This is a genomic window from Vibrio hyugaensis (genome assembly GCF_002906655.1).
In the GTDB taxonomy this organism is placed as follows: domain Bacteria; phylum Pseudomonadota; class Gammaproteobacteria; order Enterobacterales; family Vibrionaceae; genus Vibrio; species Vibrio hyugaensis.
On record NZ_CP025794.1, the window covers coordinates 1,842,303 to 1,957,645 of the forward strand.

The following is a 115,343-nucleotide window of genomic DNA, read 5'->3' on the forward strand; positions in this document are numbered from 1 at the left end:
TTCCGCATCTAGGTGAAGCTGTACGCTTGGCGCTTGCTCATTAATGTTTGCCATGATTCGTGGTGCAAAACGCATATCACATGGGCTACAAATCGCTAGCTTAAATAGACGAGTTGAAGACTCTGGCTGGAACACTGAACTTGGTAGTTCATTGCGGATAAGTTGCAGCGCTTGGCGGATTGGACCAAACAGTTGACGAGCACGTTGAGTCGGCTGAATACCGCGACCCTGACGCATAAATAGCTCATCGTTGAACATCACTTTTAGACGTGCAACCGCATTACTTACTGCTGGTTGTGACATGCCTAGGTTGTGCGCTGCACGAGTAATGTTTTGCTCTTGCATCACAGCATCAAATACGGTCAATAGGTTTAAATCTACACCACGCAATGTGCTTTCCATACGGTAGCTAGCAATTGCGCTCATCGCGTCTTTTTTATCTAACATTGAGTGCGCCTCTTTGTAATCGTCAATTTGGTTCAATGAATTCTTAACGAATAGAATCTCTGTGCGCACAAACAACCGTGGCTGGATTCAGATCATTTTTCAGGAATAGAACACCGAATTTGTATTATATTTATCGTCCGGATATTTCCGGCTTGAACCGTACTATCAACTAATCAATCAAGGTTTCGCAACTAGATTGATATTTAATCATTAAATTTTAGCCAATTAGGTATTTTATTCATATTTATCATTAACTTAGCAAAAATATAAAAAACTATAAAACAACCAAATCAGATATTTCTGACAACCTATTTAGCACGCTAATGGCATTCTACAGGGCTTACACAACTCATTTACCCGACTTATCCTTTGCATTTAACTTCAAAAAGCACCATCAATACTTTGGTTCACAAAGTGCGCGAATCAGTTAAAGAGGCAGCAAAATTGCAGTGAATAGAAATGATATTGAGGGCATAAAAATGCAGCTGCTCGAAGAGAAACTGCTGTTATTGAGAAGACAAATGAATGGGTTATATATTGGAAACGTAGCTGGGGAAATCGACTTGTTCCCACAGTTGTTCAGAGAGCTTCTCTGATGTATCCCATGCACCTTGTAACACCCATGATGCGATAGCTTTTGCTACGTCTGGGTATTTAACGCTTTCTGCTTGCTGCTCGCTCAACCAATGACGAACGATAGAAATATCCAAACTCTCCATCGATGTAGCTAAACCAAGATCTTCCAAAGTCGCGACATTACTTTGTTGTTCAAACTGCCCCGCCAATGGTTTGAGTAACAACTTCTTGCCAAGAGAGAGCGCTTCAGACGGTAATTCAAAACCACCATTAGCAATGACACCGCTACAACGCTGCAAGTGGTGCTGAAAATTAGTGTGGCAAAGTGGACGAAGTTCGACATTTTCTATTCGCTCATACTCAATCACGTTCGGGTGATAACAGATAAACGTCTGTTGGTTGAAATGAAACAGCAAATCGCTAATGTCCTCTATCGACTCGAATGGCAAATACACTAAAACAAAGTCGTCGCTATCTGTGATGTTTTCTAACGTATGTACAATGGGAGGTAAGATCGGTTGATCGAAGTGATACCAATGCAACCCTAAATGATGCTGCGAAGGAGCAAAGTGCTCAATGACAGACTTGTCGAACCAACTCGCGCCTTTCAGTGGCACTGGATAACGAAACGCATTTTGGTGACTGATACCAATACATGGTTTGTTTTGTTTACGAGCGGCCCAAGCAGTCACTGGCTCAAAATCATTGATCACCAAATCATAAGACGAAAGATCGAGCTGTTTTACCTCTTTGAAAAACTGCATCAGATTATTGCTCAACGCCGTTTTGGTATAGCTAACCGATCCTTTCTCAGTGATAAAAGTAAAACCCCGACGCGTCTGGTAATCACCAAACGCTTCCATAGAAAAATACTTGCCTGGCTCTCGACCAGAAAACAAAAAATCCACCTGAACATCATGCGCTTTAAATGCCTCACTCATGGCTCGAGCTCGAGCGATATGGCCGTTTCCCGTTCCTTGAACTCCATACAAGATCTTCATCAATTACCTCCAACAATAGCGATAGCCACAGAACCACAAGCGCTGCCTAAGAGCGCGCCAATAATGATGTCCGTAAAAAAATGTACACCAAGCAGAATTCTTGAAATCCCAATCAAACTTGCCCAAACAAAAGCAGTAGTACCGAGTTCTGGGTAGAAGTGGTGAATGATGGTCGCCATCACAAATCCAGCCGCGGTGTGGCCGGAAGGCAAGCTGTAACGATCGGATGGAGTAATAAACGCGGGCAGCAACGCACTCAACTCTTCAGGGCGACGACGTTTGAAACTGTTCTTTAACGCCCAATAAATGGGTAGCTCAATGAAAAAAGCAATTACCCCTGCGAGCAAAAACCACTGCCCATACTGCTTATCTAAAAACCAAGCTAATAAGCCAAGTACAACATAAAGGTGCCCATCTCCACTGTGTGAGACCCCTTTACTGATGTTGGCGACCTGCTGGTTGAAACGGTGTTGTAAGCACACACTGGAAAATGCCAAATCGAATTTAGCAATAGTGGCGATTGGCTGTGAAATTGTCTCTAAAGCTCGCATGTGACTTCCCTTTACTTTGACAATGCCTTTGTATGAAAAGTAGGCGTAGAAAGTGACAACGACATGACGAGAAGTTGGACAATTAATGACAAGTGATTATTTAGAGTAAGAGGGGATAAATCTGAAGAAGAATAGGCTTCAGTGACACAATATACGTGTCACTGAAGATTCAAAATGGTGGGGCATGGCAAATTACGATGGATTCGAGTTCACAGCTGGAGCATCGATATACCAGATTTTTCTCTGCTTGCGACAAGCTCGAAGCGAACCTGTGGTGATATTGCCATTTTTGGTCAGCTCGTAACTCAGGTCACGGCAGGTGTAGTTGCCAAATAAACCATGCTCGGATTGGGTATCACTTGATTTAGAAGTACCGCCAAGCAAGGGATTCGGTTTGATAGAGAGGATATCGCGATTCACTACGTTACTACGGGCATAGTCTTTATGGACATAGCCTCGGATCATGCCTTTTTGCTCAACCAACAACCAAGGTTCACCTTCAACTTTGGCAATCGCATTGAACACTTCGCCTTTTGTCAGTTCGCCCAACTTCTCGCCACTTAAACTTGGTTTAGAACGTAAGTTAAGTGTGGTTTTCGAACGATAAGAGACATCCATAAACTCTAACTTATTTGAAGTATCCACACCCTCAACGACGGGACGGCTGACTTCAGCCTCTTTCCATTGATTTGGCTGAACACGAATCTTCCACCATGTGTAAGTGTCCGGGTCTTTACCTTTAAACTTATCGCGGTTATCTGATTCCAATGCCACCAGCATTTGATTTAAAAAGGACTCGCGTCCATCTTCACTTAAATACTGATCCATTTGATGATTAATCACCATGACACTTTGGGCATGATCATTTCTCATCACAGAAGAAGCCGTTGCTTCAGCCGATCCAAATTGAAGTAGCTGACAGCCAGACGAAGAGAGCACAGCTAGCACCAGCGTAGAACGTCCAAATTGTTTTGCAAAATTCATCAATCCCTAACCTATTTGCTTGTAAAATCCACCTAATGCAACCGCTCTACTATAAAACGCTATAATGGATTTGCGCCAAACAATTGAGCCCTTTGTGTGATAGCTCGCAAAGCGTGCGGTATAAAATTACCCCGTCAATCACTCTTCTCATTTTTAAGACTTGATTATCCCTAGTTTTTCCACTCACTCAGTAAGAGAAAACTTTCGAAAAAAAGCGGTTATCAAAATAACCGCTTTTCGACTCGCTAGTGATTGGTCGACGTTCTGTTCCACACTTCTATTGACCAAGTATTATTGCTTCGCTCTCGCAGCACAATCCCCTTGCTATCATAGCTATCGATCTGTCTTTGCCATTCTGTCATATCGTTTAACTTTGTTCCTGTCTCATCGAAATACTCCGATGTACTGTAGCTAAACTGCTGACATACCTCTGCTTGATGGTTCTTTCCGTCAACTTCGTAATTGATTGTCTTTTTACCTGCATAGGTTTGGCTATACATCACATTGCCAGAACGCCAGTCCACCAACTCATCGTCATTGCTATCACTACCGTACTGGGTTGAAGGATCGTGGATAGAAAATTGACTATAAGTAACATTAGGGATTCGATAGTATGCCTTATCATTCCAAGCTACTTTTTCAGTCGTTCTAGAGCCCCATTTAATATCAATGTCATTGTTTGGCTCATACCCCTCAATTCCCAACCAGTCTCCATTTTGACCAATATGGTAATGCTCTTTAAACCATGGTGAGCTATCTAGTAACGTCGCAAACAATTGCTCTAAACGAACGGTCATGTCATGCCACTGATAGTTTTCATTAACTAAAAGGTGCCACTCGTAATTGGCTTCCTGCTCGACGTGCTCATCAAATTCATTAAAACGAGAACGGTTCATTCGATAGGTATTAACATCACCAACCTCAGCAACATACTCTCCCCCTTCTAACGACGCCAAGCACTGCTCAAAGGTCGAAAACTCACCTTCCGGGACTCGGGAGAGCAAAGGATCTTTGCCATACACCTTATTGTCTATAACGAAGCCTTCTAATTGCTTGATGTAGTTACGCCATCCCCAAACCGGCGTCATTTTCTCCTCGTCTGAGTACTCCATATATGAACGTTCACTTCTCACCATGAGGTTTTGGCTAGCAGTGTAATTAGTCATAGCTTCCGAGATATATACTGCTGCAGGCTCATTGTTCCCATCATTGTCCATAAAGGCATAGTGACCCTCATGTCCAGAAACACAAACCTCAACTAGGTTGCCATCCAGATTTAAAATGTCTTTCCCTTTATAGAACAAGGTCGTTGCATCTTGATTAAACGTTGGCGATTCGGCATCAGGATTCCATTTATTGATGCGTGTGTAGTCAACAACAAGCGGGGTATTGAGTACTACGTCATATTCTTGTTGAGTGGTAGGGATAAAGCCCCACCAGCGATAGTAGGTATCATGGAATCCGTAATACATGCCACTTTCGACATCGGTATACTCTAACTCTGCATTCGGATCCCACTCACTTAATGAACCACCAAAATCAGGAGTGACCTGAGTGACATTAAAAGTTCGGTCCGTTAACAAACCATTTGGTAAGCCTGACTGCTGACCTAACAATATTTCTGTTTGGGAAAACTGTTGGATATCACCACTGATCATTTCACGCTCAACAGAATAGAGCTTGCTGTCTCGTCTTTCATCAATCGCCACTGTTGAGAACTGATTCTCAGGTAGAGAAGAGACACATTGCGCTAACGTGTTTGGTACATTTAACGCTTCCAGAGGCTGATTATCTTCATCATCTAAGTAGCCATCACCATCATCGTCGTTGTCCGCATTGTTACCGATGCCATCCCCATCGGTATCAAGCGTTTCCGTCGGGTCGTTTGGCAAGGCATCAGCATTGTCGCCTACACCATCTTTATCACTGTCTTTAGATTCTGATGCATCATTTGGGAAAGCATCGCTGTTGTCTCCAATACCATCTTTGTCGCTGTCTTTAGATTCCATAGCATCACTTGGGAAAGCATCGCTGTTGTCGCCAATACCATCTTTATCACTGTCTTTAGATTCTGATGCATCATTTGGGAAAGCATCGCTGTTGTCACCAACACCGTCTTTATCGCTGTCTTTAGATTCTGTCGCATCACTTGGGAAAGCATCGCTGTTGTCGCCAATACCATCTTTATCACTGTCTTTAGATTCTGATGCATCATTTGGGAAAGCATCGCTGTTGTCACCAACACCGTCTTTATCGCTGTCTTTAGATTCTGTCGCATCACTTGGGAAAGCATCGCTGTTGTCGCCAATACCATCTTTGTCGCTGTCTTTAGATTCTGTAGCATCACTTGGGAAGGTATCACTGTTGTCACCAACGCCATCTTTATCGCTGTCTTTAGACTCTAATTGATCATTTGGAAACGCATCGCTATTGTCACCAACACCATCCGTGTCACTGTCTTTAGACTCTGAAGCATCATTTGGGAAGACATCGCTGTTATCACCGACACCATCTTTATCACTGTCTTTCGTTTCTGAAGGATCGTTAGGGAAAGCATCAGCATTATCGCCAACAGCGTCTTTATCTGTATCTTTGGTCTCACTTGGGTCGAGAGGGAAAACGTCTTGATTATCCCCAACCTGATCACCGTCGGTGTCGTACCATTCAGTATCATCATTAGGAAAGGCATCAAGCGCATCAATAATAAGATCGCCATCGCTGTCATGAGTGGAAACCAGCATCAGCTCATTCGTTTCAGGATCTTTAATGACGATATGATCATCAGCAGCATTCTCAACCAAAATGTTTACCTGCTCAGAATCTGCGATAATGTTTTGGGCTTGTTCAAGCTCTTGAACAGAGGCAGGCATCGCGCCAGAAGCAACTAAAGAAACCGCACTTTTTTGTACTTTCTTCGCCTCTTCTGTTTGGGATACAATATAGTCAGAAACCACCGACGCTTCACTTACCCCAAGTGCTTGTGCAACCTCGCTTACTGCCTGCTGATAAGCATCCGCTTCACTAGCATTGGTAACGCCCATGCGCATTTTAGCTTCAACCAATGTCGTTAATGGCGTAACAACCTTGCCCTGATAAGCGACCATCAACAGATCTTCAGCAATGGGTTTACCATGATCTAAGTCGATCGCAACACCAGCTTCAGCAAAGGTGATGAGTTGATAGTCGTTAATGTCATCAATTTGAGTGAGATCCAGAGAAACCGCGCCAGTTTCATCAGTGGTACCACTAACCTCTCCGTCTTCCAAAATGTAGTTAACGCTGTCTTTTCTTTCTAACCATACTTTTGCATTTTGAATGTAGCCATCAATCACCTTAACGGTTAACACATTGTCGGTAACCGTTGGCTGATTAGAATCATCACCGCCACAGGCAGAAAGAACCAAAGCACTACTGATCGCCAATGCAACTCGGGATTTATAAAACATAACTCACCATCCTTGATTAATTTGCCCTCCATTTTAAATATCTCTTCGCTAGCCGTAAGGCATTCACCCAACTAATAACAAGAACTCGATCGAAAACAATAGAGAAATATTACGTAACTAAAACGCAGCAAAACAAACGGTTACATTTAGTATCAAAGCGCAATAAACACCTGCATTTAAAAGCCATAATGAGACTGACAAATCTCCCCCTCTGAGCACAACAAAAACGATTCACGCTGCGAATAACCGCTAACGCCTGAGTCCTTTTAAAAGCCATTAACAGAAATCCACTCATCGGATATGAATAAAAAATCGACTTTAGGGTTGACGTGTTCCATTGAGTGCGGTACTAATTTGTTAACTTAATTTTGTGGAATGCTTAACAACTATGTCAGCACGTTTTTCTATCCTGCTTAGCCTCCTCCTGATCGTGACCAATTCGCGCGGGTAGGCTGTGGAAGAAAAATAACCACACCAATTTCTAAGAAACCCGCATGCAAATGCGGGTTTTTTTATATCTAAATACCGGAAGTAAACGATTAAATTGCACGAAAAGTGCAGAAATCATGAAGGAAGCAAACATGAACGATCAGGTCATTATATTCGACACCACATTGCGTGATGGCGAACAAGCGTTGTCAGCAAGCTTGACGGTTAAAGAAAAACTGCAGATTGCCTATGCGCTGGAAAGGCTAGGCGTTGATGTTATCGAAGCGGGCTTTCCTGTTTCTTCTCCGGGTGATTTCGAGTCCGTACAAACCATTGCAAAACACATCAAAAACAGCCGAGTTTGTGCCCTTTCGCGTGCCGTTGCGAAAGACATCGATGCTGCTGCTGAAGCGCTAAAAGTCGCAGATGCATTTCGAATCCACACTTTCATCTCAACTTCGACTGTTCACGTTCAAGACAAACTACGCCGTAGCTACGACGATGTTGTAGAAATGGGCGTAAAAGCCGTAAAACATGCGCGTAACTACACCGATGACGTTGAGTTTTCTTGCGAAGACGCAGGTCGTACGCCAATCGACAACCTATGCCGCATGGTTGAAGCGGCTATCGATGCTGGCGCAAGCACCATCAATATCCCAGATACCGTTGGCTACACCGTGCCAAGTGAATTTGGCGGCATCATTGAAACCCTATTCAACCGCGTACCAAACATCGACAAAGCGATCATCTCTGTTCACTGTCACGATGACTTGGGCATGTCTGTTGCCAACTCTATCGCTGCCGTTCAAGCGGGTGCTCGCCAAGTAGAAGGCACCATTAACGGTATTGGTGAACGCGCTGGTAACTGTTCTCTTGAAGAAATCGCGATGATCTTAAAAACGCGTCAGGAGTTCTTGGGGGTTCATACCGGTTTAAAACACGATGAAATCCACCGCACCAGTAAGTTGGTCAGCCAACTATGTAATATGCCGATTCAAAGTAACAAGGCTATCGTGGGTGCAAATGCGTTTAGCCACTCTTCAGGCATCCACCAAGATGGCATGCTAAAAAATAAGAACACTTACGAGATCATGACGCCTGAGTCGATTGGTCTTAAGAACCAAGCATTGAACCTAACCAGCCGTAGTGGCCGCGCTGCTGTGAAGAGCCACATGGACGCGATGGGCTACAAAGAAGAAGAATACAACCTAGATGCGTTGTACGAAGACTTCTTGAAGCTTGCCGACCGCAAAGGACAGGTATTCGATTACGACCTAGAAGCCCTAATGCACTTCTCGAACTTGCGTGAAGAAGATGACTTCTACAAGCTGAACTACCTAAGCGTACAGTCAGGCAGTGTGATGGCGACCACCAGCGTCAAGATGCAATGCGGCGATGAAGAAATGTGTGAAGCTGCCGTCGGTAATGGTCCGGTTGATGCGCTATACCAATGTATCTACCGCGTGACGGGTTACGAGATCGTTCTAGACAAATTCGACCTAACCGCAAAAGGCGAAGGTGAAGACGGCCTTGGTCAAGCGGACATTATTGCCAACTACAAAGGTCGTAAGTACCACGGTACGGGCGTTTCTACCGACATCGTAGAAGCTTCTGGTCAAGCGCTACTGCACGTCATCAACAGCATTCATCGTGCCGATAAGATTGCGGAAATGAAGCAGAAGAAGATTGCGACGGTTTAATCATTAATTCATTGGAGCTTGAGCCTCATAACTCAAGCTCCAACCAAATTCGTTTTAGACAAGCTCAAAAGATTTAGAAAACTTAAAGGATTAACATGACAGACAAATCATACAAAATTGCCGTTTTACCAGGCGACGGCATCGGCCCAGAAGTGATGGCGCAAGCACATAAGGTGTTAGATGCAATCGAGAAGAAACACGGCATTGCGTTTGAGCGTGACGAGCATGATGTGGGCGGAATCGCGATTGACAACCACGGTTGCCCGCTTCCAGAAAGCACCGTGAAAGCATGTGAAGAGTCTGATGCTGTCCTATTCGGTTCAGTTGGCGGCCCTAAGTGGGAACATTTGCCACCAAATGACCAACCTGAGCGCGGTGCACTACTTCCGTTACGTAAACACTTCCAATTGTTCTGTAACCTACGTCCAGCACAAATACACTCAGGTCTAGAGACCTTCTCTCCACTTCGTGCAGACATCTCAGGTCGCGGTTTTGACATCGTGGTAGTACGTGAACTAACAGGTGGTATCTACTTCGGCCAACCAAAAGGGCGCGAAGGTGAAGGGCCAACAGAGAAAGCCTTCGATACAGAGGTTTACCACCGCTACGAAATCGAACGTATTGCAAAAATCGCCTTTGAATCTGCTCGTCTACGTCGCAAAAAAGTCTGCTCAATCGACAAAGCGAACGTTCTACAAAGCTCTATCCTATGGCGTGAAGTGGTCGAAGAAATCGCAAAAGACTACCCAGATGTTGAGCTGTCACACATGTACATTGATAACGCAACCATGCAGCTTATCAAAGACCCAGCACAGTTCGACGTAATGCTGTGTTCGAACATCTTCGGCGACATCATCTCTGATGAGTGCGCGATGATCACTGGCTCAATGGGGATGCTGCCATCAGCAAGCCTAAACGAAAGCCAATTTGGTCTGTACGAGCCAGCAGGCGGTAGTGCTCCGGATATCGCAGGTAAGAACATCGCGAACCCAGTAGCACAAATCCTATCGGCAGCACTGATGCTGCGTTACAGCCTAGGTGAAGAAACTGCGGCACAAGACATCGAGACGGCGGTTTCAAAAGCGCTATCAGCAGGAGAACTAACGGGTGACCTTGCCGGCGACAACCCAGCACTTTCGACGTCTGAGATGGGCGATAAAATCGCTGAGTACATCTTAAACTCTTAATACAAAACAGATTCATAATAAATACTAAATCCTCGGTCAACCAATGGCTTTCCTCTAAGTCATTGGTGCGATAACAAGGCAGCAAGCCCATTTATATTAAGGCGTTTAGTTCGCTAAATAACTGGATAAATGGGTGTCGCTAACGCAGTTATTGCGGCAAAGGCGACGAGGAAAGGAAGCAAACAATGGGCAAAACATTATACGAAAAAGTCTACGACGCACACGTTGCCGTCGCAGCAGAAGGGGAAAACCCAATCTTGTACATCGACCGTCATTTGGTACACGAAGTGACGTCTCCGCAGGCATTTGATGGCTTACGTGAAAAAGGTCGTAAAGTGCGTCAGGTCAGCAAAACTTTTGCGACTATGGACCACAACGTTTCGACAACAACGAAAGACATCAATGCATCCGGTGAGATGGCGCGTATCCAGATGGAAACGCTATCGAAAAACTGTGAAGAGTTTGGCGTTACGCTTTACGACATCAACCATAAATACCAAGGCATTGTGCACGTCATGGGCCCTGAGCTTGGTATTACCCTACCGGGCATGACCATTGTTTGTGGTGACTCCCACACCGCAACTCACGGTGCATTCGGCTCTCTAGCTTTTGGCATTGGTACTTCGGAAGTGGAGCACGTATTGGCGACGCAAACGCTAAAACAAGCGCGCGCAAAAACGATGAAGATCGAAGTGAAAGGCAAAGTAACTCCTGGCATCACCGCTAAAGACATCGTACTTGCGATCATCGGTGAAACCACAGCTGCTGGCGGTACAGGCTACGTGGTTGAATTCTGCGGTGAAGCGATCACAGACCTTTCAATGGAAGGCCGCATGACCGTGTGTAACATGGCGATTGAGCTAGGTGCTAAAGCCGGTTTGATTGCGCCAGATGAAACCACATTCGAATACATCAAAGGCCGTAAATTCTCACCTCAAGGTGCCGACTTTGATGCAGCAGTAGACTACTGGAAGACATTAAAAACTGACGATGATGCTCAGTTTGATGCGGTTGTGACGCTAAACGCAGCAGACATTAAACCACAAGTTACTTGGGGTACTAACCCAGGCCAAGTTATCGCGGTAGACCAACCAATCCCTGCACCAGAAAGCTTTGCCGACCCAGTAGAGAAAGCTTCTGCTGAAAAAGCGTTGGCTTACATGGGCCTAGAAGCTGGCAAAGCACTTTCTGATTACAACGTCGATAAAGTCTTCGTTGGCTCTTGTACCAACTCTCGTATTGAAGACATGCGCGCAGCCGCTGAAGTGGCAAAGGGTCGTAAAGTTGCTTCTCATGTTCAAGCGCTTATCGTTCCTGGCTCTGAGCAAGTAAAAGCGCAAGCAGAAGCGGAAGGCTTGGACGTTATCTTCAAAGACGCTGGCTTTGAGTGGCGTCTACCGGGTTGTTCAATGTGTCTTGCAATGAACAACGACCGTTTGGGTCCTCATGAACGTTGTGCGTCAACGTCAAACCGTAACTTTGAAGGTCGCCAAGGCCGTGATGGTCGTACCCACTTGGTTAGCCCTGCTATGGCAGCGGCAGCAGCAATCGCTGGTCACTTTGTTGATATTCGTGAGTTGACTTTTTTTGATAAACAGGATTAGGAGAGAACAGATGTCAGGTTTTAAACAACACACAGGCTTAGTTGTTCCTCTAGATGCAGCGAACGTTGATACTGATGCTATTATTCCAAAGCAGTTCCTACAAAAGGTCTCCCGCTTAGGGTTTGGTAAGCACCTATTCCATGACTGGCGATTCCTAGATGATGCTGGCGAACAACCAAACCCAGAGTTCGTGATGAACGCTCCGCGTTACCAAGGCGCTTCTATCTTGCTAGCGCGTGAAAACTTCGGCTGTGGTTCTTCTCGTGAGCACGCACCGTGGGCACTCGCGGATTACGGCATCAAAGCGATGATCGCACCTAGCTTTGCCGATATTTTTTACGGCAACTCGATCAACAACCAAATGGTGCCAGTTCGCTTGACTGAGCAAGAAGTAGATGAAATCTTCCAGTTTGTTGAGGCGAATGAAGGCGCTGAAGTGGAAGTAGACCTAGAAGCCAATGTGGTTCGTGCCAACGGCAAAGAATATGGCTTTGAAATCGATTCGTTCCGTCGTCACTGCTTGCTAAACGGTTTGGACAACATTGGTCTAACCCTTCAACATGAAGATAAGATTGCCGAATACGAAGCGAATATCCCAAGCTTCTTAAGCTAATTAAAATCGCAATTTAAACAAACAAAAGGTTGGCATTGGCCAGCCTTTTTTCTTTTATTTTCATTGCTTCAAGAAAGAAACTTCGCTTTATACAGGTCTACACTATCAATAAAGTTTAACCCAAAGGACTCCCTATGAAGCGTCTGTTATTGCTATTGTGTGCTCTCGTTTCTTTCTCATCATTTGCCGCCCCTAAATCGGAGCTGTGGCCGTATTGGAAACAATCTAATCAAGCTAGCCAAACCAAGATTTCTCATCAAGAGTGGCAACAACTGCTTGATACTTATTTAGTCGAGCAAGGTGAGAATACTTTGTTCCGCTATAGCAAAGTCACGACCTCCGACAAAGCGAAGTTAAAGCAGTACATCCAACGACTGGCGAAACTCGACCCTCTACAATACAACCAAGCGGAGCAATACGCCTACTGGGTAAACCTTTACAACGCCATCACTGTCGACTTAATCCTAGATAACTATCCTGTCGAGTCGATTACCAAACTTGGTGGGCTATTTAGCTTTGGCCCTTGGGGGGATGATGTGGTCGTAGTCAACGGGAAGGATCTGACTTTAAACGACATTGAGCATCGTATTTTGCGCCCGATTTGGAATGACCCAAGAACGCATTACGCGGTTAACTGTGCCAGCTTAGGATGCCCTAACCTGCAGCCTCAAGCATTCACCGCTGAAAACACACAAGCTCTACTGGATAGTGCCGCCAAAACATTTATCAACAGCAGCAAAGGCGTATCTATCCAAGGTAACACGGCACAGCTGTCTTCTATTTATGATTGGTTTGCAACGGACTTTGGTGGAGAAAAACATATATTCAACCACATAGCTCAGTATGCACCGCAATACAAAAACTTCTCTGGCAAAGTGAAATACGAATACGATTGGACCTTAAATCAAGCTAACTAAAGAAGTTACTGACAGGCTAATAAGCTTTTGCCTTCCCATAACCGAAAAGCAAAAGGACACCAGCAAACCAAACGCTGAGTATAAGAACGAGAAAAGGGCACCGAGTGCCCTCAGACTGCTGACAAAGGTCTAGCCATCAGGCTAGACCTTTGATCTAATAGGGGTATCGAAAAATGGATACTCCAATATGCTACAAGATCCTTCTCCTCAACAATACGAATTTGAAATGGTGACGATGGAGCAGTTAGTTCCTAAAGACCATTTAGTCCGCAAAATTGATAAAGCCATAGACTTCGAATTTATCCGGGACCAAGTCGCTCACCTCTATTGTCAAGATAACGGTCGACCACCTGTTGACCCTGTTCGACTTTTCAAAATCATTTTTATTGGCTACCTCTTCGGAATCAAAAGCGAGCGACAGCTCGTTAAAGAGATTGAAGTCAATGTAGCCTATCGTTGGTTCTTGCGCATGTCGTTAACGGAGAAGGTTATCCATGCTTCAACACTGAGCCAAAACCGTATTCGCCGCTTCAATAATACCGACGTATTCGAACGTATCTTTATCAACATCGTTGAGCAGGCTATGGCCAAAGGCTTGGTCGCTGGGCAGCAACTCTTTACCGACAGCACTCACCTCAAAGCAAACGCTAACAAAAATAAACACACCAATGAGGTCAGAGACGTTCGAGCCAGTGCTTACCTCGACATGCTTGATGAAGACGTTGCATTAGACCGAGAACGAGAAGGAAAGAAGTCGCTTAAGGCACGAGTATCCGAGCCTAAAACAAAGAATACGAAAGTCAGTACTACAGACCCAGAAAGTGGTTTTATGACGAGAGACAATAAACCACAAGGCTTCTTCTACCTTGACCATCGTACCGTCGATGGTCTGCATGGGATCATCGTCGACACTCATGCGACGGCAGGTAATATCAATGACTCTCAACCCTATATTGAACGACTGGACTACACGCTAGAGCAGTTCAACCTTAACCCTATAGCTGTTGGTCTCGATGCCGGCTATTTTACCGCTCCCGTGGCAGAGTCATTAGAGCGCCGAAATATCTTAGGTGTGTTCGGCTACCGTAGGCCATCAAGAACAAAGAACACGTTCAAGAAGAAGCACTTTATCTACCACAAAGAGAGTGACAGTTATCGATGTCCAAATGGGCAAACGCTTATCTACAAAACGACGTCACGAGATGCTTATAGAGAGTATCACTCAGACCCGAAAGAATGCGTGCTCTGCCCAATGCGAAATGACTGTACTCAAAGTAAAAACATGAAGAAAGTCATCACCAGACACATCTATACAGATGCAGTGGAGAGAGCGAACCAAATGCGGCTCTCTCCCTATGGGAAGAAGACGTATAGACGAAGAAGTGAGACGGTAGAAAGAAGCTTCGCTGATGCTAAGCAGCACCATGGACACCGTTATGCCCGCTTCCGTGGGCTAAGCAAAGTGCAAATGCAGTGTTGGTTAGCTGCCGCAGCTCAAAACATCAAGAAGATAGCTCTAGTAATGAGTTATTTACAAAAAATGGGGTTCAATATGGCTCAAATAAGACAAATATTAGCTTCTAAATACTTGTTTAAGAGTTGGAACAGATTAAATCTGGTATAGCGAAAAATATCGCGATCGCGACCTACGGTCGCTTATAAAAAAGAACCCCACCGAAAAAGGTGGGGTTCGTCATCAATCTGAGGGCACCGAGTGCCCTTTTTGTTTTGAAGCTTGATAGAAAACGTCCGACTACTTAAAACCTTTCACTTTCTTTATCAGATCGTAAGCATTTTGAATTTCTTGCGACTTTTCTTTTGCGACGTTCATCATCTCAGGTGGTAAGCCCTTCGCCATCAGCTTATCTGGGTGGTGCTCATTCATCAACTTGCGGTAAGCACGCTTCACCATTTTACTGTCCGCATCTGAGTTAACATCCAAAATCTTGTAGGCATCAGCCAACTGATCCGCTTGTGAAGCTTGTTGCCAACCAGCTGATTGGTATTGTCCCTGCTGCTGGCCATGGAAACCACCTTGGCTTTGAAAACGAAACGCGGCTTCTTGCATGTGCAGGCGACGCTCTAATTGCTCTGAAGAGAAACCTAAACCGCGGGCAATTTTATGCAGGACATTACGTTCACTCGGATGAATCGAGCCATCAGCAAACGCAGCAGAGATCTGAAGCTCCAAGAAAAATTGCAATAAATCAAAACGCCCTGCTGAAGAGATTTTCACGCGAACCAATACATCTTCAAGCGGAAAATCACTCTCTTTACCATCACGGAACGCTTCTTGTGCCGCACGACGTTGCTCGCCATGTAAACTCATACGGTCCATCATCGCAGACGCTAGTTGAATCTCTTCTTTGGTGACTTGACCTTTGGCTTTAGCCACATGTCCCATAACTGCGAATGCAGCTTTAAAAAATTCTTCCTGACGTTGTGTCTGGCTAGGACCTTTACCAAAGCCCCCCGTCGAAAAACCCGCTTGGCTTAAACGACGTGCTTTATCGAATTGATGACCGATAAATAGACCAAACAATAAACCGAATGGGCCACCGAGTAACAAGCCAAAAAAGGCACCCAAGATTTTGCCAAAAATATGCATTATGTGTTCTCTATCAATGAATTTTTATCGACGACGGCGGTCTTATAGTGCCGGACGCAACGATTTCCTTTATGATAATGGAATTAGTTTTATTACGGTCAGGCTATTTCGCCTGCTTATCTTTGCAGCTATTTTATATTGGCATTATGCCACAGCGAATCCATGCTCTGGGATAATTGCAAACTATAGTTGATTCATTTGGCTATATAGCGAGGGTAGAACAAGCCCTATAGCCATCGAGTAGTAGTGACACAGGAAAGTTCAATTCAATGCAACATTTCTCCCGCACATGTTTAGCGGCCTCTATCAGCACCGCCTTGTTTGTACCCACCACTCAAGCTGAAGCGAATATCCATGATAGTGTGCAGGAAATGCCCACCACAGATCAATGTTTGGTCGAGACAAGTGGTGAGGAGGACGCGCTTAATTCCCCAGTGGTTGTTCAAGCTGATAGTCTACAAGCCATCAATGGCGATAAGGCTCAGTACTCTGGCAACGTAGAAGTTACGCAAGGTCCAAAGAAAATCACCGCCGATAGCGTAACGCTTCATCAACAAGATAACGTGGTCGTGGCAGAAGGCAATGTAACCTTCAATGACGGTCAGGTTAAAGCACGTTCAGATCGTGTTACCAACGACATCAATCAAGATACGTTTTCGCTTGAAAACACCAACTACCAGTTCTTGTGCCAACAAGGTCGCGGTACCGCTGCGTACATCGCCCGTACTGGTCAGTCAGTGTACGAACTTGAAGATGGTTCGATTACCTCTTGTCCTCAAGGTGACAACTCTTGGCGCTTAGTGGCTTCGGGCATCGATGTTGATCAAGATGAAGAGACGGCAACGTTACATCACCCACGTTTTGAGATCATGGACGTCCCTGTTTTCTACGTGCCGTACATGACGATGCCAATTGGTGACACGCGTAAAACGGGCTTCCTATTCCCATCCATGTCATACGGCTCTAGCGACGGTATGGAAGTTGAACTTCCTTTCTACTGGAATATCGCGCCGCAATACGACATGACACTTACTCCGCTCTACATGCAGAAACGTGGCACCAAGCTTGACTCTGATTTCCGTTACCTAACCGAAGGTTGGGGTGAAGGTGAAATCAAAGGCGAGTACATGAGCAGCGACAAACGCTACGAGGACGAATCTCGTTGGGGTTACCAATTCAAACACGATGGCATCATCAACAAACAGTGGGTGGTCAGTGTTGATTACTCAAAAGTGAGTGACATCGACTACTTCCGTGACCTGGATTCTGACATTGGTAACCGAGAAGACGGCCAATTGCTTCAAGAAGGCGAAGTACAGTACCGTTCAGACTTCTGGGACGCCTCTTTGTCTGTCCGAGATTTCCAGATACTTTTGAAAGAAGAAAACCAACCGTACCGTCTATTGCCGCAGCTGGACTTGAACTACTACACCCCACTTTTGGGTAACTACGTCAACTTTGACGTGAAGAGCCAGATCAGCCGTTTTGATACTGACGATACAGCGAAGCCTGACGCGACTCGTGTGCACGTAGAGCCAGGCCTCACAATTCCTCTATCAAACTCTTGGGCGACATGGACCACAGAAGCTCGCGTATTATCGACCTACTACTCCCAAGATCTGAGTGGCTTAACAGACACCGATCTAAGAAATCAACTCGATGAGACCGTATCGCGTGTTATTCCAGAATTCCGCACACATGCTCAGATGTACTTGGAGCGTGATACCAGCTGGATAGAAGGCTACACACAAACATTGGAACCACAGCTTCAGTATTTGTATGTACCAGATGAAGACCAAACTAACATCTACAACTACGATACGACGTTACTGCAAACTGACTACTACGGTCTATTCCGCAGTCGTAAATACAGTGGTATCGATAAAATCGCGTCAGCAAACCAGTTAAGCTACGGTGCAAGTACGCGTTTCTTTGATGATGATTACAAAGAACGTCTTAACGTTTCGTTTGGTCAGATCTACTACTTCGATAAGAAAACCAAGATCAGCAATAATCCGAGCCTACCGGATGAGACCTCAAACTACTCATCATGGGCGGTTGAAACTGATTTCAACTACAACGATTACTTGTTCTATCACGGTGGTATCCAGTATGACATCGACCTGAGCTCGATGCAGTTGGCGAACAGCACTCTGGAATACCAATTTAACGGTGGCTTCATTCAAGGTAACTACCGTTACGTTACTCGTGAATACATTGAAGATACGATCATTCTCGAAAACCTCGACACAATCACTCGTAAAGGTATTTCACAAGCAGGTATCGTAGCCGCGTATGAATTCAACCCGAGTTGGTCGGCAAGCGGCCAGTACTACTACGACTTAAACGAAAACATCGATATGGAATGGCTTGCCAGCCTCCGCTACCAATCAGATTGTTGGTACTTCGGTCTAACTTACTCAAACCAATTATTAGGCTGGGATGACAAAGCAATCGGAAGCGACGGTGCTTCTCCAGAATACGAAAACAACATCAGCGTTAACTTCGGTATTCAAGGCTTTGCCACCAATCAACGTGCGATTACCGCAGAAAAAGAACTTGATGGTTCGGACAACGCGATCAAATACGGTCGTCCATTCTATTTGAACAATTAATCGAATTGAGCGTCTTAACTACTAGTAAGACGCTCAACTCTATAATACTGACGGAATTTTAAATGAAAATTTGGAAATCAATCATCTTCACAACCCTATTCTCTTTAGGTGTTAATGCTGCACCTGTAGAGCTTGATCAGGTTGCTGTTATCGTCAACGACGGTGTGATTTTACAAAGCGACATCAACACTGCAATGAAAACACTTCAAGCTAATGCTCGTCAGAGCGGTAAGAGCTTACCTTCAGCAAGCGTGTTGAAAGACCAAGTGGTTGAGAAACTGATCATTGATACGCTTCAAGGTCAAGAGGCTGAACGTATCGGCGTACGAATTGATGACAACCGCTTGAATCAAGCGATTGCAGAAATCGCTCGTAACAACAACCAAAGCGTTGAGCAACTTGCCGCCTCTGTCCAAGCTGAAGGGTTAAGCTACTCTGAATTCCGCGAACAAATTCGTAAAGAGATCGCCGCGTCTGAAGCTCGTAATGCGCTTGTACGTCGTCGTATCAACATTCTCCCAGCGGAAGTCGATAGCCTAGCAGAACAACTTGCAACAGAAACCAATGCAACCGTTCAATACAAAATCGGTCATATCCAATTGCGTTTCTCTGACGATAAAGACAAGTCAGAAGTCGAAGCAGAAGCGAATGCATTAGTGAAAAAATTGAAAGATGGTGCGGATTTCTCGCAAATGGCCTACACCTACTCAAAAGGCCCAAAAGCCTTGCAAGGTGGTGACTGGGGTTGGATGCGTAAAGAAGAAATGCCAACTATCTTCGCAGACCAAATCAAAATGCAAAACAAAGGCAGCATCATTGGTCCATTCCGCAGCGGTATTGGCTTCCACATCCTAAAAGTAGAAGATGTAAAAGGCCTAGAAACAGTCGCGGTCACAGAAGTCAATGCTCGACATATTCTGATCAAACCGACCGTTATCCTAAGCGATGATGGTGCGAAGAAGCAGCTAAATGAATTCATTCGTCGCATTAAAGCGGGTGAAGCAACCTTTGCTCAATTGGCAACACAATACAGCCAAGATCCAGGTTCTGCAGCACAAGACGGTGAACTGGGCTACCAAACACCAGACCTATACGTACCAGAATTTAAACACCAAGTTGAAACATTGCCTGTAGGTTCAATCAGTGAACCATTCAAAACTGTACACGGCTGGCACATTGTTGAAGTTTTAGACCGTCGTCAAGTTGACCGCACTGACTCAGCAATGAAAAACAAAGCCTACCGCATTCTTTTCAACCGTAAGTTTAACGAAGAAGCAGGCGCATGGATGCAAGAACTACGAGCAAGCGCGTTTGTTGAAATCGTGGATAACAATGATGGCAACTAATTCGATTCGAAGAATCGTCGTAACCGCAGGGGAACCTGCGGGGATCGGCCCTGATTTGGTGCTGGCCTTATCAAAGGAAGACTGGGCGCACCAAATCGTCGTTTGTGCAGACAAGAATGTCTTAGCAGAAAGAGCTAAACAGCTCGGCATAGACGTTCAACTGTTTGATTACAATCCAGAAGAAGCACCAAAAGCGCAACAAGCTGGCACATTAATCGTAGACCACATTGAAATCGCTGAAACCTCGGTTGCAGGTCAACTTAATGAAGCCAACGGCCACTACGTATTAAAAACGTTAGAAAGAGCCGCTTTGGGCTGTATGAATGATGAATTTGATGCTATTGTCACCGGCCCTGTACATAAGGGGGTGATAAATCGCTCAGGTGTTGCATTCAGTGGTCACACTGAATTCTTTGCTGAAAAGTCCAATACACCATTGGTCGTGATGATGTTAGCGACTGAAGGACTGCGAGTGGCACTCGTCACCACGCATATTCCTCTGGCTTACGTATCAAAAGCCGTTACGGAAGAGCGATTAGAAAAAATCATCGATATTCTTCATAAAGATCTTGTAGAAAAATTTGCCATCTCGCAACCAAACATCTATGTTTGCGGGCTAAATCCACATGCGGGAGAAGATGGCTGTTTAGGTCGCGAAGAGATCGAAACCATCACTCCGACATTGGAAAAGATTCGACAAGAAAAAGGAATCAATCTGATTGGCCCTTTGCCGGCAGATACCATTTTCAATGAAAAGTATTTAAACGATGCTGATGCTGTTTTAGGTATGTACCACGATCAAGTGTTGCCTGTATTAAAATACAAAGGCTTTGGTCGTTCAGTAAACATTACACTTGGTCTACCATTTATAAGAACCTCGGTGGATCACGGTACTGCATTAGAACTGGCAGGGACAGGTCAAGCGGATACAGGGAGCTTCCGAACAGCGCTCACGCATGCGATAGAATTGGTAGAGAAGAAACAATGAGAAATGATGTCCATTTAGGACACAAAGCGCGTAAACGTTTTGGTCAAAACTTCCTGAACGATCCATACATTATTGACGGTATCGTATCATCAATTAACCCAAGACCTGGCCAAAACCTTGTTGAGATCGGTCCAGGCCTTGGTGCAATTACAGAACCTGTGGGTCGCGAAGTCGACAAGTTCACGGTTATTGAACTCGACCGAGATCTAGCAGAACGTCTACGCAACCATCCAGAATTAGCTGACAAACTGACTATTCATGAAGGCGATGCTATGCGCTTTGACTTCACGCAGTTAGTGAAGCCAAACAACAAGCTACGTATCTTCGGTAACTTGCCATACAACATCTCGACACCATTGATGTTCCACCTATTTGAATTCCATAAAGACATTCAAGACATGCACTTTATGCTTCAAAAAGAAGTGGTAAACCGTTTAGCCGCAGGCCCAGGCAGCAAGGCTTACGGCCGCCTAACGGTAATGGCTCAGTACTACTGTAAAGTTGTACCTGTTCTAGAAGTACCACCAACAGCGTTTGTACCGCCACCGAAAGTTGATTCAGCAGTCGTACGCTTAGTGCCTTACGAAGTCCTTCCGCACCCTGCGAAAGATTTGCGTTTGTTGGAGCGCGTATGTCGCGAAGGCTTTAACCAGCGTCGCAAGACCGTTCGTAACTGCTACAAGTCGCTATTGAGTACAGAAGTATTGGAAGAGTTGGGCGTAAACCCAAGTATGCGTCCAGAAAACCTAACGCTACAACAGTTTGTCGCCATGGCGAACTGGCTTGCGGATAACCCGCAGCACCAATAACTCAAACGATGAGCCAAACCCTTCGCGGTTTGGCTTATTATTATTGAGATAATCCGTTTTTCGAGGAGTGCACATGGACGTCATTCAACCTTGCATCAAGATTCAAGTTCACACCAAATACATTGAAGAACAGTCCAACCCAGAACTGCAACGTTTTATTTTCGCCTACGTCATCACCATCAAAAACCTCAGCCAACAAACCGTACAATTACTCAGTCGTCGCTGGTTAATTACGGATTCAAATGGCAAAAAAATGACGGTAGAAGGCGAAGGTGTTGTCGGACAACAGCCCTTTATTCCTAGCAATGATGAATACACCTACAGTAGCGGTACTGCATTAGAAACTCCAGTAGGTGTCATGCAAGGACACTACATGATGTTGGATGAGAAGGGACAAGAGTTTCTCACCGAAATAGACCCTTTCCGACTTGCTGTTCCCAATGTCCTAAATTAATCAGGAGAGTCAGTGGCTACCTACATCGTTGGTGACATTCAAGGCTGTTTCGATGAACTGCAACAGCTACTAGAACACGTTAATTTCTCAACTCAACACGATCAACTTTGGCTTGCTGGTGACCTGGTGGCAAGAGGGCCGAAGTCATTAGAAACACTGCGCTTTGTTAAATCCCTTGGCGACAGCGCTAAAGTTGTCCTCGGCAATCACGATCTGCACCTAATGGCGGTTTCTAAAGGCTTAAAGAAGGTGAAGGACAAAGATAAAACCGCACCTATCTTTTCCGCACCAGATAAAGATGATCTACTCACTTGGTTAGCACAGCAACCACTCATGGCGGAACACGATGAGTTCGTTATGTGTCATGCGGGCATCTCACCTTTATGGGATCTACAGACGGCTCGAGCATGTGCACGTGAGGTCGAGGCGATAATTCAGAGTGAGCAACTGCATTGGTTACTGGAAAATATGTACAGCAACCAACCTGATCTTTGGGAGGAATCTCTATCAGGCTTAGATCGCTATCGCTATACCATCAATGCATTTACCCGTATGCGCTTTTGCTTTCCCGATGGCCGCTTGGATATGGATTGTAAACTTCCACCACAAGAAGTTTCAGAAGATGAGCTTGTTCCTTGGTTTAAACTGCCACAACGTGTGCCTTTAGAAAAAGCGGTCTTATTTGGTCACTGGGCAGCACTGCAAGGCTACATTGAAGAGAGCATTATTGGCCTTGATACGGGCTGTGTTTGGGGTGGCTCATTAACTATGATTCGCTGGGAAGATAAGCAAGTTTTCACCCAAGAAGCACTCAGTTAACAATTCGAATTAGCGGACTAGAAAACAAAAAGCACCGTATTGACGGTGCTTCTCTTATTCTAGCTGGTTACTTTTCTAGAACGGTGAAACGCATGTTATACGCATTTTTTTCATCCGCTTGATACGCTTCAGAGTATGTTTCTTTAAACTCATTCCCCCAATCTGGGAACTGAGTATCACCCTCGATTTCAGCTTCAATATGAGTGACATATAGCTTATTTGCTATTGCCAAGCATGCAGCGTAAATCGCGCCACCACCAATGATCATCACTTCTTCACTGTCACCAGCAACCTCAAGCGCCTGCTCAATCGACGTAACGGTCGTGACACCTTCAATGGAAAGTGAAGTATCACGGCTGATGACAATATTCAAACGGCCAGGTAAAGGACGTCCGATTGATTCATAAGTTTTACGTCCCATCACAACAGGCTTACCCATTGTACAACGCTTAAACCATGCAAAGTCTGCCGGAAGATGCCAAGGCATCTGGTTGTCTTTACCGATGATACGGTTGTCTGCCATCGCGGCAATCATGCTGATGATCATATTGGGTCCTTATACTATGGGTCTGCGGCGATAGAATAACAGCCCCGGAACCGCCAAGCCAACCGCTAAGCCTGCAATAATAAACATCGCCTTAAGAAAGTTCTCCATACATGTCGCAATTAACTCTGGCGAATAACCCAAGTGGTTTATCTCCACCATGGCAATCATGGCTTTAAAGGCAAATACACCGGGCACCATTGGGATCAAAGCTGCAACAGTGAAAACTTTGGGATGGGCAAGAAAACGATGCGACCAATGTACGCCGATTAAGCCAACAAGGGTCGCAGCAAAAAAGCTCGCCCACTCAATCGGCAAGCCAAAGTGCATCATCAAATAGCGACTGCCATGACCAATCGCACCACCTACGGCACAATAAACTAAAGCGCGCTGTGGCACGTTAAACACCATGGCAAAACCCACTGCAGGAATCGCCGCAAAAAACATATCATTCAGCAGGCCAAGTGCGAGTTCAAATACACTCATTAGCTCATCCACCCCCAAATACCGGTGACTTCCATCGCTGCTACGATGCCAAGTGAAGTTGCTAATGTCAGTAGACTTGCCATGGTAAATCTCGCGATGCCCATATTGATGTGGCCTTTAAGCATGTCTGCAACGGAGTTAATCAGAGGGAAGCCCGGTACTAACATCAGGACCGAAGATGCCATTGCTACCGTAGGTAAATTACCAATTTCAAAGATCACGGCTTGAGCGGAAATCAGCGTTGTGACGAATGCTGTGGCGGCGAAATTAAGTAGAGGATTAAAATGTCGATGCCCAATCTCTTGTCTGACGATCATACCACCAGCAGAAGCGAGGAACGTCATGCCGAAGACTCCCCAATCTCCTCCAGCTAGATGACTAAAGGCAGCACAAGAAAGACCTATCATAAACACGACTAACCAGCGGTTATAGCGCTCTGGGCTGATGGTATTGAGTTTCTTCTGTGCCATTTTCACATCGAGTAAACCGCGCTCCATCATGATACAGATACGCTGAATTTGCGTAATGACACGCATGTTAATTCCACGATCGGCACAGCTTCTTGTGGTAGTAATGCAATGATCGTCCATCACCGTTGTGACCACCAAGGCATTGGCAGACAGTGCAACAGCAACATCGCTAACGCCACTCGCAAACCCAATGCGCTGCATAATATCGCTCACCAGCGTACTTTCTGCACCGTGTGCTAATAACATTTGCCCGGCTTGAGCCACGAGCCGAGAAATGGCTCTTTGATTGGACGCCGCCATAGCTTCTTCAGGCGGCATAGCTTCCGATGTCATAAATACTTCCTAAGTCCATTTATACCCAAGTAACCTCACCCTTGGGAGGGTGTCATTGACCCCGCTCTGAATCCTACATCTTGAAGTCACTTGGGTATATTTTATTATTGTGCCGTAAAACACATCGTCTAAACATGATTTAGATACAAAAAAAGCCGCAATATACATTGCGGCTTAATGAAATAACTAGCGATTAGTCACGGACGTAAACAACGTGACCGTCGTCTTCTTCATCGTCCCAGTCATCCCAATCGTCGTCATCTTCTTCAGTGATCACGTCTTTACCAGCGATGGCATCTTTATGGTAATCATCCCACATGAAGTTCACTTTATCTTCTTCAGCAACTTCTTCCTCTTCACGAGGTAGGTTTTCCATAAAGTCAGCTAGCTTGTAGCAAAGCTCTTTAGTGCCGTTACGGTTGATTGCAGAGATCTTAAAGAACTCATCTTCCCAACCAAGCGCATCCAAGATCTCTTGGATCTTTTCATTCGCTTCTTCTTCCGGCATAAGATCAGTCTTGTTGAAGACTAACCAACGAGGTTTACCAGCAAGTTTTTCACTGTACTGCTCTAGCTCATCAATGATGGTTAGGGCATTTTGAATTGGGTCTGACTGATCGATCGGCATGATATCAATCATGTGCAGTAATACGCGACAACGCTCTAGGTGCTTAAGGAAGCGAATACCTAGACCAGCACCGTCAGCGGCACCTTCGATTAGACCAGGAATATCAGCAACTACAAAGCTTTTCTCAGGTACGACACTCACTACACCCAAGCTTGGGATTAGCGTAGTAAATGGGTAATCTGCTACTTTTGGTTTTGCTGCTGATACTGCGCGGATAAAGGTTGATTTACCTGCGTTAGGTAGACCAAGCATACCAACATCAGCCAATAGCAATAGCTCTAGACGGATTTCACGAATTTCACCTTTAGTACCTAGCGTTCTCTGACGAGGAGCGCGGTTTACTGAAGATTTAAAACGCGTGTTACCAAGACCGTGCCAGCCGCCTTTCGCGACCATCACTTTCTTGCCGTGTTCAGCAACTTCTGCAACGATTTCATTAGTGTGGATATCAACTGCGCGCGTACCTACAGGAACACGCATCGTGATGTCTTTACCACGTTTACCCGTACAGTTACCACCACGACCATTTTCACCGCGTTCTGCTTCGTAAAAGCGTTGGAAACGGTAATCGATCAGGGTATTTAGGTTTTCATCGGCTTGGATGTATACATCACCGCCATCACCACCATCGCCGCCATCAGGACCGCCTTTAGTGATGAATTTTTCACGCCAGAAACTTACAACGCCGCTACCGCCGTCACCAGCCTGAACTTTTACTACCGCTTCATCTACGAACTTCATCTTTTACTCCGACTACTTCGTGCGTGGATTTAATCTGACTTATCATCAAACAATTTTAGCAGATGACAGATCTAAGCACCCTGAACCTACCAACAAGGTAAAAACGAGAAACTTGAATATGTCGACTGCTACAAATAAAAAACCCCGCCGAATCGGCAGGGCTTTTGAATTCAGCTTTAAAGCTTAAATAATTAACCTAAAAGGTAAATTACTCAGCTTCGATGCTTACAAACTTACGGTTTTTAGGACCTTTAACCTCGAACTTCACTTTACCTTCAGTAAGAGCGAATAGAGTGTGGTCTTTACCGATACCTACGTTGTTACCAGCGTGGAACTTAGTACCACGTTGACGTACGATGATGTTACCTGCAAGAACAGACTCACCACCGAAACGCTTAACACCAAGGCGTTTGCTTTCTGAATCGCGGCCGTTACGAGTAGAACCACCAGCTTTTTTGTGTGCCATTGTTAAACTCTCCTAATAGATTAAGCGTTGATACCAGTGATCTTCACTTCAGTGAACCACTGACGATGACCCTGTTGCTTACGAGAGTGCTTACGACGACGGAACTTAACGATTTTAACTTTATCGCCACGACCGTGTTGTACAACTTCAGCAACAACTTTGCCGCCCTCTACAAGAGGAGCGCCAACTTTGATGTCTTCGCCGTTAGCAACAAGAAGAACTGTATCAAATTCAACAGTTGCACCAGTTTCAACGTCTAATTTCTCTAAACGAAGAGTTTGACCTTCGCTTACACGGTGTTGTTTACCACCAGATTGGAAAACAGCGTACATATTTTACTCCGCTTTTTCCGCACAGCCTTTTCATGAGGGTGTGCGCTAAACTAATCATCAATAGGGCGCAGATTCTACAGAAGAGATGCCCCTATGACAAGCCATATTTTGAAAAAATTGGCGAAAAGCTAATCGCCAAAGAAAAGTGCGGCAATCATGCCCTTTAGTAATGTATTAATCAACGTTTTTTAGTGTATTATTCGACAATTATATAAATCGAATAAGCCTTGCAGGGTCTAACTTCAGCCGGATATACGATGGATTTTAAAACTATCCAAGCGCTTACTGCCGATGACATGGCAAAAGTGAATGAAACAATTCAAGCCCAACTAAATTCTGATGTCTCTTTAATCAACCAGCTCGGTTTCTATATTGTGAGTGGTGGAGGCAAACGCTTAAGACCACTTCTGGCGATATTGTCAGCACGTGCTCTTGGTTACCAAGGTAACGGCCATACAATGGCAGCGGCGTTTATCGAGTTCATCCACACAGCAACACTGTTGCACGATGATGTGGTCGACGAATCAGACATGCGCCGTGGTAAAGCGACAGCAAACGCTGCGTTTGGTAATGCCGCTAGCGTGTTAGTTGGGGACTTTATTTATACTCGCTCATTCCAAATGATGACTGAGCTAGGATCAATGAAGATCCTTAAACTGATGAGCGACGCAGTTAATGTGATCGCAGAGGGTGAGGTTCAACAGTTAATGAACTGCAATGATCCTGACACGACAGAAGAAAGCTACATGCAGGTCATCTACTCTAAGACCGCACGTTTGTTTGAGTCGGCAACCCAAATTGGTGCGATTCTTAACGATGCTCCTGAAGAAGTAGAAGTCGCTTTCCAAAACTACGGTAAATATTTGGGTACAGCATTCCAACTGATCGATGACGTGATGGATTACACGTCTGACGGTGAGGATATGGGTAAGAATGCTGGTGATGATTTAGCTGAAGGCAAACCAACGCTTCCTCTACTTCATGCCATGCGCAATACCACCCCAGAGAATGCACAGATGATCCGTGAGGCTATCGAAAAAGCCAACGGTATGGATCACTTGGATGACATTCTTGCTGTAATGAAAGTAGCCGGCTCACTTGAGTACACAACGCAGAAAGCACTAGAAGAAGCAGACAAAGCGATTGCAGAACTCGCAATCTTGCCAGAGTCAGAGTACAAGCAAGCGCTTATTACACTGGCTCACATGTCGGTGAACCGCACTAGTTAACGGCACAAAATAGACCCACAATAAAAAGGAAGAGCATGTCTCTTCCTTTTTGTGTACCTCAAATTCTTTTCACCGCTACCATCTAATAGTATCTATCGCAACTATCGTGAAGCTGTGGGTTATCTTCAATTTCGTCGAAACTGACCGCCAACTGCTCTTCCGAACCTTGTTTGGCAAGAAGCACTGTCTCCGCCTCTTGATCAACCACTAAGATTGTTCCGATACCTTGTTGGCATTCCACCACCATACCTTTACGGATTCGATTGGCTTCCATCATCTTCTCCCTCACAAAGTTGTTTGATTCAGACTCTGTTACGCAAGATAAAATGAAAGGATCAAAAAAGCCGATCTAAGATCGGCTTTCTTCTTTATATAGCTTTCTCTTTGTAGAGACGCTTATTTCGCGAATTCAACACCAATGTTGATATCGCCATTTAGCGTTTCCAACATACCATCAAGTGCTGACTTCTCGTAGTCACTTAGTGCGCCATAGCTTAGTACTTCTTCTACACCGTCTTTACCCAGTTTAACTGGTTGTGCAAAGTAAGGCGCATGTTCACTGCCACCTTCCACGTATGCACATTCTACTACGCCTTCTTCACCTTGAAGCGCGCGCACTAGAGCAAGACCGAAGCGACACGCTGCTTGACCCATAGACAGAGTCGCGCTACCGCCACCCGCTTTTGCTTCAACAACTTCTGTACCCGCATTTTGGATACGTTTCGTTAGCGCTTCTACTTCTTCAGCGGTGAACTCAACACCTTCTACTTGAGATAGAAGAGGAAGAATAGTCACACCAGAGTGGCCACCGATAACAGGAACGCGAACGTCACCTGGATCTTTATCTTTTAGTTCAGCCACGAAGGTTTCTGAGCGGATAACGTCTAGCGTTGTAACACCAAACAGTTTGCGCTTATCGTACACACCCGCTTTCTTTAATACTTCCGCAGCGATTGGCACTGTGGTGTTCACTGGGTTAGTGATAATACCCACGCATGCCGTTGGACATACTACTGCAATCTTTTCTGCTAGTGACTTAACGATACCAGCATTTACATTAAATAGATCCGCACGATCCATACCAGGCTTACGTGCGACACCAGCTGAGATAAGAACCACGTCAGCACCTTCTAGTGCAGGCGTTGGATCTTCACCAGCGTAACCTTTAATAGATACTGGTGTCGGGATATGGCTAAGATCTGCAGCCACACCAGGAGTTACTGGAGCAATATCATATAGGGCTAAATCTGAACCTGCAGGAAGACGGTTCTTAAGTAGAAGGGCCAGAGCTTGACCGATGCCGCCAGCGGCACCAATAACGGCTACTTTCATGTAGTTCTCCTTGAGAGTATTTCTCTTATAAACGTATTCGTAGGGTATTTTGTAACCAACTGAAATAAAGCTATCGGAATCACAACTTGATTACAATCAATTAACGCCAGCTTTGCGACCTCGCGCAACTCACTGTTATCGTGCTACAAACAAAGGTCTGATTATTGGTTTATTCTGTTGAAATGACAAGAAATTCAATGCAATAAATAGGTCAACGATTTCATACTTAAAGAACCCTATCCTGTTTAGGGTTTACAGTGATGGAATTAACATAATGCCGTGAGTTTTTGGCACTGCATGAATATCTATGCGAGAATATGCAAAATTGCTGACCTGTAATAAGAGAATCATAACGACTATGCGCAATTCAGAAAAACAAGATAACTTAGTTCGCGCTTTTAAAGCCTTATTAAAAGAAGAAAGCTTTGGCTCACAGGGTGAGATCGTTGATGCATTAAAACAACAAGGTTTCGAAAGCATCAACCAATCTAAAGTCTCCCGTATGCTGACCAAATTTGGTGCGGTACGTACACGTAACGCAAAAATGGAGATGGTTTACTGTCTGCCAGCAGAGCTTGGAGTTCCTACGGTAAGCAGCTCTTTACGTGAACTTGTACTGGATATTGACCACAACGCTGCGTTAGTCGTTATCCATACTGGTCCAGGTGCTGCACAATTGATTGCTCGCCTACTTGATTCACTAGGCAAATCAGAAGGCATTTTGGGTGTCGTTGCAGGTGATGACACCATCTTTATTACCCCAACAATGCCAGTTTCAACAGAACAATTGTTCAAATCAGTGTGTGAGCTTTTCGAATACACAGGCTAAGTAACTGTTTGTGGGCTATGAAATTAGTCGAATTTTGTAGCCCATAAATTATGTAAACAAAATGATTCCAACGTCTATTTTTTACCCACCTTATTTGTGATCATTATCACGCTATTGATTTTTTTAACACCCTCACACAAAATCAGCATAAGTAACTGTTATAAAACAGATTAGCTTGCGAATTTATCCCCACCTACTGTCGCAAGCTTTAGACTTATTCGCTATAACTTTTAACAATCGGATAATTTTCTGCCAATTTTTTGTTATGATTCGCTCGCTTTTTCAAACGATTGGATTGGAAAAGATGCCGTTTCCAAATAGGAAACTCCTGAAGTAATTTACAGTTATTTCTGGGTTAATAATGAATATAAGGAAGGGAAATTCATGGCATTTAACAAACTTCTTAAAGTAGGCGCAATCGCTGCAGCAGTTATGGGCGCAGGCGCAGTTAACGCTCAAGAGTTTATTACTATCGGTACTGGCTCAGTAACAGGTGTTTACTACCCTACTGGTGGTGCTATTTGTAAATTGGTAAACAAAGGTCGTAAAGATCACAACATTCGTTGTTCAGTAGAATCGACTGGCGGCTCAATTTACAACGTCAACACTATCCGTGCTGGCGAGCTAGATTTTGGTATCGTGCAATCGGACTGGCAATACCATGGCTACAACGGTACGAGCAAGTTTGCTGAACAAGGCCCGTACAAAAAACTGCGTGCAATGTTCTCTCTTCATACAGAACCTTTTAACATCATCGCACGTGCAGATTCTGGTATCGAAAACGTTCAAGACCTAAAAGGTAAACGTGTAAACATCGGTAACCCTGGTTCTGGTGACCGCGCGACAATGGGCGTAGTGATGGATGCAATGGGCTGGACTAACGACAGCTTTAAACTTGCATCAGAACTAAAAGGCTCAGAACGTTCTCAAGCACTGTGTGATAACAAGATCGACGCGTTTATCTACATGGTTGGTCACCCGAACGGTTCAATCAAAGAAGCAACAACCTCTTGTGATGCGAAGCTAGTTCCTGCAACTGGTCCAGAAATCGAGAAAATCGTTGCTAACAACCCATACTACGCATTCAGCACAGTGCCTGCTGGTATGTACCGTGGTACAGATAAAGACGTAAACAGCTTTGGTGTTGCGGCAACAATGGTAACGACTTCTGATGTTTCAGATGACGTGGCTTACAACGTTGCTAAAGCTGTGTTCGAAAACTTCGATACATTCAAACGTCTACACCCTGCATTTGCAAACCTGAAAAAAGAAGACATGGTGAAAGCTGGTCTTTCAATCCCTCTTCACCCAGGTGCAGAGAAGTACTACAAAGAAGTAGGTCTGCTTAAGTAAGCAGCTACTGACTCCAAGCTCAGGCAGAGAAGGATGGTTTTCTGCCTGATTGAGTATGCTGGTCGAACACCTTCTTCCAGCATGCTTTGTTCAATTTGCTTTATGCAATCTGCCGATTTCTTTTTCGGAAGTCGCGCTCATACACCTAAAAAAAGAAAACGCACATGCCCTCCTCTCATAAATCAATGAGTTGAAGGACTGTAGCGATTCACTCGAAAGCAAACTTCGCTCTATTCACTACACTGTTAAAGCGAAGCGCGGTTCTCTATACACAATACAGACAGGACCATCAATAATAAGGAAAAAGTACATGGCGACGAACAACACTCCGTCACAAGATGTGCAAGAAATGGTGGCTCAGGCAGACACAGGTGCGCGTAGCCCAATGGGCTTGCAAGGTCGAATCTTATGGTTCGTTCCACTGTGCTGGTCGCTATTTCAATTATGGTACGCGTCTCCGCTACCATTTATTTTTAATTTTGGCGTACTCAACGACACTGAAGCGCGAGCAATCCATTTAACTTTTGCTACTTTTCTCGCTTTCACTGCTTATCCAGCCATGAAAAACTCTCCACGAGATCATATCCCTCTTATTGATTGGATATTGGCACTCGCAGGCAGTTTTGCAGCGGCTTACATTTACATCTTCTATACCGAACTCGCCGGCCGTTCTGGCGCCCCAACCACGGTTGATATCGTGGTATCCGTCACAGGTATGGCGTTACTACTTGAAGCAACTCGCCGAGCTCTCGGTCCACCACTTATGGTGGTTGCTGCGGTGTTCCTAACTTACACCTTTGCTGGCCCATACATGCCAGATGTGATTGCTCATAAAGGCGCGAGCTTGAACAAAGCCATGTCGCACCTTTGGCTAACAACTGAAGGCGTATTTGGTGTTGCACTGGGTGTATCAACTTCTTTCGTATTCTTGTTTGTACTGTTTGGTGCCATGCTAGAGCGTGCGGGCGCAGGTGCGTACTTCATTAAAGTCGCGTTCTCGCTACTTGGTCATATGAAAGGTGGCCCTGCGAAAGCTGCGGTAGTCGCTTCTGGCTTGTCTGGTCTGGTTTCAGGTTCTTCCATCGCTAACGTAGTAACGACAGGTACGTTTACGATTCCACTCATGAAGCGTGTTGGCTTCCCGGGAACGAAAGCGGGGGCGGTAGAAGTAGCAGCATCAACCAACGGTCAGCTGACACCGCCTATCATGGGTGCTGCCGCATTCTTAATGGTAGAATACGTTGGTATCTCCTACGTTGAAGTTATCAAAGCAGCTCTACTCCCTGCGCTTATCTCTTATATTGCACTGATTTACATCGTTCACCTTGAAGCGTGTAAAGCAGGCATGACAGGGCTTCCTCGTCGCCATACCCCTACGCTTGTGCAGAGCTTGCTGTCCTTCACTGGTACGATTTTGGGCCTATGTGTTATCAGCGCTTTGGTTTACTACGGTGTGGGTTGGACGAAAGATGTCTTTGGTGATGCAGCAACCCCTATCGTGACCGTCGTACTTCTAATTGCTTATGTGGGTCTTGTAAAGATTTCCGCTAACCACGCAAAAGATGGGGCGATTGAAATCGATGCTGAACTGACTGAGGTACCAGACCCAGGTCCGACGATTAAATCTGGTTTGCACTTTTTATTGCCTATAGTGGTACTGGTTTGGTGTTTGACGGTGGAACGTTTCTCTCCAGGTCTATCTGCATTCTGGGCAACGGTGTTTATGATTTTCATCTTGCTGACACAACGCCCTTTGATTGCGTTGCTATCTAAAGAAGGCGATCTTGTCGAACAAACCAAAAACGGCTTTGTTGACCTAGCAGAAAGCTTAGTATCTGGTGCGCGCAACATGATCGGTATCGGTGTCGCAACCGCTGCTGCCGGTACGGTTGTTGGTGTGGTAACGCTGACTGGTATTGGCCTTGTCATGACCGACTTTGTCGAGTTCATCTCGGGCGGTAGCATTATCCTAATGTTGCTGTTTACCGCGGTCATTAGTTTGATTCTGGGTATGGGCCTACCAACGACGGCCAACTACATTGTGGTTTCAACCTTGATGGCACCGGTTATCGTAACGCTTGGTGCGGCACACGGTTTGATCATCCCACTGATTGCGGTCCACTTGTTTGTGTTCTACTTCGGTATCCTGGCCGATGATACACCACCTGTTGGCTTAGCGGCATTTGCGGCCGCAGCGATTGCAAAGTCGGATCCAATTCGAACTGGTATTCAAGGCTTTACCTATGATATTCGAACCGCAATCCTGCCTTTCATGTTTGTCTTCAATACTCAGCTATTGTTGATGGGTATCGACTCATGGTGGCATTTAGCATTGACCGTGATCTCTTCAATCATTGCGATGTTAATCTTCTCAGCGGCAACACAAGGTTGGTGGTTCACACGTAATAAGTGGTGGGAAACCGTCTTACTATTGGTATTGACCTTCTCATTCTTCCGCCCTGGATTTTGGTGGGACATGTTGTACCCAGCGAAAGTTCTTTCCCCTGGGGTTGAGATAGCTCAAATCACGGAAGGGCTAAATGTAGGAGAATCCATTGAGCTACGAGTCGCAGGTGAAAACCTAGAAGGTGATTACGTAGAGAAAACGGTACGTCTTCCGTTCGAAGATAAAGCAAAAACCGCTGAAGAGCGCATCTCTTCTATGGGTCTAATGCTAACCGAGAACGACGGCAAAATGATCGTAGACATGGTCGAGTTTGGTAGTCCGGCAGAATCGTCTGGCGTCGACTTCGACTGGGAGATCAAATGGATCGTTCAAGACGCTGAACGCCCAATGAAAGAATGGGTATTTGTGCCTTGCTTAATGATCTTGCTGGTACTTGCCATGAACCAAAAACGTCGTGCTCGTAAGGAACAGTTGAGCGCATAACCGATTAAGCCCCGAGGATAAGGGGCCATGATGAGAGACACTGAATGTATAAACAAATTCTTGTGCCGGTTGATCTAAATGACCAAGGCTTCTCTGACCGAGCTGTTGAGTTGGCTGTTTGGCAAGCTAAACAAGCCAACGCGGAAGTTCACTTACTGACTGTACTGCCCGGTATCCACATGTCGATGGTCGCGACTTACTTCCCGAAAGATGCGGCGGCGAAGATGAAGCAAGATGTGAAGCAGCAGCTAAAAACATTTGCCGATCAACACATCGATGATGAAGTGATTTACAAAGTCCACGTTGCAGAAGGCAAAGCGTATGCAACCATCCTTGATTACGCTGAGCGCTTAGGCGCAGACCTCATCATTATGCCAAGCCATAAACGTTCGAAGATCAATAAAGTGATGTTAGGCTCAGTCGCAAGCAAAGTTGTTGAAAACTCACCAATCAATGTGATGGTAGTGAAGCCACAAGGCTAACGTACTCATTCAAACTCCCAAAATAGAAAAAGGTTGATGCTCGCATCAACCTTTTGTTTTTTCTTACGCCTTATTCATCAATATAAACAACGCTCTACCCTGCCGCTCGCACAAACGCGGTTAAAACATCGCTAGAGTGCGATAACGTTAATTCACCAATCTCACCTGACGCTTCTACCTGACCACCTGCCACAAATGCAAAATGACTAGCAATCGCTCTGGCGTCACTTAAGTGGTGCGTTACCATCAAAACGGTGATGCCACGCTCAGCAGCAAGCTGTTTAACCAATATCAGCATCTCTTCACGCAACACGGGATCGAGAGCTGAGAAAGGCTCATCGAGTAGCCACATCGGATGCGGCTGAACAAAGCAACGTGCGAGTGCCACACGCTGGCGCTGACCACCAGAAAGGTGTTCAGGTAAGCGGTCCAGATACTCAGCTACACCCACTTGTCTTGCCGCTTGCTCGACAAGAAGCTTTTGGTCTGCCGTAAGCTTTAACCCCGGATGCAAGCCCAAACCGATGTTGTCTCTTACTGACAGGTGAGCAAACAGGTTATGTTCTTGGAACAACATTGAGAACGGACGCTGATACGGCTCATTACTTACGATAGATTCACCATCAACCAGAATATCGCCTTGGTCTGGATTGATGAAACCAGCAACTAACGCCAATAAGGTTGATTTGCCAGCCCCGCTCGGTCCCATCAGTGATACGATTTGCCCACGTTGAATGTCTAAGTTAAAACGAAACAGTTCACGTTGATAGGTGTACTGCACATCATCCAACACTAACATTACGCTCTCTCCTTCGTTTTCAATACTTTTTCAATCACAGCAAAACAACCGACGCTGAGTAACAACAAGGTAACCGACACAACAGCCGCAGCATCCATCTGGTAACTTCCCAACAATTGGAATAGGTACAACGGCAAGGTTCTAAACTCTTGCCCACCAAACAAAGCAATCGCACTCAAGTCACCAATCGCAAACATAAAGCTGATAGCAAAAGCATGTGCAAATGGCCTGCGCAGTGCTTGCCACTCCACCACTCTAAAACGTTGCCAACCACGCATACCCAAACTGGCACAGACATACTGATATTGCTGCTCAATGTGCAACATAGGTTGAGATAAAGTCTTAATGACATATGGCAAGGCCATCAAACCATTAACCAAAATAACCACAAAAAACGCTAAGCTGAATACATCGGTAAATGAGCGCAGCAATAGGAACAATCCCGTACTGATCACTAAGCCCGGCGTCACCAAAATGATGGTACCAATAAGCTCAATTTGATCAGCGCGAGTATTTTTATACTGCAAACGCCAACGTCGGCTAGTCAGCAAAATCGATACGCCAGCGGCCACGGCAAGAGAACTCGCCAGGACCGCAACTTTGAGTGAATTGAACAGTGCAGACCAAAAACGCTCATCACTCAATACCGGCCAAACTTGTTGGTTGATACCACTGAAGACCACCATCAAAAGTGGCGGTATTACTAGTAAAAAGGCACCTATGATCCAAAAGCTATCCCAAGCTTTTGACCACCCATGATCCTTCGTTAAATATTGCTGTACCGATGTGCTGCCAGTGCTTACTGAGACTGGCTTCGTCAACTTTTGTACGCCAATTGCTAACAAGCCGCACAACAACATTTGCCACAGTGCCAAAAGCGCCCCGGCTTGCAGATCAAAATCGAACTTAATTGCCTGATAAATGGCAAGCTCAATAGTGGTCGATTTCGGTCCGCCGCCTAACGCCATCACGGTGGCAAAACTGGTAAAGCAAAGCATAAACACCAAGCCGCTTACGTGTGGCAATTGCTGCCTTAGGCGTGGCCATTCCACCCAGCGAAATTTATCCCAATGGCTCATTCCAAGGTGTGCACACAGTTTATGTTGCTCTGCTGGGATAGATTCTAATGCCTGCAAAAGTAAGCGCGCTGCATAAGGCATATTGAAGAACACATGCGCAAGTAGAATACCGTTCAGACCATAAATGGAAAACGGCAGCTCCGCATCGATACTTTTCAGCCATTGAGCTAGCAAACCACTATTACCGTAAATCGCCAATAAGCCGAATACGCCAACTAGTACAGGCAAAACTAAAGTGGACGCAAACAATTTTAATAGTAGAGACTTACCAAAGAACTCACGTCGAGAAAGCGCATGCGCAACGGGAATAGCAAAGCCAACACTCAATAGTGTAGATAGAAAAGCTTGGTAGAAGCTGAACTTGGTGACGTGCTGATAGTATGGGTCTCCCCATACCATAGACACATCAAGTGAAGGCGCTTGGACAAGCAAAGCACCCAGGGCAGAAATAACAAAGGTCGCGATAATCATCGCGACCCCTAACCCTATTTTCGGAACAGAATTCAAAAGTAGAACCTATGTTAGAACGTCAATGCGCTTTGCCATTCGCGAATCCAAGTCTTGCGCATTTTCGCTACTTCGTCTGCACTAAAGCTCAATGGTTTGCTTGGCACGCTCAGAGTTTCAAAGCCTTTTGGTAATTCAACGTTAGTTACTGGGTACATCCAGTTACCTGTTGGCATCGCAGATTGGAAATCATCACTCAAAATAAAGTTCATGAACTCATCTGCTAACTTCGCATTTTTTGAGCCTTTGACCTTAGCCGCCACCTCCACTTGCATGTAGTGCCCTTCGGCAAAATTTGCGCTTGCGTATTTCGCGTCATCTTCTGCAATCAAATGGTACGCGGGAGAGGTCGTGTAAGACAGCACGAGATCGGACTCACCGTTCAAAAACATCGAGTAAGCTTCTGACCAGCCTTTGGTAACCGTAACTGTTTTCGTTGCCAGTTGCTTCCACGCTTGAGTCGCATCATCGCCATAGATGGACTTCATCCACAACATCAAGCCTTGACCCGGAGTCGAAGTGCGAGGGTCTTGGTAAATCACTTTCAGATCATCACGCTCTTCCACCAGCTCTTTCATGCTTTTTGGAGGATTCGCCAACTTCTCCTTGTTGTATACAAACGCAAAGTAGCCGTAATCGTACGGTACGAAGGTCTTATCGTCCCAACCATTAGGTAGCGTAGTCTTTGAGGTATCAACATTATGCTCAGCCAGAAGCCCGGTCTTTTTCGCTTCCGCCATCAGGTTATTATCCAAACCTAACACGATATCCGCTTTGCTATTGTTTCCTTCCAAACGAAGGCGGTTAAGGATTGAAACACCGTCGTCCAGCGCAACAAAATTAACGTCGCAACCGCATTTGGCTTCGAATGCTTTTTCGACTTTAGGACCCGGTCCCCAATCGGCAGCAAAAGAATCGTATGTGTAGACAGTTAGGGTGTTTTCAGCGGCAAACGCCGAAGTAGAAGTGATGGCTGCAAGGGCAATCAGACTAAGAGTGGTTTTCACTGCTCGCTCTCCATTTGCATGAGTAACATGAGTTGAGCGGCACAGGGTTGAGGCGGTATTTAGGACTTCCAATATCCAGACTCAATTCCTACGCCAGCATTATCTGGTTCAGGTAATACGGGTCCCTGCCTGCTCAACAATGTTAAACAATTAGGTCTCAGCTCGCCAATGCATTGATAAGTTCAATGTAAAATGACTTTGCTCCCCGATGAGTTGGATGGATTGTAAAGATCTTTTATTGATTACACAATCAACGTTGGTCATAACCCCAGCGTGGCACCAAGCCTTGCTCAATACCAAGGTGATCGAGAATTCTTGCCACCATAAAGTCAACCAAGTCTTCAATGCTCTTAGGCTGATGATAGAAGCCCGGTGCTGCCGGCATAATGGTGACGCCCATCTGCGAGAGCTTGTGCATGTTTTCAAGATGCAGTGTTGAGAAAGGCGTTTCACGCACCACAAGTAACAGTTGCCCACGCTCTTTCATCACCACGTCTGCAGCACGTTCAATTAAGTTATCTGACATGCCGTGTGCAATGGCCGCGACACTGCCCGCGGAACATGGACACACCACCATTTGCTTTGGCGCAGCCGAACCAGAGGCCACTGGCGAGAACCAATCGTCTTTGCCACAAACGGTGATATTATCTGGATTGCACTTGAGATGCTCAACTAACGCCTTTTGCGCCGCTTCAGGGCCGCTTGGTAGTTTCAGGTCATGCTCGGTCGCCATCACGACACGAGCAGCCGAAGAGATCAACACGTAAACGTGGTAATCCGCAGCAACTAGGCATTCAAGAAGGCGAAGACCATAAGGGGCACCAGAGGCGCCCGTTAATGCTAATGTGATGGCTTTTTTAGGGGTTACTTTTTGTTGCATAAATGTCATTAAGCTTTTTGTTTCAGTTGTTCTAGAAGCTTGCCGTGGATACCACCAAAACCACCGTTACTCATTACGAGGATTTGGTCACCTGGCTGCGCTTGCTCTACGATTTTTGCGACAAAGCTGTCCATCTCTGCACCCACAAAAGCAGGTTGTTTACACTGGTCTGCAATCTCTTGTACTGACCAATCAATGTTGTCTGGTTGGAAGAGGAACACCTCATCAGCACTGTGCAGAGAAGCCGCTAAAGTATTCTTATGAACACCGCGTTTCATCGTTGCAGAGCGTGGCTCCAAAACGGCAAGAATACGTTTTTCGCCAACCTTGTTACGTAAACCGCCCAATGTCAGTTCAATCGCCGTTGGATGATGAGCAAAATCGTCGTAAACCGTCACGCCATGCTCTTCACCTTTCAGCTCCAAGCGACGTTTGGTGTTAATAAAACGACCGAGAGCCTGACATGCAAGTTCTGGTGTAACACCCACATGGCGAGCAGCAGCAATCGCCATCAAAGCGTTATCCACGTTGTGGTCACCGACAAGATCCCAATCCACGACGCCAACTTTCTCACCTTGCAATGAAACTTCAAATTTAGAGCCATCGATAACCAATTTGTGCGCTTGCCAATCACCGTCGACACCTGAGAACTGCTTTTCAGTCCAACAACCGCGCTCGATCACGTCTTGCAGCGACTGATCTTGCTTAGGTGCTAGGATCAAGCCGTTGCCCGGAACAGTGCGCACTAAGTGGTGGAATTGACGTTTAATCGCCTCTAGATCGTCGAAGATGTCCGCATGATCAAACTCAAGGTTGTTCATGATCAGTGTACGTGGATGGTAGTGAACAAACTTAGATCGCTTATCGAAAAAAGCACTGTCATATTCGTCGGCTTCTACGACAAAAAACATGCTTTCACCCAAGCGAGCCGACACTCCGAAGTTACCTAATACGCCGCCAACGAGGAAACCAGGCTGGTAACCGCAGTCTTCTAGAATCCAAGCCAGCATGCTTGAAGTGGTGGTTTTGCCGTGAGTACCTGAAACCGCAAGTACCCAGCGATCGTGGAGTAAAAACTCCTGTAACCATTGCGGGCCAGAGGTATAACGCATGTTAGTGTTCAATACATGCTCAACACATGGGTTACCACGGCTCATCGCGTTACCAATCACCACAAGATCGGGTTGAGGGTCAAGCTGAGAAGGGTCAAAGCCTTCAATTATTTCAATACCTTGCGACTCTAACAGGGTGCTCATTGGTGGATAAACATTGGCATCTGAACCCGTTACTTTATGACCTAACTGACGAGCCAAAACTGCTGCACCGCCCATAAACGTGCCGCAGATACCCAAGATATGAATGTGCATAAACTTAACCTTGTAATGCGTTCTTTAATCCTTTCATTATCGTGATAACTACCAGAAAAGCGAGTGCCTTTCGCCCTGTTCGTGCAGTCTCTTTCACAAATCTGACAGGGCTTAGCACTGACTGACCAAGCATTAACCAAGAGATTCCCTTCTTATGCAATAAGACAAATAATTTGCGATCTCAGTCGGTTACTTCATTACCATTAATAAGATCTGCGTCATAAACTTACATCTAGCGCAATCGTTTAACATCCATAAAGAGATGCCTCTATTGCGCGACACCCCCAACGAAATGAAAATGTAAGGATAAACCATGTCAGGACTGCGCACCCTAGGCGAATTCATTGTTGAGAAACAAGCGGATTTCCCCCACGCTAGCGGTGATCTTTCATCTCTCTTAGCTTCTATTCGCTTAGCTGCAAAAATTGTTAACCGCGAAATCAACGCGGCCGGTCTTGGTGACATCACTGGCGCTGTAGGTACGGAAAACGTACAGGGCGAAGACCAACAAAAACTTGATCTGTATGCGAATGACAAATTCAAAGCGGCACTCGAAGCTCGCGACCAAGTATGTGGCGTAGCAAGTGAAGAGGAAGATGAAGCGGTTGCGTTCAATAAAGAACTCAATCAAAACGCAAAGTACGTTGTACTTATGGACCCACTCGATGGCTCATCAAACATTGATGTGAACGTATCAGTAGGGACCATCTTCTCTATTTACCGTCGAGTTTCTCCTATTGGAACCCCACCAACAGAAGAAGACTTTCTACAACCAGGCCACAAACAAGTGGCAGCTGGATACGTAATTTACGGTTCATCCACCATGCTGGTTTACACCACAGGTAATGGCGTAAACGGCTTCACTTATGACCCATCGATAGGCAGCTTCTGTCTTTCTCATGAAAACATGATGATCCCTGAAGATGGCAAGATTTACTCGATCAACGAAGGCAACTACATCCGCTTCCCACAAGGCGTGAAGAAATACATTAAGTACTGCCAAGAAAACGAACCTGAAGATGGTCGCCCATACACCTCTCGCTACATCGGTTCGCTGGTTGCTGATTTCCACCGCAACTTGCTGAAAGGCGGCATCTACTTGTATCCAAGCACACAAAGCCACCCTCAAGGTAAACTTCGCTTGTTGTACGAGTGCAACCCAATGGCATTCTTGATTGAGCAAGCAGGTGGTTTAGCGTCTGACGGCGTTAATCGCATCATGGATTTGAAACCAACAGAATTGCATCAACGCGTGCCTTTCTTTGTCGGTTCTAAAAACATGGTGAACAAGGTCGAAACGTTCCTTGAACAGCATCGCGACGAAGAATAATTTCAGACCTTTGTCCAACGCGGCGGGTGTTTACCTGCCGCGTTTTTGTCGCTAAAGTGAGTAACGAATCAATCGTAAGATGAGCCTGACTCATCCTCACTGAAAAGGACTATTCAAATGAGCTTAAACAACGTACCAGCGGGTAAATCATTGCCTGACGATATCTATGTCGTGATCGAAATCCCTGCTAACGCCGATCCAATCAAATACGAAGTAGATAAAGACACTGGTGCTGTATTCGTTGATCGTTTCATGTCTGCACCTATGTTTTACCCTTGCAACTATGGTTACGTGAACGACACCCTTTCTCTAGACGGCGACCCAGTAGACGTACTGGTTCCGACTCCTTACCCACTGATGCCAGGTTCTGTGATTCGTTGTCGCCCAGTTGGCGTATTGAAGATGACGGATGAGTCAGGTGAAGACGCAAAAGTCTTCGCTGTCCCGCACTCTAAAATCTCAAAGGAGTACGAGGGCATTCAAGATGTCGGTGACATCCCGGAACTATTGAAGGCGCAAATCACACAATTCTTTGAGCGCTATAAAGAGCTGGAAGCTGGTAAGTGGGTGAAAGTTGATGGCTGGGCAGATGTGGCCGCAGCAAAAGCAGAAATCCTAGAATCTTACGAACGCGCGCAAAACAAATAACTGCGAACGCTTAAAAGTAAAAGAGCTGCACATTAGCAGCTCTTTTCAGTTTTTTGGCTTTGATCAGTACTCGCCTGCCGTTGAGTGTCTGCCCGATTCATAGTTTTGTTGGAAGAATGGGTCAATGTCATCGCAAATACCGAAGTACGGCATATCTCTCACACCTAGCATGTAAGCACTCTGTTCGCAGTACTCTTTTTTACCTTCCTGATAACCGGATTGATAAGCCATAACCAATTCGGGTGTAGCACGATTCGTTTCATCAAGTTTGGCGATTCGCTCTTCCGATAGCTCGATTAGACCATCAAGAGCAGGTTGCTTACCAAAAGTCTGCCAATCTGTGACGTTGGCAGAAGTTGGTAGTGATGTTTGCGCACAAGCACTGAGCAAGACTAGCGCGGCACCGATAGCAAGTAACCTCATGTTCACCCCTTAAAATCTAGTAGCGTTTACTGCCCTTTGCAGTTCGCCCTAATTCATATTCTCGGCGGAAACGATCATCAACATCATCACATATCCCGCGATAGTAGCGCCTACTTTCTCCTAACGAGAATGCATCTTGTGCGCAGTAGTTTGAGCGCCCCGCTTCATAACCGTTGCTGTATGCCACGTAGAGTTCGTCGCCATTGTTGAACTCTTGCATTGACAGTTTGGTGTCCCCGGCTTCAGCTTGCTGCATGCCATATTGCTTCCATTCCATACTGTCGTTGCTACTCGGTGGTGTCGTACTTGAGCACCCCACTAAAAGCAGCAGTATCATTGGTGATAGATATTTCATCGCAGACCTCCCAAGTCTTTGTTGTATATATCGTCAATGCATACGTTACTGCTCTGATTATAGTTCACACTCGTTGACACCAATCACCAGATGCAATCTCTTCAGTCAATTGCTCCGTATCTTGGTACAAATAGATCCAAGCTTGGCCAAACGGCGTGATGATGCTTTCTCTGCGATACTCTACAGGTACATCCTCAAGCTTATCGAGCTCCACCAGCGTTTCATTATCAATCAAATACACCTCACCTTGTATGACTTGTTGCCCAGTCGATAAAGCGGGGTAAGGCCCCAAGTCATAAAGCGCGAACTGGGCATCGGTTTGATGATGCCCAAGAAATTCGGCGGTACTCAAAAAGTGATGGTTGTGCTCTCCTTTGCGCAAGGTGCCATACACAAATACCAAATGCTGCATAACCACTCCTTAGTTATGTTTTAGAAACTAAGCTTAGTTGAATTCAAATTGGTACAGCAAATCAACCGCACTGTCGACACCGGATACCGCTTCTAAGTATAAGTCTTTCATCAATCGGTAACGCACGGTGAACTCACCCAATGAAGTAAAGATACCCACACCGTATTTAACTTGCAGGCCAGGAAGTATGTAACCACTTACCGTCACTTGAGAATCATCACCAGAACCAGCGGTATCCAACTGCAAATCTTGCACGCCAAAGGCTTCACCAATCTCACCGACGACTTTACCGCTTTTCGCTAAACTCAAACCAATCAATGTCGTTGTCATCGCGTTACCGCCAGACTCCGCATCAATATCTTGACCACGTAATAAGTAAGATAGCGCGTTCGCTTGCGGCATCGCAGGATCAGAGAAGATTTCTACCGTCGGGTCACTTGCTGGGCCAGTCACACGCACACCAGCCGTCACGTCATCTTGCGTATTATCTGGGTTACGAATCGCTTTGATAGAAACATAAGGCTGATCCGCAGGACCATTCATCATGATTTTACCTTCTTCGATCACCAAGTCTTGGCCAAATGAACGGTAAGAACCATCAACGATATTCACTTCACCAACAATGAACGGACCTTTATCTTTCTGAGTTACATTCAAGTTACCTTGCAAGTCACCTTTCAAGCCAAATGCAGAAAGCTGGAAGTCATCACCAATTTTGATGTTGATATCGGTCTCTACGTTAAACGGCAATGCCTCATCACCATCAACTGGCTGCATGTCTTTGTTTAAGATAACGGTATCGCTCGACACGCCAACAGCACTTGGTGGCAACTCATCGATCAGAATACGTCCCCATGGGAGATTGATATTACCTTCAACTTTAGCAAGCTTAGGGGTCACATCGATGGTCATGTCTGGCTCGACTTTAATTCTCACCATTGGCGGCATATCTACTTTCAACTCTTTCGCAAATACGCGAGCCTTAGTGTGCCAATTTTCTAAATCACGCCAGTCCGCGTCACCATTGATCTCCAGCTTGCCATCCGGAGTAATGATGCCCGCATTTAAGTCTGCTTGATGCCCTTTGAAGTTAATCGCAACTTGTCCCGAATCGATGTCAATTGGTGTTACTTCACCTTGCAGCTTCATTTGGTCAATCAAAAACTGGCCATTCACCTTCGGATGCATCACATCACCAGACAAAGCGAGATCCGTGTTCATGTTCGCTTTGAACAAGCTGTACTCACCGATAAGTGGCGCCAAGAAGTCCAAGTGGAACGTCGATAGCGACACCTTACCGTTAATCGTAGGCTTCTCGGACGACACATCATTCAGAGCGACCTTACCAGACAAATCCCCGTTATCCGTGACATCAAGTAACCACTCAGCATCAAGCTTATCTTGCGCCAGCTTGGCTTTAAAACTCACACTTTCCCAACCGACTTTCACTGGTTGTTCTAGCGTTTGTTCTACCTGACCTTTTGGCATATCGACATTCACCGTGACTTCCGGTTTCATGTCTGGTGCCCATTTCGCAAACGCATTCGCGTTCACCGAGCCATTCAGCTTGGTTTCTGCGGGTAAGAATTGTTTGATTTGGTCGAAGTCAAAGTTAGTAACTGCTAACTTTGCCTCGCCGCTTTTGCCGACACTAATGTCTTCACTCAAACATACGCTTGAATCAGACTGTAACCAACAGTGTGCTTGGACATCGGCGATCTGTTTATCAATGTTGACTTTAACTGCCGTCGATTTTTGCAGAGCCCATGGACCTTGCGGTGTACTCAACGTTAAACGGCGCAGCGCCCCATCCCAGATCATCTCAGGCTTTTGCTTAAAAGTACCTTCGATTTCTAAACTACTTGAAACAATGTCAGACACCACATCCAATGTCAGTTGGTGCAGCTTTTCGTCACCAGTGACTTCAAGATCTGCGCTATCAATTTTGATGTCGTCATAGGCAATGTTTTTGGCAATTAAGCTCACGTCCGCTTTTGGTGCAGGTAGAGGGGTCACATCACCTTTCAAGGTAATGGTTTCAACCTTTGCTTGCTGTTGCCAATCGAGTTGGTTCAGCGCAAGATCCAGATTGATGTCTGGTTGCTTCAAACTGCCACGTAGCGCAACCGTACCATTCATCTTGCCGCTAAGATCCGGCACACTTTTCGAAAAGTCAGGGAAGTTAACCTCAACATCCATCAAGATTTGCTTGTCAATTTTACCTTTGGCATGCAGTTGGTTCGGACCATGCGATAACGCTAAACCTTGAGTATTTAGCTGGATATCTTCTCCCTTACCATTCTTGTCAGACGCCTCTAATTGACCTTCGATGTTCAGCGGATAACCACGCAAAATACCGTCAATATCAAGCTTAGGAAGGCTCACTTGCCAACCGCCTTGCTCCGTTAAAGAGCCCGACGTAGATAAACTACCGCTGATGTCCCCTTCCGCTTCTTGCCACTGCAAACCCGGTTGAATGTTCTTCAGGTTCAAGTCCGCTTGCCAGTTGATAGGTGCAGCCCAATTTGCCATCACTTTACCAGCCAGTTCACCGCCTAAGGTTTTCACCACAATACTGTCTAGGTCAATCTGTTCTAATGTGCCTTTACCATTCAAAGCAACATCTAACGCGGGAATATCCTTACCAGATGCTTTCGTTTCCAGTGCGACGGTGTAGCCCTCTAGTGAACCTTTCGCCGCTAAGCTAGGCACCGAAACTTGGTAGTCACTCTTACCGCTCAATGGCCATTGCGCCTCAACATCTTTCAGTTTGATATCAAATGGCAGCTCCGTTTTCAGTGGTTGGATTTGCCCTTCAATCTTCGCTTTAACCAAATCAGACAGCGTTGCCTGCAAGGACAAATCACCGACAGAGCCTGAAGCTGATAAAGACAGTTTCTGACCTTTCACATCAGCTTGTTTAACGAGCGCGTCAATTTGTGCTTGAATTGGATAGTCGCCAGATAACGTCACTTGCGTACTCAACTTGCCTTCTACTTCAGGCATGTCGAGCTCTAACGTTTTTACCTCAACTTTATTGCCACCAGCTTTGGCTTCGAGCCCTAAGTGATGAACAATAACCGGAGTGTCACCAGCCAATTTGAAATCGTGAATATCCAGTCGCTGCGCTTCTATCGTTAGGGGGATCCACACTTCAGGTAGAACAATGCCCTTGGGTTCAGACTCAGCTTTCGCCGCTTTATTTTCCGCTTCTTTTTTTACCGCAACATCTTGAGTTTTTGGTTTTTCTTTTTGTTTCACAGCCGGCTTTGATGTCTTCGCTGCACCGTCCTGATTACTCGCAGCGTTGCCAGATTCATCAACAGCTGACGCTTGTGCCGTTGTCGATGATTGGTCTTCTTTTGGCGTTTCGTCTGTTGACGCCAATGCTACATTGATCGCCTTCAATGCCGTGGGAGCAATTACCAAACGGTCGCCTTGCATCGATAGCGCTGTAGAAAAATCTTGCCAATCAATCTTGTTACCTAAAATATTCAAATTGATGTTATTCAGGCTAACTTTATTAACGAAAATAGGTACTGGTGTACTAATTGAACGCAGTGGCGGCGTTTCTTCTACTGGTTCCTCACTCGGCGGCAATTCCGGCATTTGGAAGTTCACACCTTGGAGTGCAAGTTCATCCACGCACACTTTTGGATCGAAGAAACAACGGAAGTTTATCGCAAGAGTAAGGCTTTCAACTTTTGCGTCGACATTCAACGATTCATCGACAAAACTGACGTTGTGCAAAGCAAAGCGAGGGAACAAAGATCCTTTGATCTCTTCGACTTTCAGTTGTGGTAGTGCCTTTTCTGCTCCCCACAACGCCAGCTTCAAACCGGGATGGGTGAACAATACCGTGCTGATGAAAATCACCAGTACGAGCACTAGACTCAGCAGACCGATCGAGAACCATTTCGTCCACTTAAGCGTTGTTTTGATCATAATTCAGGCCCCAATGAGAAGTGGATGCGAAATTCTGGTTTCGGCTCAGCGTCTAAGCCCCAAGCAAAGTCAAAGCTCACTGGCCCAACAGGGGATGCCCAGCGAATGCCTACACCTGCACCCGATTTCCACACTGGAGTTTCATTGAACGCATCACCGATGTCATAAAAGGCGGCTCCCCACCAGTTACCATAAACACGATATTGATACTCTAAAGTACTGGTCACCATGTATTTCGCACCAGTCAATGCGCCACTAGCGTCTCTTGGAGAGATCGATTCGTAGCCGTAACCACGAATGTTGTTGTCACCACCAGCAAAGAAACGCAATGATGGTGATAGTTTTTCAAATTCATCTGTAATATTTGCGCCGCCTTCCAAGCGGAAAAGCCCACGGTGATTTTGGCCGATACCGCGAATCCAAGAGGTACGGCCCAACAAACGAAGGACACGCGTTTCGGATAACAATGCGGGATCACCGTATTCAACCGTGACACTTTGTTTGTCACCCCACATCGGCATATTGCCGCCTCGGGTTCGAGTACGCGAGAAAGAAGCACCAGGCAGAACAAACTGCACGCCGTCTTCTTGCAAACCTTGAGAGAAATTTTCGTACAAGTGTCGAACGTACAACGTTTTGTGCCAACCACCATCGGTGATCCAATGGCGTTCTACCGCAAGATTCGATTCCAAACTTTCCGTATCGCGGTTATCAAGGCGCTTCAAACCAAACTGCAACTGATAATACTCATGCAGCACATCATCGAGCGGAATTTTGTAACCCGCAGTGATGGTTTGCTCGGGTTTAGAAAGAGAAAGGGCGGTATCAAAGCTGTGCCCACGAGCACTTACCCATGGTTTTTTCCATTTTAAAGTACCACGCACGCCGGTATCGGTAGAGTAACCAATACCGGTTTCGAGTTGGTTTTTCGCTGCGGGAGCTAACGAGACTTTAATCGGTAGATCTCGTCCATCATCGAGTTTACTGAGATCAGGTTCAACAAACACCGAGGAGAACCAATCAGTATTCGACAGGTTTTGGTTGTACTCACCCACTTCAGACACTAAGTAGGGTTCGCCGGTTTTAAATGGGCGCAAAGAGTCCACGCGGTCTTCCCAGATCTGACTCCCCAAGATTTCCACTGTACCAAAGTGATATCGGATACCACTGTCATAGTGCAGGCGAACATTGGCTTCATTCAACTCTGGAACCACTTCCAACTTACTCAGCGTAAAATCACCATTAAAGTAACCACGCTGCAAAGCTAAGTTACGAATGCTGGATTTGAGGCTATCGTATTCCCCTTGATTGAGGATACGGCCCTCTTTCAATCGTGATTTGTTGATGAGGTTAGTAAACTCTTCATCTTTTTCTGCTTCACCGGAGATCACCACATCCATAACCTTTACCCTTACAGGCTCGCCCGGTGCAACGTTGACGATCAATTCATCATTATCTTTCGTAATAGAGTATGAAATTTTCGCATGATAATAGCCAAGCGCATTCATCGCTTCGGTGATACTTTGACTTAATCGCGCCTGAAAGCGTAAAGACGTCGAATAATCATCTTCTGGTATCGATGATAGGTAAGCGTTCACATTGTCTTCTAGCGCACCATCGATCCCTTTTACAGTCAGGGATACATCGGCATAAGCGCTATGAGAAAAAACAAGTAGGCTAGCAATAATTGGGATAGCTTTTTTTATCATGCTTTTTAGCTGGATGAGGTTAAATAAACGTAAACAATAATAACGCCAAATAAAGGCTAAGTCTGTAATATTAATAGGTTTACCGCGGTCTATGTCATTACACCATCAGATTCAGACTGAATATTAAAGTTCGCAAAATTAAGACACGTATTGAAGGACGAATACTATGCTCAACAAACAGACAATGATCAGTATAGAAGATGCACTGCCAGGTAGAGAGGCATCAATGCAGATTGATGACACCCATTTTGTTAATCAATCAAGCTTAACGGCATCACCGCAAGCTCACCAACAACAAATATTATTCGGTATGGGATGTTTTTGGGGAACAGAACGTTTTTTCTGGCAACTTGAAGGTGTGATATCGACATCAGTAGGCTATGCCGGAGGCTATACGCAGAATCCAACATACGATGAAGTGTGCAGCGGAAAAACAGGACATACAGAAGTCGTAAGAGTCATCTTCGATGAACGAGTAATTTCTCTAGAGCAACTGCTTGCCGCATTTTGGGAGAAACACGATCCAACTCAAGGCATGCGCCAAGGTAACGATCTCGGCACTCAATACCGTTCTGCGATTTATACCTACTCACAAGAACAGTTAGAAGTGGCAGAAAAGTCGAAAACACAATACCAACAAGCATTACAAGAAGATCAACGCGCAGCAATCACCACAGAAATTCAAGCCGCTGGACCTTATTACTTCGCTGAAACGTACCATCAGCAATACCTAGCAAAGAATCCAAACGGTTACTGTGGTTTAGGCGGCACGGGGGTTTGCTTCCCACCAAGCCTTCAAGGTTAATCCCAAACTAAAAAGAGCGACGAAAGTCGCTCTTTTACAATTCTGACAATTAAACAGGTAAAGATAAAATGGCCCTGTTAACTTCTTTGAATACCGACAATTGTTGGGGGTTTTTGATGTCTGGTAGTAGCACTTTACCGTTATCAAAACGGAACTGACCAACTCCAGCAATTGAGAACTGACCTTTGAATAAAGTCTTAACGAAACGCGCCACCTGACGTGGACGGTAAACAGCAAACTCACGAAGCATAACCACCTCAATATCCTTTTGAGAAAAACATGATTGCTCTTTCCTTGGCAATCTTTATGCGCTATTTGCGACGAGGTTCATTGTACCAAATTCCAACCTAAACGCAACATTACTTAACTCTGTACGTTAAATAATTGTTATAAACGGTTCTACATTTTTATGCATCGTAAGTATATACTTGGTAAGTCTCACAACCCATACGGAACATAACAATATGAAAACTAAGACTCTCCTTCCTATTTTCTTCGCTCTTGCACCTGGTCTTGCGCTTGCTCACAACCTTTCAATGGGTGAAGCAGTTCCAGCAGCAAAAGTAGACGCGTACGGCGAAATCGTACTGCAAGGTGAAGGTGTGGCGTACCAGCCTTGGGCGACACAACAAATGCTAGGAAAAGTACGAGTGATTCATGCCATTGCAGGACGCAGCAGCTCGAAAGAAATGAACGCGCCGTTGATGACAGCGCTAACTGACGCTAAGTTCCCGGAAGATGCCTACCAAACTACAACCATCATCAACCAAGACGACTCAATCTGGGGAACTGGCTCTTTTGTGAAATCATCAGCACAAGACAGTAAAAAAGAATTCCCATGGTCATCAATGGTTTTAGATGAGAACGGTATTGTGGCTAGCACTTGGGCACTACAAGAAGAAAACTCGGCAATCGTAGTGCAAGATAAGCAAGGTAAGATCCTGTTTATCAAAGAAGGCGCATTGACAGCAGATGAAATCAACCAAGTACTTGGCCTCATTAAACAAAGCATCTAATACTCACTCGCTCCTTGTTACTCTCAAGCGGGGAGCGTCATTCCTTTCTTTCTGCGTAAGTTCTTATTCCTGCATAGATAATTTGCTCTATACGAACAAAAGAGTGAACTTTTCATAAAAATGAGTGTTATATTATAACACTAGGTATCGTTTCGGGCTTTAAGATGCACTGTCGTTGGCAAGCAATTACACATCATTGGCATCGCACTGTTGTATTGTTCAGTGTTGCGTTGTTGATCGCTTGGAACTTTGCCACTATTGCTCATCAACTCGACCTCATTCCCGAACACCACAGTGAACATCATTGCCAAATGTTTGCCGGAGCGCATCAAGGGCTTGCGAAGGCTCAGCCAGAACTCAGTGCGCCCACCTTCTCTAGACTCGCTCACGTAGATGTAGTCGAAATCACCTCTCATTTAGAAGACGTCACGTATACCGCGCGTGCACCACCTAATTTTGCGTTCTAAAAACCACTACCCATACTAAGAACAAACCTTGTTATTCACTTTGCTATTTGAGCAAGTAACACATAAAAAATTAAACAAAATTAGGAATAAGAAAATGCCATCTAAACACGCTTTAGCTCTTGTTATCGGACTTTCTCTATCAGCTACTGCTAACGCAGAAGAATATCGTCAACATGAAGCGCACGTTCATGGTCATGTCGAATTCAACATTGCTCAAGACGGAAAAGACTTACTAATTGAAATCACTTCTCCAGGTGCTGACGTGGTTGGTTTTGAGCACGCACCTGAAAATGCAGAGCAAGAGCAAGCCTTAAAACGAGCGGTTGCCGCACTAAAAGACACAAACAAACTGTTTGCAATTAACCAACAAGCGAAGTGTGTGATTGAAGAAGTTCAAGTCGCGCATACGCTTGGCCAAGATTCTCATGAAGGCCACGATCATGGTAACCACGAAGGACATGATCATGATAAGCACGACCACGATAGCCATGAGGGTCACGACCATGACAAACATGAGCATGGCGACCACGAGGGTCACGACCACGATAAACACGATCATGATGGCCATGAAGGTCACGACCATGACGAACATGCTCATGATGACCACCACGATCACGAAGGTCATGACCACGAAGGACACGATCACGAGCACGGCGGTCACGGTGAGTTCACCGTTGAGTACCGTTTCCACTGTGATTCAGTCGCCGATCTAAATAGCATTGATACGACTTGGTTCAAGCAATTCCCAGCAACAGAATCCATCAGCGTCAACTTATTTACTGACACAACTCAGTCTGCGACAAGCCTAAGCAAAAACAACACTAAGATCGCAATTAAATAAATCACATGGCGTGTGAGTGAGTGCTCACACGCTATTGCCTTGGTAATTTATTATGACTGAAACCACGTCAAACGTTGTTGAGCTGAATAATGCCCAGTTTGTCTGGCCCGGCTCAGAAAACGCGACCATCAATATTCCGAAATTGCATATCGCTCAAGGCGAGCATGTATTTATCAAAGGACCTAGTGGCTGTGGTAAATCCACACTACTCGCGCTGCTAACAGGGATTAACACCTTAACCTCAGGTTCCTTGTCCGTTTTAGAGACTGATATTGCAAGCCTACGAGCAAGTCAAAGAGACAAATTTCGTGCCGATCACATTGGCTATATCTTCCAACAATTCAATTTGTTGCCTTATCTGAATGTGATTGAAAACGTCCTGATTCCCTGCCAATTTAGCTCAATTCGCCGAAATCGAGTGGCACCAAACGCTTCAACGTCATCACTTGAAGAGCAAGCTAAAACGCTTCTGGAGCGTCTACATCTACCCAAGATGTTGCATGACAAACCCGTGTCAGAATTAAGTATTGGCCAGCAGCAACGCGTTGCCGCGGCACGCGCCTTGATCGGCCAGCCTGAATTAGTCATTGCCGACGAACCAACATCCGCACTCGATCATGACAACCGTAAAGCGTTTATAGAGTTGTTGATGGAGCAAGCGAACCTTGCGAACGCAACACTGGTCTTCGTCAGTCATGATCCGACGTTAGAATCGCTATTTCATAGAACATTGAATTTGCCGGAAATCAATCAAGCCAAAACCTTGGGAGCGACATCATGAGTGCCGTAGTAAAGCTCGCTTGGAAAAGCCTGATGAACCGTAAAGCGACCGCCATTCTCACCATCATGACAGTCGCGATTTCTGTTGTCCTTTTATTGGGTGTTGAACGCATTCGTACCCAAGCTAAGGACAGCTTCGCTAACACCATTTCTGGTACCGATTTAATCGTCGGTGGCCGTTCTGGACAAGTCAACTTGCTGCTGTACTCAGTATTCAGAATCGGCAATGCCACCAACAACATAGATTGGAAAAGCTACGAAGAGTTTGCTAACCACAGTGCCGTTGATTGGGCAATTCCAATCTCACTCGGAGATTCCCACAAAGGGTTCCGCGTAATGGGCACCAACCAGAGCTATTTCGAACACTATAAATACGGAAATAAACAGCCTTTAAAATTGTCCGAAGGCAGGGAGTTCAATGGCTTGTTTGAAACGGTACTCGGCTCTGATGTCGCAAAACAGCTTGGATATAAAATCGGTAGCGAAATCATCATTGCACACGGCATCAGTGACGTTGGTTTTAGTCGGCATGACAACTTACCATTTAAGGTGGTCGGCATTCTTGCTCCTACTGGCACTCCTGTCGATAAAACCGTGCACGTTTCTTTAGAGGCGATCGAAGCGATTCACGTAGGTTGGGAAAGCGGTGCCCGTTTAGGTCCGACCCCAAGTGCAAATGAGCTAAAATCACGCGACTTCCAGCCTAAACAAATCACGGCCATGTTGGTTGGGTTAAAATCACGAATTCAAACCTTTGCCCTACAGAGACAGATCAACACCTATCCGAAAGAACCTCTCAGTGCCATCATGCCAGGCGTCGCTTTGCATGAATTATGGGGCATGATGTCCGTTGCCGAGCAAGCACTCATGGCTGTATCAGGCTTTGTGGTTGTGGCAGGGTTATTAGGCATGCTAAGCAGCCTATTGACCAGTCTGCAAGAGCGTCGTCGTGAAATGGCGATCCTGCGAGCCATGGGGGCAAGACCAAAACACGTCTTCTCCTTACTGATAAGTGAAGCCAGCTTATTGACCTTCGCAGGTATTGTGACGGGATTAGTGGGCCTTTATTCCATGCTTGCCCTCTTGCAACCAATAATCCAACAAAGTTATGGTATACACCTAACATTAACGGCACTGTCGCCGTATGAATGGATGTTGCTTGGCTTTGTACAATGTGCAGGCATTGTGATTGGCTTCATCCCGGCATTTCGCGCTTACCGACAATCGCTCAGTGATGGAATGACAATAAGGATTTAGTAAAAATGTGGAAAAAAATACTCGCTAGCTGTTTGCTGATGATTTCGTTTACCGCGCCTGTGATGGCCAGTGACGAACCATTAAAGCTTGATTGGATAGATCTCGTCCCAGAAGCCGAACGCAAGATGTTCGATAGTATGGGGATGCCTGCCACAGACCACAGCGGTGGCGCAGCAATGCAATCTAAGGTAGGTAACGTGCGTCCAGAATTGAACGGAAGCACAGTCAAGATTCCTGGCTTTGTCATCCCATTAGAAGGCGATGCCAATACCGTCACGGAGTTTTTGTTAGTGCCTTATTTTGGTGCTTGTATTCACGTGCCGCCACCGCCACCAAACCAAATCATCTATGTGAAGTTTCCTAAGGGAGCGCCAGTACAAGAGTTATGGGATGTGATTTATGTGGTGGGCAAATTGAAGACTGAGACCATCAACCACGAGCTCGCAGAAACCGCGTACGAGATCGAAGGCACGAGTATTGAAGCCTACGACGATATGTAGTTTGTTTTGATTTCACACCAAGGCGTCAATTTGGCGCCTTTTTTATGCCTGTCAGTTAGACTATATAGCGAGATAAATACGCTAATACACCAACATAAAGGACCAAAAGAAGCGCTATCGACAGGTGCTTTTTCAGTTTACTTGCGTCTGAATATTTCATCGCCCCTCCAAAATAACGATAACAATTTTAACAACTCATTATCATTTTGAATAGCCTTTATTCTGTCAAAATCCGGACGTGCCTCTCTAGTCGCAAAAAGCAGAAAGGTGTAAATTTAAGCAAGCGTTAACCGCAAGCTCTTGGCAGGAAAATAAATGGCAGAACCGACAAAGCAACCCGTTGTCATCGAACACGAATCGAATACACAAAAACAAACACATCACGAGAAAAAGTCTGGCTATATCAAAGACAGCGCAAGTCGTGTTCAAAGCATTGCTCAGATCTATGGGCTCGATGCTTTGCTGCAAAACGAGCCTCCAGCAAAACCTGCATTGGAACGGGCACATTTACGCGAACAACGTCGCCAAGAGCAAAGACAAAAAAACCTCGAACAAATCCTTAAACTCGCGCACAGCTCATGCCGTGATGAAACCGCCGGAGAGCCTGATCAAGATTGGTTGTATCGATTTTTCGATATGGCGCAAGACATCCACAACAGCTCAATGCAAAAACTTTGGGCGCAAGTCATGAAGCGAGAAGTTACCAACCCTGGTTCGACTTCCATGAAAGCGTTAAAAGTGCTGAAAGACATGTCACCACGAGAGGCCCAAACCCTACAAAGAGCCGCGACGTTAGCATGCAGCTTTGGTGGAGATACCAGTAGAAAGTTACTGATTGGCTACAAAGCACATGGCGGAATGTTCAGCTTTGGTAAACGTGACACCACCAGCAATCTCAATATGGGGAGCTTCCAACTTCCCTATTCCAGCTTATTGGTGTTGATTGAATTGGGCTTACTTCACAGTACAGAATTAGAGTCTGGAGAGATTGACATTGAGACACCATTGATGCTCAACTATCAAGGCAAGAATTTATCACTGCAAGTGAATACCAAAGGTGTACGACTTTTGTATTACCGTTTTACACCGACGGGCAATGAGTTGTGTAAATTACTCGGAAACAAACCAAACAATCAATATTACGACCAAATGTTATCGCTTTTAAATCAGAAATTTAGCGTACATAGCGACACCAAAAGTCATGTTAATTACACCGTCTAAACTATGTCAAAAGAGCTTTTGGCCACCTATGATCCAAAAGCTCCCTGAGCAGTACAATGACTTTTTGGTCATCGATGATCCAAATGCTTTTTTATCGGATCACTCCGCGCTGTTTGAGGTCAATTAAGCACAACTCGACAAGCTCTTCGACGCTCTTCTCACCCGCTGGCAAATCAATTTCTGGGTTTGCTGGCGCTTGATATTCCGAATCAATTCCCGTGAAGTTAGGAATTTCACCTGCACGCGCTTTTTTGTATAAACCTTTAGGATCGCGACTTTCACACACATCAAGAGAAGCGTTGACAAACACCTCAATAAACTCGCCCTCAGGAACTAAATCACGCACTAATTGGCGCTCAGCACGATGCGGCGAAATAAAAGCAGACAGGACGATCAATCCCGCATCAGCCATCAGCTTGGCAAGCTCACCAATGCGACGGATGTTCTCTCTGCGATCTTGCTCAGAAAAACCTAAGTCACTGCATAGTCCATGACGAACGTTATCGCCATCCAACAGATAAGTGTGGTACCCAAGCTCAGCTAAGCGATTTTCCAATGCGCCTGCCACCGTCGATTTACCAGCACCAGATAATCCAGTAAACCAAAGTACCGCAGGCTTCTGTTTTTTTAATCCAGCACGAAACTGTTTATCAACCGAGTGCTGATGCCAAACGATGTTTTCATCTTTTACCGGAGTTTCGGCAGTCATAACGTATCCTTGTAAATTTACAGATTAAAACGGAAAGAAGACCGGAATCAGCGTCAGTACTAACACTGAATACACGATGGAAATCGGCACGCCAATTCGCACATAATCGGTCAATTTGTAATTCCCTACGCTGTACACCAACAAATTGGTTTGGTATCCGTAAGGAGAAATAAAACTTGCGCTAGCACCAAATAACACCGCCATGATGAAAGGCATAGGGTCAACGCCATAACCTACCGCCATGCTATAGCCAATAGGGAAAGACAGCGCCGCTGCCGCATTGTTGGTTACAAGCTCAGTCAATACTAAGGTCATGATGTAGGTTGCCACCAACGCACCAAACACACCCCAACCATTGAACGCTTCAATAAACATGTCGCCCATTCGTACGGACAGTCCAGAGGAAATCATCAGTTGAGCGATAGATAACGCAGAACCAACAATCACCACAATATCGATTGGGAAACGACGACGCAGCTCAGAAAGCTGAATGACACCAAACGCGAGCAGAGCAATAAGATAAACCGCCAAACCTTTAATAATTGGCACCAACTCCAATAGAGCAAAGGCAATCACAGCGGAAAAGCCAATAAGCACTAATGCCGATTTATTGGCATCCAAACGTGCGCTGGAATCCAAATCGTTAACCAGAACAAACTCTTTACGATGGGCTCGACGTTCAGTTTCAAAACGCTTTCCGGGCACCAAAACCAGCGTATCTCCTGCCGCTAAGGTAATGTTACCCAAACCACCTTCAAGTCGTTCATGACCACGGCGAATTGCCACGACTACAGCATCGAATCGGTCCCGAAATCGACTCTCTTTCAATGTTTTGTGACAGAACGTGGCTGAAGAGCTTACTACCACCTCGATAAAATTTTGGCCATTGAGGTGCTGATGACCAAAGAGCGTCAGTCCAGGGATCTCTTGCAACGTAGCAACGCTTTCAACATCACCACAAAACAACAATCGGTCTTTTGCGTTGAGAACAAAATCAGGCCCAACTGACGGTACGGTCACGCCATCACGAACGACTTCGGCAAGGAACAGCTTTCTTAATGCTCGTAAATTATTTTCCGTGATAGTGCGCCCAACCAAAGGTGAGCCCGGCTCAACTCGAGACTCTAAGAAATAAGGTAAATCTTCTTGGCTTTGATCATCATAATTAGGCAACAAATAACTCAACGGGATCAAAATAAGCACGCCCCCAACCAGCACGGCTAAACCAATCATGGTCGGTGTAAAAAAGTTGAGACTTGGTAAGCCCGCATCCTCAACAAAGCTGTTGATGATTAAGTTGGTAGAGGTTCCAATAAGCGTCAGTGTGCCACCAAAAATCGCGGCATAAGAAAGCGGGATCAATAGCTTAGAGGGTGCGTGCTGCTGATTACGTTTGATCGCACCAATTAACGACACCACAACCGCGGTATTATTAGTAAAAGAAGAAAGCAGCGCGGTAGAAAAGCCTAATTTGGCAATCACGCTACCAAGATTGCCCTCTGAAATACTGCGACTTACCCAACTGATCAATAAGGTTTTTTCTAATGCGCTCGATGCGAGAATCAACAAGACCAGCGTCAGAAGAGAAGAGTTAGTAAAATTAGCCGCAATGGTATTGAGCTCCAACATGCCCGCCATAAACGCAATAAAGGCAGCGCCAGCAAACACATAACTTGGCTTCAGTTTGGTTACAAGTAAACAAGTGATAATGCCAAGCAATATCGCTAATACAAATCCTTGTTCCCACATAGCCTTTCCTTACCAACAAGCCCGATTCGGGCATAACAACGACATGTGCATACTGGCTGCACAGAGTGACAAATGAGTCACAAGATAAAAAAGCAAAGCAAGCGAAAAAGAACGCCAGAATGCTTGGTTTCTTGGGCTTCCTAGCATTCTGTGTTCGGGGGGAAATCAGCCTGACTGCATTCGCAATTCGGTCAGGCTCAATGAACTCATTACTTCTTCAGTAACTGGCTCAGGTCTTTGGCTTCCCAATGTGGGAAGTGCTTACGAACCAGTGCATTTAGCTCAAGTTCAAACGCAGAGACATCGGTTAAGTCTCGCTCAACTGCCGCGAGACTCTCTTTCACCATACCAGCACCAACGGTAACGTTAGTCAGACGGTCGATGATGATGAAGCCACCGGTATCAGCACATTCTTGATAGTTATCAATCGCAACGGATTCGTTGAGTGACCACTCACACAAGCCAATACCATTGAGAGGTAACTCTGGTGCGCTATGAGTTGAAAGGTTGTTAATATCGTATTGGTGGCGAATCGCCTCAACGTGACCAACGGTCTTCTTACCGGCAATCTTAATGTCGTAGTCACGACCCGGTTGCAGAGGTTGCTCTGTCATCCATACCACATCAGCAAGTAAGTGGTTTGTCGATTCCACTTGCGCGCTTTCCAGCACAATCAAATCGCCACGACTGATATCAATCTCATCGTTGAGCGTTAGAGTTACCGCTAAACCAGCCTGCGCCTCTTGTACATCACCATCAAAAGTCACAATACGTTCAACGGTCGATGTTTTCCCAGACGGCAGTGCTTTAATGGCATCACCAACTTTCACCGAGCCAGATGAAATCGTGCCAGCGAAGCCACGGAAGTCGAGATTAGGGCGATTCACATACTGGACAGGAAAACGGAAATCACCTGCGCCTTTCTCTTGGTCAACATCCACATTCTCAAGCAACTCAAGTAGCGACGGGCCTTCAAACCAACTCAGGTTCTGACCTTTGTCTACCACGTTATCGCCTTCCAATGCGGAGATTGGAATGATTTGAATGTCCGTTTCACCTTCAAGGTTCTCAGAAAACTCTAAGTACTCGTCGCGAATTTCTTCAAAACGTTCTTGTGAGTAATCCACCAAATCCATCTTGTTGATCGCAACAATAAAGTGCTTCAAACCCAATAGATTAGAAATGAATGAGTGACGACGAGTCTGATCTAATACACCTTTACGCGCATCAACCAAGATCACGGCAAGATCACAGGTCGATGCACCAGTTGCCATGTTACGCGTGTATTGCTCGTGTCCCGGCGTATCTGCAATGATGAACTTACGCTTCTGAGTCGAGAAGTAACGGTAAGCGACATCAATGGTGATACCCTGTTCACGCTCAGCTTGCAGTCCATCAACTAGTAATGCCAAATCAGGCTTCTCACCTGTCGTACCCACTCGTTGGCTGTCTGAGTGAACCGCTGCTAATTGATCTTCATAAATTTGTTTTGAGTCATGGAGCAAACGTCCAATCAACGTACTTTTACCATCATCTACCGAGCCACAAGTCAGGAATCTAAGCAGAGACTTGTACTGGTGTTGTGTTAAATAGCCTTCAATTCCAAGCTCGGCTAATTGAGCTTCAACTGCACTGTTCATTATCTTTCCTTAGATCCTTTAGAAGTAACCCTGGCGTTTCTTAAGTTCCATCGATCCAGACTGATCGTGGTCGATCGCTCGCCCTTGACGTTCACTTGAGGTTGCCACCAACATCTCTTCAATAATGCCCGTCAGCGTATTTGCCTCAGATTCAATGGCCCCCGTCAGTGGGTAACAGCCAAGCGTACGGAAACGAACACTCTTCTCTTCAATCACTTCACCAGGTTGAAGCTCCATACGTTCATCGTCCACCATGATCAACATGCCATCACGTTCAACAACTGGACGCTTGTCAGCAAGGTAAAGTGGGACAATCTCAATGTTCTCTAGATAGATGTATTGCCAGATATCTAGCTCAGTCCAGTTTGAAAGCGGGAATACGCGAATACTTTCCCCTTTGTTCACCTGACCGTTGTATGTCTTCCAAAGTTCAGGACGCTGGTTTTTAGGATCCCAGGTATGGTTCTTATCGCGGAAAGAATAAACACGCTCTTTAGCACGAGATTTTTCTTCATCACGACGTGCTCCACCGAATGCCGCATCAAAACCGTACTTATTCAGAGCTTGCTTAAGACCTTGAGTTTTCATGATATCTGTATGCTTAGAAGACCCGTGTACAAAAGGGCTACACCCCATTGCAAGACCTTCTGGGTTCTTATGAACCAAAAGCTCGAAGCCATATTTCTCTGCGGTACGATCACGAAACTCAATCATCTCGCGGAACTTCCAATCCGTGTCTACGTGCAGTAAAGGGAATGGAATTTTGCCCGGATAAAAGGCTTTGCGTGCAAGATGCAGCATGACTGAGGAGTCTTTACCAATCGAATACATCATGACTGGGTTATCAAACTCAGCAGCAACTTCACGGATAATATGAATACTTTCCGCTTCGAGTTGTTTAAGGTGAGTTAAACGTTGTTGGTCCATGTTTAGTATTTCCTTTTTAAGCTTGAAGGCTCATTACGTCCCTAATCTTTGGTCTGAAATTATATGGATCTGGCAATAGCACTTTTGTTGATTTCAGTACTAGACAAAAACCAGTCCAACTTTTGAGACAGACGCACAACTTCACCGACAACGATCAAAGAAGGAGCCTGAGCTTTTTTAGATAATTCAGATAGTTGGGATAAATCTCCCGAGAAAACTTTTTGTTGAATTTGAGTGCCACGTTCAATGATGGCGATAGGTGTTGAGGCCGCCCTACCATGTTTGATGAGCTGATTCTGAATATAGTGTGATTTCATCAAACCCATGTAGATCACTAAAGTTTGATTACCGCGTGCAAGTGTCGACCAATCCATATCGTCGCTTTCTTCTTTGAGATGACCGGTAACAAATAAGGCCGATTGCGCGTAATCACGATGAGTCAATGGAATCCCTGCATAAGCCGTCGCACCCGCAGCAGCTGTAATACCTGGCACAACTTGAAAACGCACGCCCGCATCAGCCAAGACTTCTAACTCTTCGCCACCACGCCCAAACACAAATGGATCGCCACCTTTAATGCGCACTACTTTGTAACCTTGCTTAGCAAAATCCACCAACAGTTGATTGGTCTTCTCTTGCGGCACGCTGTGATGACCTGCACGTTTACCCACGCAAACCAAAATGGTTTCGCTTGGAATTAACGCCATGATCTCGTCAGAAACCAGATAATCGTAAAGTATGACGTCAGCTTGTTGCAGGCAGTTAAGTGCTTTTAACGTCAATAGTTCAGGGTCACCCGGACCTGCACCTACAAGGGCGACTTCACCAGATTGAAGAGATTGTTTGCTGAAACGCGGAAGATCGGCAGCTTGGTTATCCGAAACCAGCCGAGGCCTATTGATTGGGAAAGTCGTTACTGAATCTTTAACTGCCATGTGCTTGCTCATCATCCATTGATATCGTTATGCAAGGCATTATGGCGGTGGGTTTATATTACCGGAAATTCTAAAATTTCATTTTTTATTCAAAAAACTGCTAAGAAGCTTTTGTTAGGTCTCATTCAAAATGGTGAAAAAGACATCAATTTTACACATTCCTCCGCATTTAATTGCCTAATGTTCACAGTTTTCTGCATCTTAGCCTGAGCTTGCACTAATATTTGTTACATTACGCTGTACGATCCCTCTATCCCATTTAATTGGAGCACCTCATGAAAATGGCAGTTAATCCCGTATCCGTCGCAGTTTTGAGCGGTATGTTGACGCTTGCAGGCCCAGCAATGGCCGATACCATCAAGCTTCGAATCATCGAAACCACCGATATTCACACCAATGTGATGGATTATGATTACTACAAAGACCAACCTTCACAACAAATTGGTTTAAGCCGCGCTGCAACACTGGTTAAACAAGCTCGTGAAGAAGCAGTGAACAGTGTTTTAGTCGACAATGGCGACTTGATTCAAGGTAGCCCAATGGGCGATTACATGGCAGCGAAAGGGATTAAGACTGGCGAAGTTCACCCTGTTTACAAAGCAATGAACCAACTCAACTACGATGTGGGTAATATTGGTAACCATGAATTCAATTACGGTCTCGACTTCCTGAAGAAAACAATTGATGGTGCGAACTTCCCTTATATTAGTGCGAATGTTTTCGACAAAAAGACTGGCGAGCACTACTTCAAACCTTATCTAATCAAAACGCACACGTTCAAAGATACCGACGGTCAAAGCCATGAAATCAAAGTGGGTTACATTGGCTTCGTACCACCACAAATCATGGTATGGGACAAAAATAACCTAGAAGGCAAAGTCTTTGCAAAAGACATCACGGAGACAGCGAAAAAGCTGGTCCCTGAGATGAAAAAAGCAGGCGCGGACGTGATTGTTGCTATACCTCACTCTGGCATTTCCACTGACCCATACAAGTTAGGCGCAGAAAACTCAGTCTACTACTTAACGGAAGTAGAAGGCATCGATGCGATTGCGTTTGGTCACTCTCACGCGGTATTCCCAGGTAGAGACTTTGCCAACCTACAAGGTGTCGACAACGCAAAAGGTACTATCAATGGCGTAACGGCTGTGATGCCGGGTCGCTGGGGTAGCCACGTTGGCGTAATGGACTTAATGCTGAAAGAGAAAGACGGCAAGTGGCAGGTCGTAGAGGGTCAATCAGAAGCTCGTCCTATCTTTGACAAAGCAAACAAGAAGTCTCTGGCTAAAGCGGATAAAGGCATTGTGGATGCCTTGGTAGAGGACCACAAAGGCACGCGTGAGTTTGTTAACCAACCAATTGGTAAAGCAAATGACGTGATGTACAGCTTCCTAGCACTTGTGCAAGATGACCCAACGATTCAAATCGTCAACCTAGCGCAGAAAGATTACGTGGAACGCTTTATCCAAGGCGACCCTGACCTTGCAGATGTCCCTGTATTGAGCGCGGCTGCACCGTTTAAAGTGGGTGGACGTAAAGACGATCCAAACGGCTTCACTGAAGTTGAATCAGGTCAGCTAACCTTCCGTAATGCAGCTGATCTTTACCTATACCCGAACACCTTAGTAGCAATGAAGGTAAAAGGTAAAGAAGTCCACGAATGGCTAGAATGCAGCGCAGGCCAGTTCAACCACATTGATGTAAACAGCACGAAGCCTCAGTCTTTGATTAACTGGGATAGCTTCCGTACGTATAACTTCGATGTAATTGATGGTGTAAGCTACCAAATCGATGTAACTCAACCACCTAAATACGACGCAGACTGTAAAGTGATTAACCCAGATTCACAGCGTATCTTGAATCTCACTTATAACGGAAAGCCGGTCGATCCGAAGCAAGATTTCATCATCGCGACTAACAACTACCGCGCTTACAGCGCCACGTTCCCAGGTACGGGGCCTGGCTTTATCGCATTCGATTCTCCAGACGAGAACCGTTCTGTGGTTGCCGCTTACATATCTCGCGTAAGTGAAGCGCAAGGCGAAGTAACCCCAAGCGCAGACAACAACTGGTCTTTCGCTCCAATCAAGTCAGACAACAAACTCGATGTTCGCTTTGAAACGTCACCAAGTGACAAAGCTGCGCAATTCATCAAAGAAAAAGGACAATACCCGATGAAACGTGTAGCAACTGACGAGGTAGGTTTTGCGATTTACCAAATCGACTTAAACCAAAAATAAGTCTTATTTGGCAATGATGTTAAGCGGCTCTTGTGAGCCGCTTTTTTGTTCCGCTAGAATATAGAAAACCGCTTCTGAGTCATCACATGCACAACGATCTTTTTTCTGACCTAATCAATCACGGCTTCCTCGAAAGCGAAGCGAACCAACTTATTGAACACGGTCAACAACTCGAACTTCCGACACGTCATATTCTTAACCACCAAGGTGAATTCAGCTCTCATATTTACTTTGTTTTAGCGGGGTTATGCCACGCGAGTTACCTGACCGACAAAGGTAAGGAATTCAGTAAAGAGTTCTACTGGGAAAAAGATTGGGTGATTGGTTTTGAGGGACTCATTAAGAGCCAGCCTTCCCCGTATTTATTAGAAACGCTAACGCCTTGTGATTTATTTTGCTTACCCATAGAGGTGTTACATCAGTGGCGAACAGAAAAGCATCCTATCTACTTAAAGCTGCTCGAAGCTCAATTGATGCATAAAGAAAACAAAGAACGCTTTATGTTGCTCTACTCACCGGAAGAGCGCTACCAACTATTTTGCCAACACTACCCGGATTTAGAGCAACGTATTACGGATAGTCAAATTGCCGCTTACTTAGGTATCACCGCCATCAGCCTTAGCCGCATTAAATCGCGTTTAAAGAGAGGGATTGAATAACCTCAGATAAGATAGAAAAAACAAAGGCGCTCGATATTAAGCGCCTTTGTTTTAAGTGAAATTCTGATTACTTCAGAATACGAGCTCGGAACTGACGACCTTTCATCTTGCCGTTGCTGATGGTTTGCAATGCTTTCTTCGCGGCAGACTTCTCAACAGCCACATAAGAACGCATCGCCATCAATTGAATTTTACCTACTTGCGCACCAGTAATGCCGCCTTTGCCCGTTAAGCAACCGAGAATATCACCAGCACGTACTTTCTGTTTCTTACCACCATCGATATTAATGGTCACCATTTTCGCCTGATATGGTTGCTGGTTTGACTTTGCTGGCAATGTCGCTGGCATCACATCCATATCCAAGTATTCTTCGATACGAGCTACGCGCAAGCCATCTTTCTCACCAAAGAAGCTAAATGCTAAGCCTTTACTACCCGCTCGACCTGTACGCCCGATGCGGTGCACGTGAACCTCAGGATCACGAGACAATTCAAAGTTAAATACCGCATCAAGGGTATCTACATCAAGACCACGAGCGGCAACATCGGTTGCGACCAGAATAGAAACACTCTTGTTCGCAAACTGAACCAATGCTTGGTCACGCTCACGCTGTTCAAGGTCACCATGAAGGTCAATTACACTGAACCCTTTATGATGCAACTCATCGGTCACGTTCTGCACTTCTTTTTTGGTGTTACAGAACACAACAGCTGATTCCGGTTGGTGAGTCAGTAACAGGTTAGCCAGCGCTTCATCGCGAGCTTCCGAGCCTTCTACCTTGTAAAAGTATTGCGCGATACTTGATGTATCGTGTGTCGCTTCCACTTTAATCATTTCTGGCGATTGCATGATACGTTGAGCAATCTGCTCAATCTTTTCTGGGAATGTCGCACTAAACAATAAAGTTTGGCGCTGTTTAGGCGCTGCATCAATGATCGCATCCAACGCATCTTGGAACCCCATATCGAGCATGCGATCCGCTTCATCCAACACGAGCGTATTTAGCTCTTCAAGGTTGATGCGGCCTTTATCTAGATGATCAAGGATACGTCCAGGTGTACCTACTAAGATGTGTGCACCATGCTCTAGAGAACCAATTTGAGGCCCCATTGGCATACCGCCACACAAGGTCAAAACTTTAATGTTGTGAATACCGCGACCTAGTGTACGGATCTCTTTCGCCACCTGATCAGCCAACTCACGGGTTGGGCATAGCACCAACGACTGCACGCGAAAACGCTTTACGTTGAGGTTTGATAATACGCCGAGACCAAATGCAGCTGTTTTACCTGAGCCTGTTTTACCCTGACCAATCACATCGCGCTGATTCAAAATCGCAGGTAAGCTCAACGCTTGAATTGGCGTCATATGGGTGTAGTTCAATGATTCAAGCGTCTCTAGTAGCGCTGGATTAAGCCCTACTTGGTCAAAAGTTTGTTTGCTCACAGGGAAATATCCTCAGGTGGGATGGAAAAGAGGGCACATTATCGCCAGATTTGTCACGAAGACCAGTTAAAATTAACCATTGTTAATGAGTAATAGCAGAAAACGACGTAAAGTCAGCTGCATTCGCTTATTAATGGATACTGGAAATGATCAACTGGACAGCCCTCCCTTTTACTCAACTGACCACGACTCAACTGTATGAAATGCTGCGTTTGCGTGTGGATGTCTTTGTCGTAGAACAAACTTGTCCCTACCCAGAGCTCGATGGCAAAGATACGCTTGATGGTGTCTATCACTTGTTGGGTTATAACGGAGATGAACTCGTCGCTTGTGCTCGTTTATTACCTGCAGGCACCACTTACGACAATGTGAGTATTGGTCGTGTGGTGACGAAACAAAGTGCACGAGGCGGAGGTCTGGGACATGAACTACTTGAGCAAGCCTTACAACATTGTCAACAGCTTTGGGCAGGTCAAACGATAGATATCGGCGCACAAGAACACCTGGTGGTTTTCTATGCGAGTCATGGCTTTGAAGTTATTTCCGAAAGCTACCTTGAGGATGGTATCCCTCATGTGGATATGCGCCGAGTAAACTAAATGTCACCTCATCATTTGGCGCTATTCTTACTGGTTATCGGTAACTTGGCAGCATCACTTTCCGATGTTGCCGTTAAACTGCTCGAAGGTGGAATTTCCCCCTTCCAATACATGTTTGTGCGCCAATTGGCTTCACTGTTGATCCTCTTACCTTTTTACCTCAAACAAAACCCAAGTAAACGCAGCCTCAAGCAAGTTCCTATTACTTTGTTGCGAGCGCACCTAATATTGATTGGTAGCGGGTGCATGATGGTCGCAGTCACTTACCTGCCCCTCGCAACCGCCAACGCCGTCTTTTACGCCGCACCAATTCTAATGTTGCCACTGTCAGTACTGTTTCTCAAAGAACATCCACCATTGAGAAAAGTATTACTGACTGGTTTTGGTTTCTTTGGTGTCTTAGTGGTACTCCGGCCAGATCACTTCCATTGGGCTGCGTTGTTTGCACTCGGCACAGCAACCACGCTGGCGATGTTCAATATATTGGTAAGAAAACTGCCTAGCGAACAATCCGTCGTCACAACGCTTTGGTGGACAACCTTATTCTCCCTGCCTGTGTCGACGTTATTAGCTGGGGTTTATTGGCAACCTATGACTTGGCAGGAACTGGCGCTGGTAATCGCGAGTGCGATCTGTATTTTGAGCTATAACGGTCTGGCAGTATTGGCATATCAAAAAGCCCCTGCCGGAGAGATTGCCTTGGCGGAATACTCAGGGCTAGTATTCGTGACACTCTTTGGAATATGGTGGTTTGATGAGATTCCAGACTGGCTCACTGCAGTGGGAATTTTGATGATCGTGTTGCCTCTTCTTCCTTGGAATAAGAAAATGAAACTAACCTCTTAACAGGAACAAGACAAAAGGATAGTAAATGGCAGAGAACAAGCAACGAGTAGTTAGAAATAAAAAAGGCGCGAATCATCGCGCCTTCTAGGAGTTCTTCTTTAACGTTACTTATTGCGACCGAATGTGCCATCAGATAAACGGAAAAACATCACTGACTCACCACTTTTTTCTAGTTGCAGCATGTCTAGCTTACCATCATCCGCGAGCTTAAAGCGGACTAATTGGCCTTGCTTGATTCGACTTAGCGGTTTGTCGCTGCCTTCAATTTTTACCAAGGCATTCAAATCGCCCATCGAAAGCTGATTACTACGGAACACTTGAGCAAGAGTATCACCATTTTTCACCGTGTATTCTTTCCACTGTTCCGATTTTGGCTCTGCGTTTTGTGCAGAGCGTTGCTCACTCAAGCTTTGCGCGTTAAGTTGAATCGCCACACGTTGAGTCTCTTTCTCAGCTTGGGGCTCGATCAGCTGCTCAGTATCTTTAGGTACTGGAATAATCAGAAGTACCAGCACCACAGGTACCAATACCATTAAAGCTCGCTGATGTAGCTTTGGAAGACGATGCCAAAATTCGGTGACAGGTTGCATTCGCTCTTGCCACTTTTCTTTATTGAAAGGCTGCTTCCAGTCGATAGCAGCGAATTTCTGCTTGATCAACTCGACTTGGTCGACTTGCTGCTTTTTCTTTCTGCGACGATTCATTCTGATGAGTCCCTTAATACTTCTAGTGTCAGTATAAAAATACCAGCGCGGAGAGTATATGTTTTTCGCCAAAGTAAAATGTAATTTGGCGTAAATTAGCAGAAATTTCACTTGGAGTAAGAGATAAGTCACACCCTAAACCTCACATCGACACATTGATGCGCAATCATTTAAACCTAAGCGCGAAACTGCTATCCTGTTACCTTTATCACTCCTAATAAGAGCGACATTCATGTCTGAAATTAAATTTGAAACTGCAGAGCAGAAAGCAAGTTACGGTATTGGTCTGCAAATGGGTCAGCAACTTGCTGGTTCTGGTCTAGAAGGTCTAAGCGTTGACGCTATCGCAGCAGGTATCGCTACAGCACTAACTGGCGACATGCCATCAATCGAAATTGACGAAATCAACAACGCACTGCAAGAGCTTCACACTCGCGCAGAAGCCGTTCGTCAAGAAGCAGCAAAAGCAGCAGCTGCTGACGGCGAAGCTTTCCTAAAAGACAACGCTCTACGTCCGGAAGTAAACGTTCTTGAATCTGGTCTTCAGTACGAAATCATCACTGAAGGTACTGGTGAAATCCCAACAGCTGCAGCTCAAGTTCGCGTTCACTACCACGGTGAATTAACTGACGGTACTGTATTCGACAGCTCTGTTTCTCGTGGCCAACCAGCTGAGTTCCCAGTAACTGGCGTAATCAAAGGCTGGGTTGAAGCACTTCAACTAATGCCTGTTGGTTCTAAGTGGAAACTATACATCCCACAAGACCTTGCATATGGTGAGCGTGGCGCAGGTGCTGCAATCCCTCCATTTGCAGCTCTAGTATTCGAAGTAGAACTACTAGACATCCTATAATTGAGACCTCTCTCAATAACAAATTCGAAGCGGCGCTCACTAGCGCCGCTTTTTTTGTCTAGAATAAACAGACTTGAGCTCAACGAGCTTGAGTAGTATCCCAAGTAACCTCTAAATGCTTGGGCTAAGAAGCAACAATAATAATCGCAAGCCACACGGAGGTATTATGCGTAAAACTCTTCTCACCTTAACCTTGCTCTCAATAAGCATTGGTACTGCCCACGCTTTTCTCGATGCCGTTACCGATAAAGATGCCCAAAGTGGTTTGATGGATATGGTCAGTGAGGGAATGGGTGTGGAATCTTCACCGCTGACGGATTTATTGACGAGCCAACTTCCCGTCTCGACTGAGCAAGCTGCCGGCGGCACAGGTGCACTGTTAGCTCTAGCGCAAGGCCAATTATCGGATCAGAATAGCAGTGAGCTTCAATCGCTCATTCCGGGAATGGAAAATTTACAAGGGGCTCAAAGTCTGCTTGGGAGCATTGAAAACTTAGGCGCTGTCCAAAGCACTTTCGACAAACTAGGCTTAGACCCATCGATGATCAGCCAGTTTGCTCCAGTCATTTTAGGATACTTAGGCGACCAAGGTGCAAGTGAAGGGTTGCTAAATTCCCTTAGTGGACTTTGGGGAGCGGAAAGCTAAAAACGTAAAATCAGAAACTTAAAACCAGCAGTAGTGATTTTAAATGTGAGATAAGGGAGTGAGTCCGCTAAAGGTAAAGAGAAAATTTCGATACTCGATTATCTCTAGGAAACAAATTTCAGACACAAAAAAGCCGAGCTATTGCTCGGCTTTTTTTGTTCTTACGAACTGAGATTACTCAGCAGCTTCTTCAGCAGCTGGGCGATCTACAAGCTCAATGTAAGCCATTGGAGCTTTATCACCAGCACGGAAGCCAGCTTTTAGGATACGAGTGTAACCGCCCTGACGAGCAGCAAAACGTGGACCTAGTTCGTTAAACAGTTTTGCAACTACTTCGTTATCACGAGTACGTGCAAATGCTAGACGACGGTTAGCAACACTGTCAGTCTTAGCTAGTGTAATCAAAGGCTCAACTACGCGACGTAGCTCTTTTGCTTTTGGCAAAGTAGTCTTGATAACTTCATGACGTACTAGAGAGCTAGCCATGTTGCTAAACATCGCTTTACGATGTGAGCTGTTGCGGTTGAGTTGACGACCACTCTTACGATGGCGCATGACCTAATCCTTCTAACTAGTATCGATTAATCTTCAGCGATTGATGCAGGTGGCCAGTTTTCTAGGCGCATGCCCAGAGACAGACCACGTGACGCAAGTACGTCTTTAATCTCAGTAAGAGATTTTTTACCAAGGTTAGGCGTTTTAAGTAGCTCAACCTCAGTACGTTGTACTAGATCACCGATGTAGTGAATCGCTTCTGCTTTCAGACAGTTAGCAGAGCGAACTGTTAGTTCAAGATCGTCTACAGGACGCAGTAGGATCGGATCGAATTCTGGCTTCTCTTCCTTCTCCTCAGGTACACGTACATCACGAAGATCTACGAACGCATCCAATTGTTCAGCTAGGATAGTAGCTGCACGACGGATTGCTTCCTCAGGTTCTAGAGTACCGTTTGTTTCCATATCGATAACTAGCTTGTCTAAATCAGTGCGCTGTTCTACACGAGCTGCTTCTACAGCGTAGGCAATTTTGTCTACAGGGCTGTAAGTAGCATCTACTAGTAGGCGACCGATTGGACGCTCGTCTTCTTCGTTATGGATACGCGCAGAAGCTGGAACATAACCACGACCACGTTCTACTTTAATACGCATTGCGATTTCAGCATTGTCATCCGTTAGGTGACAAATAACGTGTTCAGGGTTAGCGATCTCTACATCACCATCATGGGTGATGTCACCTGCAACCACAGGGCCCGAGCCTGATTTGTTCAAAGTAATGAACACTTCATCTTTGCCTTCGGCAACGCGTACAGCCAAACCTTTAAGGTTTAGAAGGATTTCAAGAATATCTTCTTGTACGCCTTCTTTAGTGCTGTACTCATGAAGTACGCCTTCGATTTCTACTTCTGTCACAGCACAACCTGGCATAGAAGATAGAAGGATACGGCGAAGTGCATTACCCAGAGTATGACCAAAGCCACGCTCTAATGGCTCAAGAGTTACTTTTGCGTGAGTCGAGCTGATTTGTTCGATGTCAACTAGACGTGGCTTAAGAAATTCTGTTACAGAACCCTGCATTGTGTCCTCTCTTTAGTTTAAACCTTACTTAGAGTAAAGCTCGACGATCAATTGTTCGTTGATGTCAGCTGATAGATCAGAACGCTCAGGCATACGCTTGAATGTACCTTCCATCTTGCCACCATCTACTTCAATCCAAGTTGGTTTTTCACGTTGTTCAGCAACTTCTAGAGCCGCTTTAATACGAGCTTGCTGTTTAGCTTTCTCGCGAATAGAAACAACGTCATTAGCCGCTACTTTGAAAGAAGGAACGTTTACAACTTTACCGTTAACTAGGATAGCTTTGTGGCTAACTAGCTGACGTGCTTCTGCGCGAGTTGCGCCAAAGCCCATGCGGTAAACTACGTTATCAAGACGACCTTCAAGAAGCTGAAGCAGGTTCTCACCTGTGTTGCCTTTAAGGCGTGCAGCTTCTTTGTAGTAGTTACGGAATTGTTTTTCTAGAACGCCGTACATACGACGAACTTTTTGCTTCTCACGAAGCTGAACGCCATACTCAGATAGACGACCGCGACGAGCGCCGTGTACACCTGGTGCGTTATCAATTTTACACTTGGTATCGATCGCGCGAACACCAGACTTAAGGAATAAGTCAGTGCCTTCACGACGGCTAAGCTTCAGCTTAGGACCCAAATATCTTGCCATGATCTTTCTCCAGTAATCTAAAAAACGTTATACACGACGTTTCTTAGGTGGACGACAACCGTTATGAGGGATTGGTGTAGCATCAACGATGTTTGTGATGCGGAAACCAGCAGCGTTCAGAGCGCGAACAGTAGATTCACGACCTGGACCAGGACCCTTAACCATAACTTCCAAGTTCTTTAGACCGTATTCTTTAGCCATTTCAGCACAACGCTCAGCAGCAACCTGTGCAGCGAACGGAGTAGACTTACGAGAACCGCGGAAACCAGAACCACCTGCAGTAGCCCAAGCTAGAGCGTTACCTTGACGGTCAGTAATGGTTACGATTGTGTTATTGAAAGAAGCATGGATGTGCGCAACGCCATCTGCAACTTGCTTGCGTACGCGCTTACGAGCGCGAGTTGGTTGTTTAGCCATTGTACTCTACCTTCCCGATTATTTCTTGATCGGCTTACGCGGACCCTTACGGGTGCGAGCGTTGGTTTTAGTACGCTGTCCACGTAGTGGTAGACTGCGACGATGACGAAGACCACGGTAACAGCCAAGGTCCATAAGACGCTTGATGTTCATAGATACTTCACGACGTAGATCACCTTCTACAGTGTACTTAGCTACACCATCACGCAGTTGATCGATCTGATCTTCAGTTAGTTCACTGATCTTAACATCTTCAGCAATACCCACTTCAGCTAGGATAGCTTGAGAGCGAGTTTTACCGATGCCGTAGATCGCTGTTAGAGCGATTACAGCGTGTTTCTGATCAGGAATGTTAATGCCTGCTATACGGGCCATTATTCACTCCTAAGTGGTTCTATAAAAGAATTAGCCGCAGCAAAGCCCGTTATGGATACGCTGCGGGATACTACTTCTTTTGCACGCAAAAGGTAGGCCGAGGAATATACTCGACCTAACCTTCGTTTTCAAGTAAAAATTTCTGCTAATTAGCCTTGGCGCTGTTTGTGCTTTGGCTCACTGCAAATCACGCGAACGACACCGTTACGCTTGATTACTTTACAGTTACGGCAGATTTTTTTAACGGAAGCACGAACTTTCATTGCTAAACTCCGTAATTGAAACTGAGTCTACCGTCGCTATTAACGACCGTAGCCTTTCAGATTCGCTTTCTTCAACACAGAATCATACTGTTGAGACATCAGATGAGTCTGTACCTGTGCCATAAAGTCCATGATAACAACAACTACGATAAGTAGTGATGTACCGCCGAAGTAGAAACGTACGTTCCACGCGACCATCATGAACTCGGGAATCAGACAGATAAAGGTAATGTACAGTGCGCCCGCTAGGGTTAAACGTGTCATTACTTTATCGATGTACTTCGCTGTCTGCTCACCTGGGCGGATACCGGGTACGAATGCACCGGACTTCTTCAAGTTATCCGCTGTTTCACGCGGGTTGAAAACCAACGCCGTGTAAAAGAAACAGAAGAAGATAATCGCTGCTGCATAAAGCATTACATACAGAGGTTGACCTGGGCTAAGAGCCAAAGACACGTCAGTTAACCAACCGAACGCGCTGCTCTCACCGTTCTGACCAAACCACTGAGCCAGTGTTCCTGGGAACAGGATAATGCTTGATGCGAAAATCGCTGGAATAACACCTGCCATATTAATTTTAAGTGGCAAATGCGAGCTCTGTGCAGCAAATACTTTACGACCTTGTTGACGCTTAGCGTAGTTAACGACGATTCGGCGTTGGCCACGTTCCATGAAAACAACGAAGTAAATTACTGCGAAAGCTAATACCGCGATTAACAGTAGAAGAAGTACATGCAATTCACCTTGACGCGCTTGCTCGATTGTTTGACCGATTGCAGAAGGCAATCCAGCAACAATACCTGCAAAAATCAGAATGGAAATACCATTACCGATTCCTCGCTCTGTAATTTGTTCACCTAACCACATTAGGAACATGGTACCGGTTACTAAACTTACGGTAGCAATTAGCGTAAACATGGTTTGGTTCATTACAACCAGATTGTCGACCATGTTTGGTAAGCCAGTTGCAATACCAATAGCTTGGAATGTTGCAAGTACAAGCGTGCCGTAGCGTGTATATTGGCTGATCTTACGACGGCCTGCTTCACCCTCTTTCTTGAGTTCCGCTAACGCTGGATGAACTACAGTTAGCAATTGGACAACAATAGATGCCGAAATATACGGCATGATGCCCAATGCTAATATAGATGCACGCTCAAGTGCACCACCGGAGAACATGTTAAACATTTCTACGATGGTACCTTTTTGCTGTTCGAACAAATCGGCAAGTACAGCAGCGTCAATACCAGGAATCGGCACAAATGAGCCGGCTCGGAATACTAAAAGTGCACCAATTACGAATAACAAGCGCGACTTTAGTTCACTTAAGCCGCTCTGAGCACTACGAAAATCTTGTCCTGGTTTCTTAGCCATCTGTACCTCGTTCCTCGAGATTATTCCTCGATTTTACCGCCTGCAGCTTCGATTGCAGCTTTAGCGCCTTTAGTCACGCGTAGACCTTTAACAGTCACAGCTTTGCTTAGGTCACCAGAAAGAACGATCTTAACGAATTCGATGTTCTTAGTGATAACGTTAGCAGCTTTTAGGCTGTTAAGATCAACTACGTCACCTGTTACTTTCGCTAGCTCAGCTAGACGAACTTCAGCAGACACTAGGCTCTTACGAGAAGTGAAACCGAATTTAGGTAGACGTTGTTTTAGAGGCATTTGACCGCCTTCAAAACCTGGACGAACAGAGCCGCCAGAACGTGACTTTTGACCTTTGTGACCACGGCCACCAGTTTTACCTAGGCCAGAACCGATACCACGACCTACACGCTTCGGAGAAGTTTTCGAGCCAGCAGCCGGTGATAGAGTATTCAAACGCATTTCTGATTACTCCTCAACTTTAACCATGTAGTAAACCTTGTTGATCATACCGCGCACGCACGGAGTATCTTCAAGTTCTACTGTGTGGTTGATTTTACGAAGGCCTAGACCGCGCAAAGTAGCTTTGTGCTTTGGCAGGCGACCAATTGAGCTTTTAGTTTGAGTTACTTTAATAGTTGCCATGGTGTTCTTACTCCGAAATAGCTTCAACAGTTAGACCACGTTTAGCAGCAACCATTTCTGGCGACTTCATGCTACCTAGTGCATCGATCGTTGCACGAACGATGTTGATAGGGTTCGTAGAACCGTATGCTTTAGATAGTACGTTGTGTACACCAGCAACTTCTAGTACTGCACGCATCGCACCACCTGCGATAACACCAGTACCTTCAGCAGCAGGCTGCATGTAAACTTTAGAGCCCGAATGGCGACCTTTCACTGGGTGGTGAAGAGTGCCTTCGTTTAGCGCGATAGTAGTCATGTTACGACGCGCTTTTTCCATTGCTTTTTGAATCGCTGCAGGTACTTCACGAGCTTTGCCGTAACCGAAACCTACACGACCGTTACCGTCACCAACTACTGTTAGTGCAGTGAAGCTCATGATTCGACCGCCTTTAACCGTTTTAGAAACACGGTTAACTGCGATTAATTTTTCTTGCAAATCATTCGCTTGAACTTGTTGTTCTTTAGCCATCTTCCAACCCTACCTTAGAATTTCAGACCAGCTTCGCGAGCAGATTCTGCTAGCGCCGCTACTCGACCGTGGTATTGGAAACCAGAACGATCAAATGCAACTGCAGTTACGCCTTTTTCAAGAGCGCGCTCAGCAACAGCTTTACCTACTGCTTTAGCTGCATCAACGTTACCAGTGTATTTCACTTGCTCACGGATCGCTTTTTCTACAGTAGAAGCTGCTGCGATAACCTCAGAGCCATTAGCCGCGATAACCTGTGCGTACACGTGACGAGGAGTACGGTGTACAACTAGGCGAGTCGCACCCAGTTCTGCAATCTTACGACGTGCGCGTGTAGCACGACGGATGCGAGATGCTTTCTTATCCATAGTGTTACCTTACTTCTTCTTAGCTTCTTTAGTACGCACATTTTCATCTGCGTAACGAACACCTTTACCTTTGTAAGGCTCAGGTTGACGGTAAGAACGAATGTCAGCCGCAACTTGACCAACTAGTTGCTTATCACAACCAGTAATGATGATTTCAGTTTGGCTTGGACATTCAGCTTTAATACCCGCTGGCAACTCGTGCTCAACTGGGTGAGAGAAGCCTAGTGTTAGACCTACAGCGTTGCCTTTAATAGCAGCACGGTAACCAACACCTTTAAGAGTTAGCTTCTTAGTAAAGCCTTCAGTAACACCAACAACCATGTTGTTAACTAGAGCGCGAGCTGTACCAGCTTGTGCCCATGCGTTAGCAAAACCTTCTTTAGGACCGAAAGTTAGGTTGTTTTCTTCCTGAGCAACAACAACTGCATTGTTAACAACGCGTGTTAGTTCGCCCTTCGCACCTTTTACAGTGATTTCTTGGCCGTTTAGTTTCACCTCTACGCCAGCTGGAATAGCGACAGGTGCCTTAGCAACACGAGACATATTCTACTCCTATTAAGCTACGTAGCAGATGATTTCACCACCAAGACCTGCTTTACGTGCAGCGCGGTCTGACATAAGACCCTTGGAAGTTGAAACGATAGCAATACCAAGACCACCCATTACAGAAGGAAGTTGATCTTTCTTCTTGTAAACACGTAGACCTGGACGAGAAACACGTTTAAGTTGCTCGATTACTGGTTTTGCTTGGAAGTACTTAAGTGTAACTTCTAGCTCAGGTTTTGCTTCGCCTTCAACAGCGAAGTCAACGATGTAACCTTCAGCTTTTAGTAGTGCAGCAATTGCAACTTTAAGCTTTGAAGAAGGCATTTTAACAGCAACTTTGTTTGCTGCCTGACCGTTACGAACGCGGGTCAGCATATCCGAAATCGGATCTTGCATGCTCATATGATTTACTCCAAATGATTAAGTGGCAATTACCAGCTAGCCTTACGAAGACCCGGAATCTCGCCTTTCATGCAAGCTTCACGAACCTTAATACGGCTTAGACCGAACTTACGTAGGTAACCGTGTGGACGACCAGTTTGGTTACAACGGTTGCGCTGACGTGATGCACTTGAATCACGTGGAAGAGATTGCAGTGTAAGAACCGCATTCCAACGATCTTCTTCAGATGCGTTTACATCGCTGATGATAGCTTTTAGCGCCGCACGCTTTTCAGCGAACTTAGCTACTAGCTTCGCACGTTTTGCTTCACGTGCTTTCATTGAATTTTTAGCCATAACAGTAACCCTTCACCTTACTTACGGAATGGGAAGTTAAAGGCAGCCAGCAGAGCACGGCCTTCCTCATCAGTACCAGCAGACGTCGTAATAGTGATGTCTAGACCGCGTACTCGATCAACTTTATCAAAGTCGATTTCCGGGAAGATGATTTGCTCGCGAACGCCCATGCTGTAGTTACCGCGACCGTCAAAAGACTTAGCGCTAACACCACGGAAGTCACGTACACGTGGAAGTGCGATAGAGATTAAACGCTCTAAAAATTCCCACATACGTTCGCCACGCAAGGTTACTTTACAACCGATAGGGTAGCCTTCACGGATTTTGAAACCTGCAACAGATTTACGAGCTTTAGTGATAAGTGGCTTTTGACCAGAGATCGTTGCCATATCAGCAGCTGCGTTTTCTAGCAGTTTCTTATCGTTGATTGCTTCACCAACACCCATGTTTAGGGTGATTTTCTCGATTCTAGGGACTTGCATGACGCTTGTGTAGCTAAACTGTTTGGTCAGTTCAGCGACTACAGACGACTTGTAGTAATCATGCAGTTTCGCCATAGTAGAACTCCAAATTACTTCTATTAGTTAGAAACGATTTCGTTGTTAGATTTAAAGAAACGAACTTTCTTACCATCTTCAAAACGGAAACCGATACGGTCAGCTTTACCAGTAGCTGCGTTAAAGATCGCCACGTTAGAAACATCGATAGCTGCTTCTTGCTCTACGATACCGCCTTGGATACCTAGTGCAGGAACAGGTTTCTGGTGTTTCTTAACAAGGTTGATACCTTCAACGATAACTTTACCAGTTGCTAGGACCTTAGTTACTTTACCTTTCTTGCCTTTGTCTTTACCAGCAAGAACGATTACTTCGTCATTACGACGGATTTTAGCTGCCATTTCTACGTGCTCCTTACAGAACTTCTGGAGCCAGTGAAACGATCTTCATGAACTTATCGCCACGAAGTTCGCGTGTCACAGGACCAAAGATACGTGTACCGATTGGTTGCTCAGTAGTGTTATTCAACAGTACGCAAGCATTTCGGTCGAAGCGAATGACAGAACCGTCAGGACGACGTACGCCTTTACGGGTGCGCACTACAACCGCCTTCATAACGTCACCTTTCTTTACTTTACCGCGAGGAATTGCTTCCTTAACAGTAACTTTGATGACGTCACCGATATGTGCATAACGGCGGTGTGAGCCACCCAGAACCTTAATACACATTACGCTGCGTGCGCCTGAGTTATCAGCTGCGTCCAGCATACTTTGCATTTGGATCATGTTAGTGCTCCGCTAAATATTAATAACTAGACCCATCACGGGTCGGGCTGCCTCTTAAAAGAGACGCGGATTGTACCACCCTTTTTTGTGATTGGGTAGTCAAAAAATAAACGGCCCCAAAAATTTTTTGGAGCCGCTTTCCTACCTATAGAATAGTGAAGATTACATCTTCGCCTTTTCTAGGACTTTTACCAATGTCCAAGACTTAGTCTTAGACAGTGGACGACACTCTGCGATTTCAACTTTGTCGCCTAGGCCACAAGTGTTGTTTTCGTCATGTGCGTGTACTTTAGTCGTACGCTTTACGTATTTACCGTAAATTGGGTGTTTCACCATGCGTTCGATAGCAACAACGATAGACTTGTCCATCTTGTCGCTAACTACACGACCTTGTTGAGTACGTTTTACTTCGCTCATTATGCGCCTGCCTTCTCAGTCAAAACAGTTTTCACACGTGCGATATCACGGCGTACAGCTTTCAGAGTATGAGTTTGCTGTAGCTGACCAGTTGCAGCTTGCATGCGCAAGTTGAACTGTTCGCGTAGCAAATTCAATAGCTCAGCGTTAAGCTCTTCAACGCTTTTCTCGCGTAGATCTTGTGCTTTCATCACATCACCTGCTTAGTTACAAATGTAGTTTTGAATGGCAGTTTACGAGCCGCTAGGCGGAACGCTTCACGCGCCAATTCTTCAGGTACACCACCCATTTCGTACATAACCTTACCAGGTTGGATTTGGGCTACCCAGTACTCAACGTTACCTTTACCCTTACCTTGACGAACTTCAAGTGGTTTTTCTGTGATTGGTTTGTCTGGGAACACACGGATCCAGATTTTACCTTGACGCTTAACGTGACGTGTCATTGCACGACGTGCCGCTTCGATTTGACGAGCAGTTAGACGACCACGGCCAACAGCTTTAAGACCGAATTCGCCGAAGCTTACATCAGTACCTTTAGCTAGACCACGGTTACGACCTGTCTGAACCTTACGGAACTTAGTACGTTTAGGTTGTAGCATCTGTCGACTCCTTACTTACGGCCTTTACGCTGCTTCTTAGGCTTATCGCCTTTAGGCTCTACAGCGTTAGCTGCTGGCATACCACCTAGAATCTCACCTTTGAAGATCCAAGTTTTAATGCCGATCACACCGTATTGAGTGTGAGCCGAAGAAGTTGCGTAATCAATGTCTGCACGTAGAGTGTGTAGAGGCACACGACCTTCACGGTACCACTCAGAACGTGCGATTTCAGCGCCGCCTAGACGACCGCTTACTTCCACTTTGATGCCTTTAGCACCTAGACGCATTGCGTTTTGTACCGCGCGCTTCATAGCACGACGGAACATAACACGACGCTCTAGTTGAGACGCGATGCTATCGCCAACAAGTTGTGCATCAAGTTCAGGTTTACGTACTTCAGCGATGTTAATTTGCGCTGGTACACCTGCAATTTTTGCTACAGCTGTGCGTAGTTTCTCAACGTCTTCACCTTTCTTACCGATTACAACGCCTGGACGAGCAGTGTGAATAGTCACACGGATGCTCTTAGCAGGACGCTCGATAACGATGCGTGAAAGAGATGCTTTTTGTAGTTCCTTAGTAAGGAACTGACGTACCTTGAAGTCGCCGTCTAGGTTGTCAGCGAAATCTTTGGTGTTAGCAAACCATGTAGCATTCCAAGGCTTAACGATGCCAAGACGAATACCATTAGGATGTACTTTTTGACCCATTGCTTACTCTCCTAGTCTCTAGCGATCTGCTACAACAACAGTGATGTGGCTTGAACGCTTCAAGATACGATCCGCACGACCTTTAGCACGAGGCATAATACGCTTCATGGTTGGGCCTTCATCTACAAAGATTTTTGCGACATTCAGATCGTCAATATCTGCACCTTCGTTGTGCTCCGCGTTAGCGATAGCAGACTCTAGAACTTTCTTAACTAGAACAGCAGCTTTTTTGTTGCTGAAAGTTAGGATTTCTAGAGCTTGGTCAACAGATTTACCACGAATTAGATCCGCAACTAAGCGAGCTTTCTGAGGCGAAATGCGAGCAAAGTTATGTTTAGCAATAGCTTCCATCATTTACTCCTTAACGCTTCTTAGCTTTCTTATCCGCAGCGTGACCGCGGTAAGTACGTGTTGGTGCGAATTCACCCAGTTTGTGACCGATCATTTCTTCAGTTACAAATACTGGTACGTGCTGACGACCATTATGGACAGCGATGGTCAAACCGATCATCGTAGGGATGATCATTGAACGACGGGACCAAGTCTTAATAGGCTTTTTGTCTCCGCTTTCCACCGCTTTCTCTACCTTCTTCAGCAAGTGTAGGTCAATAAAAGGACCTTTCTTGAGAGAACGTGGCATGGCGATTCCTCTTTATATAGATTACTTGTTACGACGACGTACGATGTACTTGTCAGTGCGTTTGTTCTTACGAGTCTTGAAGCCTTTAGTTGGCATACCCCAAGGAGATACTGGATGACGGCCACCAGAAGTACGACCTTCACCACCACCGTGTGGGTGATCAACCGGGTTCATTACTACACCACGTACGGTTGGACGTACGCCGCGCCAGCGTGAAGCACCAGCTTTACCAAGTTCACGTAGCATGTGCTCAGAGTTACCAACTTCACCGATTGTTGCACGGCCTTCAGAAAGAACTTTGCGCATTTCGCCAGAACGTAGACGGATAGTTACGTACGCACCGTCGCGAGCAACGATTTGAGCGTAAGCACCAGCCGAACGAGCTAGCTGACCACCTTTACCAGGTTTTAGTTCAACGTTGTGTACAGTTGAACCTACTGGGATGTTACGCATTGGAAGAGTGTTACCAGCTTTAATCGGTGCATCAACACCAGATTGGATAACATCACCCGCGTTAACACCTTTAGGTGCTAGGATGTAGCGACGCTCACCGTCTTTGTAAAGAACTAGAGCAATGTTTGCGCTACGGTTTGGATCGTATTCTAGACGCTCAACTTTCGCTGGGATGCCATCTTTAGTACGTTTGAAGTCAACTACACGGTAGTGGTGCTTGTGACCACCGCCGATGTGACGTACTGTGATACGACCGTTGTTGTTACGACCACCGTTCTTAGAGTTTTTCTCTAGAAGAGGTGCGTATGGCTTGCCCTTGTGTAGGTCAGCGTTAACAACTTTAACAACGTGACGACGACCAGGGGAAGTCGGCTTACATTTAACAATAGCCATTCTTAACTACTCCTGTTATTCCGCGCCGCCAACAAAGTCAAGATCTTGACCTTCTTTCAAAGTAACGTACGCTTTCTTAACGTCGCTGCGGCGACCTTGGCGTAGACCTTGACGTTTGGTCTTACCCTTAGTGATAAGAGTATTTACAGACTTAACTTCAACTTCAAAAAGCTTTTCTACAGCTGCTTTGATCTCTTTTTTAGTTGCATCTTTAGCTACTTTGAAAACGATAGTGTTCGCTTTCTCAGCTGCCATAGTTGCTTTTTCAGAGATGTGCGGAGCACGTAGAACTTTTAGGATACGCTCTTCAGTGATCATGCTAGCATCTCCTCAACTTGTTTAACTGCGTCAGCAGTCATTACAACTTTGTCGAACGCGATTAGTGAAACTGGATCGATACCAGCAACATCACGTGCGTCAACTTTGTATAGGTTACGAGCCGCTAGGAATAGATTCTCATCTACTTCGCTAGTCACGATTAGAGCGTCAGTTAGCTCAAGCTCTTTAAGCTTAGCAACTAGCTCTTTAGTCTTTGGCGCTTCAACTGAGAAGTTATCAACAACGATTAGACGCTCTTGACGAACTAGCTCAGAAAGAATGCTCTTCATAGCACCGCGGTACATTTTTTTGTTTACTTTTTGGCTGTGATCTTGTGGTTTCGCAGCAAAAGTAACACCACCTGTACGCCAGATTGGGCTACGGATTGTACCAGCACGCGCACGGCCAGTACCTTTTTGACGCCATGGCTTAGCGCCACCGCCAGAAACTTCTGAACGTGTTTTTTGAGCACGAGTACCTTGACGAGCACCTGCTGCAAACGCAACAACTACTTGGTGTACAAGAGCTTCGTTAAACTCACGTCCGAAAGTAGTTTCGGAAACAGTTAGTGCATCAGCACCTTTAACCATTAGTTCCATTACTTACTCCTGAGACGTTATGCTTTAACAGCTGGTTTAACGATCACGTTGCCACCTGTTGAGCCTGGTACTGCACCTTTAATAAGAAGCAGATTGCGCTCAGCGTCAACACGTACGATCTCTAGGTTTTGAGTCGTTACACGCTCAGCACCCATGTGACCTGCCATTTTCTTGCCTTTAAATACGCGACCTGGAGTTTGACATTGGCCAATTGAACCCGGTGCACGGTGAGACAATGAGTTACCGTGAGTCATATCTTGAGTACGGAAGTTCCAACGCTTAACAGCGCCTTGGAAGCCCTTACCTTTAGATGTACCAGTAACGTCTACTTTCTTAGTTTCGTTGAATAGTTCAACTGTTAGCTCAGCGCCAACTGCGAACTCTTCACCGTTTTCCAAACGGAATTCCCAAAGACCGCGACCAGCTTCAACGCCAGCTTTAGCAAAGTGACCTGCTTCAGCTTTGTTTACACGGTTAGCTTTCTTAGAACCAGCAGTTACCTGAATTGCTGCGTAGCCGTCTGTCTCAAGAGTTTTAACTTGAGAAACACGGTTTGCTTCAACTTCAACAACTGTTACTGGGATAGAAACGCCGTCTTCAGTAAATACGCGGGTCATGCCCACTTTACGACCGATTAGACCAATCATTCTTCTAATCTCCCTTAACCTAGGCTAATTTGAACGTCAACGCCCGCAGCAAGGTCTAGACGCATTAGAGCATCAACAGTTTTGTCTGTTGGCTCAACGATGTCGATTAGACGCTTGTGAGTACGAATTTCGTACTGGTCACGTGCTTTCTTGTTAACGTGTGGAGAGATAAGAACTGTGAAACGCTCTTTACGAGTTGGCAGTGGGATTGGACCACGAACCTGTGCGCCAGTGCGCTTAGCTGTTTCAACGATTTCCGCTGTAGAAGCGTCGATTAGTTTGTAATCGAATGCTTTTAGGCGGATACGGATACGTTGGTTCTGCATGAGACAGAGCTCCAATATTAAAAATTACACAAACAATATCGCCACTCAAACTCGTTAAGACGAGAGAATGCCGATTGATTTATGTGAAACCGTAGCGTCCAAGATTAGGACACATTGTCAGTTAATTTTCGATTAACTACCCCTACATACCAGAGTCACGTCTGGGGATAGTTTTTCCGAAGAAAAGATAGCTAATTGTATTAACCGCGAACATAAGCTGAGTCTACATTACCTCGTAAATCCGAAGATTTACTCGCTCCTCATTGCTCATTGGTTCACAACTGGCTTAACCAGTGCGACGCATTATACAGATCACACTTTAGGATGCAAGACCTGAGTGAAAAATAATCGAACAAAATTTAACCGCTCGATTTATCCTTCAGCTTTTGCTTTCGCCATAAACAAAAAGGACGCCGTAGCGTCCTTTTTTAAACAGGAATGATAATAGCGCTGGCTATTACTTCTTGCTTGATAGTGCACCGAAACGCTTGTTGAAGCGATCAACACGGCCGCCTGTATCAACGATACGTTGCTTACCAGTGTAGAATGGGTGACACTTGTCACATACGTCTAGGTGGATAGATTCCTTCGCTAGAGTAGATTTGAACTCAAAAGAGTTGCCGCAAGAACAAGTAGCAGTTACTGCTTTGTATTCTGGGTGGATACCAGCTTTCATGGGATAACCTCAATAGTAGGCCGTGTCGCTATACGAGTCTAAGCCGCACACCACACGTAATTAATAATGGAAATGAGTACCGCATCGGCCAATTGCCGAAGCCATATCTCAAGGCGCAGTATAGTAATGAATCACTTTGCTGGGATCAACACATTTGGCAACTTTTTCGCCACTTTTTTCACCAGTACGTATGTACTGAAGGCTTTCTGCCGCCTTATTTGAGGTTTACTCGAATTTCGCCGAGGGTTTTAATAGACTATACCCTCTTCTTCCCTCTTTTATATAGTTAAGATTCTATGCGCCCATCCATCGCTAGAGTGGCACTGCCGGTCCCACTCGACAAACAGTTCGATTACGTCATTCCTGGGCATCTCTTTCCGCTCATTGGGGGAAGAGTATCTGTTCCTTTTGGCCGCCAGACCCTTGTTGGTGTAGTCACAGCGATGGTGAACCATTCTGACTTTCCTAAAGAGCAACTTAAGCCAATCAAAGCCGTATTAGATGCTCAACCTCTATGGCCAGAGAATTTATATTCCTTGCTCACGTGGTGCAGTTACTTTTATCAATACCCTCTCGGCGATACCTTGCACAATGCAATGCCGGCAGCGCTACGTAAAGGGAAACCGGCGGACTTCGCAACGCTGCAAGAATGGCAGATCACCGAATCAGGTAAAGATAAATTAATGCAAGGCTTGGGAAGAGCTGTTAAACAGCAGCGCGCATTGCAGATGTTGGTTGATGGCGCAGTTCCGCATCAAGAGTTCATCGACCAAGAAATTCCCTCAACAGTGCTAAAGACTTTGGAAGAAAAAGGCTGGGTTGAGCGCATAGAGAAAAAGCCAACTATCACAAAATGGGGTAATCACGTTGAGCGCGATGTTGAAAAGCCCAAGGTTAATCATGAGCAGGCGCTTGCGATTGCCAGTGTGAATAGCCAAACCGGGTTTGCTTGCTATTTATTAGAAGGGGTAACGGGATCTGGTAAGACTGAAGTTTACCTCAACCTGATCAAACCTGTACTCGAGAAAGGCAAACAGGCACTCGTTCTCGTACCTGAGATTGGTCTAACACCACAAACCATTAACCGCTTTAAACACCGTTTTAATGTTCCTGTTGATGTGATTCATTCTGGATTGAATGATACCGAGCGGCTCAATGCGTGGCTTTCTGGAAGAGACAAAGCCGCCGGCATCATTATTGGAACCCGCTCGGCCCTGCTCACACCTTTTGCCGATCTCGGTATTATTATTGTCGATGAAGAGCACGATGCATCTTACAAGCAACAAGACAGTCTGCGTTACCACGCTCGTGATGTCGCCGTGATGCGCGCCCATAAAGAGCAAGTACCTATTGTGCTTGGTTCTGCAACCCCTGCTTTGGAAACGCTGCACAACGCACTTACGGGGAAATATCATCATCTGACCCTGACACAACGCGCTGGTTCAGCGGTTCCGACCACGAATAAAGTCCTCGATGTCAAAGGGCTGTATTTGGACAGCGGCTTATCGGCTCCTCTAATTGCTGAAATGCGCAAGCACCTAAAAGCAGGCAACCAAGTGATGTTGTTCTTGAACCGTCGTGGTTTCTCGCCTGCACTCATGTGTCATGAGTGTGGTTGGATTGCGGAATGTAAACGTTGCGATGCGTACTATACCTTCCATCAATACAGTAACGAGATTCGCTGCCATCATTGCGGCTCACAACAACCTGTAATTCATCAATGTCAGGGCTGTGGTTCGACCCAGCTTGTGACAGTTGGCGTGGGAACCGAACAACTTGAGTTGCAACTGGCCGAGCTTTTCCCTGAATACAAAGCCATTCGCATTGATAGAGACAGCACGCGCCGCAAAGGCAGTTTAGAAGACGCGCTTGAATCAATTCGTAAAGGCGAATACCAAATTCTGATTGGAACACAGATGTTGGCGAAAGGTCACCACTTCCCTAACGTCACCCTTGTTGCACTATTAGATGTCGATGGCTCTCTTTATAGTAGTGATTTCCGTGCTTCTGAAAGACTGGCTCAGCTATTTATTCAGGTTGCAGGCCGAGCAGGCCGAGCTAGCAAGCCTGGTGAAGTGATACTTCAAACTCACCACCCCGAGCACAGCTTGTTGCAAGCCCTTTTACATAAAGACTATCGACACTTTGCCATGACGGCATTGGAAGAACGCAAGTTAGCTCAACTACCACCATATAGCTTTTTAACGCTGTTTAAAGCCGAAGCGAACCAAAGTGAAATTGTCGAGGACTTCCTTCGTCAGGTGCGTTTTACTCTTGAATCACATCCGCTATTCGATGATTCCTGCATGGTGCTGGGGCCAACGCCTTCACCACTTGCTAAACGTGCAGGTAAGTATCGCTGGCAGTTACTTTTGCAAACTCAGCATCGCTCATTGATGCAAAAGTTATTAACCAGTGCCAAACCTGCTATTGAGTTGTTGCCAAATGCCAAGAAAGTTCGCTGGAATTTAGACATAGAGCCACAAGATCTCAGCTAGCAAACGTTTAACCATGTAATGAATTGCCTTTTAATGTGAGTAAAATCACAATAGGATTGCAATTTTTGTTAAACAGACCGTAACTTTACCTTTAGAAATGAATAGACTATTCAAATTAGTAAAGTCTAAAGTGGATCAGTCACATAGGCTTCAATTAGAACAATGACAAACGTCACCTTGGCGAATATTTTAAGAGGGTAAAAACTATGGCGACAATGAAGGATGTTGCCCAGCTTGCAGGGGTATCTACTGCGACAGTATCACGAGCATTAATGAATCCAGAAAAAGTCTCTTCTTCAACAAGAAAGAGAGTGGAAGATGCCGTACTAGAAGCTGGTTATTCACCAAATTCATTAGCTCGTAACTTACGAAGAAATGAATCAAAAACCATTGTCACTATCGTTCCGGATATTTGCGATCCGTACTTCTCAGAGATCATTCGCGGTATCGAAGATGCAGCGATGGAGCATGGCTATCTGGTTCTGCTTGGCGATAGCGGTCAACAAAAGAAACGCGAGAGCTCATTTGTAAACTTGGTCTTCACCAAACAAGCCGACGGTATGTTGCTGTTGGGTACAGACTTACCCTTTGACGTCAGCAAGCCTGAGCAAAAGAACCTACCACCTATGGTGATGGCCTGTGAATTTGCCCCTGAGCTGGAGTTACCAACTGTTCATATCGATAACCTGACTTCAGCGTTTGAAGCGGTGAACTACCTAACGCAACTTGGTCATAAACGCATCGCGCAAATCTCTGGCCCGGACACTGCGGTACTTTGCCAATTCCGTCAGCAAGGTTATCAACAAGCGTTGCGTCGCGCGGGCATCAATAAAGAACCACAATACAGTGTGATTGCAGATTTCTCCTTTGAAGGTGGAGTACAAGCCGTTCGTAAACTGCTTGAATTACCAGAGCCTCCAACGGCACTCTTCTGTCACTGTGACACCATGGCGATTGGAGCCATTCAAGAAGCAAAGCGTCTTGGTCTTCGTATTCCTCAAGATTTGTCTATTGTCGGCTTTGATGACATTCAGTTCGCGCAATACTGCGATCCACCACTGACCACCATTTCTCAACCTCGTTACGAGATTGGTCGCCAAGCTATGCTGATGATGCTAGAGCTACTTAAAGGCCATGATGTACATGCTGGATCTCGACTGCTCGATACTAAGCTTGTCGTTCGTGGTAGTGCTGCGCCTCCACCATTACGATAAGCAACGCAAGACTCCCCAAGCGACGCATTTAGCGTCGCTTTTTATTACCCACTTTCCTGCACGTAACTAACAAGATTACACGAATAGGGTGTTTTATCTTTTCAATCTGGATTAACATATTTGCCAGAATCCTTGATGACCTGAAGTAACCGTGGCAAATAGAGATTATGTAAGACGCGGACGCGGCGCTCCGAAAAAGTCTGCAAAAAAACAACCTTCAAGAAAAAAACCTTGGCGTAGTGGTCTACTGGCAATTTTGCTCGTGGGCGGTTTTGGCTATGGGCTGTATTTATTAAGCTCAGATCCTGAGCCGGAAAAAACGGTGGTTGTTGAAACACCAACAACAAATACCACCAGCAAGCCAAAGCCGAAGAAAGACATTCCACCGCCACCGAAAGAGAAGTGGGAATACGTCGATACGCTTCCGAAACGTGAAGTCGAAGTCATCGCCAAAGAAATTCAGGTATCCAAAGTTCCTTACGTGATGCAATGCGGTGCTTATAAGAACCAAAGCCAAGCAGAAGAGCGTAAGTTAGCGATCGCCTTCCAAGGTATGACAAGCCGAGTAACCAAAAAAGACGGTAGCTCTTGGTACCGTGTTGTACTTGGCCCATACAAGTTCAAACGTGAAGCAGAGAAAGATCGCCACAAATTGCAACGCGCGAAAATCGAGCCTTGTGCGATTTGGAAGGAGAATCTTTAATTCTTGCAGGCCTTAAAAATACGAAGACCAACCGAGCGATCGGTTGGTCTTTTCTTTAGAGAAGATGGCTTGAAATCGAGATTCCCCACCCGTTCAATCTTCACTCTAGGAAACGACGCGGATAATTCATCATCATTTATGCAACCCAACTCCTCTCATCCAACACCGCTGTTATCATCCTCGTTCAAAAACACAAAACATCCTGTATCTCATCGAAAAACAACTTCCCCTTGAATCCCCAATTCATTTGCCCCATATACTTAATTAAATCCAAAGAGAAATAATTAAGAGGTCGACTGTGACTACCATTGTATCTGTACGTCGAAACAATAAAGTCGTCATCGCGGGTGATGGCCAAGTGTCGCTAGGCAATACCGTAATGAAAGGCAATGCGCGTAAAGTTCGCCGCCTATACAACAACCAAGTACTTGCCGGTTTTGCTGGCGGTACCGCGGATGCCTTCACCCTATTCGAACGCTTCGAAAGCAAACTGCAAATGCACCAAGGCCACCTAACTAAGGCAGCAGTGGAACTTGCAAAAGACTGGCGTAGCGACCGTGCACTTCGCAAACTAGAAGCGCTGCTAGCTGTAGCGGATGAAACGGCTTCACTTATCATCACAGGTAACGGTGACGTAGTTCAGCCAGAGAACGACCTGATTGCCATTGGCTCTGGCGGCGCATACGCACAAGCAGCAGCAACCGCACTATTAGAAAACACAGACCTAGACGCACGCGAAATTGCAGAGAAAGCACTGAACATCGCTGGCGACATCTGTGTATTCACCAACCATAATCACACTGTAGAAGAACTAGAATCTACAGTAGAGCTTCCTAAGCCAACGGCTTAAGCGTAATCGTAACGAAGTAAGGAAAGAATATGTCTGAAATGACTCCTCGCGAAATCGTTCATGAACTGAACCGCCACATCATTGGTCAAGAGAAAGCAAAACGTTCGGTTGCGATTGCCCTACGTAACCGCTGGCGTCGCATGCAGCTTGAAGAAAGCTTGCGTGTAGAAGTGACACCCAAAAATATCCTAATGATTGGTCCTACTGGTGTAGGTAAAACAGAAATTGCTCGTCGTCTTGCCAAACTGGCTAATGCACCATTCATCAAAGTCGAAGCAACCAAATTCACCGAAGTGGGTTATGTTGGTAAAGAAGTCGAAACCATCATCCGCGATCTTACCGATGTTGCAGTGAAGATGACACACCAGCAAGCGATGGAAAAAGTAAAATTCCGCGCTGAAGAGCAAGCAGAAGAGCGCGTTCTAGATGCCCTACTGCCACCAGCTCGTGATGCTTGGGGTCAATCTGAGCAAAAAGAAGACACATCGAACACCCGCCAAATCTTCCGTAAGAAACTACGTGAAGGCCAGTTAGATGACAAAGAAATCGACATCGACGTAGCAGCACCGCAAATGGGTGTTGAGATCATGGCGCCTCCTGGTATGGAAGAAATGACCAACCAGCTACAAGGTATGTTCCAAAACCTTGCTGGCGACACGAAGAAGAAACGCAAACTGAAAATCAAAGACGCAATGAAAGCGTTGGCAGAAGAAGAAGCAGCGAAGCTGGTAAACCAAGAAGAGCTGAAAGAGTCTGCGATTTTCAACGTCGAGAACAACGGTATCGTCTTTATCGACGAAATCGACAAGATTTGTAAGCGCGGCGAAAGCTCTGGCCCTGACGTATCTCGTGAAGGTGTTCAGCGTGACCTACTACCGTTAATTGAAGGTAGCACGGTATCAACTAAGCACGGCATGGTGAAAACAGACCACATCCTATTTGTGGCATCTGGTGCATTCCAAGTAGCGAAGCCTTCTGACTTGATTCCAGAGCTGCAAGGTCGTCTGCCTATTCGTGTCGAGCTAGAAGCGCTAACCAGTAACGATTTCAAACGTATCCTTACCGAGCCAAAAGCATCTCTAACTGAACAGTACGTTGCGCTAATGAAAACAGAAAGCGTCGATGTAGAATTCACTGAAGACGGTATCACTCAAATCGCAGAAGCGGCATGGACCGTGAACGAAACTACTGAGAACATCGGTGCTCGTCGTCTACATACCGTGATGGAGCGTTTGATGGATGAGATTTCTTACGACGCGACAGAAAAAGCGGGTGAGAAGTTCGTCATTGATGCGGCTTACGTGAAAAACCGCCTAGGCGATACGATTGAAGATGAAGATCTAAGCCGCTTCATTCTGTAATAACGCGGTATAGAGATCAAAGCCCAGAACTATACTTCTGGGCTTTTTCGTTCAGAATGACGGTTACTTTAGCAAGCTCTAGACCAAGAGAGTCCGCAATCCTAGTAAGCTCTGGCAAGACTAAGGATCTATTAACAACAAGCTCCAACTCTTCCCCACTCACCTTAAACCACAGCACAACAGGACGATAGATTCTGAATCTCGCTCGTGCCTCACGGTTCAGAATGACGGTTACTTTAAGAAACTCTAAATCAAAAGAGTTCGTCATCGTAGCGAGCTCCAGCGAGACTAAGGATCTAATAGCAGCGCAAACTACACCATTCTTTTTTAAAAGAGCCCCGCTTTATTCCCTCAAATATGAAAACTGTGTTCCTTACTTGTAACCCTTTGACTCTTAATTGACTTGCTTTAGGTCAATAGCGTATCTGTCGCTTTGTGCTTATACTGGGCACATTGGTTACTAGCACGAAATATCCATGAAACAATCTCTAAAGATCTGGCTTGAAGCCGCGCGCCCTAAAACATTACCGCTTGCACTGGTATCAATTTTGACAGGTAGCGTACTCGCCTATTCAGCGGGACACTTTTCTCTGACCATTGCCATCATGGCTTTCGTCACGGCTACGTTACTGCAAATACTATCTAACCTTGCCAATGATTATGGCGATACAGTCCAAGGTACAGATAATGACAACCGCTTGGGCCCTCAGCGCGCGATGCAGTCTGGCGCCGTAACTGCCGCTCAGATGAAAATGGCGATCATCTTTAATATCGTTCTGACCGCGATTGCTGGCCTTACTTTGGTGTTTTACGCACTGAGTTCTTTTGAAAGCATCATTACTTTTATCGGCCTAGGCATTCTTGCCATTATCGCGGCGATTGCTTACACAATGGGTAGTAAGCCTTACGGCTACGTCGGCTTGGGCGACCTGTCTGTCTTCATCTTCTTTGGTTTACTTGGCGTATCCGGTACCTACTTCCTGCATACCGGTCATGTGGATGCGACATTGTTCTTACCAGCATTAGGCTGCGGTTTGTTAGCCGTAGCAGTGCTGAACATCAACAACATGCGTGACATTGAGAACGACAGCGAATGTGGTAAACGCACGATGGCAGTTCGACTTGGTCAACGTAAAGCAAAGCAATACCACTTCATCTTACTCGGTGGCGCCCTACTCGCCTTTGCGGCTTATTTACTTATTCAAGACAAGCCGGTTTGGATCAGTTTTCCCTTCCTGCTAAGCATCTACGTGGTAGCGAATCATGGCAAAGCGGTTTGGGATACCGATAAACCCGCACAAATTGCCCCGATGATGCCCGTTGTTGTGAAGTGCTCGCTGGTTACTAACGTTTTATTTGCAACAGTTGTGGTAGCTCAAACTCTGATGAGTTAAAAAGGGATTGTCATTGCATTGACTTAATGCCTAGATATACTCAAAGACAACAGTTTCTGTTTAGAAAGGTACGCTATGGAATACAATACCTCAGCACTCTGTGATATCTATCTTGATCAGGTAGATGTAGTTGAACCGATGTTCAGTAACTTTGGCGGCCGCGCGTCGTTTGCCGGGCAAGTGACGACGGTTAAGTGCTTTGAAGACAATGCACTGATCCGCGAAACGCTAGAACAAGACGGAATCGGGCGAGTATTGTTGATCGACGGTGGTGGGTCCCTACGCAGAGCCTTAATCGATGCAGAAATCGCAACCCTTGCAGAAGAAAATGAATGGGAAGGCATTGTCGTTTACGGTTGTGTCCGCGAAGTGGATGAACTAGAAGACATGAACCTTGGCATTCAAGCGCTCGCTTCTATTCCTGTTGGCGCTGCTAATCAAGGCGTTGGCGAAATCGATGTTCCAGTAAACTTTGGTGGTGTTAGCTTCCTACCGGAAGATTACATCTATGCAGATAGCACTGGCATTATTCTTTCTCCAGAACCGCTCAATATCGACCTCGAGTTGGATGACGATGAAGAGGAAGAAGATGAGGAAGAAGATGAGGAAAGGTTAAACTAACCTAACTCCATTTGCGGCTACTAGCCAAATACGCAAACACCCGCCGAAGCGGGTGTTTTTGATTCTGGATACTTAAGTGGATTATTCCACTTCGTCCATCTTGCCAAGTAGTGCACGAATGCGCTCTTGCCACTGAGCGTGCTCTTGTTGAGCTTGCTGAGATTTTTGCTCAAGCTCTTCACGTTGAGAACGCATTTCGTTAGCTTCAGCTTCTAATTTCACTTTGTCTTCTTTCAGCTCTTCAACTTCCATCTGAAGAAGAGTGATTGTGTCAACTGCAGTTTGAATTTTCGCTTCTAGTTTTTCTAGTACTTCAAAAGACATCTTGGCCTACCTATTGTTATTCCGTGGGACGATGGCGAGCGTTCGCTTGCACCTTACCTATGAGGTTCATTCTACTCAGCGTAGCGATGAGAAACACTTACTATATTCGATATTTTGCATCATTCGGTTAAAAAATCGGCGCAATCTCACTAAACGCTGACTTTTCTTATCCTAGAAGCATTTTTGAGCAATGCATTTTCCCATCACTACCCCATAAACTCACCCAAGTATTGATCAAATTCAACTTAGTTAAAGTAAAAGCTCAGCAAAAAGGCAAACGTTTAACTGACGATGTGATAAAATCGCCGCGCAAATTATTCTTCCCTCTTGTTACTTGGAGACATCATGAAACGCGATTTAGCAATGGCATTTTCCCGTGTTACTGAAGGTGCCGCTTTGGCTGGTTACAAATGGCTTGGCCGTGGCGACAAAAACGCAGCGGATGGTGCTGCTGTTGAAGTAATGCGCACCCTGCTGAACAAAACAGACATCAGTGGTGAAATCGTTATTGGTGAGGGTGAAATCGATGATGCACCAATGCTGTACATCGGTGAACAAGTGGGTATTGGTGGCGACGAAGTCGATATCGCTGTCGATCCGATCGAAGGTACTCGCATGACCGCAATGGGTCAGTCTAACGCACTGGCTGTTTTAGCTGCGGGCGAGAAAGGCAGCTTCCTAAAAGCGCCAGACATGTATATGGAAAAGCTGGTTGTTGGTCCTGGCGCTAAAGGTGTTATCGACCTAGGTAAGCCACTTAAAGAAAACCTAGAAAACGTAGCAAAAGCACTGAATAAACCTCTTGATACGCTAGTCGTTATTACTCTTGCGAAGCCTCGTCACGATGAAGTGATCGCAGAGATGCAAGCCATGGGCGTTCGCGTATTCGCAGTGCCAGATGGTGATGTAGCCGCATCTATCCTAACTTGTATGCCAGACAGTGAAGTCGACATGATGTACTGCATTGGTGGCGCACCAGAAGGCGTGGTATCGGCAGCGGTTATTCGCGCGCTAGACGGTGACATGCATGGTCGCCTTCTTCCTCGTCATGAAGTAAAAGGCGATACGGAAGAAAACCGCATCTACGGCTCAGCTGAGCTACAACGCTGTGAAGAGATGGGCGTAAAAGCGAATGTTGTATTGAAGATGGAAGACATGGCACGCAGCGACAACGTAGTCTTCTCAGCAACGGGGATTACGAAAGGCGACCTACTAGAAGGTATCTCTCGTCAAGGTAATATCGCTACGACAGAAACCCTACTGATTCGTGGTCGTTGCCGTACGATCCGCCGCATCAAGTCTACGCACTACCTAGAGCGTAAAGATCCAGAAGTGCGCGAGATTATTCTTTAATCTCGACGTAGATTGATTCCCAAGGGTTGGCTAAGTGCCAACCCTTTTTGTTTGTGATTCACCGAATCCCTCTCCAAAATTAAGTCAACACTTTTCTTTACTAACCCTATCGCGCATAATATGTACTGACGTATAAATGGTGGGTATATGAAGACCGTAGATAGGATTTTGCAAATCGTTAAGCGTGATGGCTCTGTCACTGCGAAACAACTCTCTTCTGAACTGGGTATGACAACCATGGGGGCGCGTCAGCACTTACAAGGTTTGGAAGATGACGGCATCCTGTCGATTCATGATGTAAAAGTCAAAGTGGGTCGCCCGGCCCGCCATTGGTCTCTGACCCAAAAAGGTCACGAACAGTTTGCAGATCGCCATGGTGAGTTGACCATTCAGTTTATCGAAGCCGTAGAGCACATCTTCGGTAAAGATGGGTTGGAAAAAGTCACGTCAGAGCGTGAAAAGCTCACTCTACAAAACTATCAGCAGCATCTAGAACAGTGCGACTCTCTAGAGAGCAAGCTAAAGGCGCTTGTTACTTTACGTGAACAAGAAGGTTACATGGCAGAGTTAGAGCAAGATGAAGACGGTTTTATTCTGATAGAGAACCACTGCCCTATTTGCAAAGCCGCGACACGTTGTCCGAGCCTATGTCAGTCTGAGCTTAACGTCTTCCAGTCACTACTGGGTAGCGATACCAAAATAAAGCGCGATGAGCACATCATCAGCGGTCAACGTCGTTGCGTATATCGAATTCAAGCTTAATATCTCGATTCTCCTCCACTTTATTATGAACTCACACTCTTATTAGTGAGACGACGTTGTAATTCCTTCTATCTCCGTTTCTACATGGATTAAGCTTTTAGTAACTAGGAGCAACATCCAATGGATTTGGAGATAGCCATGCCAAACACCCACAAACCGCAAGTTTTACCCTCATTCGATGAAATGGTAAAAATGGCAGAACGCGATCCCGATGCCTTTGAGCAGTTCCGCCATGATATGGCAAAAGAGATGATCGAAGGTGCTTCAGAGCAGATGCAGCCAAGGTTATGGGCGCAACAAAGCCACATAGACAGAGTCATCCATAACTGTAAAAACCCCAATCACACTAATGTCGTATTGATGAATGAGCTACAGAAACAAGTCGTGAAATTCAGAGAGGCATTACAGGGAGAACCTTCACCGACTCAAAAAGCTGATGTAGTTGAGTTGAAGGCATTTAAAGATAGGGATGATTTTTACTAAGGAATAGGAATAAGGCTCTAGAATCCTAGAACCTTAATTTTAAGCCTAGCGAGCTATACTTACTTCGGCTCGGGACCGTAGTTGTTCTGACCTACCGTGCCTTTCAAGAAACCACACTCAACCAGAATCCATAGGCCACAAATCAGAGAAATAGAAGCAATCATCATTTGCGGTGTTGATGGGTCTTGCGCTGCTGGATTTGTCATTGGCGTTGCAACTCGACCAATGATCAACGGGATGTTTAATGCCAACCAGTAAATCGACTTGTTACGGTCATGCCAACGCTTGGTAGTAATCGCCAAATCCGGGATGAGAAGAATCAACAAGAAGATAGGCAGAAGAATATATGAGAAAGCAGGGAATAACTTACTGATGCCTGCGCCGAAGCCCAGAATCATGATGTAGTAGATGATATTCCACACCCAGTAAGTTTTACGGCCTATACGCCCTTGGAAAGAAAACAGTAATTCTTTAATCGACATCGAAACACTCAACATATTGAAAGTGCGACAACTCCTTGGCCGCACTAAGTAAATCTAGTGTGTCTAATTTACCACCTTCTGGAAGCAATCAATATCCATATCTCGAACATTCACAGTCAAACTGCGAACATGGCTCGCTTGTTCTTGCAGTACCACCATCAGTGATCTCGATAACTCACGTTTTTGCTCTGCACTTCTTCCTGCGAGCAAATCAAAGTTGATATGGATGAAATCAACACTATCGCCCTCTTCTCCGACCAACCAATTGTGGCAACGAAGCGCACGTGACTTAACGGATGCAAGCTCAAACAAACCACAGTCTAAGGCCACTTTGTGTAAGTCTTCCAACAATCCTTGAACATTCACACGCTCATCAACTGAGTTAGAATATTCTAAAACTAAGTTTGGCATTTTGATTCCTTTCTTATTACGGCTAACTTTACCCCGTAGTAATACCAATCTAAGCGGCAATTTCCGAGGAATGGACTATCATTCTGTCTACGCGATCACCAATCGATTGCTTTTGACAAAAATAACAGAACAAATGCAGCACCGACCAGATGAAGAAAGCCGAATAAGACATGACGCCAATCATGATCTGTTCACATTATTCTGTTATATTCCTACGTAGATTTTTTACATTAATAGACTATTTACATTAAAGATAAGGGAGATATTCCTATGCGTCGTCCTGTAGTGATGGGTAACTGGAAACTAAACGGTAGCAAAGCAATGGTAACTGAGCTGCTAGCTGGTATTAATGCTGAACTTGAGGGCGTTGAAGGTGTTGACGTAGCAGTAGCTCCACCAGCTCTTTACATCGGTCTAGCAGAGTGTGTAATCGCAGAAGGTGATAACAAAGTTATCCTAGGCGCACAAAACACTGACCTAAACAACAGCGGTGCTTTCACTGGCGACATGTCTCCAGAAATGCTGAAAGACTTCGGTGCTTCTCACATCATCATCGGTCACTCAGAGCGTCGTGAATACCACAACGAATCTGACGAGTTCATCGCGAAGAAATTCAACTTCCTAAAAGAAAACGGTCTAACACCTGTTTTCTGTATCGGTGAATCTGAAGCTCAAAACGAAGCTGGCGAAACTGAAGCAGTATGTGCACGTCAAATCAACGCAGTTATCGACACTTACGGTGTTGAAGCTCTAAACGGCGCAATCATCGCTTACGAACCAATCTGGGCTATCGGTACAGGTAAAGCAGCAACAGCTGAAGATGCACAACGCATCCACGCTTCTATCCGCGCACTAATCGCAGCGAAAGACGAAGCAGTTGCAGCACAAGTAATCATCCAATACGGCGGTTCTGTTAAACCAGAAAATGCTGAAGCTTACTTCTCACAACCAGACATCGACGGTGCTCTAGTTGGCGGCGCTTCTCTAGACGCTAAGAGCTTCGTAGCTATCGCTAAAGCAGCGGCAGCAGCTAAAGCTTAATTTCGCTTTTTATTAAGCAGAAATAACGAAGGGATGCATCACGCATCCCTTTTTGTTTGCTTACGATCTACTCGGTGAATTCTGTTATTCCAAAGAGCTTAAGTGACATCAGGAATCTACTCACCACACGCGACGAAATCAAACCAGCAAAACAACAGACATATCCCACGAGAATCCCGTCATTCCGAAGAGCCTAAGCGACATCAGGAATCTACTCACCACATGTGTCAAACCCAGAACAACGAAAAACGACTTACATCAAAACAAAGAACCTAATCGCACTTCCGGTTATTCCCACTCAATTCCATCCAACCAACTCTATTCGCTTACCCTGCCCTCTGGATATAGTATCTATCTATGCTTGTTCAAGGAGGAGCAATCGACATGACAACACCAATATCAGACATCGCCAATGTGATTCACCATGGCGGAAAACATACCGTCACGGGCTCTTGTCATGAATTGAAACTGCCTAGCGGTAGCGTCTTGATCGATTGCGGACTCTTTCAAGGCAAAGACATCCATTTTGGCAATCGCAAAGCATCATTGGATATTGAATTTCCCGTTAAGCACATCAAAGCATTAGTCCTGACTCATGCTCACATCGACCACATTGGACGCCTACCTTGGTTACTTGCTGCTGGATTTAAAGGCCCCATTTACTGCACCAAAGCAACAGCCGAGCTGGTACCGCTCATGCTAGAAGATGGATTAAAGCTGCAACTGGGTTTGAACTACCATCAGCGCCAACAAGTCCTCAATGTCATTAAAAAACAGCTAAGACCCAATGACTACCAACAATGGCTACCACTTGGTAAACAATGTTATCTGCGCTTTCAACCTGCGGGGCACATTCTTGGTTCCGCTTACGTAGAATTCAAACTCCCCAATAATGAAATCATCGTGTTTTCCGGCGATCTAGGTCCACCCAATACCCCGCTCTTACCCGATCCGAAACCGCCAAAGCGTGCCGACTATTTGTTCATCGAATCCACATACGGTGACAAAGAGCATGAAGACATTGCCACTCGAACTGAGCGCTTGAACACCATTATCGATCATGCACTACAAGATGGCGGCGTTATTCTGATCCCCGCTTTCAGCGTAGGACGTACGCAGGAACTGTTATTCGATATTGAACAACTGATTCACCAACGTGACTTGTCGTCTTCTTTGCCAATTATCCTAGACTCACCACTCGCCAAAAGAGTCACTAAGACCTACCGCCGTTTCAAAAAGTTGTGGGGGAAAGAAGCGAAGCAAAAGCTCAACAATCATCGTCATCCCCTCGCCTTTGAACAATGCATTACTGTGGAAAGCCATAGAGAGCATCAAGCACTAGTGAATCGACTAGCCTCCACCGATGAACCTGCAATTGTCGTCGCAGCATCCGGTATGTGCGAAGGCGGAAGAATCGTCAATTACTTAAAAGCACTCTTACCGGACGAGAGAAATGATGTGCTGTTCGCAGGTTATCAGGCTCAAGGAACCTTAGGTCGAGAAATCCAATCAGGCAGCCACACGGTGGATATTGATAACCAACCAATCGAAGCCAACGCACAGATCCATACCATCTCTGGATATTCTGCGCACGCAGACCAAAGCGATTTATTGAAGTTTGTTACTGGAGTTCCGAAACAACCAAAAACCGTGCATTTGATACATGGAGAGAAAGAAGCAAAACAAGAGTTGGGGAAGATAATTGAGGAGGAAGGGGTTGAGGTGGTTTATTAATAACAAAAACGAGGCTTTCGCCTCGTTGGGTATTTATTTGTTGTAAAAATCTTTATACCAAGACACAAACTCAGCAACGCCTTCTTTGACCGTTACCTGTGGCTTGTAACCTATTGCAGCAAATAGATCTTCTGTATCGGCATAGGTTTGATAAACATCCCCAGGTTGCATTTCGCGGAAGTTTTTCTTTGCTTCAATACCAAGTTCATCTTCAATGGCTTTGACAAAACCCATAAGATTGATTGGAGAGCCGTGACCAATGTTGTAAACAGAGTAAGGCGCAGAACTGCTTGCCGGAGTACCGTCCTCTACCGTCCAGTTGTCATTGCGAGTTGGAAGTACATCCGCAATACGAATCACACCTTCAACAATGTCGTCGACATGAGTGAAGTCACGCCACATATCGCCATTGTTGTTGATGTCAATGGTGTCACCGTCAAGGATTTTCTTAGTAAAAATAAATGGTGCCATATCAGGCCTACCCCAAGAACCATAAACGGTAAAGAAACGTAGACCTGTTGTTGGAATATCATATAGATGAGAATAGCTATGAGCCATTAACTCATTAGACTTCTTCGTCGCAGCGTATAATGATACAGGGTGATCAACACTATCAGAAGTCGCAAACGGCACCTTTGCATTCAGACCGTAAACTGAGCTCGAAGAAGCGTAAACCAAGTGGCTCACTTTGTTTTGACGACAGCCTTCAAGGATATTCAAATGACCGACTAAGTTTGAATCCGCATAAGCATGTGGGTTCTCTAATGAGTAACGAACTCCAGCTTGTGCCGCCAAATGAATAACGCGTTCAAATTTCTCCGTCGCGAACAACTGCTCCATCGCCGTACGATCTGCGATGTCCACATTAACAAACTTAAACAATGGATTTTCAATTCGAGCAAGTCGAGCGTGTTTTAAGCTTACATCGTAATAATCATTTAGATTATCGATACCAACAACTTCATGACCTGCTGCATTAAGCTTTTCTGCTGTTGCGCTGCCAATAAAACCTGCAGCACCAGTCACCAAATATTTCATATTCTAAAGTCCTAATGAAAGAAAAAGCCAGTCAATAACGACTGGCTTACAGGATTAAATTCTTATCAATCACTACCAAAAAGATCTCGTGTATATACCTTCTCAGCAACATCAGCAAGTTCTTCCACCATACGGTTAGAGACTATCACATCTGCTTCTTGCTTAAATTCAGCGAGATCTTTGATTACACGTGAGTGGAAAAATTCTTCTTCTTGAAGTACCGGCTCGTATACCACAACCTCAATACCTTTAGCTTTGATGCGCTTCATAATGCCCTGAATAGAAGAGGCACGGAAATTGTCAGAGCCAGCCTTCATAATCAGACGATATACACCTACAACTTTTGGTTGGCGGCTAATAATCGAGTCTGCGATGAAATCTTTACGAGTGCGGTTTGCATCCACAATCGCACCAATGATGTTATTTGGCACTTCTTGGTAGTTCGCAAGCAACTGCTTGGTGTCTTTTGGAAGACAGTAACCACCGTAACCAAATGATGGGTTATTGTAGTGATTACCAATACGAGGGTCTAACCCCACACCTTCAATGATCTGGCGAGCATCCAAACCGTGCGCTTCCGCGTAAGAGTCTAGTTCGTTGAAGTACGCGACACGCATAGCAAGGTAAGTGTTAGAAAATAGCTTAACGGCTTCCGCCTCTGTTGAGTCAGTAAAGAGCACTTGAATATCTTCTTTTACTGCGCCTTCAACTAGCAAACCGGCAAACATCTCTGCACGCTCGCTACGCTCACCTACGATAATACGAGATGGATGCAAGTTATCATAGAGCGCTTTACCTTCACGAAGGAACTCTGGAGAAAAAATGACGTTCTCACAGTTCAATTCCTCTTTTATACGCGCGGTATAACCCACAGGCACAGTGGATTTAATTACCATTACCGCGTCTGGGTTGATTGCCATCACATCTTTAATGACCGCCTCAACTGAAGAAGTATTAAAATAGTTGGTTTGCGGGTCGTAATCCGTAGGGGTTGCAATCACCACATATTCAGCATCTTGGTATGCTTGTGCTTTATCTAAGGTAGCAACAAAATTTAGTGTTTTCGTCGCAAGAAAGTGTTCAATTTCAGCATCCACAATAGGTGATTGCTTATTGTTTAACATTTCCACTTTTTCTTCAATGATGTCTACAGCAACCACTTCATGATTTTGAGCTAACAACATAGCGTTAGAAAGCCCAACATAGCCGGTCCCCGCAACTGCGATTTTCATGGATTAATCCTTCATTTTATTTTTGCTAAAGAATATCAGAATTTGGGATAAAGGTCATAGGGTTGTTAGGGCCTAAATCCTAGGTGGAACATGTTGGAAGCTTGTGCATTTCATTATGTAATTAGAGATACTTTGGAATACCGAATACGGGGCGCTTCGCATTCTGATGAAGTGACGACGTTGGTCGCTTTCAAGGTATTATGATTTGCATTAGCATAAAATCTAAACAGAGAGACACAATGACAACCATCATATTCGACCTTGCTAGTGTTATCCATCACGGTGGTAAACATACTGAGACGGGATCTTGCCATGATGCTAAAGCTTTCTCTCGGAAGTATTTTGGTTGGTTGTCGGCTTTTCCAAGGAAAGGATATTCAGTTTGGTGGGCGTGATGCTTCACTGAATATTGAGTTCTCAATAAGACAGGTGAAAGCCCTAGTATCGACCCATGCGCATATTGACCATATTGGGCGCTTGCCTTGGTTGCTTGCTACTAGCTTTAAAAGCCCTATCTATTGCACCAAGGCAACAGCTGAGTTAGTACCGTTAATGTTGGAAGATGGACTAAAACTGCAACTTGGGCTCAATTACCTTCAGCATCAAAAGGTACTCAATGTTATCAAAGAACAACTCAAGCCCTGCAACGACCAACAATGGCTGCCCTTAGGTAAACAGCACTATTTGCGCTTTCAACCTGCTAGCCATATTCTTAGTTCTGCATGTGTGGAGTTCAAACTGCCCAATAGTGAAGTGATTGCCTTCTCAGGGGATCTTGGCCCTAGTAATACACCATTACTGCCCGATCATAAATCACCAAAACAAGCCGACTATTTGTTTAGTAAATCCACTTATGGGAACAAACAACATGATAATGTTTCTACACGTACTCCACGCTTAAACTATATTATTGATCATGCACTTAAAGACGATAGTGTGCTCCTTATTCCTACGTTCAGCGTTGGGAGAACTCAAGAACTGCTTTTTGATATCGAACAGTTGATTCACCAGTGTGACTTGCACTCCTCTCTAGCTATCATTTTAGACTCTCTCCTCGCTAAGCAAGTCACCAAAACCTATCGACACTTTAAAAAGCTCTGGAGCACAGAGGCAAAAAACAAACTGCATCATCAACGCCACCCTCTCACTTGAGCAATGCATTACGGTGGATAAGTACCGAGAACATCAAGCGTTAGTGAACCGCCTTGCCTCAACGGATGAACCTGCTATTGTCGTTGCGGCATCTGGCATGTGTGAGGGCGGCCGCATTGTTAACTATTTAGAAGCGCTATTACCCGACGAAAAAATGATGTGCTGTTTGCAGGCTATCAAGCAAAAGACATTAGGGCGAGCGATTAAGCAAAGAGACCCAGCGATATCCATTGATGAACAGCGTATTCTAGAGAATGCTCAAGTACACACCATGTCTGGTTACTCGGGCCATGCAGGCCGAGCGGATTTGCTGCGTTGTATTTTAGGCATAACAAACCGAAAGCCGTGCACTTGATTCATGGAGAAAACAGTGCGAAGCGGGAGTTGATTGAGCAGAGTGGGGATAAGGTTATTGATTGATAGCGTTTTAGGTTTCTGGGGCCTAGAGGGAGTTTGTTGGTAGTTCATCGGTTTTCAAGGGCTTTGGTGGTAGTTGCGAGATACGGAATTTTAACGCTGCCGTTTCAAATTACCATTGAACATCGTCTTTCTAGCGAGCGTTAGCGAGACTAGGAATCTTATAACCACACACTGATAAGTTACTACTTTCAACGCATCGAGAGCGAATATTCTTGCAGTCTATTTCATCACTATTGGCGCTGACTTTAGCACGAGAAATACCGTCTGAGTAAGATAGCTTTCAACTATATGATGAGAATAGCGTAACGACTCACAGCCGTGTTACAAATCCGATCTTTTGGAATGGTTGCATTTAGGCTAGAATCATCGCGTTATAACTAAAATTAATTTGTTGGCAGTTTATGTTTCTAGAGCTTAGTTTTATCTTCTTTTCTTCTTTTGCCACGCTTTTCTTAATGCGTAAAGTTGCAAAAAAAAATCGGTTTGGTCGATAAACCGAATGCGAGGAAACTTCATGATGGTGCTGTGCCGTTAGTTGGCGGCATTTCAATCTGTTTAGTTCTCGCACAGTACCTAACATTTAAACCTGATACGATTGAACACAGTTGGTTATACCTATTGTGTATTTGTACCTTGACTGTTATCGGTGCCATTGACGATAAGGTCGATCTTAGTTTTAAAATCCGCATGGGTGTTCAAGCTCTGCTTTCTATTGTGATGATGAAAGTCGCAGGCATTGAGCTACATAGCCTTGGAGATATGTTCGGCTTAGGCCAGATATCTCTTGGTTGGCTCGGCACCATTATTACCATTTTTGCAGTCATTGGCGCTATCAATGCATTTAATATGGTGGATGGCATTGATGGCTTGCTTGGTGGCTTGTCCATTGTCACCCTTGGCGCGTTAGCTTATTTGTTGCAAGTGGATAGCCAACACGGAGCCGCGTACCTATGCATCGTGATTATCGTAGCGATGCTACCTTACATTTTTATGAATTTAGGGATTTTAGGCCGAGAACGAAAGGTTTTTATGGGGGATGCGGGGAGCATGATGATTGGCTTTACCGTGATTTGGTTATTGCTTGGTGTTAGCCAGAGGGAACAAACTGAACCGCTAATGCGCCCAGTCACTGCATTATGGTTAATTGCTCTACCTTTAATGGACATGACAGCGATCATGATCCGTCGAGTACGACGCGGAGACTCACCATTTAAGCCGGATCGAGAACACTTACACCATATTTTCCAGCGTTTAGGGCTAGGGCCAAGACAAACCTTAGTCGCGATATGTACCATTGCGTTAGCATTCGCTTCTTTTGGTATTTACGGGGAAACCACCAACGTCCCTGAAGTAGTCATGTTCGGTTTGTTTATTACTTGTTTCTTTGGTTATGCAATCTTACTTGCCTACGTTTGGCGCATCACAAGCTTTCTGCGTAGCAAATTTAATAAAAGCGCCAAAGAGCAAGGATCTAGTGCGTCCTAAATTCAAGTAACTAGACCTGACAACTCTCGAGTGGTTGTGTCCAGTTAATCCTACAAATGAAATCACTTAGATACCCGTTCTCAGGAGCGCTCCCTTTCTAGCATCCCCAAGTAACATGAGGGTTTTGGTTCAGCGAGAGTTACTTGGTTTACGGACGAAACAACCTTTTAAAATCTAAACTTTCTAAATTAAGAATTGTTTCATACAATGAGCGACAACTAGTTGCCAGTCTCGGCTCTTCTATACAACTGAAAGACTGACCAATCGATTTGTTGATCTTATTTAGAAAAACGCAAAATAAAAATGCCAGCCGCGCTACCTAACTGGCACTCTTAATCGAAAAGCTCATTATGCTGTGATAACACTTTAAATAAAGCTCACTTTTCTATCATCGAACTTACACAATCTAATTAGGATCAAAAAACATATGATAAAGTTGATAATTAGTCTCGTTTGACATTTTTTCGTTAAAATGATTACTGTCCCGTAAAATAAATTCGTTATTTATCTCAGTCAAACATCGCGCTTTATCACACAAGCGTTGATGCGTATCAATCAAATTAATTTCTGAGCTTGCCTTACGGACAACCTCTTTCCAAACAAGATCTGCTCGATTAAACACTTTATCTACTGGTAGCCCAAGTCTTATATCAAAACCACATCCCTTAAACATAAGATCAGACTCGATAGAGAACAAGCATGCAACTGGATCACCATCAAATGACGGGATATCCCTTAAAAAATCAATATCATAATCACTAGAAAGAAGAAGTTTGTTTACATTGCTAACCAAATACTCGACATCGTCAATGTTTTTTCTGTGTAAGCGATAAGCAAAAACTATTTTATTAATGTCAAGGTACTTAGCTAAGCTTTGAAATGAACTCCATCTTTCATTCAATACGTCTGGTTGTAAAGACACTCGGTATATCGTGCCCTTATTACCAGACTTATAAATTGGAAGAATATGACGAGAATGGCTATCACCGACGATTAGCGTAGCCCCTTCTTCGACGCCACGAGAGATAGTGAAAACCTTAATATCCTGATAGATTTCTTGCGACAAAAAATACTCACTGTCCGTCATCACTTCAACCGATGCATAGTTGGATAATGTTTCAGGGGTGCGATATGAGGCACCATTTGTAATTACAATAGCAAATACTACAATGACAGAGAAGACTGAACATATATTACCGACTGTACGCCTTTTCTCAAGAAAATAATATGAAATAGTTCCAACAAAAATACTAGTAATAAGTAGAACTATAGACTCAAAAAAACCCAAATGGGCATTTCTAAGATAAATACGTTCGAAAGCTATTATTGGCCAGTGCCAAATATATATCGAGTAACTCCAATCCCCAAGCCTAAGAAGCAATGAGTTAACTACATTAAATGGTGTTATATCCGATTTCATCAAAATCAGAGGAATTACTATAAAAGGCAACAGAATGATGGCATAGTTTGGCCAAATTTTTTGTTCTATATCATCCCAGTAAAAGTAATAAACGAGAAGTAAAGATACTATAGAGACCAATAGTAACCCTTTATCCGAACACATAATTCTTTTTCTTTCAAGAGATATCGTGAAAGAAAGAAAGAATAAAAACAGTCTAGGGATAGGATCCAAATAGTTTATCGAGAAAAATGTTAACGACCACAACAAATATGCTAAAGAAAAAATAGTAACTACTATCGAGAATAGTTTCACTTTTTCTCTTGGCAATACAAGCAATGCTAAGAACACCAAGATATAAGCAAGAAACTCATTACCTAGTGACCAGGTATGCAAAAGAGGTTGGTATATAGAATCTTGATCAAAATAGCCAGTATTAAAGATAAAATAAAATTGACTCGAGAAAAATAAAGAACTTAAGGATGATAACGCCAGATTATAATATTCTCCTGGCAGTAACAACAAGTAGCCCAATATTAGCGATGTAATAACCACCGCCGACATGGCTGGTAGAAGTCGCTTGATACGGGCCTGAATAAAGCCTAATGCGTCATACTTTGGTAAAATTAACGGCATCAAAAATCCAGATATCAGAAAAAAGATATCCACACCTAAATATCCAAACTTAAAAGCTTCGATATCCAAATGAAATAGGAGAACAAGGAGTACCGATACTCCTCTGAGAATTTGAATATTTCTATTAATCACAGTAAAACTCTTAATAACCACTAAAGAGAGAAAATATTTATATAGTTTTAGCGAAACTTAGAGTAAACCCATTTTTTAACCATCACAGGTGATAATCTCAATGCGAACAACAAAAAGCTAAATAAGTAATTAGTTATAGACATTAATCCCAACTCTCTAATCGCATAAATCCTTGCATTAAAGTCATTCTTTGCTTTCTTAACACCTCGTCGAGAATGAAACTTTTCATCAATCCGAAATTTAAGCAATGGTTCGTTAATATTAGCAAGTTTGAGCCCAGATCTTATAGCATCAACCCACAAATAATAATCCTGAGTGTTTTGTAATTCATCTTTATATTTAAGATTATGCCCTTCAAACACATCTATTCTAAACATGACTGAAGGGTGATTAAATGGACAACGCTTCACTATGTTATTGACTAGAGAGTTGTGTTCACTCGGCATCTTCTTATAAAAGTCAACGGTTCCATCTTCAGAAAACTCAATCACATCCGAACCAACAATTGAAATTTCAACATTCGAGTTAAGAAATTCTACTTGTTTCTCAAAGCGTGTCGGGAAAGAAATATCATCAGCATCCATTCTAGCTACAAAGCTATAATCTTGCGTTTTTAAAACCTTATCAATAATCTGGTTAAGCCTAAATGCTAGCCCCAAATTATTTTCGTTGAAATTAACAAAAACATTTGGCTCATCATGATATAATGATAAGTATTCCCTCACGTCATCGCTTACAGGGCCATCGACTTCGACGTACAAATCAACATTAGTATACGTTTGTGATAAGATACTTTGTACTGCCTGTTGTAAAAAACACAATTTATCAGTTTTATATACTGACATTGCTACCGCAACTTTCATCTTTATCAACTACCTAAGAGCTTTCTTTATAAAATAAATCATGTATCGTTTAATCTTAACTCTCAAGCTTTCGATTCTTGGTTTATAAGATTGTCCAATTAAAGGGCTTTCGTTAATAACCTGCATTGACTGGCCATTAAACTTAAGAGACAAATTTAGGTTCGACTCTAGTTTTTCAAACTCAAAATCACTGAGAGCACGAGCTGTGTAGTCATTATTACTAAGTACTGGTGTACTCAAATCCTTAAGATCAACGAACTCAGGAATCATATTATCATCGAGTTTCACATAATGCTCTCGTGCTACAACTTTATCATGTGAAAAGTCTAGCTCGACAAGTAGTCCTTCTTTGTTATATTTGCCTTGATAATACTTATCGATATCGTTAACCATAAAATTATTAAATAAGAAATTACCCAAAGAATAGTAAATCAACTTATCTTTATAAGTTTCAAAAGCTTGAATAGTGTGTGTATGAGCTCCTATTATAACATCAGCACCAAGTTCAATGATTTTTCTTGCTATCGAAGCTTGATCATACGTTGGGAAAAATTCATTTTCCTTTCCCCAATGGGGCAAGACAACAATATGGTCAACCAAATGCCTTATACCTTCAATGTCTTCTTTGACATACTCGTAAATTAAAGGAGATGGTCCTCCTGTAGAGTTGTTAGCATAAGATTCAGAGTTAGACGATATACAACAGTAACTTAAAACTCCAACCCTTTTACCGTTGTTCTCTATTATCTGTGGTTCTCTTGATTGATGTAAGTTACCTCCAGCGCCGAAGAACTTTTTATTACGATTAACTAGACTTTCAATAGTTTCATCTAAACCTTCCTTACCCTGATCTAGTATGTGATTATTAGCGAGATTGAAGTAATCACAAAAACTGTAGAAGTCAAATAAATTAGATTGATTAATCAAAGAGTATTTATTTTTATTTTCTCGAATAACCTCTGATAACAGAGGCGCCTCTAGGTTACCTATCACTTTCCCTTCATAATCATTAAGGAAATGATATAGTTTAGTATTCTTAAATTTTTCCAAATCATTCTTTGAGTAAGTATCTGTGCAAATATCACCGACAAAAATTATTTTCATAGTTCACCAAATATAAAATCTATAATTGACTTTGCATAAAGCTGTTCAACATCAGCACCTTGACAGTCAGTTATAGTAATATTTCCGTTATTCAAAGAATAGAATTTTTGAGCATTCATTGCAGTTGCTAATCCAAAATGTATAGTTTGATATTCAATGATACTAAAACCCTCTGTGGATTCTGCAACGTCGAGTGATACAAAAGGGACACAAAGAGACTTTCTGGTTTTAAAAGCGAACTCAATAAGCCCTTCACTTGCTGAAGAAGAGTAGTCAAAGTTTCCTGAGCCAGACGCTCGAAAATCATTGTCACGAGTAAACCTTTTCAGGGCGAATGCTCTGTCTCCGAAAACTAATACCTTCCAATCATGTTTTAGGTTTGGGATGAAGTCCTGAATAACAACACGACCGATTTTATCGGGGTACTCACTAGGAAACTTAACAAAGTATTTGATTACTCTTTTAGCAATCTCTCTAACGTTAATTTTTTCAAAAACATAGCTAGACATATTTCTATGTATTGCGCTTTTAAGCTCAGATTTAGATTTTGCAAGTTTAACACCTTGGCTTCCAAATCCAGAATATGGCTTGATCACAGCAGGCAAACTGGATGTGCTATTACTATTTGACGTAGACAAGAGCTTTGCGCTAGGTGTTGCAATACCAGTCCTCGATTTATACATTTCTTGAAAATATTTGTTCTCGTGAGCCAAATAACTATCAATGCCAGGAACGAGAATACCTCCTCGCCTATACACTTCAAACGCAACATCAAATACTGCGCTCTTATACTGTTCAATTTGTGAAGAACAAAAGAAAAATATAACTGATTCTACCTCAATCGTATTAGATGTGAGTTCATTAGCTAAATCGTCAAGCGATATAACCCTCGCTTCTGAAAATGCACCTTGCAGGAATTCTGATAACCTTTCGATATCAAGGCTTACTGTCTCATGAAGCTTTTGTGGAATCTTTCCTGAATAATTTGTCACCAAATATATAATTTTATTAATCAAGCTAATTTACCTCAATATATGATGTGATTCGATACCTATTAACTTGTTAGGTTCTAAATTATTGACATTGTTTTTCGTAAAATGAAAAATGGAACAAATATCAAAACCAATGATTTCATATTGGGATTAACAAAAAACGACTTTGCTGCAAACTGCAATTTTGTGAGTAAAGAGGAAGGTGCTGCTGAGGATGCAACCTTATAGTAAAGACGCGATAAAAACTTTCTAGATGCCTTGTGTTTATTAAAGCGCTTATCGTGTTTAGCCAACAGATAGTTACCCGCAACTAAGTATTTATTGTATTGAGAACTCACTTGTTGACCATTTTCATGGATTGTATATAAAACACCGCACTTATTGTCATGACGAAACTCACAGACAGAAGCCATTCGAATCCAAAGGTCGTAATCTTGCATACAGGCCAAAGATTCGTCAAACCCTTCGACCTGGTAAAAAAATGATTTTTTAACTCCAACTCTCGAAGTAGAACCAACGATGTTTCCGACCGCCAGTAAATCATGTTCATAGCATTCGACAGTTTTTGGCATTACGGTACGTGTTACTATGCCCAACTCGTTGCTCTTGACTATTTGAATACCAGTATAAACGAGGCCAACGTTAGGTGACTCTTGAAACTTCATCAACCGACTTTCAAATGAATCACTAATCACTGCATCGTCGTCATCCAGAAAGAAAATGATCTCTTCCTTAGATAAGGACACCCCAAGGTTTCTGCAATAATTTGCCCCTTTGGAATCATCATGATTAACAATTGTAAGATTAATATTTAATGATGAGTAGATTGATGCATCAAGCTTTTCTCCACCATCATTAATAACAACAACGTCATAAGGAAGTATAGATGAGTACGCTATACTTTCTAGGCATCGTAGTAAGTAAGTTGGTCTATCTTTAGTTGTTACGACTACTGAATACATTAACTAACCTATAATTAAATAATAAAATTGCACTTTAAATTTTCAACAACCTTTTTGAAAAAGACAACAAAAATGTCAATGCCCAAAAAGCTGGTGACGCAAAACCAGATATTTTAACAAAGCAAAATAGTAATATTAATTTATCTCTAATCGATATACTTTTTCTGACAATCATTACAACAAATAATGTAGTAGCAATTAAACCGATTGGTACACCTAATAACATTGGCAAATTTATATACAATGATATATCACCAAAACCATCCATAGCGCCATCATATAGAACTTTCTTAATCACACCAAAGCCTGTGAAGTACAAATCATCGCTATACCACTTGCTGATGACGTATAGCTTGGTATTATTGCTTCCATCCTCACCAGATAAAAATAAATCATATCGGTCTATCAAAGATTCGTAAAAATAATATCCACTAACTAACACCAATATGATACTTATCAATGCAGATCTAACGTTAACTTTACTAAAAAACAGTATAACTAGAACTACAAAGGAAAGAACTGCGTAAGTTGACAAGCTCAACGGAATAGTAAGCAAGCCAATATAAAATACCCAATCCGTTCGCTTGGCAAGTACATAACGAAAACTAACAAATAAAGACATATATCCAGAGTAAATTGAAGGCTCGGCAAAAACCCCGGTTGGTCTATATGCACCATAAAATGATGAGCGCCCTTCAACTCCTCCTAATAACAACCCAAAATCTAATTTATATGATAGTATATACCAAAGTAGGTTTTGCAATATAAACAATGAAGCGTGAGCTAGAATCAACCATTTAGTCAGTTTATCAAAGTAGTCAACATCCAGTTTATTTCTCAATAGCGATGCATGCAAACCAAACGCCATAATGTTTATAAATATAAATATGTACATCTCATAATGAATATATCCTGAGTTACCAAATGGAAATGAGTTAGAGAAACCATTAAAAATAAAAGCAATAGATATAAATGAAGCTAACAAAATTGGTTTTATTGCAATAACTCGATTATAAATCGCCATAAATGCTATTAATGAAATAGGTAGAGCAAATGAAATGACGTATATGGCAAGAGGTGCAGTGATTCTAAAAGAAGATAACAGAACAATGACAACCGATAGAAACGTTGTCATTTCATTAGACAACCTTTTCATTTTTCACCATCTCAATCAACCGTTTTGTATCTTCTACTTCGCAATAAAAGTGCTGTATTGATAATTCTTTATTACGTTCTATTTCGTTGTAACTTAATCTAAGCAAGTCACTTTCATTGCTTATACTATCTGTTTCGAAAATATAGAACCCTTTACTTCTTAACTCTAGGTATAATGGGCTACTTTTGTTAAGATAAACTGTTATTCCTAAAGAAAGTGCTAGAGCAACATTTCCAACACCTTGTTGACGAATATGATTAAGCACTAATACATTACAACTCGCTAGAATATGTAAATACTGGCTTGAATCCAAGAATTCTTCTAGCTTCTGTGTTTCGCAATCATGTTCCCTAAGTTTGTTAAACAACCAAGATTTGTAACTCTTACTTCCACCATAAGAAATTGGAAGAATAATATTTTCTCGATTTGAGTCTATTCGTTTTAATACATCATAGTGATTATTGGAAGGGTCCAGTGAGTTACCAACCATAACATTTGACCCAAGCTCTTTTTCAACCAAATCTGTATTGTTTTTTATTATTGTCTTTTGACTTCCATAATGCCAGTCGACATACTTAAACCTTGCATTTAGTATTGCTTTGAATATGTCAAATTCACTTTTCAAAACAGGAGAAAAATAGTCAAACCTCTTATATGGATTAAGAAACTTTATACATAATTCGATAATTTTATTTTTACTACTATTTTTCACCTTATAGTCAATATATATATCCTTCCCCCAGTGACGGTAATAATCGTAACCCCAACCTATCCATACTTTAGTTTTTATTTTTCTTAGTAATAAAACGATCATACAAAAAAGGTTAGGCAAACTATGGAATATTGCCACATCACCTTTTATTTTTGAAAAAATAACAAGTTTAATTAACTCAAGTTTTGTTACGTAATGAATATTTTTTCCTAATACTGTCTTTCCTTTTCCATTCTCAACAATATAAAAGTCACTTATCGATTCTTTTGATGCATTAAACTTTTCGACAGAATATTTTATAAACTTGTCGTTAGGGCAAAAATGAATTATTTTCATTTATTTACAACCACTGGATTAATTTCTTTCCCGCATAGAACATTGTCAGAGATAATCACATTGCTCATATCAGTCTTCATTCCCAATAGCCATTCTACAATTTGCTTGGGTATATCTGCTCCCGCTAGGTGTGAGAATGGATATTGACCACCAAAACGGGCATTCATCTCCAATACATAAAATTGACCATCTTGTTCCAAACAATCCGTATCGAGTACCGCAATATGCCGGAGCTTGTTCGCCAAGTCTTGTCCGATATCTCTAAGTTTTGGCTCATCCAATGTTATCGCTTGATCCGTTTCCCCAGATCGCATAGCAAGCTTTTTCTTACACAAAGCTGTAACGTAATTCTTATCAAGATCATTAACAACTTCGATGCCATACTCAGCCCCAGAAATACATTGTTGTATAAGAACCGATTGCTCAATATCACTCTCAGATTCATATTTCAGATATGATAATTTAATCTCATTCATCACTTTTTTGTAAAATATGTTTAGCTCGTCCATATCATCCGCTTTGTAAATACCAATTGACCCCATACCCCAGCGAGGCTTTACAATCAGCGGAAACGATAAATTCTCGATATCATCATGAGCGTCTTTTAGCGAAAGATATGTCTTAGGTGTCGCAATATTGTGGCTGATTAAAAATTGATATGTCTTCCATTTATCATTACATATTTCAATGACGGACTCATCAGAGACAACTACACGGATACCATTCTTTTCGAATTCATACTTGTGCTTAGATAATATTGGTAAGTCGATATCAAATAATGAAATAATAGTTTGAATATCGTGTTTAAGACAATAGTTGATCAAGTAATCGATATAACCTTCTGAGTATATTGGGGGGGTTATAGTAAAACCATCCGCTTGCTTCAAAGCATAAGTCTCTATGCTATTGGCAGCGAAAACCTGACCGTTATGAGGCTTCAATGCATCTTTAAAATAATTGACTAAATAGGTTCTTCGACCTACGGAAGTTAACAGTATATTCATTCATTAAGCCATTAAATTTAGTAATCCACCAGTATGCCAAAATAAAATTTTTGCATCTGACCTTACAACCTGATTTTTAATATAGTTTTCCATACCTAACCAAGCTTTCCCTGTATAGGTAGGGTCAAGAATGATTCCTGAGCTTGTGGCGACAGACTCAATTAGACTCAGCAACTCAGCATTCGTTTGTTCGTAACCGCCACAGTTAGCGGAATCATCAAAGTTGATATCATCAAGATAACTGATATCAAGGTTTTTATACCCAATAAACTCAGCAACTGATTTTTTTACCGCTTCATAACCGCGTTGTTTTTCTCGAGCAACACTAATGCCATAAACTTGGGCGTCAGGAAAGTAGTGCTTGAAGCCGCAATGTAGTCCGGCCTGTGTTGCTCCCGTACCGCTAGCAACGAATACTGCTTCAAATTGGATATTCGTCTGTTCTTTTAACTCTTTAACTGCATCAA

120 protein-coding genes and 2 pseudogenes (2 of these 122 cut by a window edge) are annotated in these 115,343 nt (G+C 44.5%); 47 read left to right on the forward strand and 75 right to left on the reverse strand.

Annotated elements, in window-relative coordinates:
- The 5 genes from calR to C1S74_RS09090 all read right to left on the reverse strand — a co-directional run.
- Positions 1-447, reverse strand: partial view of a LysR family transcriptional regulator CalR gene (gene calR / locus C1S74_RS09070; protein ID WP_045400452.1) — the 5' portion only. Its footprint begins 519 nt before the window's first position; the window shows 447 of its 966 coding nt (coding positions 1-447); the start codon lies at positions 445-447; the stop codon falls past the left edge of the window.
- A 530-nt stretch (positions 448-977) separates the two neighbouring features.
- Positions 978-2,024: an MJ1255/VC2487 family glycosyltransferase gene (locus C1S74_RS09075; RefSeq protein ID WP_045400454.1), complete on the reverse strand. Its 1,047-nt coding sequence runs from the start codon at positions 2,022-2,024 to the stop codon at positions 978-980.
- The gene (locus C1S74_RS09080) at positions 2,024-2,575 is read right to left on the reverse strand and encodes a phosphatase PAP2 family protein (RefSeq protein WP_045400456.1); all 552 of its coding nucleotides are present in this window, start codon (positions 2,573-2,575) and stop codon (positions 2,024-2,026) included. The genes C1S74_RS09075 and C1S74_RS09080 overlap by 1 nt, the downstream gene beginning before the upstream one ends.
- A 192-nt stretch (positions 2,576-2,767) precedes the next feature.
- A complete protein-coding gene (locus C1S74_RS09085) occupies positions 2,768-3,559 on the reverse strand; it encodes an SH3 domain-containing protein (RefSeq protein WP_045400458.1) in 792 nt (263 codons plus the stop codon).
- Between the two features lie 245 nt (positions 3,560-3,804).
- Positions 3,805-7,005, reverse strand: a complete 3,201-nt coding sequence (locus C1S74_RS09090) for a thrombospondin type 3 repeat-containing protein (protein ID WP_103415264.1) — start codon at positions 7,003-7,005, stop codon at positions 3,805-3,807.
- A 581-nt stretch (positions 7,006-7,586) separates the two neighbouring features.
- Between C1S74_RS09090 and leuA the strand changes: the two genes are divergently transcribed.
- The 6 genes from leuA (at position 7,587) to C1S74_RS09125 (ending at position 15,079) form a co-directional block, all read left to right on the forward strand.
- Complete coding sequence (gene leuA / locus C1S74_RS09100) at positions 7,587-9,134, forward strand: 2-isopropylmalate synthase (protein WP_045400461.1); 1,548 nt, start codon at positions 7,587-7,589, stop codon at positions 9,132-9,134.
- A 95-nt stretch (positions 9,135-9,229) separates the two neighbouring features.
- A complete protein-coding gene (gene leuB, locus C1S74_RS09105) occupies positions 9,230-10,321 on the forward strand; it encodes a 3-isopropylmalate dehydrogenase (RefSeq protein ID WP_045400463.1) in 1,092 nt (363 codons plus the stop codon).
- A 185-nt stretch (positions 10,322-10,506) separates the two neighbouring features.
- Complete coding sequence (gene leuC / locus C1S74_RS09110; protein ID WP_045400465.1) at positions 10,507-11,925, forward strand: 3-isopropylmalate dehydratase large subunit; 1,419 nt, start codon at positions 10,507-10,509, stop codon at positions 11,923-11,925.
- A 10-nt stretch (positions 11,926-11,935) separates the two neighbouring features.
- Complete coding sequence (gene leuD, locus C1S74_RS09115; RefSeq protein WP_005430484.1) at positions 11,936-12,538, forward strand: 3-isopropylmalate dehydratase small subunit; 603 nt, start codon at positions 11,936-11,938, stop codon at positions 12,536-12,538.
- 134 nt (positions 12,539-12,672) lie between these two features.
- Positions 12,673-13,455: a DUF547 domain-containing protein gene (locus C1S74_RS09120; protein WP_045400467.1), complete on the forward strand. Its 783-nt coding sequence runs from the start codon at positions 12,673-12,675 to the stop codon at positions 13,453-13,455.
- A 187-nt stretch (positions 13,456-13,642) separates the two neighbouring features.
- Positions 13,643-15,079, forward strand: coding sequence for an IS1182 family transposase (locus C1S74_RS09125; RefSeq protein WP_103415238.1), 1,437 nt, complete (start codon positions 13,643-13,645; stop codon positions 15,077-15,079).
- Between the two features lie 129 nt (positions 15,080-15,208).
- Here C1S74_RS09125 and djlA read toward each other — a convergent pair whose 3' ends face one another.
- Positions 15,209-16,063, reverse strand: coding sequence for a co-chaperone DjlA (gene djlA / locus C1S74_RS09130; protein ID WP_045399227.1), 855 nt, complete (start codon positions 16,061-16,063; stop codon positions 15,209-15,211).
- 269 nt (positions 16,064-16,332) lie between these two features.
- Here djlA and lptD point away from each other — a divergent pair, with 269 nt between their 5' ends.
- The 6 genes from lptD (at position 16,333) to apaH (ending at position 23,094) form a co-directional block, all read left to right on the forward strand.
- Positions 16,333-18,678 carry an LPS assembly protein LptD gene (lptD, locus tag C1S74_RS09135; protein ID WP_038866130.1) on the forward strand — a complete coding sequence of 782 codons (2,346 nt, stop codon included), beginning with the start codon at positions 16,333-16,335 and terminating at the stop codon, positions 18,676-18,678.
- Positions 18,679-18,740: 62 nt separating this feature from the next.
- Positions 18,741-20,024 (forward strand): peptidylprolyl isomerase SurA, encoded by a 1,284-nt coding sequence (gene surA, locus C1S74_RS09140; RefSeq protein ID WP_038866129.1) that lies wholly within the window; start codon positions 18,741-18,743, stop codon positions 20,022-20,024.
- Positions 20,014-21,012 carry a 4-hydroxythreonine-4-phosphate dehydrogenase PdxA gene (gene pdxA / locus C1S74_RS09145; RefSeq protein WP_045399229.1) on the forward strand — a complete coding sequence of 333 codons (999 nt, stop codon included), beginning with the start codon at positions 20,014-20,016 and terminating at the stop codon, positions 21,010-21,012. The genes surA and pdxA overlap by 11 nt, the downstream gene beginning before the upstream one ends.
- Positions 21,009-21,821: a 16S rRNA (adenine(1518)-N(6)/adenine(1519)-N(6))-dimethyltransferase RsmA gene (rsmA, locus tag C1S74_RS09150; RefSeq protein WP_038866127.1), complete on the forward strand. Its 813-nt coding sequence runs from the start codon at positions 21,009-21,011 to the stop codon at positions 21,819-21,821. Before pdxA ends, rsmA begins: the two co-directional genes overlap by 4 nt.
- Before the next feature lie 73 nt (positions 21,822-21,894).
- On the forward strand, positions 21,895-22,275 hold the full coding sequence (gene apaG / locus C1S74_RS09155) for a Co2+/Mg2+ efflux protein ApaG (RefSeq protein ID WP_045399231.1): 381 nt from the start codon (positions 21,895-21,897) through the stop codon (positions 22,273-22,275).
- Positions 22,276-22,287: 12 nt separating this feature from the next.
- The gene (gene apaH, locus C1S74_RS09160; protein WP_042604289.1) at positions 22,288-23,094 is read left to right on the forward strand and encodes a bis(5'-nucleosyl)-tetraphosphatase (symmetrical) ApaH; all 807 of its coding nucleotides are present in this window, start codon (positions 22,288-22,290) and stop codon (positions 23,092-23,094) included.
- Between the two features lie 67 nt (positions 23,095-23,161).
- Here the strand turns inward: apaH and folA are convergent, their stop codons facing one another.
- The 6 genes from folA to rplU all read right to left on the reverse strand — a co-directional run bounded on the left by folA (position 23,162) and on the right by rplU (position 27,094).
- A complete protein-coding gene (gene folA / locus C1S74_RS09165) occupies positions 23,162-23,641 on the reverse strand; it encodes a type 3 dihydrofolate reductase (RefSeq protein WP_038866123.1) in 480 nt (159 codons plus the stop codon).
- 9 nt (positions 23,642-23,650) lie between these two features.
- Positions 23,651-24,124 (reverse strand): threonine/serine exporter family protein, encoded by a 474-nt coding sequence (locus tag C1S74_RS09170; protein WP_038866121.1) that lies wholly within the window; start codon positions 24,122-24,124, stop codon positions 23,651-23,653.
- The gene (locus C1S74_RS09175; protein ID WP_042599784.1) at positions 24,124-24,927 is read right to left on the reverse strand and encodes a threonine/serine exporter family protein; all 804 of its coding nucleotides are present in this window, start codon (positions 24,925-24,927) and stop codon (positions 24,124-24,126) included. Before C1S74_RS09175 ends, C1S74_RS09170 begins: the two co-directional genes overlap by 1 nt.
- A 193-nt stretch (positions 24,928-25,120) precedes the next feature.
- Positions 25,121-26,296, reverse strand: a complete 1,176-nt coding sequence (gene cgtA, locus C1S74_RS09180) for an Obg family GTPase CgtA (protein WP_038866120.1) — start codon at positions 26,294-26,296, stop codon at positions 25,121-25,123.
- Positions 26,297-26,504: 208 nt separating this feature from the next.
- Positions 26,505-26,762: a 50S ribosomal protein L27 gene (gene rpmA, locus C1S74_RS09185; RefSeq protein WP_005383095.1), complete on the reverse strand. Its 258-nt coding sequence runs from the start codon at positions 26,760-26,762 to the stop codon at positions 26,505-26,507.
- 20 nt (positions 26,763-26,782) lie between these two features.
- Complete coding sequence (gene rplU / locus C1S74_RS09190) at positions 26,783-27,094, reverse strand: 50S ribosomal protein L21 (protein ID WP_038866119.1); 312 nt, start codon at positions 27,092-27,094, stop codon at positions 26,783-26,785.
- A gap of 257 nt (positions 27,095-27,351) precedes the next feature.
- Between rplU and ispB the strand changes: the two genes are divergently transcribed.
- Complete coding sequence (gene ispB, locus C1S74_RS09195; RefSeq protein WP_045399233.1) at positions 27,352-28,323, forward strand: octaprenyl diphosphate synthase; 972 nt, start codon at positions 27,352-27,354, stop codon at positions 28,321-28,323.
- 82 nt (positions 28,324-28,405) lie between these two features.
- Here the strand turns inward: ispB and C1S74_RS09200 are convergent, their stop codons facing one another.
- Together C1S74_RS09200 and mdh are read right to left on the reverse strand one after the other, a co-directional pair.
- A complete protein-coding gene (locus C1S74_RS09200) occupies positions 28,406-28,597 on the reverse strand; it encodes a hypothetical protein (RefSeq protein ID WP_045399235.1) in 192 nt (63 codons plus the stop codon).
- A 122-nt stretch (positions 28,598-28,719) separates the two neighbouring features.
- Positions 28,720-29,655 (reverse strand): malate dehydrogenase, encoded by a 936-nt coding sequence (gene mdh, locus C1S74_RS09205; RefSeq protein ID WP_038878319.1) that lies wholly within the window; start codon positions 29,653-29,655, stop codon positions 28,720-28,722.
- Between the two features lie 358 nt (positions 29,656-30,013).
- Between mdh and argR the strand changes: the two genes are divergently transcribed.
- The 4 genes from argR to C1S74_RS09230 all read left to right on the forward strand — a co-directional run bounded on the left by argR (position 30,014) and on the right by C1S74_RS09230 (position 35,209).
- Positions 30,014-30,484, forward strand: a complete 471-nt coding sequence (gene argR / locus C1S74_RS09210) for a transcriptional regulator ArgR (RefSeq protein ID WP_005430583.1) — start codon at positions 30,014-30,016, stop codon at positions 30,482-30,484.
- 384 nt (positions 30,485-30,868) lie between these two features.
- Positions 30,869-31,837, forward strand: a complete 969-nt coding sequence (locus C1S74_RS09220) for a TAXI family TRAP transporter solute-binding subunit (protein WP_009707802.1) — start codon at positions 30,869-30,871, stop codon at positions 31,835-31,837.
- A 310-nt stretch (positions 31,838-32,147) separates the two neighbouring features.
- The gene (locus tag C1S74_RS09225) at positions 32,148-34,727 is read left to right on the forward strand and encodes a TRAP transporter permease (protein WP_038866109.1); all 2,580 of its coding nucleotides are present in this window, start codon (positions 32,148-32,150) and stop codon (positions 34,725-34,727) included.
- Positions 34,728-34,771: 44 nt separating this feature from the next.
- Positions 34,772-35,209 carry a universal stress protein gene (locus C1S74_RS09230; RefSeq protein ID WP_005437370.1) on the forward strand — a complete coding sequence of 146 codons (438 nt, stop codon included), beginning with the start codon at positions 34,772-34,774 and terminating at the stop codon, positions 35,207-35,209.
- Positions 35,210-35,303: 94 nt separating this feature from the next.
- Here C1S74_RS09230 and thiQ read toward each other — a convergent pair whose 3' ends face one another.
- The 5 genes from thiQ to mpl all read right to left on the reverse strand — a co-directional run bounded on the left by thiQ (position 35,304) and on the right by mpl (position 40,848).
- Complete coding sequence (gene thiQ / locus C1S74_RS09235; protein WP_039974682.1) at positions 35,304-36,008, reverse strand: thiamine ABC transporter ATP-binding protein; 705 nt, start codon at positions 36,006-36,008, stop codon at positions 35,304-35,306.
- Positions 36,008-37,594: a thiamine/thiamine pyrophosphate ABC transporter permease ThiP gene (thiP, locus tag C1S74_RS09240; RefSeq protein ID WP_082039045.1), complete on the reverse strand. Its 1,587-nt coding sequence runs from the start codon at positions 37,592-37,594 to the stop codon at positions 36,008-36,010. Before thiP ends, thiQ begins: the two co-directional genes overlap by 1 nt.
- 14 nt (positions 37,595-37,608) lie before the next feature.
- Positions 37,609-38,601, reverse strand: coding sequence for a thiamine ABC transporter substrate binding subunit (gene thiB / locus C1S74_RS09245; protein WP_045399238.1), 993 nt, complete (start codon positions 38,599-38,601; stop codon positions 37,609-37,611).
- 250 nt (positions 38,602-38,851) lie between these two features.
- Positions 38,852-39,490 carry a flavin prenyltransferase UbiX gene (locus tag C1S74_RS09250; RefSeq protein ID WP_045399240.1) on the reverse strand — a complete coding sequence of 213 codons (639 nt, stop codon included), beginning with the start codon at positions 39,488-39,490 and terminating at the stop codon, positions 38,852-38,854.
- Positions 39,490-40,848 carry a UDP-N-acetylmuramate:L-alanyl-gamma-D-glutamyl-meso-diaminopimelate ligase gene (mpl, locus tag C1S74_RS09255; protein ID WP_045399243.1) on the reverse strand — a complete coding sequence of 453 codons (1,359 nt, stop codon included), beginning with the start codon at positions 40,846-40,848 and terminating at the stop codon, positions 39,490-39,492. The genes C1S74_RS09250 and mpl overlap by 1 nt, the downstream gene beginning before the upstream one ends.
- 313 nt (positions 40,849-41,161) lie before the next feature.
- Here mpl and fbp point away from each other — a divergent pair, with 313 nt between their 5' ends.
- On the forward strand, positions 41,162-42,178 hold the full coding sequence (gene fbp / locus C1S74_RS09260; protein ID WP_045399244.1) for a class 1 fructose-bisphosphatase: 1,017 nt from the start codon (positions 41,162-41,164) through the stop codon (positions 42,176-42,178).
- 117 nt (positions 42,179-42,295) lie between these two features.
- Complete coding sequence (gene ppa, locus C1S74_RS09265; RefSeq protein ID WP_038866096.1) at positions 42,296-42,826, forward strand: inorganic diphosphatase; 531 nt, start codon at positions 42,296-42,298, stop codon at positions 42,824-42,826.
- Positions 42,827-42,889: 63 nt separating this feature from the next.
- On the opposite strand, the gene C1S74_RS09270 is transcribed toward ppa, so the two are convergent.
- The 5 genes from C1S74_RS09270 to tamA all read right to left on the reverse strand — a co-directional run bounded on the left by C1S74_RS09270 (position 42,890) and on the right by tamA (position 49,670).
- Positions 42,890-43,249 carry a DUF2799 domain-containing protein gene (locus tag C1S74_RS09270; protein ID WP_045399247.1) on the reverse strand — a complete coding sequence of 120 codons (360 nt, stop codon included), beginning with the start codon at positions 43,247-43,249 and terminating at the stop codon, positions 42,890-42,892.
- A 16-nt stretch (positions 43,250-43,265) separates the two neighbouring features.
- Positions 43,266-43,604 carry a DUF2799 domain-containing protein gene (locus C1S74_RS09275; RefSeq protein ID WP_038866091.1) on the reverse strand — a complete coding sequence of 113 codons (339 nt, stop codon included), beginning with the start codon at positions 43,602-43,604 and terminating at the stop codon, positions 43,266-43,268.
- Between the two features lie 64 nt (positions 43,605-43,668).
- On the reverse strand, positions 43,669-44,016 hold the full coding sequence (locus tag C1S74_RS09280) for a gamma-glutamylcyclotransferase family protein (protein WP_045399248.1): 348 nt from the start codon (positions 44,014-44,016) through the stop codon (positions 43,669-43,671).
- A gap of 33 nt (positions 44,017-44,049) precedes the next feature.
- Positions 44,050-47,961, reverse strand: coding sequence for an autotransporter assembly complex protein TamB (gene tamB / locus C1S74_RS09285; RefSeq protein ID WP_045399250.1), 3,912 nt, complete (start codon positions 47,959-47,961; stop codon positions 44,050-44,052).
- Positions 47,958-49,670: an autotransporter assembly complex protein TamA gene (tamA, locus tag C1S74_RS09290; protein ID WP_045399252.1), complete on the reverse strand. Its 1,713-nt coding sequence runs from the start codon at positions 49,668-49,670 to the stop codon at positions 47,958-47,960. Before tamA ends, tamB begins: the two co-directional genes overlap by 4 nt.
- Positions 49,671-49,836: 166 nt before the next feature.
- Here tamA and msrA point away from each other — a divergent pair, with 166 nt between their 5' ends.
- Positions 49,837-50,475 (forward strand): peptide-methionine (S)-S-oxide reductase MsrA, encoded by a 639-nt coding sequence (gene msrA / locus C1S74_RS09295; protein WP_045399254.1) that lies wholly within the window; start codon positions 49,837-49,839, stop codon positions 50,473-50,475.
- Between the two features lie 49 nt (positions 50,476-50,524).
- On the opposite strand, the gene C1S74_RS09300 is transcribed toward msrA, so the two are convergent.
- Positions 50,525-50,725, reverse strand: a complete 201-nt coding sequence (locus C1S74_RS09300; RefSeq protein WP_038866081.1) for a DUF1107 domain-containing protein — start codon at positions 50,723-50,725, stop codon at positions 50,525-50,527.
- Positions 50,726-50,939: 214 nt separating this feature from the next.
- Between C1S74_RS09300 and C1S74_RS09305 the strand changes: the two genes are divergently transcribed.
- The 7 genes from C1S74_RS09305 to C1S74_RS09335 all read left to right on the forward strand — a co-directional run bounded on the left by C1S74_RS09305 (position 50,940) and on the right by C1S74_RS09335 (position 56,557).
- Positions 50,940-51,491 carry a YtfJ family protein gene (locus C1S74_RS09305; RefSeq protein ID WP_045399256.1) on the forward strand — a complete coding sequence of 184 codons (552 nt, stop codon included), beginning with the start codon at positions 50,940-50,942 and terminating at the stop codon, positions 51,489-51,491.
- Positions 51,492-51,655: 164 nt separating this feature from the next.
- Positions 51,656-51,958: a DUF2607 family protein gene (locus tag C1S74_RS09310; RefSeq protein WP_082037641.1), complete on the forward strand. Its 303-nt coding sequence runs from the start codon at positions 51,656-51,658 to the stop codon at positions 51,956-51,958.
- 94 nt (positions 51,959-52,052) lie between these two features.
- Positions 52,053-52,799 carry a zinc uptake protein ZrgA gene (gene zrgA / locus C1S74_RS09315; RefSeq protein ID WP_045399258.1) on the forward strand — a complete coding sequence of 249 codons (747 nt, stop codon included), beginning with the start codon at positions 52,053-52,055 and terminating at the stop codon, positions 52,797-52,799.
- A 52-nt stretch (positions 52,800-52,851) separates the two neighbouring features.
- Positions 52,852-53,580: an ABC transporter ATP-binding protein gene (locus C1S74_RS09320; protein WP_045399260.1), complete on the forward strand. Its 729-nt coding sequence runs from the start codon at positions 52,852-52,854 to the stop codon at positions 53,578-53,580.
- Complete coding sequence (locus tag C1S74_RS09325; RefSeq protein WP_038866072.1) at positions 53,577-54,836, forward strand: ABC transporter permease; 1,260 nt, start codon at positions 53,577-53,579, stop codon at positions 54,834-54,836. Before C1S74_RS09320 ends, C1S74_RS09325 begins: the two co-directional genes overlap by 4 nt.
- A gap of 5 nt (positions 54,837-54,841) precedes the next feature.
- Complete coding sequence (locus C1S74_RS09330; protein WP_039974669.1) at positions 54,842-55,336, forward strand: DUF3299 domain-containing protein; 495 nt, start codon at positions 54,842-54,844, stop codon at positions 55,334-55,336.
- A gap of 315 nt (positions 55,337-55,651) precedes the next feature.
- Positions 55,652-56,557 carry a TIGR03899 family protein gene (locus C1S74_RS09335; protein WP_045399263.1) on the forward strand — a complete coding sequence of 302 codons (906 nt, stop codon included), beginning with the start codon at positions 55,652-55,654 and terminating at the stop codon, positions 56,555-56,557.
- Between the two features lie 91 nt (positions 56,558-56,648).
- Here the strand turns inward: C1S74_RS09335 and cysC are convergent, their stop codons facing one another.
- From cysC to cobA, 5 genes are all read right to left on the reverse strand, one after another.
- The gene (gene cysC / locus C1S74_RS09340; protein ID WP_038864931.1) at positions 56,649-57,266 is read right to left on the reverse strand and encodes an adenylyl-sulfate kinase; all 618 of its coding nucleotides are present in this window, start codon (positions 57,264-57,266) and stop codon (positions 56,649-56,651) included.
- 24 nt (positions 57,267-57,290) lie between these two features.
- Positions 57,291-59,015: an SLC13 family permease gene (locus tag C1S74_RS09345; protein WP_038876803.1), complete on the reverse strand. Its 1,725-nt coding sequence runs from the start codon at positions 59,013-59,015 to the stop codon at positions 57,291-57,293.
- Between the two features lie 209 nt (positions 59,016-59,224).
- The gene (gene cysN, locus C1S74_RS09350) at positions 59,225-60,655 is read right to left on the reverse strand and encodes a sulfate adenylyltransferase subunit CysN (protein WP_045399266.1); all 1,431 of its coding nucleotides are present in this window, start codon (positions 60,653-60,655) and stop codon (positions 59,225-59,227) included.
- A gap of 18 nt (positions 60,656-60,673) precedes the next feature.
- Entirely contained in the window at positions 60,674-61,582 is a 909-nt protein-coding gene (gene cysD, locus C1S74_RS09355) for a sulfate adenylyltransferase subunit CysD (protein ID WP_038864925.1), read from the reverse strand.
- A gap of 59 nt (positions 61,583-61,641) precedes the next feature.
- Positions 61,642-62,517: a uroporphyrinogen-III C-methyltransferase gene (cobA, locus tag C1S74_RS09360; RefSeq protein ID WP_045399558.1), complete on the reverse strand. Its 876-nt coding sequence runs from the start codon at positions 62,515-62,517 to the stop codon at positions 61,642-61,644.
- 275 nt (positions 62,518-62,792) lie between these two features.
- On the opposite strand from cobA, the gene cpdB reads away from it, so the two are divergent.
- Together cpdB and C1S74_RS09370 are read left to right on the forward strand one after the other, a co-directional pair.
- Entirely contained in the window at positions 62,793-64,757 is a 1,965-nt protein-coding gene (gene cpdB / locus C1S74_RS09365) for a 2',3'-cyclic-nucleotide 2'-phosphodiesterase (protein WP_045399268.1), read from the forward strand.
- Between the two features lie 86 nt (positions 64,758-64,843).
- Positions 64,844-65,416: a Crp/Fnr family transcriptional regulator gene (locus tag C1S74_RS09370; RefSeq protein WP_045399270.1), complete on the forward strand. Its 573-nt coding sequence runs from the start codon at positions 64,844-64,846 to the stop codon at positions 65,414-65,416.
- A 67-nt stretch (positions 65,417-65,483) separates the two neighbouring features.
- Here the strand turns inward: C1S74_RS09370 and dbpA are convergent, their stop codons facing one another.
- Positions 65,484-66,863 (reverse strand): ATP-dependent RNA helicase DbpA, encoded by a 1,380-nt coding sequence (gene dbpA, locus C1S74_RS09375; RefSeq protein WP_045399273.1) that lies wholly within the window; start codon positions 66,861-66,863, stop codon positions 65,484-65,486.
- 146 nt (positions 66,864-67,009) lie between these two features.
- Between dbpA and C1S74_RS09380 the strand changes: the two genes are divergently transcribed.
- The gene (locus C1S74_RS09380; protein ID WP_045399276.1) at positions 67,010-67,462 is read left to right on the forward strand and encodes a GNAT family N-acetyltransferase; all 453 of its coding nucleotides are present in this window, start codon (positions 67,010-67,012) and stop codon (positions 67,460-67,462) included.
- Entirely contained in the window at positions 67,463-68,308 is an 846-nt protein-coding gene (locus C1S74_RS09385) for a DMT family transporter (RefSeq protein ID WP_045399279.1), read from the forward strand.
- A 104-nt stretch (positions 68,309-68,412) separates the two neighbouring features.
- Here C1S74_RS09385 and C1S74_RS09390 read toward each other — a convergent pair whose 3' ends face one another.
- Positions 68,413-69,012, reverse strand: a complete 600-nt coding sequence (locus C1S74_RS09390; protein WP_045399281.1) for a LysM-like peptidoglycan-binding domain-containing protein — start codon at positions 69,010-69,012, stop codon at positions 68,413-68,415.
- Positions 69,013-69,244: 232 nt separating this feature from the next.
- Between C1S74_RS09390 and bamJ the strand changes: the two genes are divergently transcribed.
- A complete protein-coding gene (gene bamJ, locus C1S74_RS09395; RefSeq protein ID WP_039974661.1) occupies positions 69,245-69,865 on the forward strand; it encodes a BamJ family beta-barrel-assembly machinery protein in 621 nt (206 codons plus the stop codon).
- Between the two features lie 166 nt (positions 69,866-70,031).
- Positions 70,032-70,511 carry a DUF2780 domain-containing protein gene (locus tag C1S74_RS09400; RefSeq protein WP_045399284.1) on the forward strand — a complete coding sequence of 160 codons (480 nt, stop codon included), beginning with the start codon at positions 70,032-70,034 and terminating at the stop codon, positions 70,509-70,511.
- 174 nt (positions 70,512-70,685) lie between these two features.
- Here C1S74_RS09400 and rplQ read toward each other — a convergent pair whose 3' ends face one another.
- From rplQ to rpmE, 29 genes are all read right to left on the reverse strand, one after another.
- Entirely contained in the window at positions 70,686-71,066 is a 381-nt protein-coding gene (rplQ, locus tag C1S74_RS09405; RefSeq protein ID WP_005383141.1) for a 50S ribosomal protein L17, read from the reverse strand.
- Positions 71,067-71,092: 26 nt separating this feature from the next.
- Complete coding sequence (locus C1S74_RS09410; protein ID WP_005383143.1) at positions 71,093-72,085, reverse strand: DNA-directed RNA polymerase subunit alpha; 993 nt, start codon at positions 72,083-72,085, stop codon at positions 71,093-71,095.
- Between the two features lie 24 nt (positions 72,086-72,109).
- Positions 72,110-72,730 carry a 30S ribosomal protein S4 gene (rpsD, locus tag C1S74_RS09415; RefSeq protein WP_005383146.1) on the reverse strand — a complete coding sequence of 207 codons (621 nt, stop codon included), beginning with the start codon at positions 72,728-72,730 and terminating at the stop codon, positions 72,110-72,112.
- Between the two features lie 27 nt (positions 72,731-72,757).
- Positions 72,758-73,147 (reverse strand): 30S ribosomal protein S11, encoded by a 390-nt coding sequence (gene rpsK, locus C1S74_RS09420; protein WP_001118870.1) that lies wholly within the window; start codon positions 73,145-73,147, stop codon positions 72,758-72,760.
- A gap of 18 nt (positions 73,148-73,165) precedes the next feature.
- Entirely contained in the window at positions 73,166-73,522 is a 357-nt protein-coding gene (gene rpsM, locus C1S74_RS09425) for a 30S ribosomal protein S13 (RefSeq protein ID WP_038864904.1), read from the reverse strand.
- A gap of 149 nt (positions 73,523-73,671) precedes the next feature.
- The gene (gene rpmJ, locus C1S74_RS09430) at positions 73,672-73,785 is read right to left on the reverse strand and encodes a 50S ribosomal protein L36 (protein ID WP_000868186.1); all 114 of its coding nucleotides are present in this window, start codon (positions 73,783-73,785) and stop codon (positions 73,672-73,674) included.
- A gap of 39 nt (positions 73,786-73,824) precedes the next feature.
- On the reverse strand, positions 73,825-75,159 hold the full coding sequence (gene secY / locus C1S74_RS09435; protein WP_005435093.1) for a preprotein translocase subunit SecY: 1,335 nt from the start codon (positions 75,157-75,159) through the stop codon (positions 73,825-73,827).
- Positions 75,160-75,179: 20 nt separating this feature from the next.
- A complete protein-coding gene (rplO, locus tag C1S74_RS09440; protein ID WP_038864902.1) occupies positions 75,180-75,614 on the reverse strand; it encodes a 50S ribosomal protein L15 in 435 nt (144 codons plus the stop codon).
- 6 nt (positions 75,615-75,620) lie between these two features.
- Entirely contained in the window at positions 75,621-75,797 is a 177-nt protein-coding gene (gene rpmD / locus C1S74_RS09445; protein ID WP_000201159.1) for a 50S ribosomal protein L30, read from the reverse strand.
- Between the two features lie 7 nt (positions 75,798-75,804).
- Complete coding sequence (gene rpsE, locus C1S74_RS09450; RefSeq protein ID WP_005435090.1) at positions 75,805-76,308, reverse strand: 30S ribosomal protein S5; 504 nt, start codon at positions 76,306-76,308, stop codon at positions 75,805-75,807.
- A gap of 14 nt (positions 76,309-76,322) precedes the next feature.
- Positions 76,323-76,676: a 50S ribosomal protein L18 gene (rplR, locus tag C1S74_RS09455; protein ID WP_005435088.1), complete on the reverse strand. Its 354-nt coding sequence runs from the start codon at positions 76,674-76,676 to the stop codon at positions 76,323-76,325.
- Positions 76,677-76,685: 9 nt separating this feature from the next.
- A complete protein-coding gene (gene rplF, locus C1S74_RS09460; protein WP_038864901.1) occupies positions 76,686-77,219 on the reverse strand; it encodes a 50S ribosomal protein L6 in 534 nt (177 codons plus the stop codon).
- Positions 77,220-77,231: 12 nt separating this feature from the next.
- Positions 77,232-77,624 (reverse strand): 30S ribosomal protein S8, encoded by a 393-nt coding sequence (rpsH, locus tag C1S74_RS09465; RefSeq protein ID WP_005450567.1) that lies wholly within the window; start codon positions 77,622-77,624, stop codon positions 77,232-77,234.
- A gap of 29 nt (positions 77,625-77,653) precedes the next feature.
- Entirely contained in the window at positions 77,654-77,959 is a 306-nt protein-coding gene (gene rpsN / locus C1S74_RS09470; protein WP_004410442.1) for a 30S ribosomal protein S14, read from the reverse strand.
- Between the two features lie 17 nt (positions 77,960-77,976).
- Positions 77,977-78,516, reverse strand: coding sequence for a 50S ribosomal protein L5 (gene rplE / locus C1S74_RS09475; RefSeq protein ID WP_005528536.1), 540 nt, complete (start codon positions 78,514-78,516; stop codon positions 77,977-77,979).
- 23 nt (positions 78,517-78,539) lie between these two features.
- The gene (rplX, locus tag C1S74_RS09480; protein ID WP_005435084.1) at positions 78,540-78,857 is read right to left on the reverse strand and encodes a 50S ribosomal protein L24; all 318 of its coding nucleotides are present in this window, start codon (positions 78,855-78,857) and stop codon (positions 78,540-78,542) included.
- A gap of 13 nt (positions 78,858-78,870) precedes the next feature.
- The gene (rplN, locus tag C1S74_RS09485; RefSeq protein ID WP_005489425.1) at positions 78,871-79,242 is read right to left on the reverse strand and encodes a 50S ribosomal protein L14; all 372 of its coding nucleotides are present in this window, start codon (positions 79,240-79,242) and stop codon (positions 78,871-78,873) included.
- 162 nt (positions 79,243-79,404) lie between these two features.
- Positions 79,405-79,659, reverse strand: a complete 255-nt coding sequence (gene rpsQ / locus C1S74_RS09490) for a 30S ribosomal protein S17 (protein WP_038864900.1) — start codon at positions 79,657-79,659, stop codon at positions 79,405-79,407.
- Positions 79,659-79,850: a 50S ribosomal protein L29 gene (gene rpmC / locus C1S74_RS09495; protein WP_004410456.1), complete on the reverse strand. Its 192-nt coding sequence runs from the start codon at positions 79,848-79,850 to the stop codon at positions 79,659-79,661. Before rpmC ends, rpsQ begins: the two co-directional genes overlap by 1 nt.
- Complete coding sequence (gene rplP, locus C1S74_RS09500) at positions 79,850-80,260, reverse strand: 50S ribosomal protein L16 (protein ID WP_005379577.1); 411 nt, start codon at positions 80,258-80,260, stop codon at positions 79,850-79,852. The genes rpmC and rplP overlap by 1 nt, the downstream gene beginning before the upstream one ends.
- Before the next feature lie 11 nt (positions 80,261-80,271).
- Entirely contained in the window at positions 80,272-80,970 is a 699-nt protein-coding gene (gene rpsC / locus C1S74_RS09505; RefSeq protein ID WP_038864899.1) for a 30S ribosomal protein S3, read from the reverse strand.
- Positions 80,971-80,988: 18 nt separating this feature from the next.
- Positions 80,989-81,321: a 50S ribosomal protein L22 gene (rplV, locus tag C1S74_RS09510; RefSeq protein WP_005528535.1), complete on the reverse strand. Its 333-nt coding sequence runs from the start codon at positions 81,319-81,321 to the stop codon at positions 80,989-80,991.
- 10 nt (positions 81,322-81,331) lie between these two features.
- Positions 81,332-81,610, reverse strand: a complete 279-nt coding sequence (rpsS, locus tag C1S74_RS09515; protein ID WP_005435078.1) for a 30S ribosomal protein S19 — start codon at positions 81,608-81,610, stop codon at positions 81,332-81,334.
- Positions 81,611-81,631: 21 nt separating this feature from the next.
- Positions 81,632-82,456 carry a 50S ribosomal protein L2 gene (rplB, locus tag C1S74_RS09520; protein WP_005435076.1) on the reverse strand — a complete coding sequence of 275 codons (825 nt, stop codon included), beginning with the start codon at positions 82,454-82,456 and terminating at the stop codon, positions 81,632-81,634.
- A gap of 15 nt (positions 82,457-82,471) precedes the next feature.
- Complete coding sequence (gene rplW, locus C1S74_RS09525) at positions 82,472-82,774, reverse strand: 50S ribosomal protein L23 (RefSeq protein WP_004398471.1); 303 nt, start codon at positions 82,772-82,774, stop codon at positions 82,472-82,474.
- Positions 82,771-83,373, reverse strand: coding sequence for a 50S ribosomal protein L4 (gene rplD / locus C1S74_RS09530; RefSeq protein WP_006878388.1), 603 nt, complete (start codon positions 83,371-83,373; stop codon positions 82,771-82,773). Before rplD ends, rplW begins: the two co-directional genes overlap by 4 nt.
- 17 nt (positions 83,374-83,390) lie before the next feature.
- Positions 83,391-84,020 carry a 50S ribosomal protein L3 gene (rplC, locus tag C1S74_RS09535; protein ID WP_005435072.1) on the reverse strand — a complete coding sequence of 210 codons (630 nt, stop codon included), beginning with the start codon at positions 84,018-84,020 and terminating at the stop codon, positions 83,391-83,393.
- A gap of 14 nt (positions 84,021-84,034) precedes the next feature.
- Entirely contained in the window at positions 84,035-84,346 is a 312-nt protein-coding gene (gene rpsJ / locus C1S74_RS09540) for a 30S ribosomal protein S10 (RefSeq protein ID WP_004410492.1), read from the reverse strand.
- Positions 84,347-84,803: 457 nt separating this feature from the next.
- On the reverse strand, positions 84,804-85,022 hold the full coding sequence (gene rpmE, locus C1S74_RS09545) for a 50S ribosomal protein L31 (RefSeq protein ID WP_010445294.1): 219 nt from the start codon (positions 85,020-85,022) through the stop codon (positions 84,804-84,806).
- A 296-nt stretch (positions 85,023-85,318) separates the two neighbouring features.
- On the opposite strand from rpmE, the gene priA reads away from it, so the two are divergent.
- The 7 genes from priA to rraA all read left to right on the forward strand — a co-directional run bounded on the left by priA (position 85,319) and on the right by rraA (position 93,663).
- Positions 85,319-87,520 (forward strand): primosomal protein N', encoded by a 2,202-nt coding sequence (gene priA / locus C1S74_RS09550; RefSeq protein WP_045399289.1) that lies wholly within the window; start codon positions 85,319-85,321, stop codon positions 87,518-87,520.
- A gap of 206 nt (positions 87,521-87,726) precedes the next feature.
- Complete coding sequence (gene cytR, locus C1S74_RS09555; protein WP_038864897.1) at positions 87,727-88,734, forward strand: DNA-binding transcriptional regulator CytR; 1,008 nt, start codon at positions 87,727-87,729, stop codon at positions 88,732-88,734.
- Between the two features lie 151 nt (positions 88,735-88,885).
- Entirely contained in the window at positions 88,886-89,437 is a 552-nt protein-coding gene (locus tag C1S74_RS09560) for an SPOR domain-containing protein (RefSeq protein ID WP_045399292.1), read from the forward strand.
- Positions 89,438-89,735: 298 nt separating this feature from the next.
- Positions 89,736-90,287 (forward strand): ATP-dependent protease subunit HslV, encoded by a 552-nt coding sequence (gene hslV, locus C1S74_RS09565; protein ID WP_038864894.1) that lies wholly within the window; start codon positions 89,736-89,738, stop codon positions 90,285-90,287.
- A 29-nt stretch (positions 90,288-90,316) separates the two neighbouring features.
- Entirely contained in the window at positions 90,317-91,648 is a 1,332-nt protein-coding gene (gene hslU, locus C1S74_RS09570) for an HslU--HslV peptidase ATPase subunit (RefSeq protein WP_038864892.1), read from the forward strand.
- A gap of 476 nt (positions 91,649-92,124) precedes the next feature.
- On the forward strand, positions 92,125-93,042 hold the full coding sequence (locus C1S74_RS09580) for a 1,4-dihydroxy-2-naphthoate polyprenyltransferase (RefSeq protein ID WP_045399298.1): 918 nt from the start codon (positions 92,125-92,127) through the stop codon (positions 93,040-93,042).
- A gap of 75 nt (positions 93,043-93,117) precedes the next feature.
- Positions 93,118-93,663, forward strand: coding sequence for a ribonuclease E activity regulator RraA (rraA, locus tag C1S74_RS09585; protein WP_045399299.1), 546 nt, complete (start codon positions 93,118-93,120; stop codon positions 93,661-93,663).
- An 81-nt stretch (positions 93,664-93,744) separates the two neighbouring features.
- Here the strand turns inward: rraA and zapB are convergent, their stop codons facing one another.
- Positions 93,745-93,987, reverse strand: a complete 243-nt coding sequence (zapB, locus tag C1S74_RS09590; RefSeq protein ID WP_038864886.1) for a cell division protein ZapB — start codon at positions 93,985-93,987, stop codon at positions 93,745-93,747.
- Between the two features lie 345 nt (positions 93,988-94,332).
- Between zapB and glpX the strand changes: the two genes are divergently transcribed.
- The 3 genes from glpX (at position 94,333) to C1S74_RS09610 (ending at position 96,585) form a co-directional block, all read left to right on the forward strand.
- The gene (gene glpX, locus C1S74_RS09600; protein ID WP_045399302.1) at positions 94,333-95,340 is read left to right on the forward strand and encodes a class II fructose-bisphosphatase; all 1,008 of its coding nucleotides are present in this window, start codon (positions 94,333-94,335) and stop codon (positions 95,338-95,340) included.
- A gap of 147 nt (positions 95,341-95,487) precedes the next feature.
- The gene (locus C1S74_RS09605) at positions 95,488-96,102 is read left to right on the forward strand and encodes a helix-turn-helix transcriptional regulator (RefSeq protein WP_045399305.1); all 615 of its coding nucleotides are present in this window, start codon (positions 95,488-95,490) and stop codon (positions 96,100-96,102) included.
- 120 nt (positions 96,103-96,222) lie between these two features.
- Positions 96,223-96,585, forward strand: coding sequence for a DUF3135 domain-containing protein (locus C1S74_RS09610; RefSeq protein WP_181136764.1), 363 nt, complete (start codon positions 96,223-96,225; stop codon positions 96,583-96,585).
- A 59-nt stretch (positions 96,586-96,644) separates the two neighbouring features.
- Here C1S74_RS09610 and C1S74_RS09615 read toward each other — a convergent pair whose 3' ends face one another.
- Together C1S74_RS09615 and C1S74_RS09620 are read right to left on the reverse strand one after the other, a co-directional pair.
- A complete protein-coding gene (locus C1S74_RS09615; protein WP_038864882.1) occupies positions 96,645-97,067 on the reverse strand; it encodes a DUF805 domain-containing protein in 423 nt (140 codons plus the stop codon).
- Between the two features lie 63 nt (positions 97,068-97,130).
- Positions 97,131-97,478, reverse strand: coding sequence for a 5-carboxymethyl-2-hydroxymuconate Delta-isomerase (locus C1S74_RS09620; RefSeq protein WP_045399308.1), 348 nt, complete (start codon positions 97,476-97,478; stop codon positions 97,131-97,133).
- Between the two features lie 270 nt (positions 97,479-97,748).
- Here C1S74_RS09620 and tpiA point away from each other — a divergent pair, with 270 nt between their 5' ends.
- A complete protein-coding gene (gene tpiA, locus C1S74_RS09625) occupies positions 97,749-98,519 on the forward strand; it encodes a triose-phosphate isomerase (protein WP_038864880.1) in 771 nt (256 codons plus the stop codon).
- Between the two features lie 384 nt (positions 98,520-98,903).
- A complete protein-coding gene (locus tag C1S74_RS09630; protein WP_045399310.1) occupies positions 98,904-100,253 on the forward strand; it encodes an MBL fold metallo-hydrolase RNA specificity domain-containing protein in 1,350 nt (449 codons plus the stop codon).
- A gap of 33 nt (positions 100,254-100,286) precedes the next feature.
- On the opposite strand, the gene C1S74_RS09635 is transcribed toward C1S74_RS09630, so the two are convergent.
- Entirely contained in the window at positions 100,287-101,291 is a 1,005-nt protein-coding gene (locus C1S74_RS09635) for an NAD-dependent epimerase (RefSeq protein ID WP_045399313.1), read from the reverse strand.
- A 65-nt stretch (positions 101,292-101,356) separates the two neighbouring features.
- Positions 101,357-102,523: a nucleotide sugar dehydrogenase gene (locus C1S74_RS09640; RefSeq protein WP_045399316.1), complete on the reverse strand. Its 1,167-nt coding sequence runs from the start codon at positions 102,521-102,523 to the stop codon at positions 101,357-101,359.
- 239 nt (positions 102,524-102,762) lie between these two features.
- Here C1S74_RS09640 and C1S74_RS09645 point away from each other — a divergent pair.
- Positions 102,763-104,095: pseudogene (locus C1S74_RS09645) on the forward strand (MBL fold metallo-hydrolase RNA specificity domain-containing protein).
- A gap of 401 nt (positions 104,096-104,496) precedes the next feature.
- Positions 104,497-105,580 (forward strand): annotated as a pseudogene (gene wecA, locus C1S74_RS09650) (UDP-N-acetylglucosamine--undecaprenyl-phosphate N-acetylglucosaminephosphotransferase).
- Positions 105,581-105,986: 406 nt separating this feature from the next.
- Here wecA and C1S74_RS09655 read toward each other — a convergent pair.
- The 9 genes in view from C1S74_RS09655 to C1S74_RS09695 are tightly spaced (at most 53 nt apart) and all read right to left on the reverse strand, a layout consistent with a single transcriptional unit that may run on beyond the window.
- Positions 105,987-107,747 carry an acyltransferase family protein gene (locus C1S74_RS09655; RefSeq protein ID WP_045399321.1) on the reverse strand — a complete coding sequence of 587 codons (1,761 nt, stop codon included), beginning with the start codon at positions 107,745-107,747 and terminating at the stop codon, positions 105,987-105,989.
- A 47-nt stretch (positions 107,748-107,794) separates the two neighbouring features.
- Positions 107,795-108,610, reverse strand: coding sequence for a glycosyltransferase (locus tag C1S74_RS09660; protein WP_045399323.1), 816 nt, complete (start codon positions 108,608-108,610; stop codon positions 107,795-107,797).
- Positions 108,611-108,619: 9 nt separating this feature from the next.
- Positions 108,620-109,714, reverse strand: a complete 1,095-nt coding sequence (locus C1S74_RS09665) for a CapA family protein (protein WP_045399325.1) — start codon at positions 109,712-109,714, stop codon at positions 108,620-108,622.
- Complete coding sequence (locus C1S74_RS09670; RefSeq protein WP_045399328.1) at positions 109,711-110,730, reverse strand: ATP-grasp domain-containing protein; 1,020 nt, start codon at positions 110,728-110,730, stop codon at positions 109,711-109,713. The genes C1S74_RS09665 and C1S74_RS09670 overlap by 4 nt, the downstream gene beginning before the upstream one ends.
- Positions 110,731-110,783: 53 nt before the next feature.
- Positions 110,784-111,668, reverse strand: a complete 885-nt coding sequence (locus C1S74_RS09675; RefSeq protein WP_045399331.1) for a glycosyltransferase family 2 protein — start codon at positions 111,666-111,668, stop codon at positions 110,784-110,786.
- A 34-nt stretch (positions 111,669-111,702) separates the two neighbouring features.
- Positions 111,703-112,824 (reverse strand): hypothetical protein, encoded by a 1,122-nt coding sequence (locus C1S74_RS09680; RefSeq protein WP_045399332.1) that lies wholly within the window; start codon positions 112,822-112,824, stop codon positions 111,703-111,705.
- Positions 112,808-113,872 carry a TDP-N-acetylfucosamine:lipid II N-acetylfucosaminyltransferase family protein gene (locus C1S74_RS09685; protein WP_045399335.1) on the reverse strand — a complete coding sequence of 355 codons (1,065 nt, stop codon included), beginning with the start codon at positions 113,870-113,872 and terminating at the stop codon, positions 112,808-112,810. The genes C1S74_RS09680 and C1S74_RS09685 overlap by 17 nt, the downstream gene beginning before the upstream one ends.
- On the reverse strand, positions 113,869-114,876 hold the full coding sequence (locus C1S74_RS09690) for an ATP-grasp domain-containing protein (RefSeq protein WP_045399336.1): 1,008 nt from the start codon (positions 114,874-114,876) through the stop codon (positions 113,869-113,871). The genes C1S74_RS09685 and C1S74_RS09690 overlap by 4 nt, the downstream gene beginning before the upstream one ends.
- 3 nt (positions 114,877-114,879) lie before the next feature.
- Positions 114,880-115,343 carry the 3' portion of a 1-aminocyclopropane-1-carboxylate deaminase/D-cysteine desulfhydrase gene (locus C1S74_RS09695; RefSeq protein ID WP_045399339.1) on the reverse strand. 439 nt of this gene lie beyond the right edge of the window, so only the last 464 of its 903 coding nucleotides appear in the window; the start codon falls outside the window, past its right edge; the stop codon is at positions 114,880-114,882.

Excerpts from the sequence above, each read along its gene's own strand:
- C1S74_RS09075 (WP_045400454.1), bottom strand. The coding sequence starts at position 2,024 with ATGAAGATCTTGTATGGAGTTCAAGGAACGGGAAACGGCCATATCGCT.
- C1S74_RS09080 (WP_045400456.1), bottom strand. The coding sequence starts at position 2,575 with ATGCGAGCTTTAGAGACAATTTCACAGCCAATCGCCACTATTGCTAAA.
- C1S74_RS09085 (WP_045400458.1), bottom strand. The coding sequence starts at position 3,559 with ATGAATTTTGCAAAACAATTTGGACGTTCTACGCTGGTGCTAGCTGTG.
- C1S74_RS09090 (WP_103415264.1), bottom strand. The coding sequence starts at position 7,005 with ATGTTTTATAAATCCCGAGTTGCATTGGCGATCAGTAGTGCTTTGGTT.
- leuA (WP_045400461.1), top strand. The coding sequence starts at position 7,587 with ATGAACGATCAGGTCATTATATTCGACACCACATTGCGTGATGGCGAA.
- leuB (WP_045400463.1), top strand. The coding sequence starts at position 9,230 with ATGACAGACAAATCATACAAAATTGCCGTTTTACCAGGCGACGGCATC.
- leuC (WP_045400465.1), top strand. The coding sequence starts at position 10,507 with ATGGGCAAAACATTATACGAAAAAGTCTACGACGCACACGTTGCCGTC.
- leuD (WP_005430484.1), top strand. The coding sequence starts at position 11,936 with ATGTCAGGTTTTAAACAACACACAGGCTTAGTTGTTCCTCTAGATGCA.
- C1S74_RS09120 (WP_045400467.1), top strand. The coding sequence starts at position 12,673 with ATGAAGCGTCTGTTATTGCTATTGTGTGCTCTCGTTTCTTTCTCATCA.
- C1S74_RS09125 (WP_103415238.1), top strand. The coding sequence starts at position 13,643 with ATGCTACAAGATCCTTCTCCTCAACAATACGAATTTGAAATGGTGACG.
- djlA (WP_045399227.1), bottom strand. The coding sequence starts at position 16,063 with ATGCATATTTTTGGCAAAATCTTGGGTGCCTTTTTTGGCTTGTTACTC.
- lptD (WP_038866130.1), top strand. The coding sequence starts at position 16,333 with ATGCAACATTTCTCCCGCACATGTTTAGCGGCCTCTATCAGCACCGCC.
- surA (WP_038866129.1), top strand. The coding sequence starts at position 18,741 with ATGAAAATTTGGAAATCAATCATCTTCACAACCCTATTCTCTTTAGGT.
- pdxA (WP_045399229.1), top strand. The coding sequence starts at position 20,014 with ATGGCAACTAATTCGATTCGAAGAATCGTCGTAACCGCAGGGGAACCT.
- rsmA (WP_038866127.1), top strand. The coding sequence starts at position 21,009 with ATGAGAAATGATGTCCATTTAGGACACAAAGCGCGTAAACGTTTTGGT.
- apaG (WP_045399231.1), top strand. The coding sequence starts at position 21,895 with ATGGACGTCATTCAACCTTGCATCAAGATTCAAGTTCACACCAAATAC.
- folA (WP_038866123.1), bottom strand. The coding sequence starts at position 23,641 with ATGATCATCAGCATGATTGCCGCGATGGCAGACAACCGTATCATCGGT.
- C1S74_RS09170 (WP_038866121.1), bottom strand. The coding sequence starts at position 24,124 with ATGAGTGTATTTGAACTCGCACTTGGCCTGCTGAATGATATGTTTTTT.
- C1S74_RS09175 (WP_042599784.1), bottom strand. The coding sequence starts at position 24,927 with ATGACATCGGAAGCTATGCCGCCTGAAGAAGCTATGGCGGCGTCCAAT.
- cgtA (WP_038866120.1), bottom strand. The coding sequence starts at position 26,296 with ATGAAGTTCGTAGATGAAGCGGTAGTAAAAGTTCAGGCTGGTGACGGC.
- rpmA (WP_005383095.1), bottom strand. The coding sequence starts at position 26,762 with ATGGCACACAAAAAAGCTGGTGGTTCTACTCGTAACGGCCGCGATTCA.
- rplU (WP_038866119.1), bottom strand. The coding sequence starts at position 27,094 with ATGTACGCTGTTTTCCAATCTGGTGGTAAACAACACCGTGTAAGCGAA.
- ispB (WP_045399233.1), top strand. The coding sequence starts at position 27,352 with ATGGATTTTAAAACTATCCAAGCGCTTACTGCCGATGACATGGCAAAA.
- C1S74_RS09200 (WP_045399235.1), bottom strand. The coding sequence starts at position 28,597 with ATGGAAGCCAATCGAATCCGTAAAGGTATGGTGGTGGAATGCCAACAA.
- mdh (WP_038878319.1), bottom strand. The coding sequence starts at position 29,655 with ATGAAAGTAGCCGTTATTGGTGCCGCTGGCGGCATCGGTCAAGCTCTG.
- argR (WP_005430583.1), top strand. The coding sequence starts at position 30,014 with ATGCGCAATTCAGAAAAACAAGATAACTTAGTTCGCGCTTTTAAAGCC.
- C1S74_RS09220 (WP_009707802.1), top strand. The coding sequence starts at position 30,869 with ATGGCATTTAACAAACTTCTTAAAGTAGGCGCAATCGCTGCAGCAGTT.
- C1S74_RS09225 (WP_038866109.1), top strand. The coding sequence starts at position 32,148 with ATGGCGACGAACAACACTCCGTCACAAGATGTGCAAGAAATGGTGGCT.
- C1S74_RS09230 (WP_005437370.1), top strand. The coding sequence starts at position 34,772 with ATGTATAAACAAATTCTTGTGCCGGTTGATCTAAATGACCAAGGCTTC.
- thiQ (WP_039974682.1), bottom strand. The coding sequence starts at position 36,008 with ATGTTAGTGTTGGATGATGTGCAGTACACCTATCAACGTGAACTGTTT.
- C1S74_RS09250 (WP_045399240.1), bottom strand. The coding sequence starts at position 39,490 with ATGACATTTATGCAACAAAAAGTAACCCCTAAAAAAGCCATCACATTA.
- mpl (WP_045399243.1), bottom strand. The coding sequence starts at position 40,848 with ATGCACATTCATATCTTGGGTATCTGCGGCACGTTTATGGGCGGTGCA.
- fbp (WP_045399244.1), top strand. The coding sequence starts at position 41,162 with ATGTCAGGACTGCGCACCCTAGGCGAATTCATTGTTGAGAAACAAGCG.
- ppa (WP_038866096.1), top strand. The coding sequence starts at position 42,296 with ATGAGCTTAAACAACGTACCAGCGGGTAAATCATTGCCTGACGATATC.
- C1S74_RS09270 (WP_045399247.1), bottom strand. The coding sequence starts at position 43,249 with ATGAGGTTACTTGCTATCGGTGCCGCGCTAGTCTTGCTCAGTGCTTGT.
- C1S74_RS09275 (WP_038866091.1), bottom strand. The coding sequence starts at position 43,604 with ATGAAATATCTATCACCAATGATACTGCTGCTTTTAGTGGGGTGCTCA.
- C1S74_RS09280 (WP_045399248.1), bottom strand. The coding sequence starts at position 44,016 with ATGCAGCATTTGGTATTTGTGTATGGCACCTTGCGCAAAGGAGAGCAC.
- tamB (WP_045399250.1), bottom strand. The coding sequence starts at position 47,961 with ATGATCAAAACAACGCTTAAGTGGACGAAATGGTTCTCGATCGGTCTG.
- tamA (WP_045399252.1), bottom strand. The coding sequence starts at position 49,670 with ATGATAAAAAAAGCTATCCCAATTATTGCTAGCCTACTTGTTTTTTCT.
- msrA (WP_045399254.1), top strand. The coding sequence starts at position 49,837 with ATGCTCAACAAACAGACAATGATCAGTATAGAAGATGCACTGCCAGGT.
- C1S74_RS09300 (WP_038866081.1), bottom strand. The coding sequence starts at position 50,725 with ATGCTTCGTGAGTTTGCTGTTTACCGTCCACGTCAGGTGGCGCGTTTC.
- C1S74_RS09305 (WP_045399256.1), top strand. The coding sequence starts at position 50,940 with ATGAAAACTAAGACTCTCCTTCCTATTTTCTTCGCTCTTGCACCTGGT.
- C1S74_RS09310 (WP_082037641.1), top strand. The coding sequence starts at position 51,656 with ATGCACTGTCGTTGGCAAGCAATTACACATCATTGGCATCGCACTGTT.
- zrgA (WP_045399258.1), top strand. The coding sequence starts at position 52,053 with ATGCCATCTAAACACGCTTTAGCTCTTGTTATCGGACTTTCTCTATCA.
- C1S74_RS09320 (WP_045399260.1), top strand. The coding sequence starts at position 52,852 with ATGACTGAAACCACGTCAAACGTTGTTGAGCTGAATAATGCCCAGTTT.
- C1S74_RS09325 (WP_038866072.1), top strand. The coding sequence starts at position 53,577 with ATGAGTGCCGTAGTAAAGCTCGCTTGGAAAAGCCTGATGAACCGTAAA.
- C1S74_RS09330 (WP_039974669.1), top strand. The coding sequence starts at position 54,842 with ATGTGGAAAAAAATACTCGCTAGCTGTTTGCTGATGATTTCGTTTACC.
- C1S74_RS09335 (WP_045399263.1), top strand. The coding sequence starts at position 55,652 with ATGGCAGAACCGACAAAGCAACCCGTTGTCATCGAACACGAATCGAAT.
- cysC (WP_038864931.1), bottom strand. The coding sequence starts at position 57,266 with ATGACTGCCGAAACTCCGGTAAAAGATGAAAACATCGTTTGGCATCAG.
- C1S74_RS09345 (WP_038876803.1), bottom strand. The coding sequence starts at position 59,015 with ATGTGGGAACAAGGATTTGTATTAGCGATATTGCTTGGCATTATCACT.
- cysN (WP_045399266.1), bottom strand. The coding sequence starts at position 60,655 with ATGAACAGTGCAGTTGAAGCTCAATTAGCCGAGCTTGGAATTGAAGGC.
- cysD (WP_038864925.1), bottom strand. The coding sequence starts at position 61,582 with ATGGACCAACAACGTTTAACTCACCTTAAACAACTCGAAGCGGAAAGT.
- cobA (WP_045399558.1), bottom strand. The coding sequence starts at position 62,517 with ATGGCAGTTAAAGATTCAGTAACGACTTTCCCAATCAATAGGCCTCGG.
- cpdB (WP_045399268.1), top strand. The coding sequence starts at position 62,793 with ATGAAAATGGCAGTTAATCCCGTATCCGTCGCAGTTTTGAGCGGTATG.
- C1S74_RS09370 (WP_045399270.1), top strand. The coding sequence starts at position 64,844 with ATGCACAACGATCTTTTTTCTGACCTAATCAATCACGGCTTCCTCGAA.
- C1S74_RS09380 (WP_045399276.1), top strand. The coding sequence starts at position 67,010 with ATGATCAACTGGACAGCCCTCCCTTTTACTCAACTGACCACGACTCAA.
- C1S74_RS09385 (WP_045399279.1), top strand. The coding sequence starts at position 67,463 with ATGTCACCTCATCATTTGGCGCTATTCTTACTGGTTATCGGTAACTTG.
- C1S74_RS09390 (WP_045399281.1), bottom strand. The coding sequence starts at position 69,012 with ATGAATCGTCGCAGAAAGAAAAAGCAGCAAGTCGACCAAGTCGAGTTG.
- bamJ (WP_039974661.1), top strand. The coding sequence starts at position 69,245 with ATGTCTGAAATTAAATTTGAAACTGCAGAGCAGAAAGCAAGTTACGGT.
- C1S74_RS09400 (WP_045399284.1), top strand. The coding sequence starts at position 70,032 with ATGCGTAAAACTCTTCTCACCTTAACCTTGCTCTCAATAAGCATTGGT.
- rplQ (WP_005383141.1), bottom strand. The coding sequence starts at position 71,066 with ATGCGCCATCGTAAGAGTGGTCGTCAACTCAACCGCAACAGCTCACAT.
- C1S74_RS09410 (WP_005383143.1), bottom strand. The coding sequence starts at position 72,085 with ATGCAGGGTTCTGTAACAGAATTTCTTAAGCCACGTCTAGTTGACATC.
- rpsD (WP_005383146.1), bottom strand. The coding sequence starts at position 72,730 with ATGGCAAGATATTTGGGTCCTAAGCTGAAGCTTAGCCGTCGTGAAGGC.
- rpsK (WP_001118870.1), bottom strand. The coding sequence starts at position 73,147 with ATGGCTAAACAACCAACTCGCGCTCGTAAGCGCGTACGCAAGCAAGTT.
- rpsM (WP_038864904.1), bottom strand. The coding sequence starts at position 73,522 with ATGGCCCGTATAGCAGGCATTAACATTCCTGATCAGAAACACGCTGTA.
- rpmJ (WP_000868186.1), bottom strand. The coding sequence starts at position 73,785 with ATGAAAGTTCGTGCTTCCGTTAAAAAAATCTGCCGTAACTGTAAAGTA.
- secY (WP_005435093.1), bottom strand. The coding sequence starts at position 75,159 with ATGGCTAAGAAACCAGGACAAGATTTTCGTAGTGCTCAGAGCGGCTTA.
- rplO (WP_038864902.1), bottom strand. The coding sequence starts at position 75,614 with ATGCGTTTGAATACTCTATCACCGGCTGCTGGCTCGAAAACTTCTCCG.
- rpmD (WP_000201159.1), bottom strand. The coding sequence starts at position 75,797 with ATGGCAACTATTAAAGTAACTCAAACTAAAAGCTCAATTGGTCGCCTG.
- rpsE (WP_005435090.1), bottom strand. The coding sequence starts at position 76,308 with ATGGCTAAAGAACAACAAGTTCAAGCGAATGATTTGCAAGAAAAATTA.
- rplR (WP_005435088.1), bottom strand. The coding sequence starts at position 76,676 with ATGGATAAGAAAGCATCTCGCATCCGTCGTGCTACACGCGCACGTCGT.
- rplF (WP_038864901.1), bottom strand. The coding sequence starts at position 77,219 with ATGTCTCGTGTTGCTAAGGCACCTGTCGCTATTCCAGCTGGCGTAGAG.
- rpsH (WP_005450567.1), bottom strand. The coding sequence starts at position 77,624 with ATGAGCATGCAAGATCCGATTTCGGATATGCTGACCCGCGTTCGTAAC.
- rpsN (WP_004410442.1), bottom strand. The coding sequence starts at position 77,959 with ATGGCTAAAAATTCAATGAAAGCACGTGAAGCAAAACGTGCGAAGCTA.
- rplE (WP_005528536.1), bottom strand. The coding sequence starts at position 78,516 with ATGGCGAAACTGCATGATTACTACAAGTCGTCTGTAGTCGCTGAACTG.
- rplX (WP_005435084.1), bottom strand. The coding sequence starts at position 78,857 with ATGGCAGCTAAAATCCGTCGTAATGACGAAGTAATCGTTCTTGCTGGT.
- rplN (WP_005489425.1), bottom strand. The coding sequence starts at position 79,242 with ATGATCCAAATGCAAAGTATGCTGGACGCAGCTGATAACTCAGGCGCA.
- rpsQ (WP_038864900.1), bottom strand. The coding sequence starts at position 79,659 with ATGAGCGAAGTAAAACGTACTCAACAAGGTCGTGTAGTTAGCGACAAG.
- rpmC (WP_004410456.1), bottom strand. The coding sequence starts at position 79,850 with ATGAAAGCACAAGATCTACGCGAGAAAAGCGTTGAAGAGCTTAACGCT.
- rplP (WP_005379577.1), bottom strand. The coding sequence starts at position 80,260 with ATGCTACAACCTAAACGTACTAAGTTCCGTAAGGTTCAGACAGGTCGT.
- rpsC (WP_038864899.1), bottom strand. The coding sequence starts at position 80,970 with ATGGGTCAAAAAGTACATCCTAATGGTATTCGTCTTGGCATCGTTAAG.
- rplV (WP_005528535.1), bottom strand. The coding sequence starts at position 81,321 with ATGGAAGCTATTGCTAAACATAACTTTGCTCGCATTTCGCCTCAGAAA.
- rpsS (WP_005435078.1), bottom strand. The coding sequence starts at position 81,610 with ATGCCACGTTCTCTCAAGAAAGGTCCTTTTATTGACCTACACTTGCTG.
- rplB (WP_005435076.1), bottom strand. The coding sequence starts at position 82,456 with ATGGCTATTGTTAAATGTAAGCCGACTTCCCCTGGTCGTCGTCACGTT.
- rplW (WP_004398471.1), bottom strand. The coding sequence starts at position 82,774 with ATGATCACTGAAGAGCGTATCCTAAAAGTTCTACGTGCTCCGCACATC.
- rplD (WP_006878388.1), bottom strand. The coding sequence starts at position 83,373 with ATGGAACTAATGGTTAAAGGTGCTGATGCACTAACTGTTTCCGAAACT.
- rplC (WP_005435072.1), bottom strand. The coding sequence starts at position 84,020 with ATGATTGGTCTAATCGGTCGTAAAGTGGGCATGACCCGCGTATTTACT.
- rpsJ (WP_004410492.1), bottom strand. The coding sequence starts at position 84,346 with ATGCAGAACCAACGTATCCGTATCCGCCTAAAAGCATTCGATTACAAA.
- rpmE (WP_010445294.1), bottom strand. The coding sequence starts at position 85,022 with ATGAAAGCTGGTATCCACCCAGAATACAAAGCAGTAACTGCTACTTGT.
- priA (WP_045399289.1), top strand. The coding sequence starts at position 85,319 with ATGCGCCCATCCATCGCTAGAGTGGCACTGCCGGTCCCACTCGACAAA.
- cytR (WP_038864897.1), top strand. The coding sequence starts at position 87,727 with ATGGCGACAATGAAGGATGTTGCCCAGCTTGCAGGGGTATCTACTGCG.
- hslU (WP_038864892.1), top strand. The coding sequence starts at position 90,317 with ATGTCTGAAATGACTCCTCGCGAAATCGTTCATGAACTGAACCGCCAC.
- C1S74_RS09580 (WP_045399298.1), top strand. The coding sequence starts at position 92,125 with ATGAAACAATCTCTAAAGATCTGGCTTGAAGCCGCGCGCCCTAAAACA.
- rraA (WP_045399299.1), top strand. The coding sequence starts at position 93,118 with ATGGAATACAATACCTCAGCACTCTGTGATATCTATCTTGATCAGGTA.
- zapB (WP_038864886.1), bottom strand. The coding sequence starts at position 93,987 with ATGTCTTTTGAAGTACTAGAAAAACTAGAAGCGAAAATTCAAACTGCA.
- glpX (WP_045399302.1), top strand. The coding sequence starts at position 94,333 with ATGAAACGCGATTTAGCAATGGCATTTTCCCGTGTTACTGAAGGTGCC.
- C1S74_RS09605 (WP_045399305.1), top strand. The coding sequence starts at position 95,488 with ATGAAGACCGTAGATAGGATTTTGCAAATCGTTAAGCGTGATGGCTCT.
- C1S74_RS09610 (WP_181136764.1), top strand. The coding sequence starts at position 96,223 with ATGGATTTGGAGATAGCCATGCCAAACACCCACAAACCGCAAGTTTTA.
- C1S74_RS09615 (WP_038864882.1), bottom strand. The coding sequence starts at position 97,067 with ATGTCGATTAAAGAATTACTGTTTTCTTTCCAAGGGCGTATAGGCCGT.
- C1S74_RS09620 (WP_045399308.1), bottom strand. The coding sequence starts at position 97,478 with ATGCCAAACTTAGTTTTAGAATATTCTAACTCAGTTGATGAGCGTGTG.
- tpiA (WP_038864880.1), top strand. The coding sequence starts at position 97,749 with ATGCGTCGTCCTGTAGTGATGGGTAACTGGAAACTAAACGGTAGCAAA.
- C1S74_RS09630 (WP_045399310.1), top strand. The coding sequence starts at position 98,904 with ATGACAACACCAATATCAGACATCGCCAATGTGATTCACCATGGCGGA.
- C1S74_RS09635 (WP_045399313.1), bottom strand. The coding sequence starts at position 101,291 with ATGAAATATTTGGTGACTGGTGCTGCAGGTTTTATTGGCAGCGCAACA.
- C1S74_RS09640 (WP_045399316.1), bottom strand. The coding sequence starts at position 102,523 with ATGAAAATCGCAGTTGCGGGGACCGGCTATGTTGGGCTTTCTAACGCT.
- C1S74_RS09660 (WP_045399323.1), bottom strand. The coding sequence starts at position 108,610 with ATGAAAGTTGCGGTAGCAATGTCAGTATATAAAACTGATAAATTGTGT.
- C1S74_RS09665 (WP_045399325.1), bottom strand. The coding sequence starts at position 109,714 with ATGAAAATAATTTTTGTCGGTGATATTTGCACAGATACTTACTCAAAG.
- C1S74_RS09675 (WP_045399331.1), bottom strand. The coding sequence starts at position 111,668 with ATGTATTCAGTAGTCGTAACAACTAAAGATAGACCAACTTACTTACTA.
- C1S74_RS09680 (WP_045399332.1), bottom strand. The coding sequence starts at position 112,824 with ATGAAAAGGTTGTCTAATGAAATGACAACGTTTCTATCGGTTGTCATT.
- C1S74_RS09685 (WP_045399335.1), bottom strand. The coding sequence starts at position 113,872 with ATGAAAATAATTCATTTTTGCCCTAACGACAAGTTTATAAAATATTCT.
- C1S74_RS09690 (WP_045399336.1), bottom strand. The coding sequence starts at position 114,876 with ATGAATATACTGTTAACTTCCGTAGGTCGAAGAACCTATTTAGTCAAT.